The sequence below is a fragment of the Sedimentitalea todarodis genome, assembly GCF_032595355.1.
Lineage (GTDB): Bacteria > Pseudomonadota > Alphaproteobacteria > Rhodobacterales > Rhodobacteraceae > Sedimentitalea > Sedimentitalea todarodis.
The window spans coordinates 397519-511007 of record NZ_JASMWN010000001.1; the positions used below are offsets into that span (position 1 = coordinate 397519).

Consider the following 113489-nt stretch of genomic DNA (forward strand, 5'->3'; position numbering starts at 1 on the left):
CCCGCAAGTATTCCCAGCCCGACGCGGCCATCTCGTTCAGAACCGCCTCGACCGACAAGGCAAAGCGCCCCTCGGGCGTCTTGATGCCCTTGGTTTTCTGCCCTTTCTGCGGGGCAGGGACAACCTTGTATTCATAGCGTGACATATCTGCGATCCCGAGTTCTTTCTGCGCGCTCCCTATAACAGCGCCACTGCGATCAATACCAGCCCTAACGCCGGATCCCGATGCTGCGCCCGGCGCGCTCCGGGCGTGGCAAGTCGGCCTGCGCCGCGGCCATCGCCGCAAACTTCTCCGCGACATCCGGCAGGAACGGCGCAACCTTCGGCCCGCTCATGTCGATATGCAGCCCCAGGGCCTCGCCCGTCGCCGCCAGCCAGCCATCCTCGTGATGCAATTCCTGATAGGTGTGAAAGCTCTTGTCGCTGTGGTCCACAAGCTGAAAGCTCACCCGAACCCGGTCGCCCTCGTGCAATTCGCGCATGTAGCAGATGTGAAACTCCGCCGTATAGGTCGTGAACCCCTTCGTTCTGGCATAGTCCGGCCCCAACCCGAGCAACTCGTACGCTTCATCTGCACAGGTATCGAACAGCACGTTGTAATAGGCCATGTTCATATGGCCGTTATAGTCGATCCATTCCGGTTTTACGGTCATCACGCTGGACATGAAAGGTGCGCTCATACTGTTCTCCTTTGGCCTGCCTGCGCCCGGAAACGGGCACTGGCTTCAATGATCATCCGCACGACATCAGCGGATGCGCCTCACCCGGTCTCTGTACAGATCATACCAACCGGGCGGCATTCGAACACCTCAGAGCGCCAGTTTGGCGCTGACGATCTCGTTTACCGCCTTGGGGTTGGCCTTGCCGCCGGTCGCCTTCATCACCTGGCCCACGAACCAGCCGGCCAGTTTCGGATTGGCCTTGGCCTTTTCCACCTGTGCCGGGTTGTCGGCGATTACCTTGTCCACGGCGGCCTCGATCGCGCCCGTATCTGTGACCTGCTTCATGCCGCGCATTTCGACAATGTCCGCGGGGTCGCCGCCTTCGGTATAGACGATCTCGAAGAGGTCCTTGGCGATCTTCCCGCTGATATCCCCTTTGGAAATCAACGCGATGATCCCGCCAAGCTGGGACGGTGACACCGGGCTTTCGCCGATCTCGTGGTCTTCTTTCTTGAGCCGCCCGAACAGTTCGTTGATCACCCAGTTCGCCGCTAGTTTGCCATCACGGCCTTCTGCGACAGCTTCGAAATAGCCTGCGGATTCCAGATCTGCCGTCAGTACCGAGGCGTCGTAGTCGGACAGCCCGAAGTCCTTGATGAAACGCGCTTTCTTGTCATCCGGCAATTCCGGAAGACTGGCCGCGATGTCATCGACCCATCCCTGTTCGATCTCTAGCGGCAGCAGGTCGGGGTCAGGGAAATAGCGGTAGTCATGCGCCTCTTCCTTGGACCGCATCGACCGGGTTTCGCCCTTGTCCGGATCATACAGGCGGGTTTCCTGATCGACTGTTCCGCCGCCTTCGACAATCGCGATCTGCCGCCGCGCCTCGACCTCGATCGCCTGTTGTATGAACCGCATCGAGTTCATGTTCTTGATCTCGCAGCGCGTGCCGAGATGGGAGAAATCCTGCGTTTCCTGGTATTTCTCGTACTGACCGGGTCGGCAGATCGACACGTTCACGTCGGCGCGCAGGTTACCGTTCTGCATGTTCCCGTCGCAGGTCCCCAGATAGCGCAGGATCTGGCGCAGCTTGGTCACATAGGCGGCGGCCTCTTCGGGGCCGCGAATATCAGGGCGAGAGACGATTTCCATCAGCGCCACGCCGGTCCGGTTCAGATCGACAAAGGACATGATCGGATCCATGTCGTGGATCGACTTGCCCGCGTCCTGCTCGATATGGATACGTTCGATCCGCACCAAGCGCGCGACGCCATCGCCCATCTCGACCAGCACTTCGCCTTCACCGACGATGGGGTGATAAAGTTGCGAAATCTGATAACCTTGCGGCAGGTCGGGATAGAAATAGTTCTTGCGGTCAAAGGCACTTGCGAGGTTTATCTCAGCCTTCAGGCCAAGCCCCGTGCGCACGGCCTGCTCGATGCAGTATTCGTTGATCACCGGCAACATGCCGGGCATCGCGGCGTCCACGAAGGCGACGTTTGAATTGGGTTCCGCCCCGAATTTGGTCGACGCCCCCGAGAACAGCTTTGCGTTCGAACTGATCTGCGCATGGACTTCCATGCCGATGACCAGTTCCCAGTCGTGCTTGGCCCCGGCGATGATCTTGGGCTTGGGGGTGGTATAGCTCAGGTCCAGCATGGCGTACCTCTTGTCCAACGTCGAAGCCTTCTAGGACACCGATCAGATCGGGGCAAGAGGGGGCCGGTGCGATGCGGTCAGAACACCGTGAAATGGTTGCGCTTCACGGTCAGGCCGCGATCTTGCAGTGCCACCTCGAACGTGCGGTGCGGCGGGATCGCCTCATACGGCAGGCGAACCTTCTTGTTGCCGATCAGGAAGGCGGTGACGCGCACCGAAAAATCCCATCTCGTGTCAAACTGCATATGCTCGATCTCGCTCAGTTCCAGCGCGCCCTGCCGCTTGCCCGTGTACCACTCAAGTCGGTCCTGCGACAGCCGGAGGCCCGCGCTCGTGTCCTTCAGGATATCGAACAGCGCGGGCAGGGTGGGCAGGGCGAGCAGCGCCATCAGCCACCACGCCGCATCAACTTTCACGACCAGTGCAATCAAGACGCCATAGATGGCCGCAAGGATCAGGATCATTCGCCGCGATCGGCCCCGCCGCTCAAAGACCAGATCCTCGGGCATCAGCGACCGCCAGTGACCTCGAGCATGCTGCCGGTGACATAGCTCGCCTCATCGGACAGCAGGTACAGAATCGCATCGGCCACCTCACCCGCCGATCCGGTACGCTGCATCGGCACCATATGGGCAAGGCGTTGAGCGCGACCGGCTTCGCCGCCCTTGGCGTGGATGTCCGTCTCGATCAGGCCGGGGCGCACGGAATTGACGCGGATATTCTCGCCTGCAACCTCGTCCGACAGACCCTTTGTAAAGGTGTCGATGGCCGCTTTGGAGGCGGCGTAATCCACGTATTGCCCGCCCGAGCCCAGCCGTGCGGCGGCGGATGAAACATTGACGATCGCGCCACCATCACCCTGGGCCTGCATCCGCTGTACAGCCTCTTTGGCGACAAGGATTGCACCGATCACGTTGATGTCGAACATGCGCCGCAGGCGGGCGTGGGTCATCTCGGTCACGCGCGCGGTCTGGTCCACCACGCCCGCGTTGTTGACCAGCGCATCCAGCCGCCCGAATGTGGCGTCGACCTGTTGATACATGTGCGTGATCTGCTCCGGCTCGGCGACATCGGCCTGACAGATCAGGGTGCGTGCCCCGGCGGCCTCGGCATCCTTGGCAACTGCCTCGGCCCCGGCCCGGTCGTTGTTGTAGTTCAACGCCAGATCATAGCCGCGCGTCGCGGCAAGGCGGGCCGTGGCCGCGCCGATCCCGGCGCTGGCGCCTGTGATCAACAGAACCTTGCGCATCTATTTCGCCCCCCGGATGCGTGTGATCATCTCGGTTGTGTCCGGGGACAGGCCCGCTGTGCTGGCGATGCGTTCAAGTTCGGTTCCGATCTTTGACTGACGGTCGCTGTCATACCGCCGCCAGGTCTGAAACGCGCTGCACATGCGCGCCGTTGTTTGCGGGTTGACGGGGTCAAGCCGGATCAGCCAGTCCGCAAGCAGGCGGTATCCCGATCCGTCCGCGGCATGAAAACCGGCGTGGTTCATGGTGAGCGCACCCAGCGTCGCACGGAACCGGTTGGGGTTCTTCCAATTGAAATCGGCGTGCTCTGTCAGCGCCGCCACAATCGTCGCGGCCTTGTCCGGTACGGCTTGGGCGATTTGCATCCCGAACCATTTGTCGATGACCAGCCGGTCGTCCTGCCATTGGTCGTAAAAGGCCGCGACCTCTGCGCTGCCCTTGCCCGCTGCCAGCAAACAGCCGAGCGCGGACAGTTGCAACGTCATGTTATCCGCTGCCGCATATTGCGCGGCTGCCTGTGTGCCGCCGTCCAGTCGCGTCACCAGTGAAAGTGCCCTGCCGCCAAGGGCGCGTTTGCTCGTCTGGTCCGGATCGGGGCGATAGGGGCCATCCACGCGGCATTCGGCCAGAATGCGCGGCAGCACGTCCTGCGCATGTTGGGCCATTGCCAATGCCAGGGTCTCGCTGGCCTGCCAGATTGCATCCGGATCGGGTGTTGTGCCCGCTTCGGCCAGGGCGGCGGCCAATTCGGACTGGCTCGGCTGGCCCAGCATCAGCGCGCGATAGGCCGGGTCCAGATCCGCGTCGCGCAGCACCGCCAGCATCCCGTCGAGATAATCTGCCCCCGCGGGCGCGCCCGTCGTGGCCATCGCCATCAGGGTTTCGCGGGCCAAGGCGCGGCCTGCTTCCCACCGGTTGAACGGGTCGGTGTCATGCGCCAGAAGAAACGCCCGCTCGGCGGTGCCGACGTCGCGGTCCAGCACGACCGGCGCGGAAAACCCGCGCAGGATCGACGGAACCGGTCTTGCCGCCAGCCCTTCAAACGCAAAGCTCTGCGTGGCCTCGGTCATCTCCAGCATCCGGGTGGGCAGCACCTCGTCGCCATTGGGGTCGAGCAAGCCAACGCTGATCGGGATCACCTGTGGCTGTGGATCGGGCGATGCGGCGCTGGCCGGAAGGGATTGCGAGAAATGCAGCGTGTATGTGCCGTCTTTCCACTCATCGCGCACCGCAAGGCGCGGTGTCCCCGCCTGCGAATACCAGCGTTTGAATTGCGCAAGATCGCGGTCCGTAACGTCTTCAAACACCTGCAACCAATCCTCGATGGTGCAGGCCTGACCGTCATGGCGTGCGAAATAGAGGTCGAGCGCCCGCGCATAATCGGCGTCACCGACCAGCCGTTTCAACATGCCGATCACCTCGGCACCCTTTTCATAAACGGTCGCGGTATAGAAGTTGTTGATTTCCTGAAAGCTCTCGGGCCGCACCGGGTGTGCCAGCGGTCCCTGATCCTCGGGAAACTGCCGCGCACGCAAGTCGATCACATCGCTGATCCGTTTGACCGCCGCACTGCGCAGATCGCTTGTGAACTGGCTGTCGCGATAGACCGTCAGCCCTTCTTTCAGACAGAGCTGGAACCAGTCCCGGCAGGTGATGCGGTTGCCGGTCCAGTTGTGAAAATACTCATGCGCGATGATGGCTTCGATCCGTTCGAAATTCCCGTCTGTCGCGGTTTCCGGACTTGCCAGAACGGCAGAGGAGTTGAAGACATTCAGCCCCTTGTTCTCCATCGCGCCCATGTTGAAATCATCCACTGCGACGATGTTGAAGACGTCCAGATCGTATTCTCGGCCATAGACCTCTTCGTCCCACTGCATGGATTTCTTGAGCGCTTCCATGCCAAAGGCGCATTTGCCTTCATCGCCGGGGCGGACATAAAGGTTGAGGTCGACCGCCTTGCCTGAACAGGTGGTGAAACTGTCTGAATGTGCGACCAGTTCGCCCGCGACGAGGGCGAACAGATAGGCCGGCTTGGGCCATGGATCATGCCAGATCGCGTGACCCTGGCCTTGCACCTGTGGGTTGCCGTTGGACAGAAGAACCGGGTGGGGGCCCTTGATCTCGACGGTGAACACGCTCATCACGTCGGGCCGGTCGGGGTAGTAGGTGATCTTGCGAAACCCTTCGGCCTCGCATTGGGTGCAATACATGCCGTTGGACATGTAGAGCCCTTCAAGCGCTGTATTGCCCTCGGGATCGATCTCGACCTCGCACTCCCAGATGAACGACCCATCGGGAACCGGGCAGGTCAGCCCCTCGTCGGTGACCTCCGGGCGCACCGGCTCGCCGTTGATTGCCGCCTTGATCAGTGTCAGCTTTTTACCATGCAGATAGAACCGATGGTCCGTCGCCTCGGGGTTGGGTGCAAATGCGATGCGGCTCATGACCCGCGTCGCGTTGGGCGACAGATCAAACGTCAGGTGAACGGACTCTACGTCAAATCCAAAGGGTGTGTAATCCTTCAGATAGATTGTCTGCGGGGCGGTGTCCTTCATGGGGATTGGTCTCCGGGATGGGGCAGGTGTTGTCGTGGGACGTTAGGTTCGCAGGACCGCAGGTGCAACCGGTCGATGTGATCGATCCACCGATGCCAGGCCCCGACTTGCCAGCTTTGCGGCGCTCGCGCTGACTTGGGACCCTGCGGAGCCGACCGGCAATCGAACGGGTGGGTCACGGTCCATAGGCCGGTCGTGTGGTCGCTTGTTGCCTATCGGAAACTTTCGATCTAACTAACCGCGGTATACATTCGTGCACATGACAAGAAGAGGGACCGGAATGAGCGACAGGACCGTGATCGAAGGGCTGCAGATCGCGGCCGAACTTGTGGATTTTGTCGAGAACAGGGCGCTCCCGGGGACGGACATCGGCCCGGACCAGTTCTGGGCGGGCCTTGCGCGCGTGATGAACGAGTTGGGTCTCGAGAACCGGGCCTTGCTGGAACGACGCAGCGAACTGCAGGGCAAGATCGACGCCTGGCATCTGGAGCATCGCGACAGGTCGCACGATCACGAGGCCTACAAGGCATTCCTGGAAGAGATCGGCTATCTGCTGCCAGAGGGCGATGATTTCCATATCGATACGGAAAATGTCGATCCGGAGATCGCCACCGTGCCAGGGGCGCAGCTTGTGGTGCCGGTCACGAACGCGCGCTATGCGCTGAACGCCGCAAACGCCCGCTGGGGCAGCTTGTATGACGGGTTTTACGGCACGGACGCGATGGGCAGCACACCGAGTGCAGGCGGATATGATCGCGGGCGCGGCGCGCGGGTTGTCGCGCGGGCGCGGGTGTTTCTGGACGAGGCCTTTCCGATTGCCGGAGCCAGCCACGCAGACGTGCGCCGCTATCATGTGCAGGGTGGCGCCTTGCTGGTGGATGGCCAGCCGCTTGCGAACCCGGCGCAGTTCGTCGGGTATCGTGGCAATCCAAAGGCGCCGGATGCGGTGGTCATGGTCAATCACGGGCTGCACGTGGAACTGGTCTTTGACCGCGCCCATCCCATTGGCAGCCACGATCAGGCGGGTCTCGCCGATGTGCTGATGGAAAGCGCGATGACGGCGATCATGGATTGCGAAGACTCGGTTGCCTGCGTCGATGCCGAGGACAAGGTGCTGGCCTATGGCAACTGGCTGGGTCTGATGCAGGGAACCCTGACGGCAACGCTGAACAAGGGCGGCAAGACGGTCTCGCGTACGCTCAATCCTGACCGGGACTATACCGCGCCGGATGGCAGCGCGCTGTCGCTCAAGGGGCGGGCGTTGATGCTGGTGCGCAATGTGGGTCATCTCATGACCAACCCGGCCATTCTGGACGGCGACGGCAACGAGACGTTTGAAGGTCTGATGGACGCGATGGTGACTGTGTTGATCGCCATGCACGACCTGAAACGCGAGGGCGGCAATTCCGTTCATGGCTCGGTCTATGTCGTGAAACCCAAGATGCACGGCCCCGAAGAGGTCGCGTTTGCGGCGCGCACCTTTGACATGGTCGAAGACGCTTTGGACCTGCCGCGCAATACCGTCAAGATCGGCATCATGGATGAAGAGCGCCGCACCAGCGTCAATCTCAAGCAATGCATCCGGGCCGCCAAGAGCCGGGTCTGTTTCATCAACACCGGTTTTCTGGACCGGACAGGAGATGAAATCCATACGTCGATGGAGGCCGGGCCGTTTTCGCGCAAGGACTTCATCAAGCGCAAGGACTGGATCGGAGCCTATGAAGACCGCAATGTCGACATCGGACTTGAATGCGGGCTGCAGGGCAAGGCGCAGATCGGCAAGGGCATGTGGGCGATGCCCGACATGATGGAAGCGATGCTGGATCAGAAGATCGCCCATCCCCGCGCCGGTGCCAACACGGCCTGGGTCCCGAGCCCGACAGCGGCGACCCTGCATGCGCTGCACTACCACAAGGTCGACGTGTTCGCGGTTCAGGACAAGCTCAAGGCGAATGGTCGGCGCGCGCATGTGGATGCGGTTCTGACCATCCCTCTGGCAACCTACCGGCGCTGGTCGGACGCGCAGAAGACACAGGAAATCGAGAACAACGCGCAGGGCATTCTGGGCTATGTCGTGCGCTGGATCGATCAGGGGGTCGGCTGTTCCAAGGTGCCGGACATCAACAATGTCGGGCTGATGGAAGATCGCGCCACCTGCCGGATTTCGGCCCAGCATATTGCCAACTGGCTGCACCACGGGATTGTCAGCGAGACAGTGGTGCTGGATGCAATGCGCCGGATGGCCGCCGTCGTGGACGAGCAGAATGCCGGCGATCCGCTCTATCGGCCCATGGCGCCGGAGTTTGATGGGCTCGCGTTTCAGGCGGCCTGCGACCTGGTGTTCAAGGGGCGCAAACAGCCGTCGGGTTATACCGAGCCGGTCCTGCATGCACGGCGCCTGGAACTGAAAGCCGCCGGTCGCGCGTGAGGCGAGACACGGGAACGAGGGGGCTGTCTGCCCCCTCGCGCTCCCCCGAGGATATTTTCAGCAAGAAAAAGGAAATTCAGTCATGACGATCTCACTGCGCAAGGCGCGCACCATTATTCGCAAGACACTTGAAAAAGGCCGCGAGCTGGAGCTGAAGCCGCTGTCGGTGGTGGTTTTGGATGCGGGCGGGCATGTGCAGGCGTTCGAGCGCGAGGATGGGGCCTCTCCGGGGCGGTTCGCAATCGCGCATGGCAAGGCCTATGGGGCGGTAATGCTGGGCATGGCCGGGACCGCACAGATGGCGCGGGCCGAGCAGCAGGCGTACTTCATGGGGGCGGTGAACGGGCTCTTCGGCGGGCAGATGGTGCCGGTGCCGGGGGGCGTGTTGCTGCGCGACAAGAAGGGCGCGGTGATCGGGGCCGTGGGCGTGACCGGAGATACGTCTGACAATGACGCGACAGCTGCGCTGGCGGGGATCGAAGCTGCGGGGCTGACCGGCGAAATCTGAGCGGGCTTTACTCTGCGCCTTGGTGCGCCACGACACATGCACCTGCGCCATCATGCAGGGACCGGCAGTTGCCCATTGTTGCGGGGCGTCCTATTCTTGTTCAAACACAAGCGGACAGGCACATATATGGCGCGCCCAATCGTAGGCATCATCGGAAACAGCTATCTTATCAACGACGAGTATCCGGCCCACGCGGGCGGGTCGCACAACTCCGAGGCGGTGGCCGAGGTATCGAAGTGCCTGCCGTTGCTGATACCGGCCGATCCCAGGTACCTGTCTGTCGAGGAACTGCTCGAAACCTGTGACGGATTCCTGCTGACCGGCGGACGTCCCAACGTGCATCCCGAGGAATACGGCGAGGCGGAAACCGAAGCGCATGGCGCGTTTGACCGGGCACGCGACGCGATCACGCTGCCGCTGGTGCGGGCCTGTGTCGAGCGGGGGCAACCGTTCTTCGGGATTTGCCGGGGGTTTCAGGAGGTGAACGTTGCCTTGGGTGGCACGCTCTATCCGGAAATCCGCGACTTGCCGGGCCGGATGAACCACAGGATGCCGCCTGACGGGACGATGGAAGAGAAATTCGCGCTCCGTCACATGGTCCGGTTTTCCGAAGGCGGCGTGTTTCACGACCTGTTCGGTGCCGTCGAGGTGATGACCAACACCTTGCATGGTCAGGGGATCAAGCGTCCCGGATCCCGGATCGTGATTGACGGCCATGCGCCCGATGGGACGCCCGAGGCGATCTATGTCGAGAACGCGCCGGGCTTTACCCTGTCGGTTCAGTGGCATCCGGAATGGGATGCGGCCAACGATCCGGTTTCGCGTCCGCTGTTCACCGCGTTCGGCGATGCGGTCCGGGCCTGGGCGGCACGCGCGCCTTTGCAGAAGAGCGCCTGATCCCGGCGCATCAAATCAACAGATCAAAGCTCTTGCTGAAGGGCAATTCGCGGACGCGTGTGCCGGTCAGGTCGAACAGCGCGTTTCCGAGCGCGGGCATCGATGGCGGCGTGCCCGGCTCACCCGCGCCGCTGATGTGGCGCTTGTTCTCCAGCACGGCGACCTCGGTCACCGGTGCCGTGTGCATCCGGATCGCGTCGTAATCGGGAAAGTTCATCTGTTCGACCTCGCCACCGGCAAAGGTGATCTCTCCGAAACAGGCGGCGGACAGGCCATAAATCATGCCGCCGATCATCTGCGCTTCGACAATGCTGCGATCCAGTGCAATCCCGACATCACAGGCAATCCAGGCCTTGTTGATGCGGATGGTGCCGTCTTCGTCCACGACCTCGATGACCTGCGCGACCGGTGTGCCGAAACTGTAGGTAAATCCGACGCCACGCCCGATACCGTCCGGCGTTTTCCCCGTCCAGCCAGACATGTCGCGCACCGTTTCAAGGCAGGTGGCGGCGGGGCCCCATTCGGCTTTGGCTATTTCCAGTCGGAAGTCCAACGGATCGCGTTCTGCGGCGTGGGCCATTTCGTCGACAAAGCTGTCCAGGAGAAACCCGTTGATCGAGGCCCCGACCGAGCGCCAGAACCCGACGGGAACGGCCATATCGGCAAGGTAGCCCCGGATGCGGAAATTCGGAATGGCGTAGGGCGCGTTAAAGGCCCCGTCCACGGTGCCCTTGTCGGGCCCCGCAGCCGGTGCGCCCATCCAGCGCGCCATCGTCTGCTGTGTGCAGGACTGGGTTGCGATGCCACCATCCAGCAGAACGGCCTTGCCATCCTGCACCGCGCCTTTGAACCGGCCAATGGCGCCGGGACGGTAGAAATCATGCTGCATGTCTTCTTCGCGTGACCACGTGAGCTGCACCGGGACGTTTGGCATTTCCCTGGAGACGCGGGCCGCGAGTACGGCGAAATCCATTTCCCCCCGCCGCCCAAAACCACCGCCAAGATAGGTGGTATGCACATCCACCGCTGCGGGCTCCAATCCCACGGCTTCGGCGCAATGGCGTTGCACGAAGATCGGGGCCTGGGTGCCGCACCAGATGTCGAACCGGGTCCCGGAGAAGAGCGCGGTGGCGGTCATCGGTTCCATCGTTGCATGGGCAAGATAGGGAACGCGGTATTCGGCGCTGATTTCGGTGGCGCCGGTTGGGATCGTTTCAACATCCCCGTCATCGCGCATTTCCGAATTCGGGTCAGCGTCAAAGGCAGATGCGATCCTGGCAAATATCTGTTCGGTCTCGGGCGGGTAGGCGGCATCTTCCCATTCGATGTCGAGGCTGTCCAGCGCCTGCATCGCGATCCAGGTGTTGTTGGCCACAATGGCCACACCGGTGCCAAGGTCGATCACCTTTTGAACCCCTTGCATCTGCTCTGCCGCCGAGGCATCGAACCTCGTCATGCCGCTGCGTTGCGGAGACATTCGCACAGAGGCAAACTTCATCCCGTCCAACCGCACATCAATGCCGAATTCGGCGGTGCCGGTGCACTTGCCAACCATATCAACGCGGGGCTGTGATTTTCCAACCAACCGCCATTCGGTCGAAGGCCGTACATCGGCCTTCACCGGATCAAGGGCGGCAGCGGCGACCGCCAGATCGACGTAGGCAATCTCGGTCCCGTCCGGGGTGATGACCTTGCCGTCCGCCGTCCTGAGCGTTTGCCGCGCCACGCCGAGTTGCCGGGCGGCGGCTTCCTTCAACGTTTCACGGGCCGAGGCACCTGCGGCGCGCATCCGCTCGAACCCGTCGACCATCGAGGTCGATCCACCGGTGACCTGCATTCCGATGACCTTGCCGACCTTCCCCAGCGTTTCAGCGACGCTGTGCATGAAGTTGGAGCGATCATAGCCTTTACCGGGCAGAACCTCTCCGATCATGGCGCTGTTGTAATAGGCTGCGGCGGCGGGGCCGTGGAGCACGCGAACCTGATCCAGCTCGACATCCAGTTCTTCGGCGATCAGGGCGGCCCAGGTGGTCCTGACCCCCTGGCCCATCTCGGCGCGCGGGGCGAACAGGGTCACGCCCTGCCGGTCAATCAGCACGAATGGGTTGAGCGCGGCTTCGCCCTCGGTGGGCTTCAGTGGATTGGGCGCGGGGCGCGACACATAGTAGGCTCCGAAGGCGACGCCACCGACAATGGCGGCAGAGCCGATCAGAAAGGTCCGACGCGCGATCTTGCCGATGCTTGCCATGGTTCAGGCCTCCTTCATCTTGCCGGCGGCGGTGTGTATCGCGGCACGGATGCGGGGGTAGGTGCCACACCGGCAGAGGTTGCCCAGCATGGCGTCGTCGATATCCGCATCGGTCGGGTTCGGATTCTCGGCGAGCAACGCGGCGGCCTGCATGATCTGGCCGGACTGACAATACCCGCATTGCGCCACCTGAGTCTCGACCCAGGCCTCTTGGATCGCGGCCATCGCGTCGGGCGTGCCCACCCCTTCGATCGTGGTGACTTTGCCCCAGACATCGGAGAGCTGCACCTGGCAACTGCGCACGGCCTCGCCATCGATATGGACCGTGCAGGCGCCACAGGAGGCCACGCCACAGCCAAACTTGGTTCCGGTCAGGCCGATTTCATCGCGCAGGACCCAGAGCAAAGGAACGTCGCCGGGCAGTTCCACTTGGTGCGATTTACCGTTAATGGTGAGGTGTGTTGACATGGCTTGCCCTCGATCTGGCGAATGCTCTGACGCTTTGACATTAATAGCAAAAAATGTCAGCATGTCAATCGGGGAAAAACAGGGAAGTTCAAGGCCTTTGCCATGATGCGCGATGCAACCGATTCCAGACAGGACGCCATATTGCAGTCAGCATTGCGGGTTTTCGCGACCTATGGGTTTCGCAAGACCTCGATGAACGACATCGCGAACGGCGCCGGCATGTCCCGCCCGGCCGTCTACCAGCACTACAAGAACAAGGACGAGATCTTTCGCAGGCTCACCCAGATCTACTACGATCAGGCGGCCGATGCGCTCGCGACGGTGTTCAGCGCGCACAGGCCGGTGACCGAAACCCTGCATCACGCCTTTGATGCACAGGTCGGCGACATGGTCGAGGCGCTCCTGGCGTCTCCACACGGGATGGAGCTTCTTGACACCGGTGAAAGGACGGCGGCGGATATCAAGCAGACCGGAGAGGACCGGCTGCGCGTGCTCTACGCCGACTGGCTGAAACAGCAGGCCGAGCATGGCCGCATTGATCTTCCCGACACTCCCGAACAGGTCGCGGATGTTATCCTTGTCGCGCTGAAGGGGCTCAAGACAACGGTCAGTTCGGTTCCACAGCTACGGGCAAGGCTCGCGGCATTCGCGTCTTTGATCGGGCGTGGGCTTGAGGCTGCGTAGACCGCGATCGCCTCAGAGATCAGTCCGCAAATGCCAGAGTTCCGGGAACAGTTCGACGTCGAGCATCCGTTTCAGATAGCTTATCCCCCCGGTGCCGCCGGTCCCGCGCTTGAACCCGATGACACGTTCGACCGTGGTGACATGGTTGAACCGCCAGCGGCGAAAATAGTCTTCGAGATCGACCAGTTTCTCGGCAAGTTCGTAAAGCTCCCAGTGGGTCTGCGGATCACGATACACCTTGCTCCAGGCGGCGGCGACGGCCTCGCTCTCTGCATGTGGTTGCTCAAGCGCCCGGTCCAGAACCTCGTCGGGCAACGGAAAGCTCTGGTTCAACGCGCGCAGGGCCACGTCATAAAGGGACGGTTGCGCCAGTTCGCCGGTCAGCAGAGCCGTGATGCCGGGGCGATGGGCATGCGGCTTGAGCAGGGCGATGTTGCGGTTGCCCAGCATGAATTCGACCTGTCGATATTGATGCGACTGAAACCCCGAAGATTGCCCAAGTGCCTCGCGAAACGTTGTGTAGTCGCTGGGTGTCATGGTCCGAAGCACATCCCACGCATTGTTCAGCTGCTCAAAGATCCGCGACACGCGCGCCAGCATCTTGAAAGCGGGGCGCCGGTCGGCCTCTTGCAGGGTTGCGCGTGCAGCCGTCAATTCGTGGATCGCAAGCCGCATCCACAATTCCGAAGTCTGGTGCTGGATGATGAACAGCATTTCGTCATGGGCATCCGACAGGGGGTGCTGCGCATCCAGAACCTTTTGCAGGTTGAGATAGTCGCCATAGGACATGCGCCCGTCAAAGGACATCTGCGCACCCTCGCGCGCGGGATCATAAGGGTCGGTCATTGTGTCGGCTCCAGTTTCAGCTCCATACGGAACCGCTCCAGCGGCACGCCGGCGCGCATCACGGTTTCCGCTTCGATCTCATGCCAGCCGTGGCGCGCGAGAAACTTCCGCGCCAGGTGACTGGCATCGGCTGTCAGGTGGCCCAGGCCATGCGCGCGGGCGGATTGCAGCACGCTTTCATGCAGGGCGCCAGCCACCCCGCGCCCCATATCGTCGGGCGTGACAAAGGCCATGTCCAGATGGCCGTTCCGTTCCAACGTCATGAAACCGATAACGGTCTCGCCGCGATGCGCGACACAAGTCAGGGCATCGCCCAGACGGGCACAGTTCTCAAGTGTCGGCGCAGGCACGCTGGCGCACCAGGCATCCCTTTGCGCCTGACTATAGTGGTGCCGCGCTCCGGTCTGAACCGCGTCAAAGAACACGTGCCAGCATCCCGCACAGTCCGCTGCCACGTAGGGGCGCACGGCCCATGTCATGTCACCGCCGCGCGGGCCTTGTACTCTGCCTGATCCCACAGCCGGTTCTGCATCACGTCGCGGATGATGGCGACGGCGGCACGCACGTCGCCCTCGTCGATATAGAGCGGGGTAAAGCCGAACCGCATGATGTCAGGCGCGCGGAAATCGCCGATCACGCCACGGGCAATCAGCGCTTGCATCGCGGCATAGCCATCTGCAAAGCGGAACGAGACCTGGCTGCCGCGATGGGCCGCGTCGCGCGGGCTGGCGAGGGTCAGCATCGGGCAGGCGGCCTCGATCTCGGCGATGAACACCTCGCACAGCCCGATTGACGCCCTGCGCACGTCGGCCATATCGGCCATGTCCCAGATATCCAGCGCGGTCTCCAACGCCGTCATCTGGATGATCGGCGGCGTTCCGACCCGCATCCTCTCGACACCGGTGCCGGGCCGATAGCTTTTTTCGAACGCAAAGGGGGCGTCATGGCCCAGCCAACCAGACAAGGCAGGCACCGCCCGGTCCGCATGGCGCGGTGCAACATAGATGAACGCAGGCGCGCCGGGGCCGCCATTGAGATATTTATAGGTGCAACCCACCGCAAAATCGGCACCGGCACCGGCGACATCCACCGGCACCGCCCCGGCCGTGTGGGCAAGATCCCAGACCGTCACCACACCAGCGTCATGCGCCCGTTTCGTGAGCGTGGCCATGTCGTGCAGACGGCCAGTCCCGTAATCCACTTCGGTCAGCATCAGAATCGCGATTTCGTCCGTGATCGCCCCCGCCACCTCGTCAGGGGCGACAATGCGCAATTCGTGACCTCTGCCCAGACTGCGCAACAGCCCTTCCGCCATGTAAAGGTCAGATGGAAAGTTGCCGCTGTCGGTCAGTACCACGCGCCGGTCCGGGTTCATGTCGAGTGCTGCGGCCAGCGCCTGATAGACCTTGATCGACAGGGTATCGCCCAGAACCACATGCCCCGGTTCCGCCCCGATCAAACGTCCGACCCGGTCACCAAGGGCCATCGGCATCGCCATCCAGCCCGCCTTGTTCCAGCCGGTGATCAGCAACTCGCCCCATTCCTGCGTCAGCATCTTTGCGACCCGCTCGGGCGCGGCCTTGGGCAGGGGGCCGAGCGAATTTCCGTCGAGATAGAGCACACCGTCCGGTATCTCGAACAGTGCCTTTGTCGCTGCAAAATCGGTCATTGGCCTTCCTTGTTGTCAGGGGATCGCGGCATCGTCATCCATGATCTATGCGTCAGCCTGTGGGCCTGTCCAGCCTTGTTTGACGGCTCACATCTGACCGCCCGCGATCTCGATCACCTGACCGTTCACGCTTTCCGATCCCGGCCGCACCAGCCACATCACAGTAGCGGCGATTTCTTCGGGGGCGATCAGGCGTTTGTGGCGGTTGGCGTTCACCATGACCGCGCGGGCGTCGTCTTCGCTGATCCCGGCGCGTTTTGCGATGTTGTCGGTGTTGCGTTCGACGATCGGGGTGTCGACATAGGCCGGGCAGATCGCGTTGAAGGTCATCGGCTTGCCCATGTAATCCTCGCTCAGGGCGCGGGTCAGGCCGATCAACCCGTGCTTTGACGCGGTATAGCAGGCCGCACCGGGCAGACCTTTGACTCCGGCGATCGACGCCATGGTGATGACGCGCCCCCAATCGGTCTGGCGCATGCTGTGCAGGCATTCGCGGATCGTCAGGAAGGCGCCATCCAGATTGGTCGCCATCATGTTGCGCCAGAATTCCATGCTGGTCTTGTGCACGGCGCGGCCCTCGGCAACACCGGCGTTGGCCACGCAGATCTGTACGGGGCCGCGGGCCTCTACCGCCGTTGCGATCTTGGCGATGACATCCACTTCGTCGCGGACATCCATCGCCATGCCGAAAATCCCGTCGCCCGCGACCGCGTCCAGCACCTCTTGCCGTCGTCCGGTGATCGTGACCTGTGCCCCCTCTGCCGCCAGTGCCTGTGCAATCGCCAGCCCGATCCCGGTTCCGCCACCCGTGACAAGCGCGTGCTTACCCTGAAGTGTCATGATGTTCCTCCGTAGCGTCGGGCGCACCCTATCCGGTCTCGCGCCAGAGACAAGTCGCCCCGCACAATGGGTGCGGCGATGCGTACCCCGTCACCGGGTGGAACAGGGCGCGATTCCGGTGCACACTCCGGCGCGTTTCCCGAGCAGACAACAGCGCGTGCGAAGCGGGATGCCGTTTGTGCCGCGCAGCGATTGATAAACGGGCAGAGGTGATCTGATGAAATGGCTTGATATCCCCCCGGTCTGGTTGCTGCTGTTCGTCGTGCTGGCCTGGGTCCAGTCGAGATACTTCTCCTACGGGCTGGATTTTGGTGGTGCCTGGGCGGACCTTCTGGGCGGCATGCTGATCGGAGGCGGTCTCTTGCTGATGGTGCTGGCGCTCTCCGAATTTCGCCGTCACGCCACCACGGTCAACCCGCACGGCACACCCGACCGGTTGATCCAGTCGGGGATTTTCAGCCGCTCGCGCAACCCGATATATGTGGGAGACGCCCTGGTCCTGGCCGGCCTCATCCTGCGCTTTGATGCGGTTCTGGCGCTGCCTTTGATACCTGTATTTGTCTGGGTGATCGAAAGACGTTTCATCCTGCCGGAAGAAGACCGGCTGCGGCGATTGTTCCGTACGGATTTCGCCAGATACGAAAGAAAAGTGCGCAGATGGATGTAAGCAAGTAAGATATTCGTCGCGCGTCCCTGCGCCGCGCTTGCGCGCGTTTGATGCGCAAGGTAGTGAAGCGTGCAGAAATTGGGCTATTTTGCGCCCTTTATGGGCAAAATCAGGGGGACTTGGATTGAAGATAGGAACGCCGAAGGAAATTCACGACGGGGAACGTCGTGTCGCAATGACACCTGAAAGCGTGCTCCAGCTTCAGAAGCTGGGCCATGAATGTCTGATCGAGACCGGGGCCGGCATTGAGGCCGGGTTCTCGGACGCAGCCTACGAGGCGGCGGGTGTCGAGGTCGTCAAGACGGCGGCCGCGCTGTTCAAGGCGGCGGATGTGGTCGCCAAGGTGCGTCCACCCACCGACACCGAGGTCAAGCGTCTGCGCAGCGATCAGACCCTGATTTCGTTCTTCTACCCCGGTTCCAACGAGGATCTGATGGGCAAGGCGGCGGAAAAAGGCGCGACGGTCATCGCCATGGACATGGTGCCACGCATCAGCCGCGCGCAAAAGATGGATGCGCTGTCGTCGATGGCCAATATCGCCGGCTATCGCGCGGTGATCGAGGCGGGCAACAATTTCGGGCGTTTCTTTACCGGACAGGTGACGGCGGCGGGCAAGGTGCCCCCGGCCAAGGTTCTGGTGGTCGGCGCTGGTGTGGCCGGTCTCGCCGCGATCGGCACGGCGACATCGCTGGGTGCAATCACCTATGCCTTTGACGTGCGTCCCGAAGTGGCGGAGCAGATCGAATCGATGGGGGCCGAGTTCGTGTTCCTTGAATTTGACGCATCCGAATTGCCCGACGGGGCGGCGACCGGTGGGTATGCACCGCCCTCAAGCCCCGAGTTTCAGGCCAAACAGCTTGAGAAATTCCGCGAAATTGCGCCGGACATCGATATCGTCATCACCACCGCCCTGATCCCGAACCGGCCTGCGCCGCTGTTGTGGACCAAGGACATGGTCGAGTCGATGAAGCCGGGCAGCGTGATCGTCGATCTCGCGGCAGAGCGTGGCGGCAACTGCGAACTGACCGTGATGGACGAGAAAGTCGTGACCGACAATGGCGTTACGATCATCGGTTACACCGATTTCCCGTCGCGCATGGCGGCGCAGAGTTCGACGCTCTATGCCAACAACATCCGTCACATGATGACCGATCTCACACCTGAAAAGGACGGGGTGATCAATCATGACATGGAAGACGACGTCATCCGTGGCTCGACCATCACCCATGCAAAAGAGGTCACGTTCCCGCCGCCGCCGCCCAAGGTTCAGGCCATTGCGGCCAAGCCCAAGGAAAAGCCCAAGGTGCTGACGGCGGAAGAGAAACGCGCCGCCGAAGTGGTCGCGTTCAAGGCGCAGACCAAACAGCAGGTGACCCTGCTGGCGGTGGGCGCTGCGGTGCTGCTGGCTGTCGGGCTCGTGGCTCCGGCCAGCTTCATGCAGCATTTCATCGTCTTCGTGCTCGCGGTCTTTGTCGGCTTCCAGGTGATCTGGAACGTCAGCCATTCGCTGCATACGCCCTTGATGGCGGTCACCAACGCGATCAGTTCGATCATCATCCTGGGTGCGCTGATGCAGATCGGATCGGGCAGTTTCCTCGTGATCCTGCTGGCGGCGCTGTCCATTTTCATGGCCGGGATCAACATCTTCGGCGGATTCCTCGTCACTCGGCGCATGCTTGCCATGTTCCAGAAATCGTAAAGGAGCCGAGCAATGGAATTCGGATTCACAACGGCGGCCTATGTGGTCGCGGCTGTTCTCTTCATCCTGTCGCTTGGCGGTCTGTCCGGGCAGGAAAGCGCCAAGCGCGCGGTCTGGTACGGCATCGTGGGCATGGGGCTGGCCGTCGCGGCCACGCTGATCGGCCCAGGCTCGGGTCTGTGGTTGCTGTCGCTGCTCCTGATCGCGGGCGGCGGGACCATCGGTTACGTGGTGGCGCAACGGGTGCAGATGACCGAAATGCCGCAACTTGTGGCGGCAATGCACTCGCTGGTCGGTCTGGCGGCGGTCTTTGTCGGCCTCAATGCGCATATCGAACTGGGCAACGTGATGGCCATGGGGGCCGAAGAGCGGGAAACGCTGGAAGGCTTTGCGGCGCTGCTGGCCCATAAATCAGGCGTCGAGATCTCGATCCTGCGGGTCGAACTGTTCCTCGGTATCTTCATCGGTGCGATCACCTTTACCGGGTCGGTCATTGCCTATGGCAAGCTGGCGGGCAAGGTAAACACGACCGCGACCAAGCTGCCCGGCGGTCACGCGCTGAACGCCGGTGCTGCGGGGCTGTCGCTGATCTGCCTGATCTGGTACTTCAACACCGGTGGTTTCCTGCCCCTGGCGCTGATGACACTGGCGGCCTTGTTCATCGGCTATCACCTGATCATGGGCATCGGCGGCGCGGATATGCCGGTGGTCGTATCCATGCTCAACAGCTATTCCGGCTGGGCCGCGGCGGCGATCGGCTTCTCGCTGGGCAACGATCTTCTGATTGTTGTCGGCGCGCTGGTTGGCTCGTCCGGTGCGATCCTGTCCTACATCATGTGCAAGGCGATGAACCGTCACTTTGTCAGCGTGATCCTCGGCGGATTTGGCGGCACGTCAGGCCCCCAGATGGAAGTCGAAGGCGAACAGGTTGCCATCGAGGCCGACGGTGTTGCCGCGGCGCTGAACGACGCGGACAGCGTCATCATTATTCCGGGCTACGGCATGGCGGTGGCACAGGCGCAGCAATCGGTCAGCGAACTGGTGCGCAAGCTGCGGGCCAAGGGCAAGAACGTGCGCTTTGCGATCCACCCGGTGGCCGGGCGTTTGCCGGGGCACATGAACGTGCTTCTGGCCGAAGCCAAGGTGCCGTATGATATCGTGCTGGAAATGGACGAGATCAACGATGACTTTCCAAAGACGGACGTGGCCATCGTCATCGGCTCCAACGACATCGTGAATCCGGCGGCCCAGGAAGACCCCAACAGCCCCATTGCCGGTATGCCGGTTCTGGAATGCTGGAAGGCCAAGCAGGTGTTCGTCTCCAAGCGCGGGCAGGGCACAGGCTATTCCGGGATCGAGAACCCGCTGTTCTTCAAAGAGAACACGCGCATGTTCTACGGCGACGCCAAGGCGAGCCTGGACAAGCTGTTGCCGATGATCGACTGATCCATCTGCCAGCGATTGGACATTGCCCCTGCCGGTCCTCCGGCGGGGGATTTTTTTTAAAACAGGCCTGCTCAGAACATCATCTCCCTCAAGCCCGCGCAAACGGTTCTCGAGGACGTTCCCTTCGATCGTGTCACCAAGACACATGCCGTCGATGTTGCTGATCCCGCTCAGGACATCGCCCTCAGTTTTGCCGCATTTGAAGATCATGTTTCCCATCGAGATCAGGATCGCGGCGTCGGACCTGCGAAAGATCGCAGTGTCGATCCCCGAACCGCCGTGCAGGAACTCCGCGCCGGGTCCGGCAACCAGGATGTCACCCTGTCCGGTCCCCGCGACTCTTGCCAATTCCACGCCCGCATCCCCGCGCCAGAACAATCCAGTTCAATCAGAGAACGCCGAACCTCCATCGGTTTTGCGCTGCCCAATGCGCGACACCTCTATCAGACATTGGTACGAGACCCGGTGAAGTATACAAATGTATTCCTTTAACTTGTTGAATTTATGTGTTTAAGCCAAGGCGCGCGTCGTTTCTGGTGTCGCGCTGACAGGAAGTTCCGATGCCACCTATTGAAGATCACCCTCTGCGCTACCGGCTTGCAAACGAATTGCATGCGCGCCCGTTTCCGGAAATCGGGGCCAGGAGCAGTGTCGTGTTCGTGGCGATTAAACAGCCCACCGAAGCGGTCAGCCGGGACCGGACGGGGGATGTGGCTCACCTGACCGCGCTCTTGGATCGCTATGGCGCGCCGCATCCGCAGCCCGGCGCCACGCATTATGCGAACCGGATCGGGCAACATGTGCTCAAATGGGAACAGCACACGGAATTCGTGAGCTACACGGCCTATCGCGACGGGGTTGCGGATCGTCCGTTTGATCCGGCAGACTTCGAAGTGTTCCCGGAGGACTGGCTGGAGACCGCTCCGGGGCAACGGATCACATCGGCGATCATCCGGGTCGAGCCGCGCCCGGAAGATGACGAGATATCGCGGAAGCTCACGGACTGGTTCGTTCCGGAAAGCACGGCGATTGCGAATGTGCTGGATGACTCCGCGATCATGTCTGGTGATTTTCGCATCGATCCCGCCGGGCATCTGCGTTTCGCCGTTTTTGTCGGGACGCAGATCGTCGAGGCACGCATCGGTCGGCTCGTTCAGCGCATCTGCGAAATCGAAACCTATAAATCCATGTCGATGCTCGGCTTTTCGCGCGCGCGTGAAATGTCGGGCCAGATCGCCGAACTCGACAACAAACTGGCGGCAATGATGCTTGAGATGACACAGGGAACAACACCGCCCGATGTCATCCTGCCCGATCTGCTGTCGATCTCGTCGCAGCTGGAGACTCTGGCCGCGAGCAGTTCGTTCCGGTTCGGGGCCACGGGGGCCTATGAGGCGCTTGTGAACCAACGCATCCGGGTGCTGCGCGAAACGCGGTTCCAGGGGCGGCAGACCTTTGGCGAATTCATGATGCGCCGCTATGCACCGGCGATGCGCACGGTCAAATCGACCGAAACCCGGCTTCAGGCGCTCGCCGACCGGGCGATCCGGGCGGGCGACCTTCTGCGGACGCGGGTCGATGTCGAGCGCAGCGCCCAGAACCAGGCTCTGCTGGAAAGTATGGACCGGCGCGCCGATCTGCAGTTGCGCCTGCAGCACACGGTCGAGGGGCTGTCGGTGGTGGCGATCAGCTATTACGCGGTGTCGCTGGCCGCCTACCTGCTCTACCCGCTGACCGAGGCCACGGGTCTCAGCAAGGGCACGCTGACCGCGATGGTGACCCTGCCGGTCATCGCGCTGGTCTGGTGGTTGGTCCGGCGCATACGGCGCAAGATGGAGTGACATTTGCCACATGTCTTGGCAGGGTGGGGGTTCACGATCAGGATCCCCAAAACGGATGCAGGACAGGTGAAACCGCCAGAGTTCGAAAACAGCCAGGCCTATGCAGGATGGGAACTGCTCGGCGATAGTCGGCTCGGAGAGACCTGGCTGGCGCGTGACGCGGTCACCGGGCAGAAATCCGTTCTCAAGATCAGGCGCGAGGATGTCGCCAATCCCGGTGCGGCACGGCGTCGGTGGGCGCAGGCGGCGACGCTGTCCAGCCCGTATCTGCAACGTCTGCTGCAGTACAACCAGCAACCGGACGGTCGGCTGGTCATCGTACACGCCTTTGTTCCGGGGCCATCGCTGCGCGATCGGATATCGGAGGGCGAGCTGCCGATTGCTCAGGCGCTGCTTTATGTCAGGGACGTGTTTTGCGGATTGACGGTCCTGCATCGCAACGGAATGGTCCACCGCGATGTCAGCCCCGAAAACATCATCCTGTCCGACAATGGTGCGGTACTGATCGACTTTGACGCCATTGGCATGCTGACCGAGGACAGCAGTTTCGGCAAGACGACGGTCGTGGGCGATTTTGCCGGCAAGCTGGCCTATATGTCGCCGGAACAATTAGTTGCAGCGCCGCAAAGCGCCTCGGCCGATATCTGGGCCACGGGCGCTGTTCTTTTCGAGGCGCTCACCGGTCAGAGACTGCAAAGCGCCAAGAGCATGGTGCAACTGGGCCAGTCTCTCGGCAAGGAACCTGATCTTGCGGCCGCACCCGAAGCGGTCCAACCCTTTCTGGCGTCATTGCTTGCCCCGGATCCCTCTGGTCGCCCCGACGCCGAACAGGCGATTGCGCGGATCGATGATCTGCTGGCACAGGCGCGATCCGCCGAGTCGACCGGTTGGACTGTCCCGCAGTCGCCGATGCCGGCGCCGCCTCAAGACAGCCACCGACCGGTTGCCGCGCCGCCCCCGCGCGCCGCCGCCAAGTCCGCTGGCTGGGGCATCGGTGCCGCTGTCGTGGTTTTTCTCGTGGCGATCATGGTGCTGGTTGCCTGGGCGTTCGGAACTCTGGATCAATCCTATTGGAACGTCGATCCGGCGAACCCGTCGATACGACCACCGCCTGCGCTTGCCAACCCCTGGCACCTGGCCTTGCTCTTCGGCGGTGCGATCCTCGCCATCAGCAGCTTTTTCATTGCGCGGTTGCTGCGGGCAAGCGCGTCGCGTGCCGAAGTTGCGTTGCCCTATCGCGCGCTGGAGCTGATCAACGCGCCCGACGCCCATGACCGGCTTGCCGAGACCATTTGCCTGCGGATCGATGCCTATCGACAGGCCGCCGGACGCGCGGCAGAGGACATGCTGACCGTCACGATGGTGGCGCTGGCCAAGGAGTATGCCGAAGCCGATAGCGCCGATGAACGGTTCCGCGCCTTGCAGATGCTGAACGAACTGCATGGCAAGGTGGCAAACACGCTCAAACCCTGGTGGATGCAATACGAAAACCTGATCGCGCGGGGGCTGTCGCTGACCGCGCTGGTGGCGGGACTCGTTGCTGCAATCGAAGGGGTCCGTGGCCTGTTCTGACACCGCTCCACGTCATGCGCGGCAACTCATGCGCTGATCGCCAGCCCAGTGAACCGGATCGTGCTACCGGCCGCGAATACGCGGGTCCAATGCATCGCGCAGCCCGTCACCGAGGTAATTGACACTGAGTACGGTCAGTGAAATCGCGATGCCCGGCCAGATCACCCGCTCGGGATAATCCTGCAGATAGTCGGTGCCATCAAACAACAGCCGCCCCCAGGTCGGGAAATCCGGCGGGAAGCCCAGACCCAGAAACGAGAGGCTGCTTTCGGTGATGATGGCGGTGGCAATCCCCAGTGTTGCCGACACCATGATCGGACTGAGCACGTTGGGCAGGATATGCCGCGTGATCATCTTGGTATTGGTGGTGCCGATGCTGCGCGCGGCCAGCACGAACTCCCGCTCCTTCAACGCCAGCACATCGCCGCGCACGATGCGGGCGGTGGGCATCCAGCTGGTTATGCCGATGGCACAGACAATCAGGATGAAAATGCCCTGTTCCGGGCCAAAGGCGGCGCTCAGCGGCTCGCGAAAGAGCAGCATCATCACCAGCAAGAGCGGCAACAAGGGCAAGGCAAGAAACAGATCGGTCAACCGCATGAGCGGCCCGTCCAGCTTGCGGAAATACCCGGCGACGACACCAACGAAAGACCCGAGGAACAGCGCCAGCAGCATCGCCGTCATGCCGACCGAAACAGAAGTTTGCCCTCCGGACATCATCCGCGACAGAATATCTCGACCCAGCTGATCGGTGCCAAAGGGATGGCCCAGACTTGGCCCCTGATTGCGGGCACGAATGTCGATCTGGGTTGGGTCGATGGTCCAGACATAGGGCCCGAGATAGACGGCAAGGATGATCGCCAGGAACAGGATACCACCCCACAAGGCGCCCTTGTGGGTCTTGAACTGATCCCAGACATCCAGCCATTGGCTGCGCGGCGGGCGGTCCGGGATCGGGTCGATGGCAATTGCCGCCGCCGGATCATGCGCCGCCAGCGACGCCACCTCGTCCATCGGATCTGTCGACTTGTCATGACGCGATTCAGTCATAGCGGATCCTCGGGTCAAGAATGCCGTAGAGCACGTCGGCAATCAGGTTGAAGAGCACGATCAGCACCGCAAAGATGAACGCCAGCGTCTGCACCATCGGCAGGTCATTTGCCTGAATCGCCCCGATCAGCAACTGGCCAATGCCGTTCACCTTGAACACCTGTTCGGTGATGATCGCGCCGCCAAAGATCGCCGGAACGCCAAGGGCGATCACTGTTACCACCGGGATCATCGAGTTGCGCAGCACGTGCACCATGACGACGTAGTATTCACCGATCCCCTTGGCGCGGGCGGTCCGGACGTAATCCTGGTTGAGGTTGTCCAGCATCGAGGCCCGCATGAACCGGCTGATCTGTGCAGTGATCTGCAGGGCAAGAACCATGACCGGCATGATCATCTGCCTGAGCTGCACCAGAAAGCTGTCCCAGTTTGTGACCCTGTGGGTGGTGTCATAGATCGACGGAAACCAGCCGAGATGGACGGAAAAGATCACGATCACCAGCACCCCGGAAAAGAACGGAGGAACCGAAAAGCCGATCATCGAAACGAATGTGCCGGTCTGATCGAACCATGAATACTGACGATAGGCCGAATATATTCCGATGGGCAGGGCGATCAGGATACCCACGACATAGGCCGTGCCGACGACCCAGAGCGTCTGGGGAATACGCTGCGCCACGATGTCCATGACCGGCGAGCGGGTCTGCCAGCTGAGAATACGCAGTTTGCCATCAGCGAAATGGGTGCCGAATATGTTGTCGATCAACACCTGGGGTTCGACCCAGAAGAACTGGACAGTCCACTTCCAGAACCGGACCGGAATGGGCTCTCCCAACCCGAGCGCCTTGCGCATCTCTTCCTTGACTTCGAGAGGCACGGTCAGCGGCACTTGCGACATCGGATCACCCGGTGCCAATTCCAGCAACAGAAAGATGATCAGGCTGATGAAGAGAAGCGTCGGAACTGCCAGGACCAATCGTCGGATCGTAAAGGTCAGCATTCAATCGGCCTTTGCAGCTTGGTCTTGTTGCGATTTCGCCGCGCCCCGGAACACATCCGGGACGCGGCCGATCGGATCAGGGGCTTACGAGCCCTGCTTGCGGTGCCAGTCGGCGACATTCCACAATTCGGAATCCCATACGTTCATGATCACGCCGCCCAGCGAGTTTGCATGCGCCGAGTTGCGACCACGATAGGTCAGCGGCATCATGACATACTCTTGCATCAGCATGTCATTCATGGCCTTGGCGAGGCGCGCACGTTCGTCCAGATCACCGGTTCCGGCCATTTCGGCGACCAATGCATCATACTCTTCCGAGCAGAAGCGCATCATGTTGTTGCCCTGCCACTGGGTCTCGGGGCGCGGGAACTCGTTGCAGGTCCAGTTGGCCATATATGCCTCGGGATCGGTGCCATCAAAGTTGTTGGTGAACATCTCGATATCGGCAAAGAACTTCTGGAACGTATCCGGTGACCCGGGATCGGACCCGAAGAACACCGAGGCATCGATGCTGCGCAATTCGGTTTCGACACCGATCTGCGCCCACCAGTCCTTGATCAGGGCCTGATAATCCTGACGCACGGCGTTCACAGAGGTCTGGAACAGGACCGACAACCGGACCCCGTCCTTGGCCCTGATACCATCGGCACCGGCAACCCACCCTGCCTCATCAAGCAGCTTGTTGGCACCCTCGATGTCCTGCACGAGGCAATCATCATTGGCTGTCGAGGCATAGATCGCGGGTGCCGGCAGTACGTTGCAGGTCAGCTTGCCAAAGTCGCCATAGCCGATTTCCGTGAGCAGGGCACGGTCAATGGCCATCGACATCGCCTGCCGCACGGATTTGTCGGTCAGGAACGGGTGCGGATGCTTGGCGGTTCCGCGTTCGTCACCCAGATCCGGGTTAACGTCGGTCAGGTTGACATGGATCCGCTCGACGGAGGTGCCGAACGAGACGACGTTGGTGCCCTTGCCGGCCTCTTCCATGCGCGTCAGCACTTCCGGTGCCAGTTGCAGGTTCCAGGCATAGTCGAACTCGCCTGTTTCCATCACCGCACGGCCTGCCGCCGCGGCATCACCGCCACCTTTGAGGGTCATGCTGGCAAACGCTGGCTTGTCCGGATCGCGATAGTTTTCGTTGGCAACCAGCGTCACCACGTCATTGGGTCGAAATTCGGTCACGGTGAACGGGCCGGTTCCGATGGGGTTAAAGTTGGCCTCGGTGCACTCCGGCGCCTTGGGACCAAGGCAATCCTTGAATTGTGCCTTCTGGATGATCGGGGCCTGCGCGCCGACGAACGGGCCATAGGGAAACGGCTTGGCCACTCCGAAGTTCACCACCACGGTTTGCGCATCTGGCGTTTCGACCGAAACCACATCGCCGAATTTCTCGGACTGCGCACAGCCACCGCCCTCGGCGGTGCAGTATTCCCAGGTGAATTTCACATCCTCGGAGGTCACCGGGGTGCCGTCAGACCACAGCAGCCCGTCCCTGAGCTTCCATGTGATCGACTTGAGGTCCTCGCTGACGCCGCCATTGGCAACGGTCGGCACATCCTCGGCCAGCCAGGCCACCATGTTGCCGTCCTGATCATAGCGGGCGAGCGGTTCGATCACCAGCGAGGCGGCTTCGAGATCCTTGGTGCCGCCTGACAGGTAGGGTGTCATGATCGACGGCGCTTGCCAGTAGATCACCTTGACTTCGCCGTCCGCTCCGCGCTCGGCCATCGCTGCGGGGGCAAATGCCGTTCCGGCGATTGCACCAAGCAATAGGGCTCTGATTGTCATGTCGTACTCCTTGTTGGACGCTTGCGCGCCTTTTTTGGCCCGCTCGGTTCGGCGGGCATGGCTTGCGGTTGCTCTGGGATACGCAGGAGAAACGGGCGACGGGTTAAAAAACTAGCTGTTTGGTCAGACATCCCTCGCAACACTAATCCGCTTATCGAAACAGAGTTTGTGAAAAAAGCAAGAGTTGCCTTGGCAAAATGCAACTGCGGGGTTTGACAGTGATGGCTCTTGCACCGTAGCGTTTGGGCTTGAAGCAGTCGAGGAATGCCCGTGCTGGATCATCCAATTGCACAGATCAAAGGGCTCAAGGTCGAATTCCAGACCAAAGATGGTCCGGTGGTCGGCGTCGAGGATGTGTCCTTTGACGTCAATCCGGGCGAGACGGTCTGTATCGTCGGAGAATCCGGTTCCGGCAAATCCGTGACCTCGCTGTCCCTGATGCGCCTTGTCGAATTCGGCGGTGGCGAGATCGGGGCGGGCAGGCTGATATTTGATCGCCGCGACGGGCAGGAACTGGATGTCGTGCAGGCCGATCAGGATCTGATGCGCCAGATTCGCGGCAACGAGATCGGGATGATCTTCCAGGAACCGATGACCGCCCTGAACCCGGTGTTCACGGTCGGGCGGCAGCTAACCGAAGGTCTGCGGGTGCACAAGGGACTCACCAAGACCGAGGCGGAGGCGCGTGCGCTTGTGCTGTTGCGCGAGGTGCGTATCCCTGAACCGGAACGGCGCTTGCGCCAATACCCGCATGAACTGTCCGGCGGCATGCGCCAGCGGGTCGTGATCGCCATGGCGATGGCCTGCGAACCCCGCCTCTTGATCGCGGACGAACCGACCACTGCGCTGGATGTGACCATCCAGGCGGAAATCCTGGCGCTGATGGACCGGCTGAAACGCGAAACCGGCACTGCCGTGATGTTCATCACCCACGACATGGCGGTGGTCGCGCAGATGGCGGACCGCGTTGTCGTCATGTTCCGGGGCCACAAGGTCGAAGAGGGTACGGTCGAGGAAATCTTCGAGACTCCCAAGCACGATTACACCAAGGCGCTGCTTGCCGCAGTTCCCAAGCTGGGCGAGATGCGGGGCAAGGCCGCGCCCGAACCGATGAAGCTGTTGGGGGTCGAGGGTCAGAAGATTGCGCCGATCCTCGGCACCGACGAGGTGCTGCTCACGGTCCGCAACATGACCACACGCTTCCCCGTCAAGGGCGGCTTTTTCCGGCGCACGGTGGCCAATGTGCACGCGGTCGAGGACGTGTCCTTTACCATCAATCGCGGCCAGACGCTCAGCCTTGTGGGCGAGTCCGGATGTGGCAAATCCACGGCGGGTCGGTCGATCCTGCGTCTTGTCGAACCGCTGTCCGGTGAGATTGACTTGGACGGGGTCGACATCCTCAAGCTCGATTCGCGTGGCCTGCGCGAGGCGCGGCTGGATATGCAGATGATCTTTCAGGACCCCTTCGCGTCGCTGAATCCCCAGATGCAATTGATGGATCAGGTGGCCGAGCCGCTGCGCAACTACGGCACCAATTCGGCCGAGACGATTCGCAAACGGGTCGCGATGCTGTTTGAGCGGGTGGAACTGCCCAAGAGTTTCATGCGCCGCTATCCTCACGAACTTTCCGGTGGGCAGCGCCAGCGCGTCGCCATCGCCCGCGCGCTGGCGCTGAACCCCAAGCTGATCATCGCCGACGAGGCGGTCAGCGCGCTGGATGTGTCGGTGCAGGCGCAGGTCCTGAACCTGATGATGGAGTTGCAGTCGGAACTGGGCTTGTCCTTCCTGTTCATCAGCCACGACATGGCGGTGGTCGAGCGTGTCAGCCATCAGGTCGGCGTGATGTACCTGGGTCGCATCGTCGAAATGGGGCCGCGCGCCCGGGTGTTCGAGAACCCGCAGCATCCCTATACGCAGGCCCTGATGAAGGCGGTCCCGATTGCCGATCCGCGCCGCCGCAAGACGGAAAAAGACCTAAACTTCAAACCGATTCCATCGCCGATCCACGGTGTCGACTATCAACCTGAGTCCTCGGTTTATCACGAGGTCGAACCGGGGCACTACGTGTTGACCACCGACAGCGGGTATTGATGGAACCGCGGCTGACCCAGATCACGCCGTTCGTTCCCTGTTCCTCCCTGCAGGCGCAGATTTCCTTCTACCGGGACATGCTGGGATTCACGGTTGGATTTGAGGCCGACAACTATGCTTTCCTGCGCTGCGATTCCGTGGCGGTTCGCCTCGTCGAGGTTGATGCGACGATAGACCTGCATACACCCGAGCGTGAGGGGTCGTTCTATATCGACGTCACCGGTCTTGACACCTTGTATGACCGGCTCCGCCCGAAACTCGAAACCCTGCCATCCGGACGCGTGCGTGCGCCCTTTGATCAGGAGTACGGCCAGCGGGAGTTTCATGTTGCCGACGAAGACTGCACGCTCGTCTTCTATGGGGAAGCGGTAAAATCGTGACTGGACAGACCGTTAGACGCAAAAGGGGATGTGATGCCTGAACGACTGACCCCGCTTGAGTTGATGACCAGACTCGTCGGCTTTCCGACCGTCAGCCGCGACACCAACCTGCCCCTGGTGGATTGGGTCGAGGCCTATCTGAACAGCCATGGCATCACCGCGCACCGCTACAACCACCCGGATCAACCCAAGGCCGCGCTCTTTGCCCATGTCGGGCCGTGGCAGGATGGCGCGGTGGTCCTGTCCGGGCACACCGATGTCGTGCCTGTCGATGGCCAGCCCTGGGACACCGACCCGTTCACCGTGGTCGAGAAAGATGGCCGCTACTACGGGCGCGGCACCTGTGACATGAAAGGCTATGACGCCATTGCCATCTGGGCGATGGTCGAGGCGCAGGCACGCGGGCTGAAACGTCCGTTGCAACTGGCGCTCAGCTTTGATGAAGAGATCGGCTGTACCGGAGCGCCGCCGATGATCGAGGCGATGCAGCCGGTTCTGCCCAAGGGCAGTGCGGTGATTGTCGGTGAGCCGTCGATGATGAAGGCGGTGACCGGTCACAAGGGTGGGCAGGGCTACTCCGTGCATGTCCGCGGGTTCGAGGTGCATAGTTCGCTCTTGCCAGCCGGGGTCAGCGCGATCCTCGAAGCGGGCCGGATACTGGAATGGGTCAACACCACCAATGCCGAGATCCAGAGCACTGAACCGACGCCGGTTGCGGCAATGTTCGTGCCGCCGTTCACCACGCTGCATGTGGGCAATATCCGTGGCGGAACCGCACGCAACATCACTGCCAAGGATTGCTGGCTCGATTTCGAAATGCGCGTGGTTCCGGGCGAAGACACCGTGGCGTGGGACCAGCGGTTCGTCGATCATGTGCGCGGGATCGAGACGGGGATGCAGCGTATTCAGCCGGAAACCGGCATCGACCTTGACCCCTTGTTTGACGTGCCGGGCCTGCGTCCCGAAGAAAACGGCGAGGCCGAGGCACTGGTGCGGGCCATCACCGGTGACAACGCCGCCCATGTCGTCAGCTATGGCACCGAAGCCGGGCAGTTTCAGGACGCGGGCTATTCCGCCGTTGTCTGTGGTCCCGGCGACATCGCACAGGCGCACCAACCCAACGAGTTCATCGAAATCAGCCAGTTCAACGCCGGTATCGATTTCATGGACAGGCTGCTTGCGCGCTTGCAGGAGGGGTAGGGTCGCCCGACTGTGGCCCGGCCAATCGAGCCGTGACGACGAAATCATGCCGATCGGCTGCCCAGGTTTTGCCGGACTGGTTGAGCGGTGCACGCCGGAAGCGTACTACTTGTGCAACCGCATCCGCGTATTTTGCAAGAATCAGGAGATACCACCATGCCCGTCAAGAACCGCTTTGCAGAATTGCAGGATGAAATCACCGCCTGGCGCCGTGATATCCACGAGAACCCGGAAATCCTGTTCGAGACCCATCGCACCAGCGCGCTTGTCGCGGAAAAGCTCAAGGCGTTTGGCTGTGACGAGGTCGTGACCGGCATCGGGCGCACCGGCGTCGTGGGCGTGATCAAGGGCAAGTCCGACAGCCAGCGCCGGGTCATCGGGTTGCGCGCGGATATGGATGCGCTGCCGATCCACGAGACGACCGGGCTCGACTATGCCAGCAAGACCGACGGCGCGATGCATGCCTGCGGGCATGACGGGCACACCGCGATGTTGCTGGGCGCCGCCAAGTACCTGTCGGAGACGCGCAATTTTGATGGCACCGTCGTGGTGATCTTTCAGCCCGCTGAAGAGGGCGGCGGCGGCGGCCGTGAAATGTGCGAAGACGGCATGATGGAGCGGTGGGGCATTCAGGAAGTCTATGGCATGCACAATTGGCCCGGTCAGCCGGTGGGCAGCTTTGCCATCCGTCCCGGCGCGTTCTTTGCGGCAACGGATCAGTTTGACATCACGCTCGAAGGGCGCGGAGGGCACGCGGCCAAACCGCAGGAAACCGTGGATACGACAGTGATGGCATCGCAGGTGGTGATGACATTGCAGACCATCGCCAGCCGCAATGCCGATCCGGTGGATCAGGTCGTGGTGTCGGTCACCTCGTTTGAAACCTCGTCAAAGGCGTTCAACGTGATCCCGCAACAGGTCCATCTGAAAGGCACCGTGCGCACGCTGAGCACGGCGATGCGCGACCTTGCGGAGCGGCGGATCAAGGACATCTGCGCAGGCGTCGCGGCGACCTTTGGTGGCAGTGCCGATGTCAGCTATTATCGGGGCTATCCGGTGATGGTGAACCATGACGAGCAGACCGCCTTTGCCGCCGATGTGGCGCGCAAGGTGTCGGGGAACTGCGATGACGCGCCGCTGGTGATGGGCGGCGAGGATTTTGCCTTCATGCTCGAAGAGCGCCCCGGTGCCTATATCCTTGTCGGCAATGGCGACACCGCGCATGTGCATCACCCGGACTACAATTTCAACGATGAGGCGATTCCCGCCGGATGCAGCTGGTGGGCCGAGATCGTGGAACAGCGGATGCCGGCGGCCTGATCGGCGGGTGGCTGGGCCGTGGTTTTTCAACCGGTTACAGGGATTTGTTTCGCGCGCGAAACAGGTTAAGGCGCGTTAATCGATTGAATGTTAACGAATAATCAAGTTTTTCCGCCCTGCCAAAGCTCTTGATAGACAGCCTCGATCCCGTTGGCTTCCATGGCGGCGCTAAAGCTGGTGCGTGCCACGTCGCGTGCTGCGGTGGACATGGTGGTGTGCCTGTTCTCGTCCGCGAGAATGCCAAGTGCGGTCTCGGCAATCCGTTCCGGGGTATCCTGATCAACGATCAGACCCGCGCGCCCCTGGGCCGAGAACGCCCGGTAATAGCCCGCGTCGCTGCCGACAAAGGGCACGCCGCTCGCCATGCCTTCCAGCGGCACCATGCCGTAGCCCTCATATCGGGGGAGTTGCACGACCAGTGACAAGGCGCGCATCAGCGATGGCAATTGATCCGCCGGGATCTCTCCGGGAAAGAGGATGCGGTCAGACAGGCCTGCGGCGCTGATCTGACGCTGCAATCCCTGCAAGAAACCCTGATGTTCCCGCGTGGCGCGCCCCAACACCAACGCGACCGCGCCCGGCAGTTTGGGCAACAGGTGCAGCATCGCGGCGACAAATCGATCCGTGCCCTTTTCAGGTCGGATCCGGCCCACCGTCGCGATGCCCATGGTGCCGCCAAAGCCAAGCGCGGCCCAGTCGGCGGCGCGATGCTGCGCCGGTGCGAACAGGTCGGTATCGACGCCATGAGGCACAACGGCGCGCACATGGGGCACATAGTCTGCGGCCGCGTCGGTTGTGGCGATGACCGCGTCCATGCGGCTGATCAGCCAGCGGGGATAGGCCGAATGCCGACGCTGCGCGGCAGAGGTGAACACGATCCGGATCGGCAGGCGCAGAACGTCGCGCGCCCAGATCGCCGCGCGCATTTCGGGGTTTCGGCGCACATGCCAGATCGCGAATGGTGTGCCCGGCGGGGCGGTGCGCGACAGGCCGCGCGCCTCTGCCACCGTGATCGGATCGGGGCAACCGGGCAGGGCGTGGCCGACGAGGCGCAGATCGTGGGATTTTGCCTGCTGGCGGATGACATTGGCGGCGGTCGCGGAGACCCCGGTAAAGCGGGGGTTCAGGTTGGTCACGAAGAGGTCAGGCACGGGGCGCAAGCCCAAGGGCCGTGCACAGCGTGCTGACCAGCCCGGCGAGCTTGTCCTGCTGCTGTGCAACAAAACCGGCGGCGGCGGCGCGGGCCTCGTTCAGCGCCTGCGGGTCGTCCAGCCAGCGGTTCATACCGGCGGCCAGTTCGGCAGCGTCAGACACCTCGACCGCGCCGCCCATCTCGATCAGGGGCGCATAGGTCTCGGCGAAATTGGCATAATGAGGGCCGGTCATCACCGCTGCTCCGGCCTGCGCGACCTCGTAGGGATTGTGTCCGCCGATGGGGAGCAGCGAGCCGCCCAGAAACACCAGCGGGCTTAACGCGTACCAGGTGCCGGTCTCGCCCAAGGTGTCCGCCATGTAGACCTGTATATTGGCGGTGATCGTTTCTTGCGCGGTGCGCCGCGCCATGCGCAACCCGACTTCGCGCACAAGTGCCGCGACCTCGTCACCGCGTTCGGGATGGCGCGGGACCAGCAGCAGGCAGAGATCGGGGTGAGACTTCAGCAATTGTTCATGCGCGGCCAGCACGACCTGTTCCTCACCGGGATGGGTCGAACTGGCAACCCAGACGGGCCGCCCGCCAAGATCGCGGTGCAGATGCTGGAGCGTGTCGTGATCCACCGGCAGGGGCGCCGAGGTGGCCTTGAGATTGCTGCCCACTTCGACCCGGGCCGGATCGGCCCCGATCGACAGAAGGCGGTCGGCAATCTCGGCGTTCTGGGTCAGCAGCAGCGCAAAGCGATCCAGTATGAACCGCGCGGTAGCCGGCACCTTCTGCCAGCCTCTTGCCGATTTCTCGGACAGGCGGGCGTTCAGCAGGGCAAGCGGAACGCCGCGCGCGTGGCCTTCGCTCAGGATTACCGGCCAAAGCTCGCTCTCGACAAAGATGCCCGCGTCGGGCCGCCAGTGATCGTAGAAACGTGAGACAGGGCCGGGCGCGTCCAAAGGGACAAATTGATGCCGCGTGCGCGGAGGCAGGCGGCGCGCGATCAGGGCGGCGGAGGTGGCGGTGCCACTGGTGATCAGGAATTCTGCATCCGTCAGATGGTCGCCCATATGCCTGATCAGTGTCAGGACCGACAGGCTTTCCCCGACGCTGGCCGCGTGAAACCAGATCAGCCGTCCCGTGGGGCGGCGCTCGCTGGCGTTGCCGAGGCGCTCGTGCATCCGGCGCGGGCTGACATCGTGGCGGCGCAGTTTGCGTGATACCACCGAATAGGCCAGCGGCGACAGCAGCGTTGCGGCGCCGCGATAGAGGCGGAACAGGGCCGTCGGCGCGGCAACGGGGCGGGTCATCAGCCGCCCGTGTGGCTCATGTGACGTGACATCTGCCCGTCGGCGCGCTGGCGGGAATAGTCGAAATCATGACCTTTGGGCTTGTGCGCAATGGCGGCGCGGATCGCCTCGCGCAGGGGCGCGTCGGTGTCCGGGTGATCCCGCAGGGGCGCACGCAGATCGGCATTGTCCTCCTGGCCCAGACACATGAACAATTCACCGGTACAGGTCAGGCGGACGCGATTGCAGCTTTCGCAGAAATTATGGGTGAGCGGCGTGATGAAACCGATTCTCTGGCCCGTTTCCTCAAGCCGGACATAGCGCGCCGGGCCGCCCGTGCGTTCCGCCAGATCGGTGATGGTGTAATGCTCGGCATAGGTTTTGCGCACGTCCTTGAGCGACCAGTATTGATCGATCCGGTTTTCATTGCCGATATCTCCCATCGGCATGACTTCGATCCAGGTCAGATCCATGTCCCGCTCGGCGCACCATTCGGTGATGGCCGGTAGTTCCAGTTCGTTGAACCCCTTGAGCGCCACGGCATTGAGTTTGACCCGCAATCCGGCGCGCTGTGCCGCGTCGATGCCGCGAATGACCTGCGGCAGGCGACCCCAGCGGGTGATGTCGGCGAACTTGGCTTCATCCAGCGTGTCGAGCGAGATATTCACCCGTCGCACGCCGGTGGCATAGAGATCGTCGGCAAAGCGTTCGAGCTGGCTGCCATTGGTGGTCAGGGTCAGCTCCTTGAGCGCGCCGCTGTCCAGATGCCGGGTCATCGCGTCAAAGAACGTCATGATTCCCTTGCGCACCAGAGGTTCACCGCCGGTGATGCGCAACTTTTCCACGCCCAAACCGACAAAGGCCGAACACATGCGGTCGAGTTCTTCCAGCGTCAGCAGCTCTTTCTTGGGCAGAAAGGTCATGTTTTCGGACATGCAGTAGACACAGCGGAAATCGCACCGGTCGGTGACGGAAACGCGCAGATAGGTGATGGCGCGGGCAAATGGATCGATCAGGGGTGCTGTCATGCGACATAGGTAAAGCGCAGGCTGCGACGCGGCAAGGGGCATATCGGGTGGTGTCCGGAGTTTGCGCCAGCTTGCCGGGGAGATTCTGCCACGCTAGTGTTTTGCCATCCGGGGAGGATTGCATGGATAAACAAACATATATGCCGGAAACGGTGCTGGATTTCTGGTTCCCCGACAGCGGGCATGAGGCTGCGCCCGAGTCTCATGCGGCGTTCTGGGATGAGCGGATGCAGGGCGGTATGGACGCCGAAATCATCGCGCGCTTTGGCGGGCTGACCCATGCGGCGGCCACTGGCGCGCTGGATCACTGGGCCGTGACACCGCGCGGCCGCCTGGCGCTGTTGATCGCGCTGGACCAGTTTCCAAGGTCGTTATGGCGCGATACGCCGGCGGCCTTTGCGCAGGACATCAAGGCGGCACGGCTGGCGCAGGCGGGTATCGACAACGGTGATTTTGATACGCTCGCGCCCTGGGAACAGTCGTTCTTCGTGATTGCGATCTCCCACTGCGAGGGCCCCGGGCACCTGGAACGCATGCGGCGGCTGGATGAAGTTGTCGAGCGTATTGCGTCGCGTCTGCCCGAGCCGATCATCATTGCCGGAGACATGCTCAGGGCGCAACATGTTCGCGTGACAGGCATCATCGAGCGGTTCGGGCGGCACCCACATCGCAACGCCATATTGGGCCGGGTGTCGACGCGCGATGAGGAGGCCTATATCGCTGAGGGTGATTTTCCGCATTTGCGGAACGTGACGTCAGACGTCGGTTAGGGCGCTGGCAGGTACTTTGCCGCTACCTTGCGGGCAAAGGGTTTCATCGTGGCACCATGTTCCACGAGGAAGGCCTGCACCCTTGGAGCGTCGTGTTTGGACAGATCGCGCAGCCACCACGCGACGGCCTTTTGGATGAACCAGTCGCGATCCGTGACATAGGTTGCCGCCCATCCCAGTATCCGGTCGCGTTGGGCCAGTTCCGCGGGCTTGGGGTGGTTCTGTTTCGTCCAGGGCAGGGTGATCACAAGCGCGGCGCGGCGGGTCCACATGTGATCGGATCGGGTCCAGTCTTCGACGGTATCAAGGCGCGCGGGCTCCGCAACGAGGCGCTTCTGGCCCGCCATGCAGACATGATCGGCGATGGCCCAGGCGTCGCAGTCGGGCAGCCAGCTCTGAATCAGAGACCAGACCGCTTCATCCGGACGAATCCGGGCCTGCGTGAACAGCTTTGCCGCGAGAACCCGGATTTCATGGATATCGGTGGTCCAGAGATCGCGCGCCAGATCAATCCGCACTTCCAGTGGCAGGTCGCGGCGCAGATCGCGGGCCAGATCATTCAGAACCGGGTTGGCCACCCCAAGATATCGGCGGTCTGCCTTGTGGTAGCGGGCCATCTGGGCCGCCTTTTCCCCGTCGCCTTGCAGAGACAGCCGAACTATCACGTCATCGCTGTTCATTCCGGCAAGATGCCGGTGGGCAGGCCATCGATGGTCTCGCGGTTGCGTTCCTTCCAGTAGGTGGAAATACCGTCTGGCCCGCGATCATCCGTCCATTTGTCGAGCGTGCCCCGTTCCCCTTCGAAAGACATGAACGGAACCTGGTATCCGCAGGACGTCTGAACGAGGTCGACCGTCATATCATAGACCTGCCGCGCACCGATATGGGGTGGGAAATGACCGTCCAGCTCTGCCCAGCCGTTGTCGCGGGGGTGAACGGTTCGGGCGTGGCCGTAGGCGCGCAGGATCAGCGGGCGTTTTTCGAAACTGCACCACATCAGGGTCATGCGATTGACCCGCGCCAGATGCCCGGCGGTCTCGTTTCCCGATCCTGTCAGATTGCGCCAGACAAGCCGTGTCGGAGACAGAACGCGCAAGGCGTCGCCGCCTTTGGGTGACAGGTTCACGCGCCCGGTTTCGTCGGCGGTCGCGACAAAGAACAGGTGTTGATCCGCGATGAACGTCCGATGCGCGGCATCGATACTGTCAAACTGCTTTGCCATCTATTCCACCGTCACTGATTTTGCCAGATTGCGGGGTTGATCCACGTCGGTGCCTTTGGCGACGGCGGTGTGATAGGCCAGAAGTTGCGCCGGAATCGCGTAGAGAATCGGTGCAAGCGTCGTGTGGATATGCGGCATACGAATGGTTTCCCAGACCCCTTCGCTGGCTTCGGAGATGCCGCGATCATCCGATATCAGCATGACCTTGCCCCGGCGCGCCATGACCTCCTGCATGTTGGATACGGTCTTGTCAAAGAGCGTATCGCGCGGGGCCATCACCACCACCGGCATGTGTTTGTCGATCAGGGCGATGGGGCCGTGTTTCAATTCACCTGATGCATAAGCTTCGGCATGTATATAGCTGATTTCCTTTAGTTTCAGAGCGCCTTCAAGCGCCAAAGGGTACATCTGTCCGCGCCCCAGGAACAGCACGTCCCGCGCCTCGCTCAGCCGTTGGGCAGCGGCCTTGATCGTGTCGTTCTGGTCCAGAGCCACATTCAGGATCGCCGGCAGGCCACGCAGGGCCGCGACGTGGTCGGCCATGGTCTCCGGGTCCAGTTCGCCACGGTCCGCCGCTGCCTTGATCGCGAGCATCAGGAGCACCGTGAGCTGGCAGGTGAAGGCCTTGGTCGAGGCAACGCCGATCTCCACGCCTGCGAGGATCGGCAAGGCCAGGTCGCTTTCACGGGCAATCGAGCTTTCGGGCACGTTGATCACCGAGACGATCTGATCCGCCTTGTCGCGGCAATAGCGCAGCGCCGCCAGCGTGTCGGCGGTTTCGCCGGATTGGCTGACGAAGAGGGCCAGCGTTCCTTCGGTGATCGGCGGTTCGCGATAGCGGAACTCGGAGGCGACATCGACCTCGACCGGCAGGCGGGCGATTTGCTCGAACCAGTATTTTGCGGTCAGGCAAGCGTAATACGCTGTGCCGCATGCCACCATGGTAAGCCGTTGGACCTTGGTAAAATCAACGCCATCGCCCGGCAGATTGACCATGTCATCGCCGCTTGGCAGGTAGTGGCGGATCGTGTCACCGATTACTTCGGGCTGTTCGGCGATTTCCTTGGCCATGAAATGCCTGTGACCCGCCTTGTCGATGCTGGCGCTCGTAAGCTTGATCTTCTTGACGGCGCGGTTGGCGAGTTTGCCGTTGCCATCGTGTATCGTGACGCCCTGACGGGTGACAACCGCGCGGTCGCCCTCTTCGAGATAGGTGATGCGGTCCGTCAGGGGCGCGAGCGCGATGGCGTCGCTGCCCACATACATCTCGCCGTCGCCATGTCCGATGGCCAGGGGCGAGCCTTTGCGGGCAGCGATGATCAGATCGTCGTTGCCGTCAAACAGGAAGGCGAGGGCAAAGGCACCTTCCAGCCGTGCAAGGGTCTTGTAGGCAGCCGCGATCGGGTCGTTGCCCTGAGAAAGATACAGTTCCGTCAGCAGCGCGACGGTTTCCGTGTCGGTATCGGTGGAGAACTGAATGCCCTCGGCCGCCAGTTCGGCGCGCAGCTCGCGGTAGTTTTCGATGATGCCGTTGTGGACCACGGCAACATTGCCCGCGCGATGCGGGTGGGCGTTCTTGACCGAGGGGGCACCATGGGTGGCCCATCGGGTATGACCGATCCCGGATTTGCCGGCCAGCGGGTCGTGAACCAGCAGATCGCTGAGGTTGACGAGCTTGCCGACGGCACGACGCCGATCCAGAACCCCGTCATTCAGCGTGGCAATCCCGGCGCTGTCATAGCCGCGATACTCCAGCCGCTTCAGCGCCTCGACCAGTATCGGCGCCACTTCGTTGCTGCCCAGAACTCCTACAATACCACACATGACTACCGTTCCTTATCGCGTCTGGCCTTCTTGGCCTTTAATAGATCAAACAGCTTCCGGGCGCGCCCCGGTTTGTTTTCCTGCTTGATTCGGGAGATGGCCATGGCCTCGTCCTCGACATTGCGCGTGATCACCGAACCGGTTGCCGTCATCGCGTGATCGCCGACAGTGACCGGCGCGACCAGCATGGTGTTGGACCCGATAAAGGCCCCGGCACCGATGCGGGTCTGGTGCTTCATGACGCCATCATAGTTGCAGGTGATGGTCCCCGCGCCGATGTTGGCCCGCGCACCGACCGAGGCGTCACCGATATAGGACAGGTGATTGACCTTGGCGCCCTCGTCGATCCGGGCATTCTTGATCTCGACAAAATTGCCGACCCTGGCGTCTTCGGCCAGTTCGGCACCGGGGCGCAGGCGGGCATAGGGGCCGATCACTGCTCCGCGGCTGACATGACAGCCTTCCAGATGCGAGAATGCGCGAATGGTCGCGCCGGATTCCACCGTGACGCCGGGGCCAAAGACCACATTGGGTTCGATCACCGTGTCGCGACCGATCACCGTGTCCTGCGCCAGATAGACGGTGTCAGGGGCCATCAGAGTGACGCCGAGCGCGAGAAGGTCGGCGCGGGCGCGCGTCTGAAAAATGCCGTCCGCCGTCGCCAGTTCCGCACGGGAGTTCACCCCAAGCGTTTCGCTTTCGTCGCAGGTCACGGCGGTTGCCGACAGGCCGCGATCATGCGCCAGTGCCACAATGTCGGTGAGATAGTATTCGCCCGCCGCATTGTCTTTGCCAACGGCGGAGATCAGGTCGAACAACGTTTTGGCATCGCACGCGACAAGCCCGCTGTTGCAGAGCGTGATTGCACGTTCTGCCTCGGTCGCGTCCTTGAATTCAACAATACGCTGCAGGTGTTCGCCTTCTGTCACTAACCGCCCATAGCGTCCGGGGTCGGCGGCGTGAAACCCCAGAATGACCAGATCATGATCGGTGCGCGCGGCGACCATCCGTTCCAGTGTTTCCGGCTGCACGAAGGGCGTGTCGCCATAGAGGACCACCACGTCGCCGGTGAACTCCGCAAGTGCATCGCGGGCCTGATCGACCGCATGGGCTGTGCCCAGCTGTTCGGTTTGCAGAACGATGCGGGCGTTTTCGTTCTCGGCCTGTGCCGCCTTGGTGACCTGAGCGGCGCCGTGTCCTGCGACGATCACCACCTCGTCAGGCTCAAGCGCCGCACCGGCCCGCATCGCGTGCAGGAGCATCGGCACCTGTGCGATCGGGTGCAGAACCTTGGGCAAATCGGATTCCATCCGTGTTCCCTTGCCCGCAGCCAGAATGACCAATGCTATACTCATATGAATACTCTTTGTGTTTTTGTTGCGACCGTTTTATCCGCTGGGCACCGCATGGCAAGGCTTGCCTCCATCAAACAAGGTTGCGGTATGCAACAGAGGCGGGCGAAATGCCGCCGGTTCGGCAAACGGGGAATATGATGCGCACTGTGATTTTCGATCTGGATGGTACGCTGGCCGACACGTCGGGCGACCTGCTTGCGGCGGCGAATGCCTGTTTCCGGCAACTGGGTCACGGCGATGTTCTGGTGCCCGGCGAGGACGCGGGGATCGCCTTGCGTGGTGGCAAGATGATGCTGCGGCGCGGGCTGGAGCGGGTGGGCAGGTATGATGCGGCGACGGTCGAGGCGCAGTATCCTGTGCTGCTGGAGGCCTATCGCGGCGCAATCGATACCCATACGGTACTCTATCCCGGTGCGATGGATGCGGTCGAGGCGTTGAAAACCGCCGGATATGGCGTCGGCATCTGCACCAACAAGCCCGAGGCGCTGGCCGATCTGCTGCTCCGCCGGCTTGGGATCCGCGACGCCTTTGCGTCGATGGTGGGGGCGGATACGCTGCCCGTGCGCAAACCGGATCCCGAACCGCTGCGCGAGGCGGCACGGCGGGCCGGTGGCGATCCGGCGCACTGTGTGCTGATCGGTGATTCAGATACCGACCGGAATACCGCACGGGCGGCGGGCGTGCCTTCGGTCCTTGTCACTTTCGGGCCGTCCGGCGCGGACATGGCGGCGCTGGAGCCAGAGGCATTGCTGCATCAGTTCGCGGATCTACCGGGGATTGTTGCAGATCTGATCGGCTGAAATCACACTGTGGGCAAACGGGAGGCGGGCCGGGCGTGTTCCCGGCGACCGGCACGACGTAGGGGATGCGATCCTCAAACAGGTGCGCAGACCCTTGACCCCTATGAAACTGCGGCCCAAAGATGATCCATGACAGAGCGTTTTAACGGTAGTTTCACCCAGCAGGAACCCATCCCCCAGGCCGGCATCGAGGCCGCGCTGCGGGTGATGCAGAGCGGACGGTTGCACCGATACAACCTTGTCCCCGGCGAGGTGGGCGAGACTGCCTTGCTGGAACAGGAGTTTGCCGCGCTGACGGGCGCAAGATATTGTCTTGCGGTGGCGTCTGGCGGATACGCGATGGCGACGGCGATGCGTGCGGCAGGTGTCAGGCCGGGCGACGCGGTGCTGACCAACGCTTTCACCCTCGCGCCGGTTCCGGGGGCGATTGCCTCGCTGGGCGCGCGGCCGGTGTTTGTCGGCGTGAGCGAGGCCCTGACCATCGACCTCGAGGATCTGGCAGCCAAGGCGGATCAGGCACACGTTCTGCTGCTCAGTCACATGCGCGGGCATCTCTGTGACATGGACCGGCTGATGCAAATCTGTGATGACGCCGGTGTTCTGGTGATCGAGGATTGTGCGCATACGATGGGGGCGGCATGGAATGGTGTGCCCTCGGGACGGCAGGGGGCGATCGGTTGTTATTCCTGCCAGACCTACAAGCATGTGAATTCGGGCGAGGGCGGGTTGCTGGTCACCGATGATGCGGACATGGCGGCACGTGCGGTGATGCTGTCGGGGTCGTACATGCTGTACGAGCGTCACACGGCGGCCCCGGATCCCGAGGTGTTCGAGCGCGTGAAGTACCACACGCCCAACATATCCGGCAGAATGGACCATCTGCGCGCCGCGATCCTGCGCCCGCAGCTTGCCGCGCTCCAGACACAGGTTGCCCGTTGGAACGAACGGTATCGCGTGCTCGAAGAGGGGTTGCGCGACACGCCGGGCCTGACGGTGATCCACCGGCCCGAGCCGGAATCCTTTGTCGGGTCCTCGATCCAGTTCCTGCTGCTTGACTGGACCCCGACAGAGGTGGCCGAGGTGTTGCAGCGCTGTGGCGCGCGGGGGGTCGAGCTGAAATGGTTCGGGAGTGCCGAACCGGTTGGGTTCACATCGCGCTATGACAGTTGGCGATACGTCGACGCACCACGGATGCCTGCGAGTGATCGGATATTGGCAGGCATTGTCGACATGCGCATCCCGCTCACCTTTTCGCCGCAGGATTGTGCCCTGATCGCCCGGATCATCCGCGCCGAGGTCGGTGCGGTCCACCAGAATTCCGGCAGCTTCAGATCGGTTGCGCCATGAGAGTTGACCGACTCGGAACGGGCTGCTAAGAGTTTATTGAACGGTTGTTCATTAAACGGGAGGAGATCGCGATGTTCAATGCTTCAATGCAGTTTGACCTGGGCGAGGATGTGAATGCGCTGAGGGACATGGTGCATCGCTGGGCGCAGGACCGGGTCAAACCGCTGGCCGCAGAAGTTGACAGCACGAACACGTTTCCGGCGCATCTTTGGAAAGAGATGGGCGATCTGGGCCTGCTCGGCATTACCGTCCCCGAAGAATACGGCGGTGCGGAGATGTCCTATCTGGCCCATGTGATCGCGGTCGAGGAAATCGCCCGGGCGAGCGCGTCGGTCTCGCTCTCATACGGTGCACATTCCAACCTCTGCGTGAACCAGATCAAGCTGAACGGCACCGACGAGCAGAAACAGAAATACCTGCCGGGGCTGGTCTCCGGCGAGCATGTCGGCGCGCTGGCGATGTCCGAGGCCGGGGCGGGCTCCGATGTCGTGTCGATGAAGCTGCGCGCGGAAAAGCGCAATGATCGCTTTGTCCTGAACGGCACCAAGTACTGGATTACCAATGGCCCGGATGCGGATACGCTGGTGGTCTATGCCAAGACCGATCCCGAAGCGGGCAGCAAGGGCATCACCGCCTTTCTGATCGAAAAGAGCATGAAAGGGTTCAGCACCAGCCCGCATTTCGACAAGCTGGGCATGCGCGGGTCAAACACCGCCGAACTGATCTTTGAAGACTGTGAAGTGCCGTTCGAGAACGTGCTGGGCGAAGAGGGGCGCGGCGTTGCTGTCCTGATGTCCGGGCTCGACTACGAACGCGTGGTTCTGGCCGGGATCGGCACCGGCATCATGGCCGCCTGTCTGGACGAGATCATGCCCTACATGGCCGAGCGCAAACAGTTCGGAAAACCGATTGGTAGTTTCCAGTTGATGCAGGGCAAGATGGCCGACATGTACACGGCGATGAACAGCGCCCGCGCCTATGTCTACGAGGTGGCCAAGGCCTGTGATCGGGGCGACGTGACCCGTCAGGATGCCGCCGCCTGTTGTCTCTATGCGTCAGAGCAGGCGATGGTTCAGGCGCATCAGGCCGTGCAGGCGATGGGCGGCGCCGGATACCTTTCCGACAACCCGGTTGGCCGCATCTTCCGCGATGCCAAGCTGATGGAAATCGGCGCGGGCACCAGCGAAATCCGCCGGATGCTGGTGGGCCGCGAAATGATGGGGACCATGGGGTGAGCCACACCAAGCCCTGTCAGATTTCGCTTCGCGACGGTCGCGTGCGGTTTTGATCGCTGAAGTGCTTTATGTTCGTGTTGAGTGTTGCCCTGCAACGCTCTTACAAAAAACGAAAATTCGAATTGTCGATGGATTGCCGGTGACTGTCGCCCGGACGGTGGCCAGCCAGGAAATCAAACGTCGCGCTGCGGCGCAACAGGAGGCTGAACAGTGAGACTGACATCAAGCGCTCTCCCGTCTTCGGACGGTTTCAAGCAGAACCGCACTGCGCATCTTGCGGCGCTGGAAACCATCCGCGCCGCCGCCGGGGCTGCCCGGTTGGGCGGCGGAGAGAAATCCCGCGCGCGCCACGAAAGCCGGGGAAAGATGTTGCCGCGCCGACGGGTTGCGAACCTGCTTGATGCCGGCTCGCCCTTCCTTGAGATCGGCGCAACGGCGGCGCACGACATGTATGGCGGTGCGGCGCCCTGTGCCGGCGTGATCGCCGGGATCGGGCGGGTGCATGGCCAGGAGGTCATGGTCGTTTGCAACGACGCCACGGTGAAGGGTGGCACCTACTACCCGATGACCGTCAAGAAACACCTGCGGGCCCAGGAAATCGCCGAGGAAAACCATCTGCCCTGTATCTACCTGGTGGATAGCGGCGGGGCGAACCTGCCGAACCAGGACGAGGTGTTCCCGGACCGGGACCATTTCGGGCGGATTTTCTACAATCAGGCCCGGATGAGCAGCAAGGGGATCCCGCAGATCGCCGTGGTGATGGGATCCTGCACAGCTGGTGGTGCCTATGTGCCCGCGATGTCGGATGTCACCATTATCGTGCGCGAGCAGGGGACGATCTTTTTGGCCGGTCCGCCACTGGTCAAGGCCGCGACCGGTGAAGTCGTCAGCGCCGAGGATCTGGGCGGTGGCGATGTGCACACCCGCCTGTCGGGCGTGGCGGACTACCTGGCCGAAGACGACGCGCATGCACTGGCGCTCGCCCGGCGTGCGGTTGAATCGCTGAACCGGGGCAGACCCGCGACCGTGCAATGGGAAACACCCGAAGAGCCGGCCCATGATCCCGAAGAGCTTCTGGGCGTTGTCCCCGCCGATCTGCGCACGCCTTACGATATCCGCGAGGTCATTGTCCGGCTGGTGGATGGCAGCCGGTTTGATGAATTCAAGCCCCGCTTTGGCGAGACGCTGGTCACCGGGTTTGCCCATCTCAGGGGCTGTCCGATCGGCATCATCGCCAACAACGGCGTGCTGTTTTCCGAGGCCGCCCAGAAGGGCGCGCATTTTGTCGAACTCTGTTCGCAACGCAAGATCCCACTGGTCTTTTTGCAGAACATCACCGGCTTCATGGTGGGCCGCAAATACGAGAACGAAGGCATCGCGCGACACGGGGCCAAACTGGTGACCGCCGTCGCCTCGACCAATGTGCCCAAGATCACCATGCTGGTCGGCGGCTCGTTCGGGGCGGGGAATTACGGCATGGCCGGTCGCGCCTATCAGCCGCGCTTTCTGTGGACCTGGCCCAACAGCCGCATTTCCGTCATGGGGGGCGAGCAGGCCGCCGGGGTTCTGGCGACGGTCAAGCGTGATGCAATCGAACGCGGCGGTGACGAATGGTCGGCAGAGGAGGAGGCCGAGTTCAAACGCCCCACCATCGAGATGTTCGAGCATCAGTCACATCCGCTCTATGCCAGTGCGCGGCTGTGGGACGACGGGGTCATTGACCCGCGCAAATCGCGCGACGTGCTGGCGCTGAGCCTGTCCGCCGCCCTGAACGCGCCAATCGAGGACACGCGGTTCGGCGTGTTCCGGATGTAGGCCCTTTTTCTTGCTGAAAATATCCCGGGGGTCCGGGGGCTGGCCCCCGGCAACCCGCACTGCCAAAGGAGCAGAGTGATGTTCGATACGATCCTGATTGCCAATCGCGGTGAAATTGCCTGCCGGGTCATGGAAACCGCGCAGAGGATGGGTGTCCGGTGCGTCGCGGTCTATTCCGATGCCGACGCCGGGGCCAGGCATGTGCAGATGGCCGATGTGGCGGTGCATATCGGCGCGTCGGCCCCGGCCGAGAGCTACCTGAAAGGCGAGCGCATCATCCGCGCCGCGCAGGAATCGGGGGCGCAGGCAATTCATCCCGGCTATGGTTTCCTGTCCGAAAACCCCGATTTCGTTGATCAGGTCGAGGCGGCGGGGCTGATCTTTATCGGCCCTTCGGGCGATGCGATCCGCAAGATGGGCCTGAAAGACGCGGCCAAGGCCTTGATGGAAGAGGCCGGCGTGCCGGTGGTGCCGGGCTATCATGGTGCCAATCAGGATCCTGCGCATCTGGCGGCAGAAGCGGACACAATCGGTTATCCCGTGCTGATCAAGGCCGTTGCGGGTGGCGGCGGCAAGGGCATGCGGCTGGTCGAGAAACCCGCAGATTTCGCCGCCGCGCTGGACAGCGCACGCAGCGAGGCGCGGACGGCGTTCGGCAATGACGCCGTGCTGGTTGAGAAATTCGTCGCCAAACCGCGCCACATCGAAGTGCAGGTCTTTGGCGATGGTACACACGCCGTGCATCTGTTTGAACGGGACTGTTCCCTGCAACGCCGCCACCAGAAGGTGATCGAAGAGGCCCCGGCCCCCGGCATGACCGAAGAGATGCGCAGCGCCATGGGACAGGCCGGTGTGCGGGCCGCCGAAACCATCGGCTATTCCGGTGCCGGTACGGTGGAGTTCATTGTCGATGCCAGCGACGGGCTGCGCCCGGATCGCTTCTGGTTCATGGAAATGAACACGCGGCTTCAGGTCGAGCATCCGGTGACCGAGGCGATCACCGGCGTCGATCTGGTGGAGTGGCAATTGCGTGTCGCATCGGGCGAGGCGCTGCCCGCAGCGCAGGACGATCTGTCGATCAACGGGCATGCCTTCGAGGCCCGGCTCTATGCCGAGGACGTGCCAAAGGGGTTTCTTCCCGCGACCGGAACGCTGACCCATCTGTCTTTCCCCGAGGGCTGCCGCGCCGACAGCGGCGTCCGGTCCGGAGATGTGATTTCGCCCTGGTACGACCCGATGATCTCCAAGGTCACGGTTCATGGACCGACCCGCGCCGTCGCGCTGGCCCGGCTCGACCGGGCATTGGCACAGACCCAGGTGGCGGGGACGGTGACGAACCTGGCATTTCTGGGCGCGCTGGCCCGGCATGACGGATTTGCCTCGGGCGATGTGGATACCGGCTTGATCGGACGCGATATCGAAACGCTTGTGGTCGCGGCAGAACCTGCGCCCTGTCATTTTGTGGCGGCGGGGATGGTCGCGCTGGACGTCACGGGTGGTGATTGGGCGACGGGTTTCACCCTGTGGGAGCCCTTGGTGCGTGCGGTGTCGCTCGCGTGGCAGGACGAGCCGACAGAGTTGCAGATGCGGGCCGAGGGACCGGACCGGCAAATCTGGACCGTGGGCGAGGACGAGGTCATCGCGGTGCGGGTCAGTGGCCGCTGGCTGATCGGCGGCGACCCGATGCCAGAGGCAGCGCTGGCAGAGGGCGTGGTCACGGTGTTTGACGCCTATGGCCTCGCCTTTGACATAATTGACCCGCTCGAACGGGCGGCGGGTGCTGCCGGGGACGGCAACCTGATCGAAGCGCCGATGCCCGGGTTGGTCAAGGCGGTGTTTGCCGAGGTCGGGCAGGCGGTTGCCGCCGGCGACAGGCTGGCGGTGCTTGAGGCGATGAAGATGGAACATGCCTTGCTCGCCGCGCGCGATGGCGTCGTGGCCGAGGTTTTGACGACCGCCGGTGCGCAGGTCGAGGCCGGTGCGGCGCTGGTGCGGCTTGAACCGGAAGAAGAGTGAACCGCGCGCCGAAAGACGGTGCTAGGGTCGGGCAGTCCAAACTGCGTTGGGAGAGACGATGAGCGATACTGTTGAGATTTTCGAGGTCGGGCCGCGTGACGGCTTGCAGAACGAAAAGCGCGAGATTCCGGTCGGGGAGAAAATCGCACTGGTCGATTGCCTCAGCGGCGCAGGCTTCACGCGCATCGAGGTGGCGAGTTTCGTGTCGCCGAAATGGGTTCCGCAGATGGCCGGGAGTGGCGATGTGCTTGCGGGAATCACGCGGGCCCCCGGCGTTCGGTACGCGGCGCTGACGCCGAACATGCGTGGTTATGACGATGCGCGCACCGCCGGCGCCGACGAGATTGCGATATTTGCATCCGCCAGCGAAGGATTTTCAAAGGCGAATGTAAACGCGACCATTGCCGAATCGATCGAGCGCTTCAAACCGATCCTCGAGGCGGCACGGCATGTGGATCTGCCGGTGCGCGCCTATATCTCCTGCGTCACGGATTGTCCGTTCGATGGCAAGACGGATCCGGCCAGGGTTGCGGAACTGGCCGATACCCTGTTTGCACACGGCTGCTATGAAATCTCGCTGGGCGACACCATCGGACAGGCCACGCCTGACAGCATCGCGCGGATGCTGATCGCCGTGCGCGACCACGTACCGGTGTCGCGACTGGCGGGGCATTACCACGATACGGCGGGTCGGGCGCTTGCAAATATCGACGCCTCGCTGTCGCTTGGGGTGCGCGTCTTTGATACTGCTGTCGGCGGTCTGGGCGGTTGCCCCTATGCGCCCGGTGCCAGCGGCAATGTCGCAACCGAGGTGGTGGCCGAGCATCTCGAGCGCCTGGGCTATGATACCGGGCTGGATCTTGATGTGCTGCGCAAGGCGGCGGGCATGGCGCAGGCCATGCGCGGTGGTGAGGCGTGATGTATCAGACAATCGACATCATCACCGATGACCGGGGCGTCGCGACGCTGACGCTGAGCCGTGCGGACAAGCACAATGCCATGTCGGGCGAGATGATTGCCGAGTTGACAGCGGCCGCGGCGCAACTGGCGTCAGACGCTGCTGTGCGTGTCGTCGTGCTGGCGGCGGAGGGGAAATCCTTTTGCGCGGGCGGCGACCTGGGCTGGATGCAGGCGCAGATGGCAGCAGATGGCGAAACGCGGTATCGCGAGGCGCGCAAGCTGGCCGAGATGCTGGGGGCGCTGAACACCCTGCCCAAACCGGTGATCGGGGCGGTGCAGGGCAATGCCTTTGGCGGTGGGCTGGGCCTGATCAGCGTCTGCGACGTGGCGATCGGGGCGGATCACATCAAGATGGGGCTGACCGAGACCCGGCTGGGCCTCATTCCGGCGACCATCGGGCCCTATGTCGTGGCCCGGATGGGCGAGGCGCGGGCGCGGCGCGTGTTCATGTCGGCCCGTCTGTTCGGGGCTGCCGAAGGGATTGATCTGGGCCTGTTGGCGCGCATCGTGCCCGCCGAGGACCTTGCCGGGGTGGTCGAGCGCGAGGTGGTGCCATATCTGTCCTGTGCGCCGGGTGCTGTGGCGTCAGCCAAGCAACTGGTGCGCGATCTGGCCCCGACGGTCAACGAGGCGGCCATCGACATGACGATCCGCGCCCTTGTCGACCGGTGGGAAACCGAAGAGGCCGCAGAGGGGATCGGCGCGTTCTTTGACAAGCGCAAAGCCGCGTGGATGAGCTGAGCGACCTCAGCCGAACAAGGCCAGCGTTTCATCCCAAAGGCGCGTGATGATGCGGTCCGCAGGCTCGTCCGGCGCGCGGGCCGCGGATTGTCCGGCCCAGGCCTGCATCGCATCGATGTTGCCGTCTTTCGCCGCCCTGGACCGCATCGGCCCGGTCAGCGCCCGTTGTATGGGGTAGGGGGCAGGGGCGGGGCCATCGGACATGGCATAGGCATTGCGCACGGAGCGGCCCAATCGCCCGGAAAACGCCGTTGTCGCGATGGTGTCTTCCGGTGCCGTGCGGGCGAGTGCGGCGGCCCAGGCCGGGTTGGTCTGTGCCTCGGGTGCGCGCAGGAAGCCGGTTCCGATCTGGACCGCCGACGCCCCCAGGACCAGCGCCGCCGCGATGCCACGTGCATCGACGATGCCGCCGGTTGCCACCACCGGTACATCTACGGCATCGGCCACGGCGGGCAGCAGGGCAAACAGCCCGACCAGCGCGCTTGCTGCCTGATCCGCATCAAACGCCCCGCGATGACCGCCGGCCTCCATGCCTTGCGCGATGATGACATCCGCGCCCGCCGTGGCAGCGGCGCGCGCCTCGGCAACCGTCGTGACAGTTGCAAACCACTTGATGCCCCGCGCTTTCATCTCTGCCACGACATCCGGCGGATAGAGGCCCATGATCGATGACATCGCCGCGGGCGAGGCCGCCAACATGGCCCGGCATTGTTCGTCAAAGTCCGGCAGCGGCGCCTCTGCGGCATCGGCAGGGACGCTCGGCCCCCAATCCGCGAGGTGATCGCGCAGGCGCGCCTCGTGCTGCGCGTCGCGGTTCGGGACCGGGTCGGGTATCCAGATGTTCATCTGGAAACTACCGTTCGATGTTTCGCGCATGTCGCGGGCCCAACCGCCGATCTGGTCCGGGGTCATCAACAATGCTCCGCAGGCTCCCATGCCACCCCCGGCCGCAACCGCCGCCGAGAGCGAAACCGGGCATGCCCCCGCCATCGGCGCGAGCAGGATTGGTCGGCTCAGGCCGAGATTCCGGGCGAATTCGCTGGCGCGTCTCAGGGCCGAATGCATTGTGTTCTCCGCCATTGTGAGAGTGGTTTTCACCATGAACACATGGCGGCAGCCGCGCGTCAAGCCGCCCCGACGCGGGATCAGATTCCCCATTTTATCACAGGACTGCGGCGATAACGCCTCTTCGCAAGCGGTTCCCTTGGTTGACCCCCCGGATTGGCAAGAGTAGACAAATCCCTAGTCAGCGCCGTGTGATACCGTGCGCAGCAAAAATGGAGACGCTCGTGGAAGAGATGTTGCGGGAATACCTCCCGATCCTGGTGTTTCTGGTCGTCGCGGCCGGTCTGGGAATCGTTCTGATCCTGGCAGCGGTGATCCTGGCTGTGCGCAATCCCGACCCCGAAAAGGTCAGCGCCTATGAATGTGGCTTTAACGCCTTTGACGATGCGCGCATGAAATTCGATGTCAGGTTCTACCTCGTCTCGATCCTGTTCATCATTTTCGATCTGGAAATCGCGTTCCTGTTCCCATGGGCCGTCGGGTTCAAGGATCTCAGCGATACGGCCTTCTGGTCGATGATGGTGTTCCTTGCCGTGCTGACGCTCGGTTTTGCGTATGAATGGAAAAAAGGGGCAATGGAATGGGAGTAGGTGAGACTGCATTGCAGACGAACGGAAACACTGCCGGCCCTGACCGCGAGGTCGCGACGCAGGCCCTGAACGCCGAACTGCAGGACAAGGGCTTTCTGCTGACCTCCACCGAAGATATCATCAACTGGGCCCGCACCGGCAGCCTGCATTGGATGACCTTTGGGTTGGCCTGCTGCGCGGTCGAGATGATGCATACATCGATGCCGCGCTATGATGCGGAACGGTTTGGCATCGCGCCGCGCGCCTCTCCGCGCCAGTCGGACGTGATGATCGTTGCCGGGACGCTGACCAACAAGATGGCGCCCGCCCTGCGCAAGGTCTATGATCAGATGCCCGAGCCGCGCTACGTGATCTCGATGGGGTCCTGCGCCAATGGCGGTGGCTACTATCATTACAGCTATTCAGTGGTGCGCGGATGCGACCGCATCGTCCCGGTCGATATCTATGTGCCGGGGTGCCCGCCGACCGCAGAAGCGTTGCTCTATGGCCTGATGCAGTTGCAGCGCAAGATTCGCCGCACGGGGACGATTGTACGATGAGCGCCGCATTGAACGAACTGGGCACCCATATCGAGTTGAAGCGCCCTGATTGCGTGTTGGCATGGGATGTGACCCATGGCGAGTTGAACGTGGATGTGACGCCTGCGTCGCTGGTGCCATTTGTCGAGTTTCTGAAATCGGATGTGAACTGCCGGTTCTCGTCGCTGGTCGATATCACGGCGGTCGATTATCCCGAGCGGGCAAAACGCTTTGATGTCGTCTATCACTTCCTGTCGATGTACCAGAACCATCGGATCCGTCTGCGTGTCGGCGCTCGGGAAGAGGATATGGTGCCGTCGATCATCGACGTTCACCCCTCGGCCAACTGGTTTGAGCGCGAAGTCTTTGACATGTTCGGCATCCTGTTCTCCGGCCACCCCGATCTGCGCCGTATCCTGACGGACTATGGTTTTCGCGGGCATCCGCTGCGCAAGGATTTCCCGACCACCGGCTATACCGAGGTGCGCTATGACGAGGCCGAAAAACGCGTGGTCTATGAGCCCGTATCGCTGGTGCAGGAATACCGGCAGTTCGATTTCATGAGCCCTTGGGAAGGTGCCGAATACATCCTGCCGGGGGATGAGAAGGAGGCGGCGAAATGAGCGAAGTCACCGGAACCTGTCTCTGTGGAGCCTGTCGTCTGACGGCAGTATTGAAGGAAACGACCGCCGGCATCTGCCATTGCCGCATGTGCCGGAAATGGTCGGGGGGCATGATGGTCTCTGTCGAATGCACCCGTCTTGATTTCGCTGCCGATGCCCCGATCGGCATCTATCGTGCAAGCGAATGGGGCGAGCGCGTGTTTTGCAAACAATGCGGCTCGTCTCTGGCCTGGCGCATGCAGGACGGCTCTCATCAGGTTGTTTCGGTACAGGCTTTCGACGATCCCGGGGCCTTTCCGGTGGTTGCCGAGATTTTTTACGATGAGAAACCGAACAGTTATGCCTTGGCGGGCGAGACGATGAAGCTGACCGGCGCGCAAGTGTTCGAGATGTTTGCCCCCAAGCCGGAAGGCGGTGCATGATGGGTGGCTTCTGGTGGCTCATTCTGTCGGCATTGACTGCGATCCCGATGGTCAAGCTGTTGCCGTTCTTTGGCATCAACAAATACTGGGCCGCGGCCTGTCTTGTCCCGTTCGGAACCATCGCGCTGCTGTGGTGGATGGGGATCAAACTGCAAGAGCTGGAGAAACTGTAGATGGACGGCTCGAAATTTGACGATGGATCAACCGACGCCCTGACCGGCGAACAGAAGATCCGCAACTTCAACATCAACTTCGGCCCGCAGCACCCTGCGGCGCATGGGGTGCTGCGGCTGGTGCTCGAACTCGACGGCGAGATCGTCGAGCGCTGCGATCCGCATATCGGCCTTTTGCACCGTGGCACCGAAAAGCTGATGGAAAGCCGCACCTATCTGCAGAACCTGCCCTATTTCGACCGGCTCGACTATGTGGCGCCGATGAACCAGGAACATGCGTGGTGTCTGGCCATCGAACGGCTGACCGGCGTCGAGGTGCCGCGCCGCGCCAGCCTGATCCGGGTGCTTTACTCCGAGATCGGCCGGATCCTGAACCACCTGTTGAATGTGACGACACAGGCGATGGACGTGGGCGCGCTGACTCCGCCGCTCTGGGGTTTCGAAGAGCGTGAAAAGCTGATGGTGTTCTACGAACGCGCCTGCGGTGCGCGTCTGCACGCGGCCTATTTCCGGCCCGGTGGCGTGCATCAGGATCTGCCGGACGATCTCATTGACGACATCGAAACATGGTCCGCCGATTTCCCGCGCGTGCTGGCCGATATCGATGGACTGCTGACCGAAAACCGCATCTTCAAGCAGCGCAACGCGGATATCGGCGTCGTCTCCGAGCAGGACATTCTGGACTACGGATTCTCCGGCGTCATGGTGCGCGGCTCGGGTCTCGCCTGGGATTTGCGCCGCTCGCAGCCCTATGAATGCTATGACGAATTCGACTTTCAGATCCCGGTCGGCAAGAACGGCGATTGCTATGACCGTTATCTCGTCCGCATGGAAGAGATGCGCCAGTCGCTGCGCATCATCGACCAGGCCATCGAAAAGCTGCGCGCGCCCGAGGGCAAAGGCGAGATTCTGGCCCGAGGCAAGATCACACCGCCGTCGCGCAGTGACATGAAGACCTCGATGGAGAGCCTCATCCATCACTTCAAGCTCTATACCGAAGGCTTCCATGTCCCCGCGGGCGAAGTCTATGCCGCCGTCGAAGCCCCCAAGGGCGAATTCGGCGTCTACCTCGTGGCCGATGGCAGCAACAAACCCTACCGCGCCAAGATCCGCGCGCCGGGGTTCCTGCATCTGCAGGCGATGGACTATGTCGCGGGCGGCCACCAGTTGGCCGACGTCGCGGCAATCATCGGAACCATGGACGTGGTGTTTGGGGAGATCGACCGGTGATGCCGTCCCGCCCTTTTCATCTTTGTCAAAATACTCCCGCCGGAGGCGTCCCACGTCTCAGCGTGAACAGAAAGACGATCTAATGCTTCGCCGTCTCTATCACGATCAGCCCGAGAGCTTTGCCTTTACCGATGCCAACATGGCCTGGGCCGAGGCGCAGATCAGCAAATATCCCGAAGGCCGGCAGGCCAGCGCGATCATTCCGCTCTTGTGGCGTGCGCAGGAGCAGGAAGGCTGGCTGTCGCGTCCGGCGATAGAAACCGTGGCCGACATGCTGGGCATGGCCTATATCCGTGCGCTCGAGGTCGCCAGTTTCTATTTCATGTTCCAGCTTCAGCCGGTGGGCAGCGTGGCCCATATCCAGATTTGCGGCACCACATCGTGCATGATCTGCGGCGCCGAGGACCTGATGGCGGTCTGTCAGGACAAGATCGCCGCGAAACCGCATACGCTTTCGGCAGACGGCAAGTTCAGCTGGGAAGAGGTGGAATGCCTCGGATCCTGCGCGAACGCGCCGATGGCGCAGATCGGCAAGGACTATTACGAAGACCTGACCGTTACCCGTCTTGGCGAGATCATCGATGAACTGGCGGCAGGCAAGGTGCCGGTGCCCGGCCCGCAGAACGGGCGCTATGCGTCCGAGCCGCTGAGCGGTCTGACGAGTCTCAAGGAATTTGACAGCGGCCACACCAAGTACAACGCAAGTGTGCAACTGGCGGTCGATATCGGCGATACCGTCAAGCGCATCGATGGCACCGAGGTTCCGTTGATTGCGCCATGGCGCAAGGACGCGGCAAACAGTGGCGAGAAGCCTGTGGCCCGGCCCGAAACGCCCTCCCCCAAGGCTCAAGCGCCTGCACAGGCAACCGCCAAGGCGACGACAGGGCAGGCCGGTCCTGTCAAACCGTCCAGCCCCTTGCCGGGTCAGGCAGAACTGGCAACCCGCAAGGGCGCGTGGACATACCAAGGCGGCAGTCCGGCGGGACCGGCTGCCGACAAGACCGAGGTCCCGGCCGAAGTTGCCGCCGGCGAGAAGCCGGTATTGCTTGATGCGGCGCGGGACGGCACGCCTGACGATCTGAAACTGATCAAGGGCGTGGGCCCCAAGCTGGAAAGTGTGTTGAACAGCATCGGTGTGTATCACTTTGACCAGGTCGCGGCATGGAGCCCGGCGGAGGTGGCGTGGGTTGACGAGAACCTGATTGGCTTCAAGGGCCGGGTCAGCCGTGACGACTGGGTTGAGCAGGCAAAGAAACTGGCGGCGGGCGAAGACACCGCGTTTGCCGCGCGGGCCAAAGAGGACGGGATTTACGACACCTGAGGGAAAACGACAGCGCGAGGGAACAGAGCCATGACCAGATCAGCAAACAAGACGGGACGAAGCTGGGTTCCCGCAGCAATCGCCGGGGCAATCGTCGGGATCGTGCTTCTTGTTGCGGGGGGCGGTCTGGTCTTTGCCGTGGTCGGCGGTCTGGCGATCTTCGGGATTGGTCTTGTGCTGCTGCCACGGGGCAAGGCGTCGGAAACCGAAGTGACACGCGAGGTCAGCCGCCCTGCGGCGCCGGTTCAACGCGAGGTCCAAACGGCACCGGCGCCGGCGGACCCCGTCGCCACCCCGGCAGAGCCCGAGCCCACGCCAGAGCCGCAGGCGACCGACGTTCAACCTGCGCCGGACGTGACAACGCCGACGGATGCTGAGCAACCCGGCCTGACCGCCAGCACTCTGGTCAAGGCGAGCAAGGCGCTCCCCGGTCAGGTGGACCTCGCCACGCGCAAAGGCTCGTGGCGCTTTGAGAACAAACCCGCCTCGGCATGAGGCAAATGGCAGACGAACCGAAGTGAATGAACGACGAACGCAATCTCGCCATCGCCCGCAAGGGACGACATATCGCTCTGGTGATCGCCGGGACGACGCTGCTTTGGCTTGCGCTTTCGCTTTTCATCGGACCGGCCATCGGCTTGCCGGGGCGCTACGCTCTGCTCTTCGATTTCATTGCCCTGGCTGGATTTGTCTATGCGGGTATCAACACGTTTCAACTCTGGCGCATGCGTCAGGATAGTCAAAGGTAGGCAGCATGCTGAAAGACCAGGATCGGATATTTACCAACCTGTACGGGATGCACGACCGCACTCTGGCCGGTGCCAAGGCGCGCGGTCACTGGGACGGGACGGCGGGGCTGATCCAGAAGGGGCGCGACTGGATCGTGCAGCAGATGAAGGATTCCGGGCTGCGCGGACGCGGCGGCGCGGGCTTTCCCACCGGTCTCAAATGGTCGTTCATGCCCAAGGAAAGCGATGGCCGCCCGGCGTATCTGGTGGTGAATGCGGATGAATCCGAGCCGGGCACCTGCAAGGACCGCGAGATCATGCGCCATGATCCGCATACCTTGGTCGAAGGGTGCTTGATCGCCTCCTTTGCGATGAACGCAAATGCCTGCTATATCTACATTCGCGGTGAGTATATCCGCGAGAAAGAGGCGTTGCAGAACGCCATAGACGAGGCCTATGACGCGGGCCTCTTGGGCAAGAACGCCGCCGGATCAGACTGGGATTTCGATCTCTACCTGCATCACGGGGCAGGTGCCTATATCTGCGGCGAGGAAACCGCCTTGCTGGAGAGTCTCGAAGGCAAGAAGGGCATGCCCCGCATGAAACCGCCGTTTCCAGCGGGCGCGGGCCTTTATGGCTGCCCGACGACGGTCAACAACGTTGAATCCATTGCCGTGGTCCCGACGATCCTGCGGCGGGGTCCTGACTGGTTCTCGAGCTTTGGACGGGCCAACAACGCGGGCACCAAGCTGTTTGCGATCAGCGGGCATGTGAACGCGCCCTGTGTTGTCGAAGAAGCGATGAGCATCAGCTTTGAAGAGTTGATCGACCGCCATTGCGGCGGCATTCGCGGTGGCTGGGACAATCTCAAGGCGGTCATTCCGGGCGGATCATCCGTGCCCTGTCTGCCCGGCAAGATCATGAAAGAAGACTGTATCATGGATTTCGACTGGCTGCGCGAGCAGCGGTCGGGTCTGGGCACGGCGGCGGTGATCGTGATGGACAATGACACCGACATCATCAAGGCGATCTGGCGGCTGAGCAAATTCTACAAGCACGAAAGCTGTGGGCAATGCACGCCGTGCCGCGAAGGCACCGGCTGGATGATGCGCGTGATGGACCGGCTTGTGACGGGAGAGGCGGAGGTCGAGGAAATCGACATGCTTCTGGATGTGACCAAGCAGGTCGAGGGCCACACGATCTGTGCTCTGGGCGATGCCGCCGCCTGGCCGATTCAGGGGCTGATCCGGAATTTCCGTGACGAGATCGAAGACCGGATCAAGCACAAGCGCACCGGGCGCGTCAGCGCCGTGGCCGCGGAGTAGTCATGGAAACTTTCGGAGCATATGGGCCAGTATTGGCATCGGTCGCGCTCTTTGCCGTGGTCGTGATGCTGTTTTCGCCGCTTTCGGCACTTCAGAAGGGCAAGCAAGGGCTTGCACCCGGTGCCGAGCCTGCGGCAGATTACTCTGACCTTGCCTACCGGCTGCACCGGGTGTTCGAGAACGGAACCGATACCCTGTCTATCTTTCTCGCGACCGCGGGTATTGCGGTTCTGGCCGGGGCCAGCCCGTTCTGGATCAACCTTCTCGCGGCGCTGACACTCGCAAGCCGCCTGTTCATGATCTTCGTGCACGTGGCGGCGATCGGAAGTCCGCACAACGGACTACGCAGCATTGCATATGTCGTGGGCTGGGTCTGCATGTTGGCGATGGCCATCCTGGGATTGGTGGCATTGCTGTGAGCGAAACACAGACATATCATCTGGCAGAGCTGAACATCGGCCGCCTGCTGGCACCCACCGACGATCCGCGCGTGGCCGAGTTCATGGCAAATCTCGACCGGATCAACGGCTTGGGCAAACGGATGCCGGGGTTCGTCTGGATGATGGAAGGCTCGGGAGAACCGGGCACCGGCAATACCGAGAACAGCATTGGCGGTGATCCGCAGTTCGTTGCCAATCTGACGGTTTGGGAGGATGTGGCCGCGCTGGAAAAATTCGTCTGGGGAACGGTACACAAGCAGTTCTACGACAAGCGCCAGCAATGGTTCGATATCCTCGCCGATCAGCATTTCGTCATGTGGTGGGTTCCTGTCGGGCATCGCCCGACGCTGGACGAGGCGATGGCGCGTCTGGAGCATATGCGCGACAACGGGCCCGACGAATCCGCCTTTGGCTGGGCGCAGCTTGAACAGGCCAGCATGTGGCGAGGCAAGCGCTGCACCCCTGTGGCGGCGAAATAGGGGCGGGGTATGAGCATAATGCAGAAATTTTCCCTGCCGATATCAGAAAGCAAGGTATCATGAGGCGCTTTCGCTTTGACGAAGATGGCGATGTTGCCGCCGATATCCGAGAGAAATACGGATATGACGGTGATCTGTTGCCGGTGTTTGCCGGCAATACCGGCGTCGTGGTTCACAAGTGGCATCACTACATTCCGATCTATGATCGCTATTTTTCGAGATTTCGCGGCACCAAGGTGCGGTTTCTCGAGATTGGCATCAACAAGGGCGGGAGCCTGCAGATGTGGCGCAACTATCTTGGCGAGGATGCGGTGATCTACGGCATCGACATCAACAAGGATTGCGCCCGGTTCGACGGGCAGGCCGCGCAGGTGCGCATCGGCAGCCAGGCAGATCCGGAGTTCCTGAATGCGCTGGTTGACGAGATGGGCGGTGTTGATGTGATTCTGGACGATGGCAGCCACCGCATGCCGCATGTGCGGGCCTCGTTCGAGGCGTTGTATCCGCGTCTGGAAGAGCATGGCATCTACATGATCGAGGATCTGCACACCGCTTACATCGAGAAATATGGCGGCGGGTATCGCAGCAATCAGAACTTTTTCCGATTTGCCCGTGAACTGGTCGACGACATGCACCGCTGGTATCACAAGAAGGGCATGCGCCACCCTGAACTGGGCAGGGTCATATCGGGCCTGCACATTCACGATTCCATTGCTGTCATCGAAAAAGAACCGGTCTATCGACCCGTTCACTCGCGGGTGGGCTAGAATGAAGATGTCTGTGAAAACGGTTGTGGTCTTGATCGCTGCGGCATTGACGGTGCCGGTTGCCTGCGGACGGGACAATCCCAATCTGGTGCCGTTTGACGGCGTGGTGTTCAAGTCCAAGACCAAGGCTGTTGACAAGAAGGTATCGCGCGCGGATTTCACCTCGACCATCTACAAGGCGACCCAGTCGCTGGATGGCGCGCGCGAGGCTGCGCGCTATCAGGGTACGATCTATTGCGTGACCAATTATGGCACGTCCGACATCGCATGGACGATCGGCCCGGATACCGAAGCCGGGCGTCTGGCGATTGTCGACAACAACATCACCTTCCGCGGGAAATGCGATCCATGAGGGGTTATGCCGCGACAAAAGACGATAACACGCGGATGATATTGCATATCATCGGCCAGACGGGCGCAGTCGGTCTTCCACAATGGAGGACTTTGACATGAACCGACTGAAATCCTGTGCCCTGGCACTTGCCGTCTGTGCCGCCGCTCCGGCGGTTGCCGCGAATTCCAAACCACCGCTGAGCGACGTGCCGGAAATTGAAGGCACGCTGTTCGTGGTTGCCGTTGCGAGCGAGGTGGGCCGCAAGTGCGACACCCTCGCGGGGCGTCGGCTGAAGGGCTACAACATGCTGTTCCAGCTGCGCCGCCGCGCCAATCAGCTGGGTTATACCGATGCCGAGATCCGTGCCTATGTTGAATCCGACAGGGAAAAGGACCGGATGCGCGCGAAAGGCGAAAAATACCTTGAATCCCGGGGTGTCGATGTCGACAAACCCGAAACTTTCTGTGCGTTTGGTCGCGCGGAAATTGCAAAATCCAGCGCGATTGGCGCGCTATTGAAGGCGAGATAGACCATGTCTGACCTGCGCAAGATCAACATTGATGGAACCGAGATCGAAGTTGACGGGGCGATGACCCTGATCCAGGCCTGCGAAGTCGCGGGTGTGGAGATTCCGCGTTTCTGCTATCACGAACGCCTGTCGATTGCGGGCAACTGCCGCATGTGTCTGGTCGAGGTCGTGGGCGGCCCGCCGAAACCGACGGCATCCTGTGCGATGCAGGTCAGGGATTTGCGCCCCGGTCCCGAAGGTCAGGCGCCCGTGGTCAAGACCAACTCGCCTATGGTCAAGAAGGCGCGCGAAGGGGTGATGGAGTTCCTGCTCATAAACCACCCGCTGGATTGTCCGATCTGCGATCAGGGCGGTGAATGCGACCTGCAGGATCAGGCAATGGCCTATGGCGTCGATTTCAGCCGGTTCCGCGAAGCCAAGCGCGCTTCCGAGGACCTTGATCTCGGGCCGCTCGTGGAAACCCATATGACCCGGTGCATTTCCTGCACCCGCTGCGTGCGTTTTACCACCGAAGTTGCGGGTATCACCCAGATGGGCCAGACCGGGCGCGGCGAGGACGCCGAAATCACCAGCTATCTCGGTGAAACGCTCGATTCCAACATGCAGGGCAATATCATCGATCTCTGCCCGGTCGGCGCATTGGTGTCCAAGCCCTATGCATTCACGGCGCGGCCCTGGGAGTTGACCAAGACCGAAAGCATCGACGTGATGGACGCCCTTGGGTCGAACATCCGGGTCGACACCAAGGGGCGCGAAGTCATGCGGTTCCTGCCGCGCAACCATGACGGCGTGAACGAAGAATGGATTTCAGACAAGACACGGTTCGTCTGGGACGGTTTGCGCCGCCAGCGGTTGGATCAGCCCTATATCCGTGAGAGTGGCAAATTGCGCCCGGCGAGCTGGGGCGAAGCGCTTGCCGCGGCCTCTGATGCGTTGAAAGCAGCCAAGGCTCCGGTGGGTGTCGTCGGCGAACTGGCCCCGGTCGAGGCCGCCTTTGCGCTGAAACAGCTGATCGAGGGTCAGGAGGGTGTCGTCGAATGCCGTACCGATGGGGCCAAGTTGCCTGCCGGCAATCGCGGTGCCTATGTTGGAACGGCACGGATCGAGGACGTGGATTTCGCCGAGCGCATCCTGTTGATCGGCACCAACCCGCGCCTTGAAGCCCCGGTTCTGAATTCCCGTATTCGCCGGGCCTGGGCGCGCGGCGCCGACATTGCTTTGGTTGGACAAGCGGCCGATCTGACGTATGAATACGCGCATGTGGGGGATGACCGTGCAGCCTTGCAGCAGGTCGTCGACATGGGCGGAGACGACGAGATTCGCAGCCGAGCGTCGATGGTCATCGTCGGGCAGGGCGCGTTGCAGGACGCCGATGGCACGGCCGTTCTCGCCGCAGCCCAGAAGGTTGCCGAGGCCACTCAGAGCGGATTGTTGATCCTGCACACCGCCGCCGGTCGGGTCGGCGCGATGGATGCGGGGTGCACCAATGACCGTGGCATGGACGCGCTCAACGACGCTGACGTGATCTATAACCTGGGTGCGGATGAGATCGACATCGCCGCCGGAGCCTTTGTGATCTACCAGGGCAGCCACGGGGATCGGGGTGCGCATCGTGCCGACGTGATCCTGCCGGGCGCGGCCTATACGGAAGAGCAGGGTTTGTTCGTCAACACCGAAGGCCGCCCGCAACTGGCGCTGCGCGCCGGGTTCGCGCCGGGGCAGGCCAAGGAAAACTGGGCCATCCTGCGCGCGCTGAGTTCGGAAATGGGGGCGACGCTGCCGTATGACACCCTGGCGCAGCTGCGCAAGGCACTGGTTGCCGACGTGCCGCATCTGGCACGGATCGACGAGGTTCCGGAAAACGAGGTTCAGCTGCTGGAGGGTGCATCTCTGGGCGAGGCGAGCTTTCGTCCGGCGATCAGCGATTTCTATCTGACCAACCCGATTGCCCGGGCCAGCGCGCTGATGGCCGAACTGTCTGCGGCCTCGAAGGCACGCGGACAGGATCGGATCGCGGCGGAATGAACACGACGCCACACATAGCATCGCCACGGGCAGATAATGCCGTGAGCAGGGGCAATATGCGCGGCCAGCCGGCGATATGGGCGCGTCATTTGCGCACAAAATACAATGAAGAGGCTAGTATGTGGCCGGCAGATGCTGTTTACAGCAACTCGTCATCATTGCCATGCGGGCTGGACTCTTCGGGCGCCTGTCTCGTGGTCGCCAAAAGCGCAAAACAACGGAATACCGACGGTGTGAGGACTTATGGCTGATTTCTTTTCCACTCCGGGCGGCATCGCGCTGCTGATTTTTGCACAAGTGCTTGCCGTTGTTGCATTTGTCATGATCTCGCTCCTGTTCCTCGTCTACGGTGACCGCAAGATCTGGGCTGCGGTCCAGATGCGTCGGGGCCCGAATGTGGTGGGTGTGTTCGGTCTGCTGCAATCGGTGGCGGATGCGCTGAAATACGTGGTGAAAGAGGTCGTGATACCCGCCGGGTCAGACCGCGCCGTGTTCCTTCTGGCACCGCTGACGAGCTTTGTTCTTGCGATGATCGCCTGGGCGGTGATCCCGTTCAACGACGGCTGGGTGCTTTCGGATATCAACGTCGCGATCCTCTACGTGTTCGCGGTGTCCAGTCTCGAGGTCTACGGCGTGATCATGGGGGGCTGGGCCTCCAACTCGAAATACCCGTTCCTGGGGAGCTTGCGCTCGGCCGCGCAGATGATCTCGTATGAGGTGTCCATCGGCCTGATCATCATCGGCATCATCATCTCGACCGGTTCGCTGAATTTTTCCGACATCGTGCGGGCGCAGGATGGAGCCTATGGGTTCTTCAGCTGGTACTGGCTGCCGCATTTCCCGATGGTCTTCCTGTTCTTCATCTCGGCCCTTGCCGAAACCAACCGCCCGCCGTTTGACCTGCCCGAGGCCGAAAGCGAACTGGTGGCCGGTTATCAGGTGGAGTATTCGGCAACGCCGTTCCTGTTGTTCATGGCCGGTGAATACATCGCTATCTTCCTGATGTGTGCGCTGACCTCGCTCTTGTTCTTTGGCGGCTGGCTGTCACCAATTCCGGGCTTGCCGGACGGCGTGCTTTGGATGGTCGGCAAGATGGCGTTCTTCTTCTTTCTCTTTGCGATGGTCAAGGCGATCACGCCGCGTTACCGCTATGACCAGTTGATGCGTCTGGGCTGGAAAGTGTTCCTGCCGTTCAGCCTCGGCTGGGTGGTGTTCGTATCCTTCGCGGCAAAATTCGATTGGTTCTGGGGGGCATTCGCCCGCTGGGGCACTGGGGGCTGATAATGGCGACTATCGACTATACCCGCGCGGCCAAATATTTCCTGCTCTGGGACTTCATGGTCGGCATGAAATTGGGGCTGAAGTACTTTTTCGCGCCCAAGGCGACGCTGAACTATCCGCATGAAAAGGGCCCGCTGTCGCCGCGCTTTCGCGGGGAACATGCGTTGCGTCGCTATCCCAATGGCGAGGAACGCTGTATCGCCTGCAAACTCTGCGAGGCGATCTGCCCGGCACAGGCGATCACCATCGATGCCGAACCGCGCGAGGACGGCAGCCGCCGCACTACTCGCTATGACATCGACATGACCAAATGCATCTATTGCGGCTTCTGCCAGGAAGCCTGCCCGGTGGATGCGATAGTCGAAGGCCCGAATTTCGAGTTCGCCACCGAGACCCGCGAAGAACTGTTCTATGACAAGGACAAGCTCCTGGCGAATGGCGACATGTGGGAAGCCGAAATCGCCCGCAACCTCGAACTGGACGCGCCGTACCGATGAACATGACGGAAAATACCGGCGGGCTGGTGCAGCCGATCAAGCGCCCGGCACGCGAAATCGACACGTTGCGCGACACGCTTGATGACGCGCTACGTCGCATTGCAGCATTGGAAGTAGAAGTGGCACGGCTTCGCGGTGAGCTTCCGCAGATTCCGACGGAGAATTTTGAATGACGGACCCACAGAACCCATTCGAAGCAATGATGAAACAGGCGCAGGACATGGCCAAGTCATTCAATCCGGCGCTCGAGAATTTCTCGCCCAAAGGGTTCGAGACGCTGTGGCCGACCATGCCCAAAGAGGTCATGGAAATGTGGTTCGGCAATTCGGTCAACAAAGACGGCCTGGATGCCAAGACCCGCCTCTTGATCACGCTGGCCGGGCTGACCATGCAGGGCGCGCAGGCCGACACTGCCGTGCGCCAGACCGTGCGCCACGCCATCGAGGCCGGGGCACGCAAGCAGGAGATCGTGGAGACCATCGGTCAGATGTCGGTGTTCGCCGGCCTTCCGGCCATGACCCGTGCGATGGATCTTGCGAAAGACGTGATGGACGAAACAGAGGGCGACGAAACATGAGTGTTTTTGCCTTCTACCTCTTTTCGATCAGCGTGATCACCGGTGGCCTGTTCACCGTGATCAGCCGGCAGCCGGTTCATTCGGTGTTGTGGCTGATCCTGTCGTTCATCTCGGCAGCGGGCCTCTTTGTCCTTCTGGGCGCGGAATTCGTCGCGATGTTGCTGGTCATCGTCTATGTGGGCGCGGTTGCGGTTCTCTTCCTGTTTGTCGTCATGATGCTGGACGTGGATTTCGCCGAACTCAAGGCCGAGATGGCCCGGTACATGCCGCTCGCATTGCTGATCGGTCTCGTGATCCTGATGCAGTTCGTCATGGCCTTTGGGGCCTGGGAAAGCAGCCATGTGGCCAGTGATCTGCGTGCCCAGGTGGTGCCGACCGACAGGCACAATACCGAGGCGCTCGGGCTGATCCTCTATGACCAGTATTTCCTGCTATTCCAGCTGGCGGGGTTGATCCTGCTGGTTGCGATGGTGGGGGCCATCGTGCTGACCCTGCGGCACCGCACCGATGTCAAGCGGCAGAACATCGTCGGGCAGATGATGCGCGATCCGGCAACCGCGATGGAACTGAAAGACGTGAAACCGGGGCAGGGGCTGTAACCAATGCTAAACATTGCATCCAGAACACGTTGTCTTGCCGCCGTGACGATCTGGTGTCTGTTGTCTGTCGCAAGCGTCGCCCTCGCGGAAAGCCCGATTACCACGCCTCATGAAATCGACGAGCATTATGAGGTTGCCAGCAAGGATTTTGGCGATGGAACCGTTCAGCTTCATTCCAAGAAGGTAAGCGCGGGTGCAACCACACATTCGATTCATAGCTTTGATTGTACGAACAAGACCTACGCCCCCGTCTATGCCGGCGATGCCAGCCCGGACGAATTTCCGGTGAATTCCCTCGGGTTCAATCTGAGTCCGATTGATGTAACCACCGACGTTGCCCCGCTGGCACAACACGCATGCAAGAAGCACGGTTATCCGTTGCTGGAATGGTGAATCATGATCGGACTTGAACATTACCTCACAGTCGCAGCGACGCTGTTCGTCATCGGGATTTTCGGGCTGTTCCTGAACCGCAAGAACGTGATCATCCTGTTGATGAGCATTGAACTGATGCTCTTGGCGGTGAACATCAACCTTGTCGCGTTTTCCAGCTTTCTGGGCGATCTGGTCGGGCAGGTGTTTACGCTGTTCGTTCTGACGGTCGCCGCCGCCGAAGCCGCGATCGGGTTGGCGATCCTGGTCTGCTTCTTCCGGAACCGCGGCACCATCGCGGTTGAAGACGTCAATATGATGAAGGGCTGAGAGAACAATGGAAACCATCATCCTCTTTGCCCCTCTTGTCGGGTCGCTGATCTGTGGGTTCGGCTGGAAGTTCATAGGCGAGACGGCGGCCCTGTGGGTGGCGACCGGGCTGCTCTTCCTGGCCTGCCTACTGTCCTGGGTCGTGTTCTTTTCCTTTGACGGCGTGACGACGCAAATCCCGGTCCTGCGCTATATCGAAAGCGGCACGCTGGCGACCGAGTGGGCGATCCGGCTGGATCGACTGACGGCGATCATGCTGATCGTGGTGACCACGGTCTCTGCCCTCGTGCATCTTTACAGCTTTGGCTACATGGACAAGGATCCACAGTGGAAAGAGGGCGAAAGCTACAAGCCGCGCTTCTTTGCCTACCTGTCGTTCTTTACCTTCGCCATGCTGATGCTGGTGACATCCGACAACCTGGTGCAGATGTTCTTTGGCTGGGAAGGCGTGGGCGTTGCCTCATACCTGCTGATCGGTTTCTATTATCGCAAACCCTCGGCCAATGCCGCCGCGATCAAGGCCTTTGTGGTCAACCGGATTGGTGACTTTGGTTTTGCGTTGGGCATCTTTGCGCTGTTCTTTCTGGTCGACAGCATCAAGCTGGACGATATCTTTACAGCCGCGCCAACCCTCGCGGAAACGCAGCTCAGCTTCTTGTGGACCGAATGGAATGCCGCGAACCTGATCGGTGTGCTGCTGTTCATCGGGGCGATGGGCAAATCGGCGCAGTTGATCCTGCACACCTGGTTGCCGGACGCGATGGAAGGCCCGACGCCGGTATCCGCCCTGATCCATGCCGCGACCATGGTGACCGCCGGGGTGTTCCTCGTCTGCCGCATGTCGCCGCTGTTTGAATTTGCGCCCGAAGCGGCCGCATTCATCACCGTGCTGGGGGCCACGACCGCGTTCTTTGCTGCGACCGTGGGGCTGGTGCAGACCGACATCAAGCGCGTGATCGCCTATTCGACCTGTTCACAGTTGGGCTATATGTTCGTTGCCGCCGGTGTCGGCATGTATTCCGCCGCGATGTTCCACCTGCTCACGCATGCATTCTTCAAGGCGCTGTTGTTCCTTGGGGCGGGCTCGGTCATCAACGCGATGCACCACGAGCAGGACATGACCAACTACGGCAACCTGCGCAAAAAGATCCCCTATACCTATTGGGCGATGATGATCGGCACGCTGGCGATTACCGGTGTCGGCATTCCGCTGACGTCGATCGGGTTTGCCGGGTTCCTGTCCAAGGATGCGATCATCGAGAGCGCGTTTGCCGGTGGATCATCCTACGGGTTCTGGATGCTGGTGATTGCCGCCGCGATGACCAGTTTCTACAGCTGGCGGCTGATTTTCCTGACCTTCTTTGGCGAGGAACGCGGTGACAAGCATACGCATGAACACGCGCATGAAAGTCCGATGACCATGCTGATCCCGCTGGGCGTGCTCAGCTTTGGCGCGGTCTTCGCCGGAATGATCTGGTATGGCAGCTTCTTTGGTCACGCCGATCAGGTGGGCAAGTTCTATGGCATCCCGGTTGCCGAGGCATCGGCGCAAGGCGAAGACGGCGCGCATGGCGAGGCAGCCGACCACGGCACGGCAACCGAAGACTCCCATGCCGACGAAGGGCATGGCGCGGAAGGCGAGCATCACTACGCCTTTGTCGGAAAACCGGGCGAGGGCGCAATCTATTTCGGGCCTGACAACCATGTTCTGGACGACGCCCATGCGGCTCCGGTCTGGGTCAAGGTATCTCCGTTCGTTGCGATGGTTCTGGGTCTGGGCATCGCGATCTGGTTCTACATCGTCAATCCGTCCCTTCCGGCGCGTCTGGCCGAAAGCCAGCGCCCGCTCTACCTGTTCCTCAAGAACAAGTGGTACTTTGACGAGTTGTACGATGCGATCTTTGTCAAACCGGCGCTCGGGATCGGACGCCTGTTCTGGAAGCGCGGCGATGGCAATGTCATTGACGGCTTCCTTAATGGCGTGGCGTTGGGCATCATCCCGTTCTTCACCCGCCTTGCAGGGCGCGCGCAGTCCGGTTTCATCTTTACCTATGTCTTCTGGATGGTGCTTGGCATCGCGGCCCTCGTCACCTGGATGACGATCGGCGGAGGAGCACACTGATGGACAATATCCTTTCCATTGTCACCTTTGTCCCCGCCCTGGCGGCGTTGATCCTGGTGGTGTTCCTGCGCGGCAATGACGAGGCGGCGCAGCGCAATGCGAAATACGTAGCACTGTTCGCAACCAGCGTGACCTTCCTTGTCTCGCTCGGCATCTATTTCGAGTTCGATCCCTCCAACACGGGGTTCCAGTTCGTCGAACAGTCTGAATGGCTGCTGGGCCTGCAATACAAGATGGGCGTTGATGGTATCAGCGTTCTGTTCGTCATGCTGACCACGTTCATCATGCCGCTGACCATCCTGGCCAGTTGGAACGTGACGGAACGGGTCAAGGAATACATGGTCGCCTTCCTGCTGCTTGAAACGCTGATGCTTGGTGTGTTCGTGGCGCTCGATCTGGTGCTGTTCTACCTGTTCTTCGAGGCTGGCCTGATCCCGATGTTCCTGATCATCGGCATCTGGGGTGGCAAGGAACGCATCTATGCCAGCTTCAAGTTTTTCCTTTATACCTTCCTCGGCTCGGTGCTGATGCTGGTTGCGATGGTCGCCATGTTCGCGGATGCGGGGACCACGGATATCGAGGTGCTGCTGGCGCATGAGTTCGCCAGTGAGACCTTCAGCCTCATGGGGATGCAAGTTGTCGGCGGACTGCAGACGCTCCTGTTCCTGGCGTTCTTTGCGAGCTTTGCGGTCAAGATGCCGATGTGGCCGGTTCACACCTGGTTGCCGGACGCACACGTGCAGGCCCCGACGGCAGGGTCGGTCGTGCTGGCGGCGATCCTGCTCAAGATGGGCGGCTATGGGTTCCTGCGTTTCAGCCTGCCGATGTTCCCGGTCGGGGCGGATGTGATGGCGTCGGTGGTCCTGTGGATGAGTGCGATTGCCATTGTCTACACCTCGCTGGTGGCGCTGGTGCAGGAAGACATGAAAAAGCTGATCGCCTATTCCTCGGTGGCGCATATGGGCTTTGTCACCATGGGTATCTTTGCCGCCAACCAGCAGGGTATCGATGGTGCGATCTTCCAGATGCTCAGCCACGGGTTTATCTCGGCCGCGCTCTTCCTCTGTGTCGGGGTCATTTATGACCGGATGCACACCCGCGATATCGAGGCCTATGGCGGTCTGGTGATCCGGATGCCGGCCTATGCGCTGGTGTTCATGTTCTTTACCATGGGCAATGTGGGCCTGCCGGGCACGTCCGGGTTTGTTGGCGAATTCCTGACCATGATGGGGGCCTTTCAGGTCAACACCTGGGTGACAGCCGTTGCCGCCACCGGCGTGATCTTCAGCGCTGGCTATGCGCTGTGGTTGTATCGCCGCGTCGTGTTTGGCGACCTGATCAAGGAAAGCCTGCGCACCATTCAGGACATGTCCACCCGCGAACGCGTGATTTTTGCGCCGCTGGTGGCGATGACCCTGCTGTTGGGCGTCTATCCATCGCTCGTCACCGACATCATCGGGCCATCGACAACGGCACTGATTTCGACATATGACACTGCGCTGGCAGCGGCAGAGGCCGCCACCCAGCACGCATCGAATTGAGGGGGCCGGGCATATGATCCAGGCTGATCTGAGCGTAATCATTCCGGAAATCGTGCTGGCGGTCTTTGCCATGTTCGCCTTGCTCGGGGCTGCCTATACCGGCAAGGATCGGCTCGGGCCTGCTCTGGTCTGGGCGACTTCCGCCCTGATGCTGATCCTCGCATTTTTCATCGCGACCCGTGGCGGCGGAACCAACGTCGCGTTTGGCGGGATGTTCGTGGACGATGGATTTGCGCGATTTTCCAAGGTGATCATCCTGATTTCCGCAGCGGCGGTTCTGCTGATGAGCCAGGACTACATGGCGCGCCGGGGCCTGTTGCGGTTCGAGTATCCGCTCTTGGTGGCACTGGCTGCTGTCGGTATGATGATGATGGTCAGCGCGGGCGATCTGATGTCGCTCTACATGGGGTTGGAGCTGCAATCGCTGGCGCTCTACGTGGTTGCGGCCCTGCGACGTGACAGCGTGAAATCGACCGAGGCCGGTCTGAAGTACTTTGTCCTCGGCGCGCTGAGTTCCGGTCTGCTGCTCTATGGGGCATCGCTGGTCTATGGCTATGCCGGCACCACGCTGTTCTCAGGCATCATTCAGACCGCACAGCATGGCGAGGTTTCGCTGGGTCTGCTCTTTGGCCTGATCTTCGTGATCTCGGGCCTGGCCTTCAAGGTCAGCGCGGTTCCGTTCCACATGTGGACACCGGACGTCTACGAAGGCTCTCCGACACCGGTGACTGCGTTCTTTGCGACGGCGCCAAAGATGGCGGCGATGGGCCTCTTCGCGCGGGTTCTGCACGATGCGTTCGGACACGCGGTTGCGGACTGGCAGCAGGTGATTGCCCTGCTTGCGGTGCTCTCGATGTTCCTTGGTGCCGTGGCGGCGATCGGGCAGCGCGATATCAAACGGCTGATGGCCTATTCCTCGATCGCGCATATGGGATTTGCGCTGATGGGGCTGGCGGCAGGCACGGAATTCGGCGTGCAGGCGATGCTGATCTACATGGCGATCTATGTCACGATGAATATCGGCACCTTTGCGTTTATCCTGATGATGGAGAAAGACGGGCGCCCTGTCACCGACATCACGTCCCTCAACCTCTATGCCCGGCGAGAACCCGGGCGGGCGCTGGCGATGCTGGTCCTGCTGTTCTCGCTGGCCGGTGTGCCGCCGATGCTGGGCTTCTTTGGCAAGTTCTATGTGCTGCGCGCAGCCTATGATGGTGGTCTGGCCTGGCTGGCCGTTGCGGGTGTGATCGCATCGGTCATTGGTGCGTTCTATTATCTCCGGATCGTCTATTACATGTATTTCGGCGAAGAGGGTGATGAACTTGAGACCAATTCTTCGCCGGTGCTCTGGGGCTTTCTGATGGCATCGGCCGCAGTCACGCTGTTGGGCATCATCAACATGTTCGGCGTCGAAGGCGCAGCGGCCGCCGCGGCGGCAACGCTGCTCAACTGAACCTTGTCACTCGGCATCGAACCCCTTGCATTGCGGATGACGCTGAAATGATGCGGGCATGACCCAGTGGCCTGATGGCTATGGCAGACGTGTGCTGGACGAGGTGGATTCGACCCTGAACGAAGCGGCACGGATTGCACCCGGCCTGTCCGGTCCGGAATGGATCATGGCGCATCGGCAGACTTCGGCGCGCGGACGGCGGGGGCGACCCTGGTCCAATCCCAAGGGCAATCTCGCGGCCACTCTGGTGCTGTTCCCGCACGAACCCCCGGCGGTGGCGGCGCTCCGGTCCTTTGCCGCGTCGCTGGCCTTGTTTGATGCCTGTGTCGGGGTCTGTGGGCGCAGCGAAGGGTTTGCACTGAAATGGCCCAATGATGTTCTGCTGAATGGTGGCAAGCTGGCGGGCATATTGCTGGAGAGCACAGGGCAGGGTACGCAAATGGCGCATCTGGCGATCGGGATCGGGGTGAACCTGTCCGATGCGCCTTTGCCTGCGATGGTCGAGCCGGGCGCGGTGCCGCCGGTATCCCTTTTTTCGGCGACCGGTGCCGAGGTCGATCCCGAAACGTTCCTGACCTTCCTCGCTGCCGCCTATGCCCGCCATGAAACCACGTTCACGACCTATGGCTTTGAACCGATCCGCACCGCATGGCTGAATCGTGCGGCACGACTGGGCGAGGTGATCACCGCGCGGACCGGAAACAGAGAAACCACCGGCACCTTTCAGACGGTGGACGCGCAGGGCAACCTTGTCTTAAACACCAGCAAAGGCCGTGTGACCATCCCGGCGGCCGACGTCTATTTCTAGGAGAGACGCTCATGCTTCTGGCCATTGATTGCGGCAACACGAACACCGTCTTTTCCATATGGGACGGCGAACAGTTCCTGTGTACGCTGCGCACATCAACCCATCATGCACGCACGGCCGATGCCTATTTCACCTGGTATTCGACCCTGGTGAAACATTATGGGATCGAGGTGGACATCGACGAGGTCATCATTTCCTCCACCGTGCCACGCGTGGTGTACAATCTGCGGGTCTTTACCGATCGGTTCTTTGGCTGCCGGCCGATCGTCGTGGGCAAGCCGGACTGCCTGTTGCCAAACGAACCGCGCGTGGATCTGGGTACGCAGGTCGGTCCTGACCGTCTGGTCAATACCGCTGGTGCCTTTGATCGCCATGGTGGCGACCTGATCGTGGTGGATTTTGGCACAGCAACAACATTTGATGTTGTGGCCAAGGAAGGAGCCTATATTGGTGGCGTGATCGCGCCCGGCGTGAATCTGAGTCTCGAGGCGTTGCACATGGCTGCCGCCGCTTTGCCGCATGTGGATATCAGCAATCCGCAAAAGGTGATCGGTACCAATACCGTGGGCTGTATGCAGTCGGGCATCTTCTGGGGCTATGTCGGATTGGTCCGCGAGATCTGTACCCGCGTCAAGGCCGAGCGGGACCGCGACATGCGGGTGATTGCAACCGGTGGGCTGGCACCTCTGTTTCAGCAGAGCGCGGAGCTGTTTGACGTGATGGAAGATGACCTGACAATGCACGGTCTTACCGTGATCCATCAATTTAACAAGGACAACGGGTAATCGAATGACAAGCAAGAGACTGATTTATCTGCCGCTTGGCGGAGCAGGCGAAATTGGCATGAACGCCTATCTTTACGGATACGGCGCGCCGGACAAGGAACGCTTTATCCTTGTTGATCTGGGGGTTACCTTTCCTGACATGGATGGGTCGCCCGGTGTCGATCTGATCCTGCCCGACATCACATGGCTGAAAGAGCGGGCCGACAGGCTGGATGCGATTTTCGTCACCCATGCGCACGAAGATCATGTGGGCGCGGTGTCGCATTTCTACAGCGATCTTGGCGCGCCGGTCTATGCACGGGTCTTTACCGCCAATATCGCCCGGCGCAAGATGTCGGAGCGTGGCCATCCCGAGGATGCAGTACAGACAGTTTCGGCCTGGCCCGAGCAGGTGACGGCGGGACCATTCAAGGTCGGCTTCCTGCCGATTTCGCATTCCATCCCCGAAAGCGCCGCGCTGGTCATCGATACGCCCGACGGGCGCGTGATCCACAGTGGCGACTTCAAGCTCGACCCGACCCCGGTCGTCGGCGAAGCGTTTGACCCGGACCTGTGGGCCGAAGTCTGCAAGGGCAGCGTGCGGGCATTGGTATGTGATTCCACCAACGTGTTCTCGCCTGATCCGGGACGATCCGAACTTGGTCTTGGCCCGGCGATCGAAGAACTGGTCCTTGGTGCCAAGGGCATGGTGGTCGCCACGACATTCGCCAGCAACGTGGCACGGGTCAAAACCCTGGCCGAGGCGGGGCAACGCGCGGGGCGCTCTATCGTGCTCCTGGGGCGCGCCATGGAGCGGATGGTCGAGGCCGCCAGGGAAACCGGCGTTCTTCACGGGTTTCCGAACACCATCAGCGATGAGGCCGCGCGCGATGTGCCGCGCGAGAACCTGATGTTGCTGGTCACCGGCAGCCAGGGCGAGCGCCGCGCGGCCAGCGCGCAACTCGCACGTGGCAAATATCGCGGGATCGAGATGAAAGAGGGCGACATGTTCCTGTTTTCATCCAAGACGATCCCCGGAAACGAGCGCGGCGTGATTCGCGTGATGAACCAGTTCAGCGAAATGGGCGTTGATGTTGTCGATGACAGCAACGGAAAATACCACGTCTCGGGTCACGCAAACCGGCCTGATATCGAACAGCTTCACGACATCGTCCGCCCGCAGATGGTGATCCCGATGCACGGCGAACACCGCCATCTGCGCGAACATGCAAAGCTGGCGATTGCGCGGGGCTATCAGGGTGCGGTCGTGGTCAACGGGATGATGATGGACCTGTCCGGCAACGCACCGAGCGTTGCGGAATACATCGAAACCGGTCGAACCTATCTGGATGGCTCGGTCAAGATCGGCGCGATGGACGGGGTTGTGCGCGACCGCATCCGTATGGCGCTGAACGGGCATATCACCGTGACGGTCATTCTGGATGAAAAGGATGAACCGCTTGGCGAGCCCTGGTGTGACACCAGCGGATTGGCGGAAACCGGGCGTTCAAACGCGTTGCTGGTCGAGGTCCTGGAAGAAGATCTGAGCCAGTATCTGGGCCGTGCCGGGAACAAGACCCTGCGCGACGACGACAAGCTGGAAGAGGCCCTGCGACGCACGGCGCGTCAGACCGCGCAGGCCGAGATCGGCAAGAAACCGGAAGTGACGGTGGTGATCAGCCGGATGCGGTAACCCGCTCCGGCCTTGCCAGCCCGCAAACCAGAGGTCGGGCGGGTGTTAACCGGCCCGACGCTCTTCAAAGCTCAGCGCGATAAAGCTGGGCAGATGATCGCCCATTCCAACAACCTTGTTGCCCCCGGAATCGCGGTTGGATGACCGGCCGCGAGACGAAGACCGATATTCGTTTTTCGGCTTCTCTTTGATACTCGCTTCTGCGGGTGCCCGTTCCGGTTCCGGCTTCTTGGGCGTCCGGCTGCGCCGCTCGGGTTTGGCAACCGCCTCTTCCTTGACCGGCTCCGGCTCGGCCTTCGGTGGCGCGGATTTCAGCGGATTGTCACGGCGCGGTATCTCGCGCTGAACCAACCGCTCGATATCGGCGAGATTCTTTTCGTCCCGCGGCACGCAAATCATCATCGTTGTGCCATCACGCCCGGCGCGTCCGGTGCGACCGATCCGGTGCACATAGTCCTCGGCATGACCCGGAACGTCAAAGTTGAACACATGGCTGACCGCAGGCACATCCAGTCCGCGTGCCGCCACATCGGAGGCCACCAGAAAACGCAGCGATCCATCGCGAAAGCCGTCCAATGTGCGGGTCCTCTGGCTTTGATCCAGGTCGCCGTGGATCGGGGCCGCGTCATAGCCGTATTTCTTCAGCGACTTGGAGACGATGTCCACATCGGTCTTGCGGTTGCAGAAGATGATTGCGTTGGTGCATTTTTCGCCCTCGGCATCGATCAGGGCGCGCAGCACGTTGCGTTTTTCGCTGGCCTCACGATCCTTGCGGCTGCCTTTGAACATCACCACTGATTGCGTGATATTCTCGCCGGTGGTGGCCTGCCGTGCAACTTCGATCCGTGTCGGGGCCGACAGGAACGTGTTGGTGATCCGTTCGATCTCGGGCGCCATCGTGGCCGAAAAGAACAGGGTCTGCCGGGTGAACGGCGTCAGCGAAAAAATGCGTTCGATATCCGGGATGAATCCCATGTCGAGCATCCGGTCGGCCTCGTCCACCACCATGATCTGCACGCCGGTCAAGAGCAGCTTGCCGCGTTCAAAATGGTCCAGGAGGCGGCCCGGCGTTGCAATCAGAACATCGACACCCTTGTCGATGAGTTTGTCTTGCTCGCCAAAGCTGACGCCGCCGATCAACAGGGCCTTGGTCAGCTTGACGTGCTTGGAATATGTGTCAAAGTTCTCGGCCACCTGCGCGGCCAGTTCCCGCGTCGGGCACAGCACAAGACTGCGCGGCATTCGGGCGCGGGCACGGCCACGCGCCAGAAGGGTGATCATCGGCAGCACAAAGCCTGCGGTCTTGCCGGTGCCGGTCTGGGCAATGCCCAGAACGTCCTTGCCTTCGAGGGCAGGGGGAATGGCGCCTTCCTGAATCGGGGTGGGGGATTCGTACCCTGCCTCTTCAATGGCCTTGAGTACTTTTGGATTCAGGTTCAGTTCAGAAAATTTTGTCATTTGTGTCCGTGTGTTGCGGACACTCATTTGGCCCGCCGTCATGTCAGAGCCGGACCACATCGGTCCTGCGCTTGTGCGCATGTTGGCTCGTCTGCGTGCATTAACAAAAAGGGACGCAGCGGTCAAACGGACCTGCCATAATCGCGTGCTATTTTCCGATTGTTTCCGCTTTGACGCATTGTCAGCTAAAATCGGGAAATTGTTTCCGTCGTGATCGCGCCAATTGCAGATCGCAGCGGTACAAGAGCCCTTCGTCCTGCAGGCGCTGGCGATGGTCAGGCGTATCGGCAAAAAGTTCGTCGTAGAATCTGCGCAGACCATCCGCGCCGTTTCTCTGATCAATCGACATGAGCAATGCGTGAAGTGTCACGCCCTTGTCGGTGGCCGGGCGCATGGGGGCGAGATCGGCGCGGTACGACCCACGTTCCAGCCTGAACCGATAGGCGGCGATGAACGCGTCCCAGTTCTGCGCATGACAGTGGCACAGGGTGATCTGATCCAGCGACCGCTCGCCGGGGTTCTTGATTTCTCCCTGAAACACATTGTGGATGCGAAGGGTCACATCCGAGAGGCCGGTTCTGACAAAGAGTTTGCCTTCGACATGGCTTAGAAATCCGCCGTCGAGATATCGCCCGTAGGTTGGATACAGCCGCTCGACACAGGCAGCACGCTCGGCCCGTGTCCGATGGGTCAGCTTGAATGCCGAACCGTCCCCGGCAAGCGCCTCGGCCGGATAGAGCCGGGCGCAATGGGACTTGTCAGGCAGGGCTGCCAGTTGGTCGATGATCGGTGCGTCCGAACACAGGAACTCGTCCACGTCGATATGTGCGAGCCAATCCACCTCGGCCCGACCATAGGCATGGGTGGCGTTGGATGATTGCCGGACCTGATGCTTTTTTGGCCGTCTGGGGTGCTTTGACCAATAGGCGTCGTCACAGGTCGTCACCCGCACCTTTGGGTGGGACTTGAGCAATGCAAACGTGGCCGGGTCGGGCTCGTCCAGATAGACATAGATCCGGTGTGCGCCCAACTCGAGGTGATGCGCGACGAAGTTCAGCGTTGCCGTGGTCGGGGCCTTGATTGTCGCAACGAGTCCCCACTGCATCAGGTCTTGTCCTGAAACTGCTGGCGCATCTTGCTCAGGCGGCGAAAGATGTTTGCCGGATCGCGGTTCAGTTCCTGCATCAGATGATCTGCCAATGGCGCGATCACCGGATCGGTCAAGGCCAATTCCCAGACCGGGGCGAGGATGTTGACATCGAGCCCACCCTTGCGGATCGAGAAATCCTCCATCTCAAGAGGCAGGGCGGTATGCACCCGGCGTCTGACCGAATGGGGCTGATCGGGGGGCAGTCCGCTGAAGAGCCGTTCGAACTCGTAGAGTTTCATCATCGAGAACAGCATCCGCAGGGCCTGACCGACCTGCCGCTGCAAATCCGATCCGCCATGATCGGCAAAGGTAATGACAGACGACACCTTCCAGCGCAGATCAAGCTGATCGATCAGGTGAACATGCTGTTCACGCCAAATCCGCTGAAACAGAGCGGGGACATGGTCGGGCGCGCTGTGTTTCCGCAGGTTCGAGATGAGCAGCGCGTTGAGCAGGGCGAGCTGTGACTTGCCGGGAAACTCGCTGGCGATCCGGGCCCGTTTACGAGCCCACCGTGTTGGCGTCTGAACAATCAGGTCGTCCTCGGTAACGATCTGACCCGCTAGCGCGGCAAGGTCGGTGTCGAGCGGTGGCAGGGCCACGGCGGCGGGGTTGTAGGGCCTGCGGCGGGTATTGTACCGCTCGAGCATGCCCGCAAGGCCACCGTCATAGGTCGGGTCGCGTTGATCCATACCTTTGCTTACACCGGGGGTGGTGCGGTGAAAATCCCCATCGGTTCAGACCATCATTTCCTTGGTCGCGGTCAGGTGAACGTCGGGATAATCCCGCTCGATCCGGTCGATGTCCCATTGCAGGCGCGTCAGGTACACGATGTCGCCATCATGGTCATGCGCGATGTGCTGCTTGTTGGCATTCACAAACTTATCAACGGCTTGCCTGTCACCACTCACCCAGCGGGCCGAGGTGAACTGCGACGCGTCAAACCGCACCGGCAGCCCGTATTCAAGCTCGATCCGGCTGGCCAGAACCTCAAATTGCAGCGCGCCGACAACGCCGACGACAAAACCCGATCCAACTGCCGGTTTGAATACCTTGGCGGCCCCTTCTTCGGCAAACTGCATCAACGCCTTTTCCAGGTGCTTGGCCTTCATCGGATCGCCCGCGCGCACCCCTTGCAACAGTTCGGGCGCAAAGGACGGGATACCCGACACCCGCAGCGCTTCGCCCTCGGTCAGCGTATCGCCGATGCGCAGCTGGCCGTGGTTCGGTATGCCGATGATATCCCCGGCCCAGGCTTCCTCCGCGAGTTCGCGGTCGGAGGCGAGAAACAGCACCGGGTTGGTGATCGCCATCGGCTTTTTCGATCGCACATGGGTCAGCTTCATGCCGCGTTTGAAATGACCCGACGCCATTCGCACAAAGGCGACACGGTCGCGATGCTTTGGGTCCATATTGGCCTGCACCTTGAAGACAAAGCCCGAAACCTTGGTTTCTTCGGGCGAAATCTGGCGGGGCTGGGCAGATTGAATCTGAGGTTCAGGGCCATAGGTGCCGATGCCGTCCATCAGTTCCCTGACCCCGAACGAGTTGATCGCCGAGCCGAACCAGATCGGCGTCATGTGGCCTTCCAAGACCGCCTGCGGGTCGAGTTTCGGCAACAATTCGCGGGCCATCTCGAGCTCTTCGCGCAATTGTTCCAGAAGCTGGGCAGGCACATGTTCAGCGAGCGCAGGATCATCAAGCCCATTGATCTCAATGCTCTCCGCGACCTTGTTTCGATCGGCCCGGTCCATCAGTTCCAACCGGTCGCGCAGGATGTCGTAGCAGCCGACAAAATCGCGCCCTTGCCCGATGGGCCAGCTGGCAGGGGTCACGTCGATGGCGAGGTTTTCCTGAATTTCGTCTATGATCTCAAAGACATCCCGACTTTCCCGGTCCATCTTGTTGCAGAAGGTCAGGATCGGCAGGTCGCGCAGGCGGCAGACCTCGAAGAGCTTTCGGGTCTGGCTCTCGACACCTTTGGCCCCGTCAATCACCATCACCGCCGCATCGACGGCAGTGAGTGTGCGATAGGTGTCTTCGGAGAAATCCGAGTGGCCGGGCGTGTCGACCAGATTGAAGCGGAAGGTGTTGTAGTCAAACGACATGGCCGAGGCCGAGACCGAGATGCCACGGTCCTTTTCCATCTGCATGAAGTCCGATCGGGTCCGCCGTGCCTCGCCCTTTGCCCTGACCTGACCGGCCATCTGAATTGCACCACCGTAAAGCAGGAACTTTTCAGTCAGCGTCGTCTTGCCCGCATCGGGATGCGAGATGATCGCAAAGGTGCGGCGACGCGCGATTTCGGGCGGCAATTCGGGGCGATTTGAAGCGGTGTCCAGCATGAGGCGCGTATAGGTAAGGAACGCACCAAGCGCAAGAAAATCGACGGCCGCCTTTGCGCGCTTGCGGCATTCGCTGGCATTGCTGACAATAGCGGTGCTATGCGAGGGACAGAAAACAATCGGGAGGTCAGACATGGATTTGGGAATCGCAGGCAAGCGGGCACTGGTTTGTGCAAGCAGCAAGGGGCTGGGGCTGGGCTGCGCCGAGGCGCTGGCCGAGGCTGGTGTCGACCTCGTGATGAACGCGCGCGGCGCCGAGGCGCTGGAAGCTTCCGCGCAAGTGATCCGGGATGCCCACGGGGTCGAGGTCGTTACCGTGGCCGGCGATGTATCAACCGCAGAGGGGCAGGCCCGCGTGATCGAGGCCGCCACAGGTGTGGACATTCTGGTCAACAACGCGGGCGGGCCGCCTCCGGGGCTCTGGTCTGACTGGGACCGGGATGATTTCATCAAGGCGCTGGATGCCAACATGCTGGCGCCGATTGCCTTGATGAAGGCATTGATGCCGGGGATGATCAACCGGGGTTGGGGCCGGGTGATCAACATCACCAGCCAGTCGGTGCGCGCCCCGATCGCAGTGCTGGGCCTGTCCAATTCCGCCCGCACCGGATTGACCGGCTATGTCGCGGGAACCGCGCGGCAGGTGGCCGGGAGCGGTGTGAACATCAACAACCTGTTGCCCGGCATTCACGCGACTGATCGCGCTGTCTCTCTGGATGGCGGCGTTGCCAAGGCACAGGGTTTGTCACTCGAAGACGCACAGGCGCAGAGAGCGGCGACGATCCCCGCGGGCCGGTATGGCACGCGGCAGGAATTCGGCGCAGCCTGTGCCTTTCTGTGCAGCCAGCACGCCGGATTCATCGTGGGTCAGAACATCCTGCTCGATGGCGGCGCAACCAATCTGACCATGTGAGATGGCACAGGGGTTCTCGCTGAAGGATCAGTTGTTCAACGCCGAAAAGGTGCGTTATCTGGCCGGCCTTTTCGGGGCCGCCGCCGCCGGGTTCGATGCTGATCTGTTTGAACAACAGGTGATGGAGCGATTGCCCGAGCTGGAGCTGAAACAGCGGATCGCGTGGATCGCGGACTGTCTTGGCGGGCAGTTGAGTGGCCCATTGCAGGACATTGGTCCGGTGCTGCTTGCGGCCCTGCCGCCGCCACTCGATCCGGACCGGACAGATGATGATTTCGGCGATTTCATCTTTGCCCCGCTGGGAGACCTGATCGTCTTGCGGGGGCTTGAGACCCCCGACCTGTCGCTTGATCTGATCGAAGAGACAACCCAGAGGTTCTCGATGGAGTGGGCGATTCGCCCGTTTCTGAACCGCTGGCCGGAACGCGTGCTTGCGCGAATGCAAAGGTGGACCACGCATCCCAGCTATCACGTGCGGCGACTGGTGAGCGAGGGCAGTCGCCCGCGTTTGCCCTGGGGGCAATCGGTTGATTTGGACATCTCTGTGCCGCTGCCCCTGTTGGATGCACTGCAGGGGGACCGGACGCGATATGTCACCCGCTCCGTCGCCAATCACCTGAACGACATCAGCAAGAAGGATCCCGATCTGGTCATGGACCGGCTGGAGCAGTGGCGCGCGCAGGGCACGCAGAGCCGTGCAGAACTGAAGTGGATGACGCAGCACGCCTTGCGGGGGCTGGTCAAGGCAGGCAACGCAGGGGCGTTGGCAATGCTGGGCTACGATGCGGATGCAGATATCGAGGTGCTGCGCTTTGATGTGCCGGACCGCGTGGCCGTCGGCGATATGTTGCCCCTGGCTGTTGCGCTGCACTCGGAAACGGGCGCGCGGGCGCTGATTGACTATGTATTCTGGCGACGCAAGGCGAATGGAGATCTGACGGCCAAGGTGTTCAAGCTGAAACAAATCGAACTGCCGGCAGGCAAGGTGGCCGATGTGACCAAATCGCACCGGCTTAAAGGGGACGCGACCACGTTTCGGCTCTATCCCGGACAGCATCGTGTTGAATTGCAGATCAATGGTCGGGTGCGGGCCGAGGCAACGTTTGAACTGAAGGCGCAATAGGGAGCGGCATGGCGAAGCAAGACCTGTCCAGTGAGCGGTTGCACGACATCGTCGCCGAAATCTCCAAAGAGATGGCGGACGAAACCGAGCGAGGCAAGGTCGCGGATTATATCCCGCCGCTGGCGCGCATCGATCCGAACCAGTTCGCACTGACGATCATCACCAAGGATGGTGAAGTGATTTCAGGCGGCGACGCGCAGACCCGGTTTTCGATCCAGAGCGTGTCAAAGGTGTTCACCCTGGCACTGGGACTTGGCCGGCTGGGCGAACGTTTGTGGGCGCGGGTGGGGCGTGAGCCGTCGGGCGATCCGTTCAATTCGATCGTGCAGCTGGAGCATGAAAAGGGTCTGCCACGCAATCCGTTCATCAATGCCGGTGCGATCGCCGTCACCGACAGCATTCTGGGTGGGTTTGCCCCCAAGGAGGCGCTGGGCGAGATCCTGCAATTCGTGCGGTTCCTGGCGAGCGACGAGGACATCGCCATTGATCCGGACGTGGCGCGCTCGGAACTGGCAACCGGTTTCAGAAACGTGGCCCTGGCCAACTTCATGCGCAGTTTCGGGACAATCACCAGCCCGCCGGAACTGACGCTTGGGGTGTATTTCCATCATTGCGCCATTGCCATGACCACCGAACAGCTGGCGGCTGCGGGGCGGTTCCTCGCCTTTGACGGCCGCCTGTCTCCGGGCGGCGCGCGCGCGATCTCGGCCCGCATGGCACGGCAGATCAATACGCTGATGCTGACCTGTGGGCATTACGATGGCTCGGGCGAATTTGCCTTTCGGGTTGGACTGCCGGGCAAGAGCGGTGTTGGCGGCGGGATCATGGCGGTGGTGCCGGGGCAGGCCTCCATCGGCTGCTGGTCGCCCGGCCTGAATGCGGTCGGCAATTCGCATCTGGCCTCGCAGGCGCTTGAACAACTGGCGCTGCGCACCGGATGGTCGGTCTTTGCCCCGCGCTAGGTTGCGCAGGGCCTTGGGGATTGCTATCTGCGCTGAAACCCGATGGTTTTGATCGGGACGGCCAAGGGGACCCCGGTGGAGCACGTCAGAACAGCGCAACCTGCACCAACGCGATCCGCTCCCCGGCTGGAGATCCGCAACCTGACGCGGAGGTTCCACGGGCGCACCGTGGTGGATGACGTCTCGCTCATGATTGAGCCGGGGCAGGTGACCTGTCTGCTTGGGCCATCCGGCTGTGGCAAGTCCACGACCCTGCGGATGATCGCCGGCGTGGAGATGCAGGACAGCGGCGAGATCTGGGTCGATGGCAAGCTGGTCTGTGACACGGTGTTCCGGGTGCCGCCGGAGCGACGCGAGATTGGCCTGATGTTTCAGGATTTCGCGCTGTTTCCGCACCTGAGCGTGGCGGGCAATGTCGCCTATGGCCTGACCGGCAGCCGTGATGACAAACGGGCGCGGGTCGAGGAACTCCTCCGTCGGGTGGACCTGTTGCAATTCATAGATGGCTATCCGCACCAGCTGTCGGGTGGCGAACAGCAACGGGTCGCGCTGGCACGGGCCCTGGCGCCGCGACCGCGGATCATGTTGATGGACGAGCCGTTTTCGGGTCTGGACAACCGGCTGCGCGACGGGATCCGGGACGAAACGCTGACTTTGCTCAAGGAAGAGGATACCGCTGTTCTGCTGGTCACGCATGAACCCGAGGAAGCGATGCGTATGGCGGACGAAATTGCCCTGATGCGCGACGGGCGGATCGTGCAGCAGGGCGCACCCTATAATGTCTATACCCGTCCGGTTGACCGGGCGTCAGTGTCATTTTTCAGCGATGCCAATATGTTGCGCGCGCAAGTTAACGGGGCGCTGGCACAGACTCCGTTTGGCCAGTTCCTTGCGCCGGGCATTCCCGACGGCACCGACGTCGATATCGTGTTCCGGCCCCAGCATGTGCGCATTGATTTCGACCGCGGCGGCTCCGGCCCGTTGCCGACGCCGACCGATGGCGTTGCGGCGCGCGGCGTGGTGGAACGGGCGCGGTTCATGGGCCACGAAAGCCTGATCGAGTTTCGCATGTCGCATGACGCCTCGGTGATAAAGGCGACGGTTCCAAACGTCTTCCTGCCAGCGCCGGGCAAGGTCATGTGGCTGACAATCCGGCGCAATCGCTGTTTTGTGTTCGCGGCCTGAGAGCTGCGTTCGGCAGGCGAAAAGGCCTAGCTCCGGCGATCCGCAAGCCGCTTGCCGTGTTCATCGGTGAAGAGTTCGGGCAGCGGCGTCGCGTTTTCGATCAGATCCAGGCGAAAATCACGGAAATCATCGCAGGTTTCGCACCACGCCGTGAGCAGCCAGGCCCGTCCCCAGCTTTCCAGTTTCAGTGGTCGGATGATGCGATCGTCAAGCTGCCCCGTGGTTTCACGATAGGACAGCCGCAGCTTTTGTCGCCCGTCGATGGCGCTGCGCAGGATGGTCATATGCGACAGGCCCCGCGCGGCATCGGCCATCGGCGACAGGGCCGTCTTCCACGCGTCCGCTTCGGCGATGGTTTCAGCGGGCAGCGCCATGTCGATCTTGTTGGCGAGTGTCTGCGCGGCGGCCCTGAGATTCGGGTCGGCGGCTTCGGACACGATGGCGATGCCGAGTTGCAAGACGTCAAGTTCCGCTGGCGCGAGATGCAGCGGGGGCAGGGCGATTGTGTCGGCCATCCTGTACCCGGTGCCCGGCGTGCCCTGCACTGGCACACCGGCAGCCAGCAACCGATCCATGTCGCGATAGATGGTGCGCACGGAGATATCGAGCCGGGCCGCAAGATCCTGCGCCCGGTGCAGCGCCCCGTCGCGCAGAATGCCGATCAAAGTGATAAGGCGGTCGGTACGGGCCATGCCGCTTGGTGCCACAGCGACACCAGAACGTCCATCATTACTGACAAAATCACGTCAGTAATGCATCAAGCAGCCAATTCGCAGTGCAGGAAATCTACCAAGTGCGCGAAATCAGGGGCAATGTGACTTTCACGCTGATGGCGAGATGCATAGAAAGCAGAAGAATTCTGCAGTGCAGCCCGGAATCGAGGCCTGCGCGAATCTGAGGAGACGGACATGTTGAACAATATTGGCCTTCCCGGCATCTTGCTGATTGCAATCGTGGTGCTGGTGCTGTTTGGCCGCGGCAAGATCAGTTCGCTGATGGGCGAGGTGGGCAAGGGGATCACCTCGTTCAAGAAAGGCATCAGCGAAGGTCAGAAAGAGCTGGACGATGACCCTTCGGAAACCGCCAAGGACGTGACGCCGGAAACCGACAAGGACAAGGTGTAAAACCCCATGTTCGATCTGGGCTGGACCGAGTTGCTGGTCATTGGGATCGTGGCGCTGATCGTGGTCGGCCCAAAGGATTTGCCCGTGCTGTTTCGCAATGTCGGGCGGTTCGTGGGCAAAGCCAAGGGCATGGCGCGCGAGTTTTCGACTGCGATGCATGATGCTGCCGACGAGTCCGGCATACAGGACGTGGCCAAGAGCATGAAGGCGGCGACGAACCCGATGTCGAGCGTCATGGACGGGGTCAAGGACGCGACCCGAGACCTGAACGACAGCCTGAACCCAGCCAAACTTGACCCCAAGAAGTACGATGCCGACAGCGAAACCGGCAAGCTGGCCGAAGAACGCGCTGAAAAGGCCAAGAAGATTCAAGCCGCGACCGCGAGAGCCGCTGCCGATCGGTTGAAACGCGAGGCCGCCGAGGCGCAGGCCAAAGCCGACGCGGCAGAGGCCGCGTTGACGGACGCCCCGGAAAGCAAGACATGAGCCAGACAGACGAGATTGACGACAGCAGCGCACCGCTGATCGAGCATCTGGCGGAACTGCGCAACCGGCTGATCCATTCGGTTGTGGCCTTTGTCATCGGCATGGTGATCTGTTTCACCGTGGCCACGCCAATCTTCAATTTCCTGACTGCGCCGCTATGCCAGGTGCTGGCGGAGCGGGGACAGGACTGCGACCTGATCTTCATCAGCCCGCAAGAAGGGTTCTTTGTGGCGATCAAGGTGTCGCTCCTGGGGGGCTTCCTGCTGGCCTTTCCCTATATCGGTCTGCAGATGTGGCGGTTCGTGGCTCCGGGGCTCTACAAGACCGAAAAGGGCGCGTTCCTGCCGTTTCTGATCGCCTCGCCCTTCATGTTCATTCTGGGTGCCTCGTTTGCGTTCTACGTGGTTACTCCGCTGGCGTATGACTTTTTCCTCGGCTTCCAGCAATTCGGGGCGGAAGGCGAAGCCGTGGTGGGCGAGACTGCGCCGCTCAGCGTCGTGTTCCAGGGCAGCGCGCAGGAATACCTGAACCTGACGATCAAATTCATCGTGGCATTCGGGCTGTGTTTCCAGTTGCCGGTGCTTTTGACCCTGATGGGCAAGGCCGGATTGGTCAGTGCCGAAGGGCTGGGCAACGTGCGTAAATACGCCGTGGTCGGGATCCTGGTGCTGGCGGCGCTGGTGACACCGCCGGATGTGATCACCCAGGTGATCCTGTTCGTTGTGGTCTATGGCCTCTATGAGGTGTCGATTTTCCTTGTGCGACGTGTCGAGACCAAGCGCGAAGAGAAGCTGCGCGCCGAAGGGTATTACGACGACGAAGATCTGGCTGACGCCGCCATGGCCGAGTTTGATGAGGAAGACGGCAAGTGACAGATAACCCGATGGATCGGATTGCTGCGGCGCTCGAACGGATGTCGCCGGCTCCGATGCCAGTCCCCGAGTTTGAGGGTGCCAGTGCCTTTGTCTGGCATGTAGAGCCGGACCGTCTGGAACCGGTGGCGCGGGTCAACCGGGTGGGGCTGGACCTGTTGGTGGGCATCGACCGGTCGCGTGATACGCTGCTCGACAATACCCGACGATTTGCCGGCGGATATGCCGCCAACAACGCCCTGTTATGGGGCGCGCGGGGCATGGGAAAATCAAGCCTTGTCAAGGCGATACACGCCGAAGTTTTGACGGATCATCCAAACCTCAAACTGGTGGAATTGCAGCGCGAGGACCTGCCGAGCGTGGGGCGGTTGCTGAATCATCTGCGCGGGGCAGCTTACCGGTTTCTGTTGTTTTGTGATGATCTGTCGTTTTCTCACGACGATCAGCACTACAAGAGCCTCAAGGCGGTGCTGGACGGCGGTATCGAGGGTCGGCCCGAGAACGTCGCCTTCTATGCGACCAGCAATCGTCGCCACCTGATGCCGCGCGACATGATCGAAAACGAAAGGTCAAGCGCGATTAGCCCGTCCGAGGCGGTTGAGGAAAAGGTCTCTCTCAGTGACCGGTTCGGATTGTGGCTGGGCTTTCATCCCTGCTCGCAGGACGAATACCTGTCGATGATCGACCGGTATTGCGCAGAATACGGGATCCAGATCGATCCAGACACCCTGCGTGCCGAGGCGATCGAATGGCAGGCCACACGCGGGTCGCGCTCAGGCCGCGTGGCCTGGCAGTTCTTTACCGATCTGGCCGGGCGCAAAGGGGTCCGGTTGAGCTGAGATGCCGAGACGACGCCGGGTGAGCGTCGCCGCGCCAGTCATTCGTCCGAATGCACCTGCAGGCGAACGTTGACGCCTTCGCCTATGAAATTGACGAAATTTCCCTTGCTTCCAAGCGTGGCGGTCACGCCGTTGATATTGGCGACCCATCCATGCTTTTCTTCGGTCAGGGCAAAGGTTTCCGGGACATCTTCGGCCTGGATCCCGGTGTTGCCTGACGACTCGAAATTCATCTCGGTGCAGTCTTCGTTGACGGAAAAGCGCGCCTGAAAGTTGGCTTTTTCACCACTGTAGGTCCCACCGGACCAGTGACAGTCCTGAGCGATGGCAGATGCGGGCAAGGTGATGATTGCGAGAGTAAACAGAGATTTTTTGATGTGACTTTCCTTTCGATGAGGCGCAAAAGGCCGCATGAGCAGCTGTCTGCGCGGAAAAGCGACGGTGAGGCACATGGGTGCTTCGAGATTGCCAGCTATGCGCCGCCAAGAGGCGGTTGTCATGTCTCAAAGCGAGGTGCCCGGAACACTACATCGGGCGCATTTGCAGGCGCAGGTCAAGGCCTTCGCCGAAGAAGGTGACGAAATCGCCGTCCTTCGCCAGCGTCGCATTGACCCCGTTCACATCGGCAACCCAGCCATGTTTGCCGTCGGTCAGCGGAAAGGTCTGCGCGACATCCGTGGGTTGGATGCCGTCGTTGCCGGAGGATTTCATGGTCACTTCAGTGCAGTCCGCGTTGACCTGAATCTGGACTTCAAAGGGCAGTTCCTGACCACGGTAGGAGCCGCCCGCCCAGCGACAATCCTGGGCAGCGGAGACGACCGGGAGCGCGATGATGGCGAGTGTGAGAAAGTACTTCATGATGCATTTTCCTCTGTGCTGCTACTGCGCATTGTGATGCTGGTCAGGTTGAGGTCAAGCGCTGTTTGCACAGGCCATGCCGCTACTCCAGATACGGCATCGGATCGACGCTCTCAAATCCGTTGCGCACTTCGAAATGCACATAGGAGTTGTCGCCGCTGCGCAGTTGGGCCAGCTTTTGCCCGCGCTTGATCGAATCGCCCTTCTTGACCGCGATCTTGTCAACATTAGCATAGACCGTCAGCAGGTTGTCAGGGTGTCGTACGACGACAATCGGCACCTGATCGGCATCCTGGGTAATCGCGGCCACGGATCCGTTGGCGGCGGCGGTCACGGCGGTGCCGGGGTTGCCCGAGATGTCGATCCCGTCATTCCGCCCCCTTGAATAGGTGCGGATGATCTTGCCCTGAATTGGAAACGCCATTGCGGCGTTGCTGGTGCGGGTGGGGCTGCCGACATTGGTCTTTGGCGGCTCCGGTGCCTTGGCGGCCACCTTTTCGTCCGGTAGCGGCGCGGTGGCACTGGGCGGCGTTGGCGTGGGCGATCCGCTTCCGGGTCGGGTGACCGTCGTTGCTGCGGCGGCGCTTTTGTTGGGCGCACTGGCACCCGAGACCGGGATCAGCAGGTATTGTCCTTCGCGAATGGCAAAGTCGGAGCCGAGCCCGTTCCATTCTCCAAGCGATTTGACCGACACGTTGTAGAGGCGCGAAATGGTATAGGCGGTTTCCCCGCGCACGACCTTGTGGCGCAGCGGCTCCGGCTTGGCTGCGGCCTTGGGGGCCGGTGTGATGATGGGTGTGCTGGCCGGCGGCAGGGTGCTGGTCTGGACCTGCGAGGTGTCCGGTGCGGCGTCGATCGCATTGCCTGCCAGCGTGGCGATATCCACCGTGCCGGCGGGCTCTGCAACGCGGCGGGGCAGGGCGATGACTTCGCCTTCGCGCAGAGGCACGCTCGGGTCGATCCCGTTGTACTTCGCGAGTTCGCTTGCGGGCAGGCCGACCCGAGCGGCGACGTTGGTGACAGTGTCCCCACGCTGCGCGATCGCGACTTGGTAATTTGGATAAGATATGACACCGCGCGCGTCCGGCTTGGGCCGGTTTGCGGTGATGTTGCGGGCAGCGTTCGTCGTGCTGAAGCCGCCGAGCTGGCCGCGCAGATCGTAATCCAGCGGCGCGTTACAGCCTGCCAACAACGCAGCGGCGGCCACCGCGCCGAACAGTCGGGCCGAAGTCAGTCCAAATGGAATTGCCATCTCGTTGTCCTCAAAATAGTCCCCTGTCTGATCGCGGGGGTTCAAGCGTGCAGTTGGTGTTGTTCGTCCTGTCTATCCGTCCTTGCCCAGGCCTTCGAGCAGGGGCACGAAACGGACGGGTCTGATTTCTTCATAGTCATAGCCTGCCTCGGTCCGGTGAACCCGTATCAGGGTCTGGACCGCATCCGACTGGCCGACCGGTACCACCATGATACCGTCGATCTTGAGCTGCGCCAAGAGTGGCCCTGGCGGGTCTTCGGCGGCGGCGGTCACGATGATGCGGTCAAACGGGGCCTGCTCGGGCAGCCCAAACGATCCGTCCGCCGTCATCGCGGTGATATTGGTCAGGTTCAGGGTTGCAAAAGCCTCGCTTGCCTCGAGCACCAGGCGCGCGTGCCGATCCACCGTATAGACGCGGCGCACCAGCCGAGAGAGGATTGCGGCCTGATAGCCGGACCCGGTGCCGACCTCGAGCACCTTGTCGCGCGGGCTGAGTTGCAGGGCCTGGGTCATCAGGCCGACAACCGACGGCTGGCTGATCGTCTGTCCGCAGGCGATCGGCAGGGGCATGTCCTCGTAGGAGCGGTTGGCAAAGATGCCGCGCACGAACACGCCGCGATCGATCTCTTCCATGGCTTGCAGCACGCGCTTGTCGGTCACGCCGCGCGAGCGCAGCGCAAACAGGAATTGCATCTTGGTTTCGGGTTCCGGGCCGGTCATTCGATGGCTTTCATCGCAGCCAGTGCATCATGCGCCGTCAGGTCCGCGCGCATCGGCGTGACCGAGATGTAACCGTCCAGGTTCGCTTGTGCATCGGTTCCCGGTCCGGTTCGGACCTGCTGATTGCCGCCCTTGATCCACAGGAAACGTCGCCCCGACGGTGAATTGTGCGGTTCGACACCGAAATGGGTGCCTCGCCGATAGCCCTGCGCCGTGATGCGGGTGCCCTTCACATCGCCTGCAGGCACCGGCGGAAAGTTCACGTTGAAGAAAAGTCGGTAGTCGTCACCGCCATCGGGGTTGGCCGCCAGTATCTTGCGCACCACATCGGCCCCATGAACGGCGGCCGCCTCGAACGGATTGTCGATATGGAGGTTTTTCGGGCCGTAATACTGGGACATCGCGATTGCGGGCAATCCCTGCAACGCGGCCTCCATCGCGCCGCCCAGTGTCCCTGAGTAAAGCGCGTTCTCTGCCGAATTGTTGCCCCGGTTCACACCGGACAGGACCAGATCGGGCCGCGCGTCTTTCATGACCTCATGCAGACCCGCCATGACGCAATCCGCCGGGCTGCCTTCAGCGGCAAAGCTGCGCTGGCCCATCTGTGCAATCATCATCGGGTGCGTATAGCTGATACAATGGGCAACGCCGGATTGTTCGAATGCCGGGGCCACGGTCCAGACTTCGCCCTCCGGTCCGGCGATATCGGCGGCAATCGCGGCGAGGACTTCCAGACCCGGCGCGTTGATGCCGTCATCATTGGTGATCAGAATACGCATGTTCGCCTGCCCCTTTGCGCTCTTGATAGACGCCACACCGGCATGCGGCAAGCAAGCGTGCCTGCTCGGGCGGTGATATTGCGGGCCTGCGGCAAGATCGCTGCGTTCACAGCTCTGCCAGCAGCCGCGCGGCCTCGGTCGCAGGCGCGTTCAACGCATCGCGGGGCTCGCCGGGAAAGAACCGCGCCCGCACAGCGGTGGGCATCGGTTGTGGCGACAGGATTTGCACCCGGGGACCGGTCTTGACGGTTTCCGCCGCCCAGCTTCGGGCAAGGGCCATCTGCGCGGCCTTGGTTGCGCCGTAGGCCCCGAAGAACTTTTCTCCGGCGCGGGGATCATCAAAGAACACGGCCCGACCGTCGGCGCCCAGAAGTGGCGCCACATAGCCAATCAGCATCGACGTCGCGGTGGCATTCACGGAGACGGATTTCTCCCAGTCCTTGGCGTCGACGAAATTGGCCGGGCTAAGCGGGGCGGCGTGGATGGCCGTGTGCAACCAGAGATTCAATGTGCCCCACCGATCATAGATACCCCGGCACAGGGTCTGCATCGCTCCCGCTTCGGTAATGTCCATCGGCGCCAGAGTGGCGCTGCCGCCCGCTGCCTGGATGTGATCGTCCAGTTCCTCGAGCGCGCCCGAGGTCCGCGCCACGGCAACGATATGGTGTGTCGGTGCAAGCGCCCGTGCAAGTGCGGCGCCAAGTCCGCGCGACGCACCGGTAATCAATGCTAATTGTGTCATGCTCGCGCTTTGAACCGGGAAAACGCGGTGGTCAAGCCCGGATCAGCTTGCTGGCAGCGACAGACGCCGGTTTTGACCGTTCTTTGACAGCATGACGCCCTTGTCATCAATGGCCACGATACGCCCGATGCTGAGGGTTTCGCCGATTTCGACGCGCTTGACCGCACCCCTTGCGGTGCGGATGAGGGCGGACATCTTGTTTTGCGGCCCGAACAGGCCGATCAAATCGGTTTGGCCGCGCGCGAACGCGTGATCTGTGGTGGCCAATTTGGCCACGCGGCTGGGCGTCTTCCCGGCCCCGGTACTGCTTGTCATGGTGTGCCTCTTGGACCGTCATGTCAAATATGCTGCACTGCAGCAATTCAGATTCAGGCGGGTAGCATGGGCAAAAGGCAAGAGAAAGAGGGTGTGAAGCGCAAGCCATGCCAACTCGGCAAGGACTTGCCCATGCAGGCTGAAGTCCGCTACTCGGCAGCCGGTTTCAGCTGAAATCCCTGTTCGAGCATATCGGCAGGCTCTACCGGATACTCGCCCGAGAAGCAGGCATCACAATATTGCGGGCTTTGGGGATCGCGCCCGTTTGTCTGCCCAACCGCGCGATAAAGACCGTCCAGCGAGATGAACTTGAGACTGTCCACCGCCAGATGCGTGCACATTTCCTCTTCGCTCATCGTCGCGGCCAGAAGTTTTTCGCGTTGCGGCGTGTCGACGCCATAGAAACAGGGCCATGCCGTCGGCGGCGATGCGATGCGAAAATGCACTTCCTTGGCACCGGCGTCCAGGATCATTTCCTTGATCTTGCGGCTGGTGGTGCCGCGCACGACGGAATCATCCACCAGAATCACGCGCTTGCCCCGGATCAATGCCCGGTTCACGTTCAGCTTGAGCCGCACGCCCATGTTGCGGATCTGCTCGGTCGGTTCGATAAATGTCCGGCCCATGTATTGGTTGCGGATGATGCCCATCGCATAGGGAATGCCGCTCTGCAGCGAATAGCCGATGGCGGCCGGGGTGCCGCTGTCGGGCACAGGACAGACCAGATCGGCATCGACCGGGCTTTCCTTGGCCAGTTCGCGGCCGATGTTTTCTCGGGTCTCATAAACGCTGCGACCGCCCAGGATGCTGTCCGGGCGGCTGAAATAGACATGTTCAAAGATACAGAACCGGGACTTGCGCGGGCGGAAGGGAAAATGACTTTCCACTTCCCGGTCATTGATAACCACCATCTCACCCGGTTTGATCTCGCGTACGAATTCTGCGCCGATGATATCCAGCGCGCAGGTTTCAGAACTCAGCGCCCAGCCATCGCCGATCTTGCCCAGAACCAGTGGCCGCACACCCAGCGGGTCGCGGACGCCGATGAGTTTGGTCCGGGTCATGGCCACCACCGAGAACGCACCCTCGACACGGCGCAGCGCGTCTTCCATCCGCTCGGGAATGTTGCGTTGCAGCGACCGGGCCATCAGGTGAATGATGCACTCGCTGTCGGACGAACTCTGAAAGATCGACCCGCGTTCGATCAACTCTCGGCGCAGGGCATTTGCGTTGGTGATATTGCCGTTGTGGGCAATCGCGGCCCCGCCCATCGAGAATTCGCCGAAAAACGGCTGCACGTCGCGGATGGCTGTCTGACCTTTTGATCCAGATGTCGAATAACGGACATGGCCGATGGAGATCGGGCCGGGCAGGGTTTCCATGATCTTCTGGCTTGTGAAAGTGTCACGCACATAGCCAAAGCGACGAGCCTGATTGAAGCCAACATGGGGGTCATGCGAGACGATGCCGCCTGCCTCCTGGCCCCGATGCTGGAGCGCGTGCAGCCCGAGGGCCACGAATGTCGAGGCGTCTTGAACCCCGACGACGCCGAAGATCCCGCATTCTTCACGGAGTTTGTCATCATCAAATGGATGAGAGGGCGGCATGGAATTCATCGACAAAGCAGGCAGCTCCGAATCCGTTTGCGGTATCTGGATCTGACATAGTGCGTCGGGCTGCCCGTGTCACCCATGCTGTCATGAAACCGTTGCATCTCTGCACTGCAGCATGGCGCGCCCGGGGATGTTGCATCTATGATGCTGCTGCTGTCGTATGCCGTGCCCCGCACATGCGCAGGGGATATGGCTTGCCCGCTGGTGCGGCACATGGGCAAAGGGTCTCATTCGGAGACCGGCAACCGGACCGCCAGATCGCGCGAACAGTTATCGAATTGGCACCTATCCGCCACAATCACGCGAATTGGTCCGGATTCGCGACCTTCCGCGCCCGAATCATCCTCGCGGGCGACGTGCCGATGGCGATGTGAGTACCGTTTATTGGCTGCAGGAACCGACGAGGTTTTCGTATTGCTGAGTGACCCAGCCAAGCGCCTGTTCCGGGTTCTTTTCTTCGATCGTGCCGGTCAGCTTGGCAAAGACCTGCGCCGAACGGCTTTCATCGACCATCGTGAAACTCTGGCCGGTGATCACGGTTTCGTAGACAAAGAACGCGATCGCGATCAGCAGGATGCCCCGCGCCACGCCGAAAAAGAACCCAAGCCCCTGATCGACACCACCAAGCGCCGAGCGCTGCACAAGCGAAGAAAACAAGGGCGTAAAGAACGACACGATAATCAGCGCCACCGCAAACACTGCTGCAAAGGCCGCAATCATGCTGAGTTCACAACTGTCGGCGACGAATTCTCCCAGAACCGGGATTTCCTTGATCAGGGGTTCAACCTTGGGCGCAAAGAGAAAGCCGAGGATCGCGGCGGCGATCCAACCCGCGATGGCCATTGCCTCACGCACAAAGCCGCGCGAATAGGCCAACAGTGCCGAGACAACGATGATCAGGGCAACGAGCCCGTCGATAATGGTAAAACCGTCCATTCGTCTCTGCCCGTCCTGTTGCTGTCTGCTTCGGCTGCGAGACCTTACCCGGCCCCGAACACTTCGCCAACGAATCCTGTCAAATCGGTCGCTCGCGTCACTGCAAGCCCGGCGACTGTGCCGGATTTGCCACCTGCCGGAGCGATGGCGGCGGTAAAACCAAGTTTTTGCGCCTCTTTCAACCTGTTTTCTGTCTGTGGAGCCGGACGCAGGGCGCCAGATAGGCTGATTTCCCCGAAAACCACCGTATCCGGGGGCAGGGCGGCGTCTTCGCGGGCGGAAAGCAGCGCGGCGGCGACAGCCAGATCGGCGGCGGGTTCCGAAATCTTCATGCCGCCTGCGACATTGAGGTAGACGTCGAGCCCGGCAAAGGGGATGCCACAGCGCGCCTCAAGCACGGCGAGGATCATCGCCAGCCGCCCGCCATCCCAGCCGACAACGGTACGGCGGGGCTGCGAGTGGGGCGAGGGGGCGACCAGCGCCTGCAACTCGACCAGCACCGGGCGGGTGCCCTCGATGCCGGCAAAGACTACGGATCCGGGAGTGGGCTTGCCACGCTCACTGAGGAACAGGGCAGAGGGGTTGGTGACTTCGGCAAGGCCGCGACCGGTCATCTCGAACACGCCGATTTCGTCGGCGGGGCCAAACCGGTTCTTGACCGCGCGCAGGATGCGGAACTGGTGACCACGCTCGCCTTCGAAGTAAAGCACGGTGTCGACCATATGTTCGACGACGCGGGGGCCGGCGATCTGGCCCTCCTTGGTGACATGGCCGACCAGCACCACCGAAAGCCCGCGCCGCTTGGCAAAGGTGGTCAACTCGTGCGCGGCGGCACGCACCTGGCTGACCGAACCCGGCGCGCTGTCGACATTGTCGGCCCACATGGTCTGGATCGAGTCGATGATCGCAAGCTGCGGGCGCTCGGTTTCCAGCGTGGTCAGGATATCGCGCAGGTTGGTTTCGGCGGCGAGTTTGACCGGCGCATCCGCGAGCCCGAGCCGCTGGGCGCGCATCCGCACCTGTGCGCTGGCCTCTTCGCCGCTGACATAGACGGTTTTCAGCCCGTTCTTCGCGAATCGCGCGGCGGCTTGCAGCAGCAGCGTCGATTTGCCGATGCCCGGATCGCCACCGACCAGAATCGCCGAGGCCGGTACCAACCCGCCACCCAGGACCCGGTCAAGCTCGGCAACGCCTGACAGCGTGCGGGGCGGCGGCGTTTCCTCGGTTGAAAGGTCGGTCAGCGCAATGGCACTGCCGCGCCTCGCGCCCAGCGATTTGGAGGCTGGACCGGCAGAAAGAGGGGCCTCTTCGGAGATCGTGTTCCAGTCGCCGCAGGCTTCGCAACGGCCGGACCATTTCGAAAACGACGCACCGCAGGCCGAGCAGGTGAAGGATTTGGTTTTTGCCATGAGGCGTTCATGACCTCTTAGCGTTTGGCGGTCAAATGGCTAATCACAATCGAGGCCAGAACGCAGCCGGAAAAGAGGTAAATTCCCCAGGCGGTTTGAACCGTGGCAAGGCCGATGCCTTTGACCACCACCACGTAGAGCGCGATCAGGAACACGTCTGCCATGGCCAGTTTGCCAAGGATGTCCATGACCGGCAGAATCTTGCGCCGCATCATGCCGAAGTGAATCAGGGCCAGCCCGATGGTCTTGAGATAGGGCGCGAAGATCGCAAGGAACGTCACCAGCAATGCCAGCGCAACGTCGCTGTCCCACAGGCTTTGCAGTCCGGTCATCACCGAGATTTCGCTGAGCCCGAACAGCGGCAGCAAACCGGCGCGCAGAAGTGGCGCGAACCAGGCGACGGGGTAGAGGATCAGGAGGGCGAGGTTGGCGAGGCGCAGCGGCACGGGCGTGGTTCCTTGGGCTGACAGTCGAGAGGCGCGCACGCCCGGTCCACCCGGCATGTGGCGATGATGGAGGACGCAGGCAAGGGGAAACAGAGATGTTTTGAGAGAGATGGCATCAGGCACCGCGCCAAATCGGCGATAGGCTGACACCAGAAGTTACAGGCCCCCCAGACCATTGCCAAGGAGAGATGGGCCAGCCAGCGTCATGTTCAGTTATCGATGCGGTCGCCGTCGCGGCATCCTGGCGAACTGCCAAATTGCGGGCAATAGTTCGGTGGGTTCCTGAACACCGTCTGACCGGGTTCCGATTTCCTGGGTGCGGCCTTGGGTGCCGGCGCCTGGATCACGGGGGCGGGTGCCGGTGTGCTGGCCGTGGGACGTGTCCGCTTTTTGGCGGCGGGCTTTCGGACGATGACAACGTCAGGGCAGCGGGCATCGTCGACAACAACCAGCGCGTCGATCAGGTCCATCAGCTGCTCTGCGGTAGAGTTTCGGTTCATGGCCAGCCTGCTTCCGGATTCGCGGGACAGGGTCGCAAGCCCGGATGCCGTTCGCCGTCCGTAAATCCCGTCAAGGCGGCCACCATAGCAGTTGCGGCCTTTCAGCAGGCGCTGGATTTCGAGAATGGCATCTTGGCGGCTCAGTGCCGGCAGCACTGGCGCCGGGACATTCGGCTGCGGGGTGCTGACGGCAGGAGAGTCCACCGGATCGTTGACAGAAGCGCGCGATGCCGGTGCTTGCGCCGTGGTGGTGGCACCCTGCGCCGCGAGCTTCAGGTCACGGTTGCGGCGCGCCAGAATGTAGAGCGTGTGATCCGACTGTGCGGCGTAGGTGTCGAGAAAGGCATCCCAAATGGCGATCGAATCCGCAAGTTCGGCAGTTGCATAATCAGACAGCATCGCATTGGCGTCTGGTCGTGCGGTCGGCGCGGGAGACGCGGCGGGTTTGGGGTTGATGACATAGGTTCCGCCGCCAAGCGAGGAATAGACAAACGGGGCTGCACCCGGAACCGAGCGGCGCAGTTCGTCGCGGACCGAGCCGAGCAGCAGACGGATATCAAGGGAGGGCCCTTTCATCGCGTTCAGAAAGGCGCGGGTAAAGGGGGAATTGCCACCCTCGGCGCCGTCGGGGGTGATCTCACCGGCCGCGGCAGCATAGGCAATCAGTGTATCCGCGCCAGCACTTTCAACCAGCGCAAGGCCGCGCCCGACGTTGCGGCCGGTGTTGCTGCGTTTCATCCCGGTCACAAAGGGATTGTCACGGCAGGCATCCAGAACCACGGTTTTCATGCGCTTTGCACCGGACATCTGCGACATGACATCCTGCAACTCGATCATTTCGAGCCGTGCGTCACGTTCATCAGTAATCCGCGCATCAATCGGCACAAGGTAATTGCGTCCACCGATCTCCATGCCGTGACCGGCATAGTAGACCACGGCGATGTCGGAACGATCCGCCGCATCACGAAACCCGCGCAAGGTGTTGAGCATCTCGGCGCGGGTCAGATCATTGGCCAGAATAACGTCAAACCCATGTGTGCGCAGGGCATCTGCGACCGCACGGGCGTCATTCACCGGGTTCGCCAGCGTTTCAACCGAGCGGTAGGCCGAGTTTCCGATGACAAGCGCCACGTTTCCCGCCCAGCCCAGTCCGGGCAGGCACAGGATAAACACTGCAAGGAGGATGGCACGCATCAGATCACCTCGTTTCGAGACCAGCCTGTCACGATTTGCCATGTTTTTCAACGTGACAGCGGCTTCAAATGCGGAATCGCAACGCCCCGATCCGCTGTTCAGTCCGGCTGGGTCATGTCGATGGATTTTTGCAACGTGCCAGTTGCCCTGTCAAAGATCAGCAGGCGATCATCCTTGGTGATCACGGCATACCAGCCGGCGGTCATGGTGAAGGCCTCGGCCTTTGCACCGTCCGGCAAGGTTATGCTATCAGGCAATGGGATCGGCGCCGGTGTCCGGTCTGACGAGAAACGGATGACAAGCAGCGCAACGATCACTAAAAGCCCGCCAATCATCACCGCAGTCAGCACCGTTACAAGCCGACGCAGAAATCGCAGGTTTGCCGGCTCTTCAACCGGTTCGGAAGGGTCAGTCATGGTCACGCGCCAAATCAAGTTCACCATCACGGCGGATCCGCCGCCGCGCCTTGATAAGGCGCTTTCCCGCGATGTACCAGACGAGGCTGCGCTGTCGCGCACACGGCTGGCGCGGATGATCGCGGATGGGGCGGTGTCGGTGGATGGCGTTGCGGCCACGGACGCCAAGGCGCGCGTGGGCGAGGGGGCAGAAGTGGTCTTGACCGTCCAAGCGCCGGAAGAGAGCCATATCGGTCCCGAGGACATTCCCCTGGATATCGTTCACGAAGATGACGATCTGATCGTGATCAACAAACCGGCGGGCATGGTCGTGCATCCCGCACCGGGGACGCCTTCGGGGACGTTGGTCAACGCGTTGCTGCATCATTGCGGTGACGATCTGTCGGGGGTCGGCGGTGTCAAGCGGCCGGGGATCGTGCACCGGATCGACAAGGACACCAGCGGCCTGCTGGTGGTGGCAAAATCGGATGTCGCGCATCAGGGGTTGGCCGCGCAATTTGAGGCCCACAGCGTTGAACGGTATTATCGGGCGATGTGTTATGGTGTGCCCGATGCCAATGACCCACGCCTGCGCGGGATCAAGGGCGCGGCGTTTGAGCCGGGCAATATCCTGCGCCTGACCACCCAATTGGCCCGGCACAAGACAGATCGTCAGAAGCAGGCGGTGCTTTTTAACGGTGGGCGGCATGCGGTGACGCGCGTGCGGATCGTGGAACAGTTTGGCTCGCCACCGGTCGCTGCGCTGGTTGAATGCTGGCTTGAGACCGGGCGCACGCACCAGATCCGTGTGCATCTGGCGCATGCGGGGCATGGGCTGATTGGCGATCCGGTCTATGGCGGGCGGCGAAAACTGCCTGTGCGGGCGATTTCAACGGAAGCCGCCCAAGCGGTTCGCGCGTTTTCCCGGCAGGCATTGCATGCGGCGGTTTTGGGTTTTGTCCATCCCGTCAGCGGGCAGGCGGTGCGGTTCGAGGCCGCGTGTCCGGACGACATGGAGGCGCTTGCCACCGCCCTGCGACGACCGCCAGGTGAAGCGGACCAGTGAGAATGATCGATATAGGGCCCGTGCCGTGGCACTTGAAAAGCCTGGGCAGCGATTGTCATGAACAGCACATGCGCGTGAATGCACGACATTTCCGCTCAACCTCGCATGGGATTTGGCCCATAGTGGTGGCCTTCACACTTGAACGGGCGACATCAACCACCATATACATGTTAAGCCAATAAACATTAACAAGGGACACGAGTATGGCCAACTATGCAAATCTACCGGCACCGACGCCCGAGGGCGGTCTGAACCGGTACATGCAGGAAATCCGCAAGTTCCCGCTGCTTGAGCCAGAAGAAGAATACATGCTGGCCAAACGTTGGGTCGAGGAACAGGACACCGAGGCCGCGCACAAGATGGTCACGAGCCATCTGCGTCTGGCGGCCAAGATTGCGATGGGATATCGCGGGTATGGGCTGCCGCAGGCAGAAGTGATTTCCGAGGCCAATGTGGGTCTGATGCAGGCGGTCAAACGGTTTGATCCTGAAAAAGGGTTTCGTCTGGCGACCTATGCCATGTGGTGGATCCGGGCGAGCATTCAGGAATACATCCTGCGGTCCTGGTCGCTGGTGAAACTGGGCACGACATCGGCACAGAAGAAGCTGTTCTTCAACCTGCGCAAGGCCAAGGCCAAAATCGGTGCGCTGGAAGAGGGTGATTTGCATCCTGACAACGTGCAGCGGATCGCCACCGATCTGGGCGTGACCGAGGCCGAAGTCATCAGCATGAACCGCCGGATGAGTGGCGGCGATGCGTCGCTGAATGCCACTGTCGGCTCCGATGGCGAGGGGACGATGCAATGGCAGGATTGGCTCGAGGACGAAGACGCCGATCAAGCGGGAGATTATGAAGCGCGTGACGAGCTTGAGGCGCGGCGCGAACTCCTTGCGCAGGCGCTGGATGTGCTGAATGAGCGCGAGCGTGATATTCTGACCCAGCGTCGCTTGTCAGACAAGACCGTAACACTGGAAGAGTTGAGCGGTCAGTACGATGTCAGTCGCGAACGGATCCGGCAGATCGAAGTGCGGGCGTTCGAGAAACTGCAAAAGCGAATGCGCGATCTGGCTCATGAAAAGGGAATGCTGGCGTCGGCCTGAGCGGAGTAGGGGGCTCTGCCCCCTCCGGAAAAAATCGGGGATTTTACCCGTTCACCCCCGGAGTATTGCAACAAAGATGAAGGGGCGGGTCGCGCCCCTTTTTTCATGACCTGAGCATCTCAGGCGGGGGGCGCAGCATGTTGCGGCCCATGACGGCGGTAACCACGGCAGGGCCAAACACTGTCAGCCCGTGATTGCCCTCGCCGTGGAGTGAGCCGCCTGGGTCATTGTCGAAGAAATGCTGAAGGCCCACGAAACAGTATCCCGCGGCCTGTAGGGCGTCGATATCGGCACGGCTCTTGATGATCTTCAGACCATCGGGGCATTGTTGGCAAAGCCCTGAAGCTCTTCGGGCCTATGTTACGCGCGTATTAGCAAGCTGTTCGAGGTGCGCGCGGGCCACAGCCGCCCGATAGCGAGCAGGGTGATGTTGTCAGCGGCATCGGCAGAATTTTCAGCTCTGGCCGGCCGGGCTTTTGAACAAGGCGGCAAAGACCTGAAGTGCGATGCCGCCTTCGATCAGGCGGGGTAGATCAACCTGCCCGTAGCTTCCGCGTTCCGCCAGATGACGGTTCCACAGCAAGTCGTCGGCGTGCAAGCCAGCGACGATCCTATCGTCATGCAACGCCTGTGCTTCTGGCGTAACGGGGCAGGGCGCATGCGGACGTACACCGTTCCTGGCGTATTCGACAGAGCCGGGAGCAAGGACAAAGGATGCTGCGACTGCACCAAGCAAGGCCAGCGATCGTCGCCCCAACCTTTATCCGAGCGTGCACATGGTGCCTCCTGTACCTTACCCTGATCGCGATCCTACCGGGTGTGTGATGAGCAACAATTCCGACTGCGCGGTAAAAGGAGTTGGGCGGACCTGCGGCGACGTTCTATAGTTGTCGCAACCAAGGAGATTCACGTGTCAGGACCTATCCGATGGGGCATTCTGGGGGCTTCTGATTTTGCGCGCCGACACATGGGGCCAGCGATTCATGCGGCAGGTGGGGCGCAATTGATTGCGCTGGCGACCACACACCCCGACAAGGCGGCGGCGTTTCTCGACTTCTGCCCGGAGTTGCGCGTTTTGGACAGCTATGATGCCATGCTGGCGGACCCGAAGATCGACGTGGTTTACATCCCGTTGCCCAACCATTTGCACGTGGAGTGGAGCCTAAAGGCGCTGGGCGCGGGCAAGCATGTATTGTGCGAAAAACCGATGACGATGCAGGCGGAGGAATTCGACCAGTTGATCGCAAGACGCGATGAAACCGGTCTTGTGGCGGCAGAGGCATTTATGATCGTGCACCACCCGCAATGGCAACGGGTTCGACAGATGGTGCGGGATGGCGCCATTGGTAAACTGGTGCATGTGGGCGGGCGGTTCAGTTTTGACAATCGCGATGCCGGCAACATCCGCAATCAGGCCGAGGCGGGCGGCGGTGGTCTGCGCGACATTGGGGTTTATGTCTTTGGCGCGGCCCGGTTTGTCACCGGTGCCGAGCCGGAGGACATCACGGCGCGGGTGCGGTGGCAGAACGGCGTCGATGTCTTTGCCGATGTGCAGGCCGAGTTTCCGGGATTTACCTACGCGGCCTATGTGAGCACCCGCATGCACCCCTATCAGGAAATGCTGTTTCACGGTGAAACCGGTGTCATTCGGTTGACCGCGCCCTTCAATGCTCGGGTTTTCGGAGAGGCGCGGATCGAGTTGCATCAGCCTGATCTGGGGGTGCGGGTTGAACGTTTTCCGGCGGATAACCACTATGTATTGCAAGTAGAGGCGTTCGCAAGATCAGTACGGGATGGCGCGGAGTATCCCTGTTCGCTCGAGTTCTCGAAAGGGACGCAGGCGATGATCGACAGGGTGTTCGACGTGGCGCGGACCCTGTGAGGTATTCGTTGCCGAAAGGAGAGACGTGATGGCCGGTGGATGGGCGCGTGATGGCGCGGTGAGTGAACAGATCGAAGCCTCGATCAATGACGAGTTGGCGCGGCTGAAGACGCGGCGGGGCCCGCAGGGCGAAAGCCGGACCCATTGCGCGGAATGTGAAGAACCGATCCCGGAAGCACGGCGCAAGGCGATACCGGGCGTCAAGCTGTGCATCGACTGCATGCAGGAACGCGACAGCGCATTCAAGGCGCGGGGCGGGATGAACCGGCGCGGCAGCAAGGACAGCCAATTGAAATGACGCCTATCAGCGGTCGGCGTCACAGGGGTCTTTGTGGATCAATATGTCCATTTGCGGATAGGTCTCCATGATCCGACGCCTGAGCCCGGCCCCTATGGCATGCGCTTCGTTCAGCGTCAGGGTGCCGTCCAGTTCGATGTGAAAATCGAAAAAGATCTGGCTGCCTGCGGTTCGGCTGCGCAGATCATGAAACCCCATGATACCCGGATAGTCCCGGATGATGGTCTCGACTTCGGCGATCAGGGCGGGATCCACCCGCCTGTCCATCAGGGCATTCCAGGCGCCGGTTCCGATCTTGACAGCGCCAGCAAACAGTACGACCGAGGCGATCAGACCGACAATCGTGTCGACATCCGTGATCCCGTACCGCGCCGACAGCCACAGAGCCAGTATCGCGCCGAGGCTGGGAAGCAGATCGCTTAGGTAGTGCAGGGAGTCCGCAGCGACCACACGGTTGCCCGTCAGACGGGCGACCCGTCTTTGCCATAAAACGAGAGCACCGGTGAGGACGATCGAGATCACCATCACCGTGATTCCCGTACCTTCCGATGCCAGGGGCGCGGGGGCGGGGCTGAGCAGCCGTTGCAGCGAAACACCGGCCAGTGCGACTGCGGTGACAAGCAAGAACAATGCCTGTGCAAGCGCCGTCAGATCTTCGGCCGAACTATGTCCAAAGGCGTGGTCGTCATCGGGCGGGCGCGACGCATAGACAATGCCGGCCAGCCCAAGGGCCGAGACCAACAGGTCCAGTGCGCTATCCGCCGTTGAGGCGGCGACCGAAAGCGATTGCGTCTGCACGACCGCCCATAGCTTGATGACGACAAGGCAGAGCGCCATGGTTACCGATGCGGTGCCGGCGGACAGGTTCAGGCGTGTGTGCTGTGATGACATCCGTCTGCGTGTCCTGTCCTTGTGATCGTGGCTTGGGTGATCGCCCGAGGGCGATCACGCTGTCATGTCAGTCTTCCATTGCCTCAAGTTCGTCGATGAAGCCAGAAATCATGCTTAGCCCCTTGTCCCAGAAGGCCGGGTCGGATGCGTCAAGGCTGAAGGGTGCCAGAAGTTCCTTGTGGTGCTTGGAACCGCCCGCCTTGAGCATGTCGAAGTACTTGTCTTCAAAGCCCTCGCCGCCATCTGCATAGACCGAGTAGAGCGCATTCACGAGACCGTCGCCAAAGGCATAGGCATAGACGTAGAACGGCGAGTGCACGAAATGCGGGATATAGGCCCAGAAGGTTTCATAGCCGTCCATGAATTCGAACGCGGGGCCGAGGCTCTCGGCCTGCACACTCATCCAGAGAGCGTTGATATCGTCCGGTGTCAGCTCTCCGCCGCGCCTGGCGTCATGCAGTTTGCATTCGAAATCGTAAAACGCGATCTGGCGCACGACGGTGTTGATCATGTCCTCGACCTTGCCGGCGAGCAGCACCTTTCGCTGTTCCTTGGTTTCTGCGGTGTCGAGCATCTTGCGGAAGGTCAGCATCTCGCCGAACACGCTCGCGGTTTCGGCGAGCGTCAGCGGTGTGGAGGACAGCATTTCGCCCTGACCGGCGGCCAGAACCTGATGCACACCATGGCCGAGTTCGTGGGCGAGGGTCATCACGTCGCGTGGTTTGCCGAGATAGTTCAGCATCACGTAGGGATGCACCTCGGTCACGGTGGGATGGGCAAAGGCACCCGGCGCCTTGCCCGGTTTCACCGCCGCGTCAATCCAGCCCCTGGAGAAGAAGGGGGCCGCGATCTTGCCCATGCGGGGATCAAATGCGTTGTAGGCATCCATCACCGTCTTCTCGGCGCTGGCCCAGTCAACCACGCGGGTGTCTTCCATCGGCAGGGGCGCGTTGCGGTCCCAGACCTGCATGATGTCCAGACCCAGCCACTTGCGTTTCAGTTCGTAGTAGCGGTGGCTGAGTTTGGGATAGGCATTGACCACGGCTTCGCGCAGGGCCTCGACGACCTCGGGCTCCACGTCGTTGGAGAGGTGGCGACCGGTCTGCGGGGTGGGCATGCCGCGCCAGCGGTCGACCACTTCCTTTTCCTTGGCCTGCGTGTTGTGCACGCGGGCGAAGGTCTTGATGTTGTCGGCGAAGACGCCGGCCAGTTCACGGGCCGCCGCCTCGCGGGTGTCGCGCTCCTGCTCTGTCAAGAGGTTCAGGGTGCCCTCGATGTTGAGCGTCTCGCCGTTCACCTGGAATTCCAGCCCGGCGATGGTCTCGTCAAACAGCCTTTCCCAGGCGTCGCCGACGACACCGAGATCATGCAGGAATTTCTCCAACTCGTCGGAGAGCTGATAGGGTTTCATCGCGCGAATACGGTCGAACACCGGCTTGTACCGCGCCAGATCCGCATTGGCGGCGAAATGCACGTCGAGCACACCGTCTTCCAGACGATTGAGTTCCAGCGTGAAGAACACCAGCGGGGTGGTGAAGTTGGTGATCTTTTCCTGCATGTCGGACATGAATTTTGCCCGGTCTGCATCGGTGGTCAGCTGATAGTATCGCAGCCCCGCAAAGGACATGATCCGCCCAGCCACCGAATTGATGCGTTCGTTGCGCAACACGCAGTCGAGCAATCCGGCCGCGTCAAGATCGGCCAGTTTTCCTTCGTAATCCGAGGCGAATGATGCGCAGGCGGTCTCAAGCCAATCCAGATCGCGTTTCAGTTCGGGGGCGTCCTGTGATGTATAGAGATCGCTGAGGTCCCATTCGGGCAGATTGCCCAGATCCTTGCCGCCTGCCGAGGCGTTGGCGTCGAAATTCGGTTTGATCGTCATCACTCAATCCTTCTGCTTTGCCCTCGAAGTAGTGTGCGAGCTTGGGCAGATGCAAGTGTTCAGCCGAAATGCGATGAAATATTACGCCAAACCGCTGGCAAGGCTCTATCATTCATTGGCAGGCCCGACCGGGCCGGGGCGATGAGGGGCCGAGTGTGCCCGTGTCAATCGCTTCAATGTCAGCGGCGCGGTTATGTCGATCAATGACGATGCGCGGCTGGCGGTTGTCGCACTCAACACTCGGGTATTTGCCGTCGGCAACAGGGCTGCGCTCGATGTGGACGGATAGCTCTGCTGTATGGCCGTCGCCGGCATTGAGAGCGTGACCGTTGGCGTGACAGGTCGCTGCATTTGGAAAGACATTTGCGCCGCGCACGGGCAGCTAGGCGATGCGGGGATCAGGCGGAGACAGCGCTGTCTTCTTTGCCGCCTTGCGGGCTGGTGAACAGCGTTTCAAGCTGATCGAATATGTCGGCGCGGATCTCCGGGGTTTCCATCAGAACCTCGTGGCGCGCGCCTTGCACGATTTCGAGTCGTCCGCCTGGCCAGCGATCCATCCGCTGGCGCACGTCGTCGCAATCGATGATCTGCTCGCCGGAGCCAAGGAAGGTCACGCATGGCACGTCCGGGGACGGCCGATGTGCCAGGGCGCGGCATTCCATCAGGCTTTCACGCAGCCAGACCAGCGTCGGTCCGCCGATACCCAGTTCGGGATGCGCGGCAATCTGCTCCTGCATCATCCTGTACATGCTTGGTTCGGTTGTGAGGGCATTGCCGTCGAACGGATGCGCGGTGACATATCCTTCGTGACGGGTGCTGGGGGGCAGGCGCGTGCCCATGCCGACCATAGGTGCCACATGCGACAGCGCCCAGCCGAACGGCTTGACCATCGGCGACATGTAGATGCCCCACATCGGCCCGGTGAACGCACAGCTTTGCACGGGCAGGCCTTCCATCACGGCCCGCAATCCGATGCCGCCACCCATCGAATGGCCGATCAGATGAAAGGGCGTGGGCAGTTCGATCTGGCGCGCCAGCTTCATCGCGGCGGCCAGATCCAACTGATAATCGGTAAAGAGATTCACGTGTCCGAGCCGCTTGTCATCCAGCAGCCGATCGGCGAGCCCTTGTCCGCGCCAGTCAATCACCAGTGTCGCGAACCCGCGACGGGCCAGTTCGCCCGCCGTTTCGCCGTATTTCTCGATGTATTCGGTACGGCCCGGCAACATCAGCACGGTGCCCCGTGCCGTCCCCTGGGGGTGCCAGACGCCGACGCGGATGCGCACGCCATCCGAGGTCTGTAACCAATAGGCCTGCCCACCCTGAGGCACGCCAACCATATCGTCATGGAGAGGCGCGGAGATCGGCTCCATCAGGCCAGAACCGCAGCCAGTTTCATTGCCATGCCCATGTCGCCATCCACGGACAGCTTGCCTGTCATGAACGCGGAGGTCGGGTTCATCTCCCCTTCGAAAATCGACTGAAAGGTATCGGCATCAGCGCTGAGAGTCACTTCGGCCTCGTCATCTCCAACGCGGGCACCTTCGCCATCCAGCATGATCGTGCCCTCGCCGGCGACGTCGAATTTGGCTGTGCCGTCAAAATCGGACGCGGCAAGTTTGGTGTTGAGTTCGGCCGCAGCCTTTTCAAGGAATTCGCTCATTATCACTCTCAAGATATTTGGTGCATGGATCTCTGGATATTCCCATGCAGCACGTTACACTGAACAACGTTATGAGCGTTATCCATCCCAAATTCAAAACTACCGTCGCGGCAATTCTGGCCATAGTAATGTATTCCATACCTTTGTCCGCGCAATCCGCCGATTCTGAGGATGAGCAAGCCCTGCTGGGTGCGCTTGCCGAGGCGGACGCGGAAGAGGCACGGGGTCTGGACCGTCAATTGCAGCGACTCTGGTCAAGGAGCGGCTCGGCGTCGATGGACCTGCTGCTTCAGCGCGGTCGCGATTCGCTAGAGGAAGACGACACCGCTGCGGCGATCGAGCACCTGACGGCGCTGACCGACCATGCGCCGGACTTTGCAGAAGGCTGGAGCACGCGCGCGCTTGCCTATTTTCATGCGGAACTCTACGGTCCGGCGCTCTCGGATCTGGAGCGTGCCTTGGCGCTGAATCCCAATAATTACAATGCGATATTGGGTCTCGGGGCGCTGCTGGAGGAATTTGGCGACAAAACCCGCGCCTATCAGGCCTATACGCGCGCTCAGGCTATACATCCCCATCACGAGGAAGTAACCAAAGCCTTGGACCGTCTGCGCCCGGGAATCGAGGGCGAGGCACTTTAGGCCCTGACGGGCGGGGGGCGACAGGTGACCGGGTCATCGCGGATCGTGGCTGTTCTGGGCCCGACCAATACTGGCAAGACGCACTACGCAATCGAGCGGATGCTCGGGCATCGCACGGGGGTCATGGGGCTGCCGCTGCGTCTTTTGGCGCGCGAGGTCTATGACCGGGTCGTGGCGGTGCGTGGTCCATCGGTTGTGGCGCTGGTCACCGGCGAAGAGCGCATTGTGCCGCCGCGTACCCAATACTGGATCTGCACGGTCGAAGCGATGCCCGAGGGCATGGGCTGCGACTTTCTGGCGGTGGACGAAATCCAACTCTGCGCCGATCCGGAACGGGGGCATGTGTTTACCGACAGGCTGATGCGCGCGCGCGGGCAGCTTGAAACGCTGTTTCTGGGCAGCGATACAATGCGCGGTCCGATCCGCGCCTTGGTTCCGGAGGCACAGTTTCAAGGCCGCGAACGCATGTCGCAGTTGGCCTATTCCGGGGCCAAGAAGATCAGTCGGATGCCTGAGCGCAGCGCCGTAGTCGGGTTTTCGGTCGAGGGTGTCTATGCCATCGCGGAGTTGATCCGCCGCCAAAAGGGCGGCGCGGCAGTTGTGATGGGGGCGCTCTCGCCGCGCACGCGCAATGCACAGGTTGAATTGTATCAGAACGGTGACGTGGATTTTCTGGTGGCCACCGACGCCATCGGGATGGGGTTGAACCTCGATATCGATCACGTCGCGTTTTCGGCACTGACCAAGTTTGACGGTCGTCGCATGCGCCCGCTCGCGCCGAATGAACTGGCGCAGATTGCCGGTCGCGCAGGGCGGGGCATGTCGCATGGCACCTTTGGTGTTACCGGAGAGGCGCGCCCGCTGGATGAGCCGGTGGCACAGGCCATCATGGAGCATCGGTTCACGCCACTGAAAAAGCTGAACTGGCGGAGTGCTGCACTGGAATTTGGCACGATTGAGCATTTGATCCGCTCCCTGGAGAGGCCCCCGACAGGCGAAAACCTGACCCGTGCACGCGAGGCCGATGATCTGGGGGCGTTGAAATCTCTGGCTCAGGTTGACGAGGTTTTTGCCCGCGCGTCCGACCCCGCCTCGGTCCGGTTGCTTTGGGACGTCTGCCGGATTCCGGATTTCCGGGGAATCAGCCACGCGGAACATTCCGCGCTGCTGGAAGTGATCTTTGGCTATCTCCACGAAAGCGGGATTGTGCCCGACGATTGGCTCGCCCGGCAGATCAAACGGATCGATCGAACGGACGGCGATATCGACACGCTGAGCAAACGGTTGGCATTTATCCGCACATGGACGTATGTGGCGCAACGCAAGGGTTGGACTCGGGACGAAAGCCATTGGCGCGGGCTGACACGCGCTGTAGAAGACAGGGTGTCTGACGCGCTGCACGAGCGTTTGACCCAGAGATTTGTGGACCGGCGCACATCCGTGCTCTTGCGCCGGCTCAAGCAAAAGGAGGCCCTTTTGGCCGAAGTGAACGATAAGGGTGAAGTGACCGTCGAAGGCGAATTTGTCGGACGGTTGGAAGGCTTTCGATTCTCTGCGGATAAATCCGCGGCAGCAGGAGCCGAGGAAAAGGCCGTCAAGGCCGCGTCTTTACAGGCGCTGGCACCGCAATTCCATCTGCGGGCGGACCGGTTCTACAATGCCCCCGATACCGAGATCGACTTTACCGAACAGGGCGGTCTGATGTGGGGCGAACACGCCGTTGGCAAGCTGGTTGCGGGCCCTGAACCGCTGAAACCGCAGGTCGAAGTGTTCGTGGATGACACTGCGGGCGCAGAGGTGGCGCTGAAGGTCGAGCGCCGGCTGCAGCATTTCATAGACCGCAAGGTTGCTTTGCTGTTCGAACCGCTTTTGACGTTACAGCGTGACGAAGACCTGTCGGGACTGGCCCGCGGGTTTGGCTTTCGCATGATTGAGGCCTTCGGAATCCTGCCACGCGCCGATGTCGTGCAAGAGGTGAAAGATCTGGATCAGGACGCGCGCGGCGCCCTGCGCAAGCATGGGATCCGCTTCGGTCAGTTCACGATCTTCATGCCTCTGCTGCTGAAACCTGCGCCAACGCGGTTGCGTCTGGTGCTGTGGTCGCTGGCAAAGGGCTTGCAGGAGTTCCCCGAATCCCCCCCGCCGGGTCTGGTGACGGTTCCAACGGTCAAGGACGCGCCTGACGGCTATCACACGATGTGCGGCTATCGGGCAGCCGGTGAGCGGGCGGTGCGAATCGATATGCTGGAGCGGCTCGCCGACATGCTGCGCGCCGAAGACAGCCGGAGCGGGTTTGAGGCCAAGCCCGACATGCTGTCGATCACCGGTACCACACTGGAACAATTCGCCGATCTGATGCAGGGGCTGGGATACAAGGGAGAGCGCGGTGAACGCGTCAAGGTGAAGCCGACGCCAGCGCCTGAGGCACCCGTTTCAGAGACATCTCCGGAATCCAGGGCATCGGCAGATCCGGAAACCGCCGCATCCGCCGCGCCCGATACTGCAGAAGCGCAACCCGTGGCTGAAACAGCGGCACCCGCCTCCGAACCGGCACTGACCGAAGAGCCGGCATCTGCTCCCGCGCCGGAACCGACGGAAGAGCTAACAGCGTCCGAGTCGACTTCCGATGCAGGAGCGGCGGCAGAAGAACCGAGCCCGGAAGAGCCGGAGATGGAGGTGTTTTATACCTTCACCTGGGCCAGACCGAGTCGGGATCATCAGGGTCCCCGCGGCAAGGGTGGCCAGAAGGAACGGCAAGGCGCAAAACCCCAGGGCAAGGGTCGACCACGCGGCAAGGGCCCGGGCAAGGGCAGCCGTCAGGACAAGGGCGCCAAGTCGTTCGCAGCACGTCCGCCGCGCCCGGAAAAGAAGATCGATCCGGACAATCCGTTTGCGGCGGCCCTCATGGGGCTGAAGGACAAAACCTAGGCCGGTGAGCGACACGCAGCCAGACAAGCAGAGACTGGACAAGTGGTTGTGGCATGCGCGGTTCTTCAAGACCCGCACGCTCTCTGCCAAACAGGTCAGCGGCGGCCATGTGCGGGTCAACGGAGAGCGGACGGTCAAGCCGGCGTATGGCATCGCGCCCGGCGATATCCTTGCCTTTGCGCAGGCACGGCGCGCGCGGGTCATCAAGATCGTGGAACTTGGTGTCCGGCGAGGCCCCGCTGACGAGGCGCAGGCCCTTTACGACGACCTTGCTCCGCCGGAGCCCCGTGAGCCCCTGCCCGAAAGGGTCGGGGAACGTCCGACCAAGAAAGATCGCAGGGCATTGGATGCGCTGCGCGGCGGTCAGGACGGCGATTTCTGATCCGAATTTACCCAGGATCGCGGAACCTGTGCCCATCAAGGGCCGTTCCGTGGAACACGGGTCGTCCAATTCGCCCGAAACACCGGATTTCAGCCCCGGGGGCGTGCCCTTTGGCGGATTGCCGACTTGAAGTACCGGCGGTGCTGAATTAGCTAGTCCGCCAAGACGTGAACCGGAAAGCCCATCATGACCTATATCGTCAACGACTCCTGCATTGCCTGCAAATACACCGATTGTGTTGAGGTTTGTCCCGTGGATTGTTTCTATGAGGGCGAAAACATGCTGGTCATCCATCCGGATGAATGCATTGATTGTGGCGTTTGCGAACCGGAATGCCCCGCTGACGCGATCCGCCCCGACACCGAGCCCGACATGGACAAATGGGTTGAATTCAACCGCAAGTATTCGGAAATGTGGCCGGTGATCATCACCAAGAAAGACCCGTTGCCAGAGGCCGAAGAGCGCGATGGCGAGTCCGGCAAGCTGGAAAAGTACTTTTCCGAGGCCCCCGGCGAGGGTGGCTGAACGATTCGGCGAATGGCAACGCGCATATGCGTCAGTTCTTGCCGATAAAGTCCTGAAAAGAGACGCATTGCCGAGAGCTGACGCTACGTCCGCTTCCGATTGGGCTGATTCTGTGGTATGCTCTGTCTACAAATGATATCAATGTCTGGAAAAACGCCCTCCTACGCACTCAACCGGAGTGGCTCAGTCAACTAAAAGAACGCCGTCAGACGGGGCATGAATGTGCGCCGCTGCGGGTATTTTGTCGTCTGAACCAGCTGTAAGCAAGGACCAACTGAATGAGCAAATCGAAAAAGCTTGATTTCCGCCCCAACGAATACGTCGTCTATCCTGCGCATGGCGTCGGCCAGATCGTTTCGGTCGAGGAGCAGGAAGTTGCCGGCATCTCGCTGGAGCTGTTCGTGATTTCCTTTGAAAAGGACAAGATGACCCTGCGTGTGCCAACCCACAAGGCCACAGAAATCGGCATGCGTTCGCTGAGTTCGCCCGATGTGATCACCAAGGCGATGACCACGCTCAAGGGCAAGGCCAAGGTCAAGCGGGCCATGTGGTCGCGCCGCGCGCAGGAATACGAGCAGAAAATCAACTCGGGTGACCTGATCGCAATCGCAGAAGTCGTCCGCGATCTGCACCGCACCGATGATCAGCGCGAACAGAGCTATTCCGAGCGTCAGCTCTATGAAGCAGCACTGGAACGGCTGACCCGCGAAGTGGCTGCTGTTGGCGGCGGTGACGAAGGCGTCGCGGCCAAGCAAGTCGGGGATGTGCTGATGTCCCGCGTCGCTGCCTGATCACAGATCCACCACACGAACCGGAACCGCGCCTGATGGGCGCGGTTTTTCGTTGGCGGGATGATCGACAATGGCGAAGTCCTGACTTACCAAACCCGAACAGGGTAGAGGGCAAGGATCGCGAAGATGGCCGAAAAGGGCATGACCGGCTGGTTTGATCGTGTGTTCATCGATCTCGGTCGGCAGATGCGGTGGTCGTTTCTTCCGCCCCTGATGATCTATTTTTCCTATGGCGTTTCAGGCCTGACGGCGATTGTCGGCACGTTTTTCGTTAAGGACTACCTCGGGCTCTCTGCTGCATTTCTGTCGGGGATCGCATTTTGGGCTGGGATTCCCTGGGCGCTCAAGATGCCTTTGGGCCATCTGGTGGACCTGATCTGGCGGTTCAAGGGGTGGCTGGTCTACCTCGGTGCCACGCTTATCGCCACCAGCCTAGCGATCATGTATTTTCTGATCACAGATCCGGAGGGGATGGCGCATCTGCTTCCGGTCAGCGCGTGGTACGTGATCAGCGTGCTTCTTGCGCCCTGCGGATACGTCATCCAGGACTCGGTGGCCGATGCCATGTCTGTCGAAGCGGTGCCACGGCTCGACGAGGACGGAGAGCCGATCCCTGTGGAGCAGTCGCGTGCCATGCACACCACGATGCAAACGCTGGGCCGGTTTGCGCTGATCAGCGGCACGGTGGCGGTGGCGCTGCTGAACATCGTGATGTTTTCGGGTGCCGAAAACCTGCCGCAGGCGGATAAGGCCGAAATCTATGCGCAGATTTACCTGATCGCGATGATCATTCCGGTGCTCTCTGTCTCTGGCGTGGCGTTGGCGGCTTTCCAACGGTGGCAGGAACGCCGCCGACTCGAATATCTGGGCAAGACCGTGTCCGAGATCGATGCAGCGATCGGTCGAG

General features: G+C 61.5%; 114 protein-coding genes (2 of these 114 only partly in view). 68 read left to right on the forward strand and 46 right to left on the reverse strand.

Annotation, left to right across the window (positions count from 1 at the left end):
* The 6 genes from QO231_RS01910 to pepN all read right to left on the reverse strand — a co-directional run.
* Positions 1–145: the 5' portion of a DUF4177 domain-containing protein gene (locus QO231_RS01910; protein ID WP_316772643.1), read on the reverse strand. It extends 257 nt beyond the left edge of the window; 145 of the gene's 402 nt are visible here — the first part of the coding sequence; it begins with the start codon at positions 143–145; its stop codon lies off the left edge, out of view.
* A gap of 64 nt (positions 146–209) precedes the next feature.
* A complete protein-coding gene (locus QO231_RS01915; protein WP_316772645.1) occupies positions 210–680 on the reverse strand; it encodes a thioesterase family protein in 471 nt (156 codons plus the stop codon).
* A 129-nt stretch (positions 681–809) separates the two neighbouring features.
* Complete coding sequence (gatB, locus tag QO231_RS01920) at positions 810–2321, reverse strand: Asp-tRNA(Asn)/Glu-tRNA(Gln) amidotransferase subunit GatB (protein ID WP_316772647.1); 1512 nt, start codon at positions 2319–2321, stop codon at positions 810–812.
* A gap of 77 nt (positions 2322–2398) precedes the next feature.
* Positions 2399–2785, reverse strand: a complete 387-nt coding sequence (locus QO231_RS01925) for a hypothetical protein (protein ID WP_316772649.1) — start codon at positions 2783–2785, stop codon at positions 2399–2401.
* A 44-nt stretch (positions 2786–2829) separates the two neighbouring features.
* The gene (locus tag QO231_RS01930; RefSeq protein WP_316772651.1) at positions 2830–3570 is read right to left on the reverse strand and encodes an SDR family oxidoreductase; all 741 of its coding nucleotides are present in this window, start codon (positions 3568–3570) and stop codon (positions 2830–2832) included.
* Positions 3571–6126, reverse strand: coding sequence for an aminopeptidase N (gene pepN / locus QO231_RS01935; protein ID WP_316772653.1), 2556 nt, complete (start codon positions 6124–6126; stop codon positions 3571–3573).
* Between the two features lie 280 nt (positions 6127–6406).
* On the opposite strand from pepN, the gene QO231_RS01940 reads away from it, so the two are divergent.
* The 3 genes from QO231_RS01940 (at position 6407) to QO231_RS01950 (ending at position 9959) form a co-directional block, all read left to right on the forward strand.
* Positions 6407–8554: a malate synthase G gene (locus tag QO231_RS01940; protein WP_316772655.1), complete on the forward strand. Its 2148-nt coding sequence runs from the start codon at positions 6407–6409 to the stop codon at positions 8552–8554.
* An 82-nt stretch (positions 8555–8636) separates the two neighbouring features.
* On the forward strand, positions 8637–9062 hold the full coding sequence (locus QO231_RS01945) for a GlcG/HbpS family heme-binding protein (protein WP_316772656.1): 426 nt from the start codon (positions 8637–8639) through the stop codon (positions 9060–9062).
* A gap of 126 nt (positions 9063–9188) precedes the next feature.
* Positions 9189–9959 carry a gamma-glutamyl-gamma-aminobutyrate hydrolase family protein gene (locus tag QO231_RS01950; protein ID WP_316772658.1) on the forward strand — a complete coding sequence of 257 codons (771 nt, stop codon included), beginning with the start codon at positions 9189–9191 and terminating at the stop codon, positions 9957–9959.
* Between the two features lie 10 nt (positions 9960–9969).
* Here the strand turns inward: QO231_RS01950 and QO231_RS01955 are convergent, their stop codons facing one another.
* The gene (locus tag QO231_RS01955) at positions 9970–12207 is read right to left on the reverse strand and encodes a xanthine dehydrogenase family protein molybdopterin-binding subunit (protein ID WP_316772660.1); all 2238 of its coding nucleotides are present in this window, start codon (positions 12205–12207) and stop codon (positions 9970–9972) included.
* Positions 12208–12210: 3 nt separating this feature from the next.
* Positions 12211–12675, reverse strand: a complete 465-nt coding sequence (locus QO231_RS01960; protein WP_316772663.1) for a (2Fe-2S)-binding protein — start codon at positions 12673–12675, stop codon at positions 12211–12213.
* A 102-nt stretch (positions 12676–12777) separates the two neighbouring features.
* Between QO231_RS01960 and QO231_RS01965 the strand changes: the two genes are divergently transcribed.
* Complete coding sequence (locus tag QO231_RS01965) at positions 12778–13359, forward strand: TetR/AcrR family transcriptional regulator (protein WP_316772666.1); 582 nt, start codon at positions 12778–12780, stop codon at positions 13357–13359.
* 12 nt (positions 13360–13371) lie between these two features.
* Here the strand turns inward: QO231_RS01965 and kynA are convergent, their stop codons facing one another.
* The 4 genes from kynA to QO231_RS01985 form a co-directional block, all read right to left on the reverse strand.
* Positions 13372–14205: a tryptophan 2,3-dioxygenase gene (gene kynA, locus QO231_RS01970; protein ID WP_316772670.1), complete on the reverse strand. Its 834-nt coding sequence runs from the start codon at positions 14203–14205 to the stop codon at positions 13372–13374.
* On the reverse strand, positions 14202–14684 hold the full coding sequence (locus tag QO231_RS01975; RefSeq protein ID WP_316772673.1) for a GNAT family N-acetyltransferase: 483 nt from the start codon (positions 14682–14684) through the stop codon (positions 14202–14204). Before QO231_RS01975 ends, kynA begins: the two co-directional genes overlap by 4 nt.
* On the reverse strand, positions 14681–15874 hold the full coding sequence (gene kynU / locus QO231_RS01980) for a kynureninase (protein ID WP_316772675.1): 1194 nt from the start codon (positions 15872–15874) through the stop codon (positions 14681–14683). The genes QO231_RS01975 and kynU overlap by 4 nt, the downstream gene beginning before the upstream one ends.
* A gap of 87 nt (positions 15875–15961) precedes the next feature.
* A complete protein-coding gene (locus QO231_RS01985; RefSeq protein WP_316772678.1) occupies positions 15962–16714 on the reverse strand; it encodes an SDR family NAD(P)-dependent oxidoreductase in 753 nt (250 codons plus the stop codon).
* 217 nt (positions 16715–16931) lie between these two features.
* Here QO231_RS01985 and QO231_RS01990 point away from each other — a divergent pair, with 217 nt between their 5' ends.
* The 5 genes from QO231_RS01990 to QO231_RS02010 all read left to right on the forward strand — a co-directional run bounded on the left by QO231_RS01990 (position 16932) and on the right by QO231_RS02010 (position 23939).
* The gene (locus tag QO231_RS01990; RefSeq protein WP_316772681.1) at positions 16932–17381 is read left to right on the forward strand and encodes a methyltransferase family protein; all 450 of its coding nucleotides are present in this window, start codon (positions 16932–16934) and stop codon (positions 17379–17381) included.
* 124 nt (positions 17382–17505) lie between these two features.
* Positions 17506–19080 carry a Re/Si-specific NAD(P)(+) transhydrogenase subunit alpha gene (locus tag QO231_RS01995; RefSeq protein WP_316772685.1) on the forward strand — a complete coding sequence of 525 codons (1575 nt, stop codon included), beginning with the start codon at positions 17506–17508 and terminating at the stop codon, positions 19078–19080.
* Between the two features lie 12 nt (positions 19081–19092).
* Positions 19093–20526, forward strand: coding sequence for an NAD(P)(+) transhydrogenase (Re/Si-specific) subunit beta (locus QO231_RS02000; RefSeq protein WP_316772688.1), 1434 nt, complete (start codon positions 19093–19095; stop codon positions 20524–20526).
* Between the two features lie 560 nt (positions 20527–21086).
* Positions 21087–22367: a DUF3422 family protein gene (locus tag QO231_RS02005; RefSeq protein ID WP_316772691.1), complete on the forward strand. Its 1281-nt coding sequence runs from the start codon at positions 21087–21089 to the stop codon at positions 22365–22367.
* A gap of 66 nt (positions 22368–22433) precedes the next feature.
* Positions 22434–23939, forward strand: a complete 1506-nt coding sequence (locus QO231_RS02010; protein WP_316772693.1) for a serine/threonine-protein kinase — start codon at positions 22434–22436, stop codon at positions 23937–23939.
* 63 nt (positions 23940–24002) lie between these two features.
* Here the strand turns inward: QO231_RS02010 and QO231_RS02015 are convergent, their stop codons facing one another.
* The 3 genes from QO231_RS02015 to QO231_RS02025 form a co-directional block, all read right to left on the reverse strand.
* Positions 24003–24953: an ABC transporter permease gene (locus QO231_RS02015; protein WP_316773069.1), complete on the reverse strand. Its 951-nt coding sequence runs from the start codon at positions 24951–24953 to the stop codon at positions 24003–24005.
* Between the two features lie 28 nt (positions 24954–24981).
* On the reverse strand, positions 24982–25989 hold the full coding sequence (locus QO231_RS02020) for an ABC transporter permease (protein WP_316772696.1): 1008 nt from the start codon (positions 25987–25989) through the stop codon (positions 24982–24984).
* A gap of 84 nt (positions 25990–26073) precedes the next feature.
* Positions 26074–27777, reverse strand: coding sequence for a peptide ABC transporter substrate-binding protein (locus tag QO231_RS02025; protein ID WP_316772699.1), 1704 nt, complete (start codon positions 27775–27777; stop codon positions 26074–26076).
* A 270-nt stretch (positions 27778–28047) separates the two neighbouring features.
* On the opposite strand from QO231_RS02025, the gene QO231_RS02030 reads away from it, so the two are divergent.
* From QO231_RS02030 to QO231_RS02045, 4 genes are all read left to right on the forward strand, one after another.
* Positions 28048–29868, forward strand: coding sequence for an ABC transporter ATP-binding protein (locus QO231_RS02030; protein WP_316772702.1), 1821 nt, complete (start codon positions 28048–28050; stop codon positions 29866–29868).
* On the forward strand, positions 29868–30248 hold the full coding sequence (locus tag QO231_RS02035; RefSeq protein WP_316772705.1) for a bleomycin resistance protein: 381 nt from the start codon (positions 29868–29870) through the stop codon (positions 30246–30248). The genes QO231_RS02030 and QO231_RS02035 overlap by 1 nt, the downstream gene beginning before the upstream one ends.
* A 33-nt stretch (positions 30249–30281) precedes the next feature.
* Entirely contained in the window at positions 30282–31448 is a 1167-nt protein-coding gene (argE, locus tag QO231_RS02040; RefSeq protein WP_316772707.1) for an acetylornithine deacetylase, read from the forward strand.
* A 156-nt stretch (positions 31449–31604) separates the two neighbouring features.
* Positions 31605–32768 (forward strand): M20 aminoacylase family protein, encoded by a 1164-nt coding sequence (locus tag QO231_RS02045; RefSeq protein ID WP_316772708.1) that lies wholly within the window; start codon positions 31605–31607, stop codon positions 32766–32768.
* Between the two features lie 101 nt (positions 32769–32869).
* On the opposite strand, the gene QO231_RS02050 is transcribed toward QO231_RS02045, so the two are convergent.
* Genes QO231_RS02050 through moaA form a run of 3 tightly spaced genes read right to left on the reverse strand, consistent with a single transcriptional unit; the run spans position 32870 to position 36226 of the window.
* Positions 32870–33919 (reverse strand): glycosyltransferase family 4 protein, encoded by a 1050-nt coding sequence (locus QO231_RS02050; protein WP_316772710.1) that lies wholly within the window; start codon positions 33917–33919, stop codon positions 32870–32872.
* On the reverse strand, positions 33912–35219 hold the full coding sequence (locus QO231_RS02055) for a 3-deoxy-D-manno-octulosonic acid transferase (protein ID WP_316772712.1): 1308 nt from the start codon (positions 35217–35219) through the stop codon (positions 33912–33914). The genes QO231_RS02050 and QO231_RS02055 overlap by 8 nt, the downstream gene beginning before the upstream one ends.
* Entirely contained in the window at positions 35219–36226 is a 1008-nt protein-coding gene (gene moaA, locus QO231_RS02060) for a GTP 3',8-cyclase MoaA (protein WP_316773072.1), read from the reverse strand. The genes QO231_RS02055 and moaA overlap by 1 nt, the downstream gene beginning before the upstream one ends.
* 122 nt (positions 36227–36348) lie before the next feature.
* Between moaA and QO231_RS02065 the strand changes: the two genes are divergently transcribed.
* On the forward strand, positions 36349–36996 hold the full coding sequence (locus QO231_RS02065) for a DUF924 family protein (protein ID WP_316772714.1): 648 nt from the start codon (positions 36349–36351) through the stop codon (positions 36994–36996).
* Here the strand turns inward: QO231_RS02065 and QO231_RS02070 are convergent.
* Genes QO231_RS02070 through glmU form a run of 4 tightly spaced genes read right to left on the reverse strand, consistent with a single transcriptional unit; the run spans position 36993 to position 41397 of the window.
* Positions 36993–37676 (reverse strand): DNA alkylation repair protein, encoded by a 684-nt coding sequence (locus QO231_RS02070; RefSeq protein WP_316772717.1) that lies wholly within the window; start codon positions 37674–37676, stop codon positions 36993–36995. The genes QO231_RS02065 and QO231_RS02070 overlap by 4 nt on opposite strands.
* The gene (locus tag QO231_RS02075; protein WP_316772720.1) at positions 37673–38218 is read right to left on the reverse strand and encodes a pyridoxamine 5'-phosphate oxidase family protein; all 546 of its coding nucleotides are present in this window, start codon (positions 38216–38218) and stop codon (positions 37673–37675) included. Before QO231_RS02075 ends, QO231_RS02070 begins: the two co-directional genes overlap by 4 nt.
* Positions 38219–40042, reverse strand: coding sequence for a glutamine--fructose-6-phosphate transaminase (isomerizing) (gene glmS, locus QO231_RS02080; RefSeq protein ID WP_316772723.1), 1824 nt, complete (start codon positions 40040–40042; stop codon positions 38219–38221).
* A gap of 2 nt (positions 40043–40044) precedes the next feature.
* Complete coding sequence (gene glmU / locus QO231_RS02085) at positions 40045–41397, reverse strand: bifunctional UDP-N-acetylglucosamine diphosphorylase/glucosamine-1-phosphate N-acetyltransferase GlmU (protein ID WP_316772725.1); 1353 nt, start codon at positions 41395–41397, stop codon at positions 40045–40047.
* A gap of 137 nt (positions 41398–41534) precedes the next feature.
* Between glmU and QO231_RS02090 the strand changes: the two genes are divergently transcribed.
* From QO231_RS02090 to QO231_RS02120, 7 genes are all read left to right on the forward strand, one after another.
* Positions 41535–42197: an HAD-IA family hydrolase gene (locus QO231_RS02090; RefSeq protein ID WP_316772727.1), complete on the forward strand. Its 663-nt coding sequence runs from the start codon at positions 41535–41537 to the stop codon at positions 42195–42197.
* Positions 42198–42326: 129 nt separating this feature from the next.
* Positions 42327–43544, forward strand: a complete 1218-nt coding sequence (locus QO231_RS02095; protein ID WP_316772729.1) for a DegT/DnrJ/EryC1/StrS family aminotransferase — start codon at positions 42327–42329, stop codon at positions 43542–43544.
* Positions 43545–43615: 71 nt separating this feature from the next.
* Positions 43616–44779, forward strand: a complete 1164-nt coding sequence (locus QO231_RS02100; RefSeq protein WP_316772731.1) for an isovaleryl-CoA dehydrogenase — start codon at positions 43616–43618, stop codon at positions 44777–44779.
* 210 nt (positions 44780–44989) lie between these two features.
* Positions 44990–46594, forward strand: coding sequence for a carboxyl transferase domain-containing protein (locus tag QO231_RS02105; RefSeq protein WP_316772734.1), 1605 nt, complete (start codon positions 44990–44992; stop codon positions 46592–46594).
* Between the two features lie 78 nt (positions 46595–46672).
* Complete coding sequence (locus QO231_RS02110) at positions 46673–48610, forward strand: acetyl/propionyl/methylcrotonyl-CoA carboxylase subunit alpha (RefSeq protein WP_316772737.1); 1938 nt, start codon at positions 46673–46675, stop codon at positions 48608–48610.
* Positions 48611–48668: 58 nt separating this feature from the next.
* On the forward strand, positions 48669–49529 hold the full coding sequence (locus QO231_RS02115) for a hydroxymethylglutaryl-CoA lyase (protein WP_316772739.1): 861 nt from the start codon (positions 48669–48671) through the stop codon (positions 49527–49529).
* The gene (locus QO231_RS02120) at positions 49529–50311 is read left to right on the forward strand and encodes a crotonase/enoyl-CoA hydratase family protein (protein ID WP_316772741.1); all 783 of its coding nucleotides are present in this window, start codon (positions 49529–49531) and stop codon (positions 50309–50311) included. Before QO231_RS02115 ends, QO231_RS02120 begins: the two co-directional genes overlap by 1 nt.
* 6 nt (positions 50312–50317) lie before the next feature.
* Here QO231_RS02120 and QO231_RS02125 read toward each other — a convergent pair whose 3' ends face one another.
* Positions 50318–51376 (reverse strand): NAD(P)H-dependent flavin oxidoreductase, encoded by a 1059-nt coding sequence (locus QO231_RS02125; protein WP_316772743.1) that lies wholly within the window; start codon positions 51374–51376, stop codon positions 50318–50320.
* Between the two features lie 224 nt (positions 51377–51600).
* On the opposite strand from QO231_RS02125, the gene QO231_RS02130 reads away from it, so the two are divergent.
* The 29 genes from QO231_RS02130 (at position 51601) to QO231_RS02270 (ending at position 74917) form a co-directional block, all read left to right on the forward strand.
* Positions 51601–51966, forward strand: coding sequence for an NADH-quinone oxidoreductase subunit A (locus QO231_RS02130; RefSeq protein ID WP_316772745.1), 366 nt, complete (start codon positions 51601–51603; stop codon positions 51964–51966).
* Positions 51957–52505, forward strand: a complete 549-nt coding sequence (locus QO231_RS02135; RefSeq protein WP_316772747.1) for a NuoB/complex I 20 kDa subunit family protein — start codon at positions 51957–51959, stop codon at positions 52503–52505. Before QO231_RS02130 ends, QO231_RS02135 begins: the two co-directional genes overlap by 10 nt.
* Entirely contained in the window at positions 52502–53107 is a 606-nt protein-coding gene (locus tag QO231_RS02140) for an NADH-quinone oxidoreductase subunit C (protein WP_316772748.1), read from the forward strand. The genes QO231_RS02135 and QO231_RS02140 overlap by 4 nt, the downstream gene beginning before the upstream one ends.
* Positions 53104–53529: a GFA family protein gene (locus tag QO231_RS02145; RefSeq protein WP_316772750.1), complete on the forward strand. Its 426-nt coding sequence runs from the start codon at positions 53104–53106 to the stop codon at positions 53527–53529. The genes QO231_RS02140 and QO231_RS02145 overlap by 4 nt, the downstream gene beginning before the upstream one ends.
* Positions 53526–53702 (forward strand): hypothetical protein, encoded by a 177-nt coding sequence (locus tag QO231_RS02150; RefSeq protein WP_316773080.1) that lies wholly within the window; start codon positions 53526–53528, stop codon positions 53700–53702. The genes QO231_RS02145 and QO231_RS02150 overlap by 4 nt, the downstream gene beginning before the upstream one ends.
* Positions 53703–54932 carry an NADH-quinone oxidoreductase subunit D gene (locus tag QO231_RS02155; RefSeq protein ID WP_316772753.1) on the forward strand — a complete coding sequence of 410 codons (1230 nt, stop codon included), beginning with the start codon at positions 53703–53705 and terminating at the stop codon, positions 54930–54932.
* Between the two features lie 82 nt (positions 54933–55014).
* Positions 55015–56253, forward strand: coding sequence for an NADH-quinone oxidoreductase subunit E (locus QO231_RS02160; RefSeq protein ID WP_316772757.1), 1239 nt, complete (start codon positions 55015–55017; stop codon positions 56251–56253).
* Between the two features lie 30 nt (positions 56254–56283).
* Positions 56284–56748, forward strand: coding sequence for a hypothetical protein (locus tag QO231_RS02165; protein WP_316772761.1), 465 nt, complete (start codon positions 56284–56286; stop codon positions 56746–56748).
* 26 nt (positions 56749–56774) lie between these two features.
* Positions 56775–57002, forward strand: a complete 228-nt coding sequence (locus tag QO231_RS02170) for a DUF5337 domain-containing protein (protein ID WP_316772764.1) — start codon at positions 56775–56777, stop codon at positions 57000–57002.
* 5 nt (positions 57003–57007) lie between these two features.
* The gene (gene nuoF / locus QO231_RS02175; RefSeq protein WP_316772767.1) at positions 57008–58306 is read left to right on the forward strand and encodes an NADH-quinone oxidoreductase subunit NuoF; all 1299 of its coding nucleotides are present in this window, start codon (positions 57008–57010) and stop codon (positions 58304–58306) included.
* Positions 58307–58308: 2 nt separating this feature from the next.
* The gene (locus tag QO231_RS02180) at positions 58309–58725 is read left to right on the forward strand and encodes an MAPEG family protein (protein WP_316772770.1); all 417 of its coding nucleotides are present in this window, start codon (positions 58309–58311) and stop codon (positions 58723–58725) included.
* Positions 58722–59225: a DUF3291 domain-containing protein gene (locus QO231_RS02185; protein ID WP_316772774.1), complete on the forward strand. Its 504-nt coding sequence runs from the start codon at positions 58722–58724 to the stop codon at positions 59223–59225. The genes QO231_RS02180 and QO231_RS02185 overlap by 4 nt, the downstream gene beginning before the upstream one ends.
* Before the next feature lie 59 nt (positions 59226–59284).
* Complete coding sequence (locus tag QO231_RS02190; protein WP_316772776.1) at positions 59285–59992, forward strand: class I SAM-dependent methyltransferase; 708 nt, start codon at positions 59285–59287, stop codon at positions 59990–59992.
* Position 59993: 1 nt separating this feature from the next.
* On the forward strand, positions 59994–60344 hold the full coding sequence (locus QO231_RS02195; protein ID WP_316772778.1) for a hypothetical protein: 351 nt from the start codon (positions 59994–59996) through the stop codon (positions 60342–60344).
* Positions 60345–60441: 97 nt separating this feature from the next.
* On the forward strand, positions 60442–60855 hold the full coding sequence (locus tag QO231_RS02200; RefSeq protein ID WP_316772781.1) for a DUF5333 domain-containing protein: 414 nt from the start codon (positions 60442–60444) through the stop codon (positions 60853–60855).
* 3 nt (positions 60856–60858) lie between these two features.
* Positions 60859–62880 (forward strand): NADH-quinone oxidoreductase subunit NuoG, encoded by a 2022-nt coding sequence (nuoG, locus tag QO231_RS02205; RefSeq protein ID WP_316772785.1) that lies wholly within the window; start codon positions 60859–60861, stop codon positions 62878–62880.
* A 243-nt stretch (positions 62881–63123) separates the two neighbouring features.
* Positions 63124–64161 carry an NADH-quinone oxidoreductase subunit NuoH gene (gene nuoH / locus QO231_RS02210; protein ID WP_316772788.1) on the forward strand — a complete coding sequence of 346 codons (1038 nt, stop codon included), beginning with the start codon at positions 63124–63126 and terminating at the stop codon, positions 64159–64161.
* A gap of 2 nt (positions 64162–64163) precedes the next feature.
* Positions 64164–64658, forward strand: a complete 495-nt coding sequence (gene nuoI / locus QO231_RS02215) for an NADH-quinone oxidoreductase subunit NuoI (protein ID WP_316772790.1) — start codon at positions 64164–64166, stop codon at positions 64656–64658.
* Complete coding sequence (locus QO231_RS02220) at positions 64655–64831, forward strand: hypothetical protein (protein ID WP_316772793.1); 177 nt, start codon at positions 64655–64657, stop codon at positions 64829–64831. The genes nuoI and QO231_RS02220 overlap by 4 nt, the downstream gene beginning before the upstream one ends.
* Entirely contained in the window at positions 64828–65235 is a 408-nt protein-coding gene (locus QO231_RS02225; RefSeq protein ID WP_316772796.1) for a carboxymuconolactone decarboxylase family protein, read from the forward strand. The genes QO231_RS02220 and QO231_RS02225 overlap by 4 nt, the downstream gene beginning before the upstream one ends.
* Positions 65232–65834: an NADH-quinone oxidoreductase subunit J gene (locus QO231_RS02230; protein WP_316772799.1), complete on the forward strand. Its 603-nt coding sequence runs from the start codon at positions 65232–65234 to the stop codon at positions 65832–65834. Before QO231_RS02225 ends, QO231_RS02230 begins: the two co-directional genes overlap by 4 nt.
* Before the next feature lie 3 nt (positions 65835–65837).
* On the forward strand, positions 65838–66227 hold the full coding sequence (locus tag QO231_RS02235) for a hypothetical protein (protein WP_316772801.1): 390 nt from the start codon (positions 65838–65840) through the stop codon (positions 66225–66227).
* A 3-nt stretch (positions 66228–66230) separates the two neighbouring features.
* A complete protein-coding gene (gene nuoK / locus QO231_RS02240) occupies positions 66231–66536 on the forward strand; it encodes an NADH-quinone oxidoreductase subunit NuoK (RefSeq protein WP_005984024.1) in 306 nt (101 codons plus the stop codon).
* Between the two features lie 7 nt (positions 66537–66543).
* Positions 66544–68658 (forward strand): NADH-quinone oxidoreductase subunit L, encoded by a 2115-nt coding sequence (gene nuoL, locus QO231_RS02245; RefSeq protein WP_316772803.1) that lies wholly within the window; start codon positions 66544–66546, stop codon positions 68656–68658.
* Complete coding sequence (locus QO231_RS02250) at positions 68658–70199, forward strand: NADH-quinone oxidoreductase subunit M (RefSeq protein ID WP_316772805.1); 1542 nt, start codon at positions 68658–68660, stop codon at positions 70197–70199. The genes nuoL and QO231_RS02250 overlap by 1 nt, the downstream gene beginning before the upstream one ends.
* Before the next feature lie 13 nt (positions 70200–70212).
* Positions 70213–71652: an NADH-quinone oxidoreductase subunit NuoN gene (gene nuoN, locus QO231_RS02255; RefSeq protein WP_316772806.1), complete on the forward strand. Its 1440-nt coding sequence runs from the start codon at positions 70213–70215 to the stop codon at positions 71650–71652.
* A 58-nt stretch (positions 71653–71710) separates the two neighbouring features.
* A complete protein-coding gene (locus QO231_RS02260; protein WP_316772807.1) occupies positions 71711–72460 on the forward strand; it encodes a biotin--[acetyl-CoA-carboxylase] ligase in 750 nt (249 codons plus the stop codon).
* Between the two features lie 11 nt (positions 72461–72471).
* Positions 72472–73245 (forward strand): type III pantothenate kinase, encoded by a 774-nt coding sequence (locus QO231_RS02265; protein ID WP_316772808.1) that lies wholly within the window; start codon positions 72472–72474, stop codon positions 73243–73245.
* A gap of 4 nt (positions 73246–73249) precedes the next feature.
* Complete coding sequence (locus tag QO231_RS02270; protein WP_316772810.1) at positions 73250–74917, forward strand: ribonuclease J; 1668 nt, start codon at positions 73250–73252, stop codon at positions 74915–74917.
* Between the two features lie 45 nt (positions 74918–74962).
* Here the strand turns inward: QO231_RS02270 and QO231_RS02275 are convergent, their stop codons facing one another.
* The 4 genes from QO231_RS02275 to QO231_RS02290 form a co-directional block, all read right to left on the reverse strand.
* Positions 74963–76375 (reverse strand): DEAD/DEAH box helicase, encoded by a 1413-nt coding sequence (locus QO231_RS02275; RefSeq protein WP_316772813.1) that lies wholly within the window; start codon positions 76373–76375, stop codon positions 74963–74965.
* 181 nt (positions 76376–76556) lie between these two features.
* On the reverse strand, positions 76557–77480 hold the full coding sequence (locus tag QO231_RS02280; RefSeq protein ID WP_316772816.1) for a glycosyltransferase family 2 protein: 924 nt from the start codon (positions 77478–77480) through the stop codon (positions 76557–76559).
* The gene (locus tag QO231_RS02285) at positions 77480–78217 is read right to left on the reverse strand and encodes a hypothetical protein (RefSeq protein WP_316772818.1); all 738 of its coding nucleotides are present in this window, start codon (positions 78215–78217) and stop codon (positions 77480–77482) included. Before QO231_RS02285 ends, QO231_RS02280 begins: the two co-directional genes overlap by 1 nt.
* Positions 78218–78262: 45 nt before the next feature.
* Complete coding sequence (locus QO231_RS02290; RefSeq protein ID WP_316773075.1) at positions 78263–79870, reverse strand: peptide chain release factor 3; 1608 nt, start codon at positions 79868–79870, stop codon at positions 78263–78265.
* A gap of 133 nt (positions 79871–80003) precedes the next feature.
* On the opposite strand from QO231_RS02290, the gene QO231_RS02295 reads away from it, so the two are divergent.
* The 4 genes from QO231_RS02295 (at position 80004) to QO231_RS02310 (ending at position 84053) form a co-directional block, all read left to right on the forward strand.
* The gene (locus QO231_RS02295; RefSeq protein ID WP_316772820.1) at positions 80004–80783 is read left to right on the forward strand and encodes an SDR family oxidoreductase; all 780 of its coding nucleotides are present in this window, start codon (positions 80004–80006) and stop codon (positions 80781–80783) included.
* A gap of 1 nt (position 80784) precedes the next feature.
* The gene (locus QO231_RS02300) at positions 80785–81906 is read left to right on the forward strand and encodes a hypothetical protein (RefSeq protein ID WP_316772823.1); all 1122 of its coding nucleotides are present in this window, start codon (positions 80785–80787) and stop codon (positions 81904–81906) included.
* Between the two features lie 8 nt (positions 81907–81914).
* Positions 81915–82868, forward strand: coding sequence for a glutaminase (locus QO231_RS02305; protein ID WP_316772825.1), 954 nt, complete (start codon positions 81915–81917; stop codon positions 82866–82868).
* A 126-nt stretch (positions 82869–82994) separates the two neighbouring features.
* Complete coding sequence (locus tag QO231_RS02310; protein WP_394356558.1) at positions 82995–84053, forward strand: ABC transporter ATP-binding protein; 1059 nt, start codon at positions 82995–82997, stop codon at positions 84051–84053.
* A 26-nt stretch (positions 84054–84079) separates the two neighbouring features.
* Here QO231_RS02310 and QO231_RS02315 read toward each other — a convergent pair whose 3' ends face one another.
* Positions 84080–84745: a helix-turn-helix transcriptional regulator gene (locus QO231_RS02315; protein ID WP_316772831.1), complete on the reverse strand. Its 666-nt coding sequence runs from the start codon at positions 84743–84745 to the stop codon at positions 84080–84082.
* 216 nt (positions 84746–84961) lie between these two features.
* Here QO231_RS02315 and QO231_RS02320 point away from each other — a divergent pair, with 216 nt between their 5' ends.
* From QO231_RS02320 to QO231_RS02335, 4 genes are read left to right on the forward strand one after another with little or no spacing between them, the layout of a single operon-like run.
* On the forward strand, positions 84962–85177 hold the full coding sequence (locus tag QO231_RS02320) for a twin-arginine translocase TatA/TatE family subunit (protein WP_316772834.1): 216 nt from the start codon (positions 84962–84964) through the stop codon (positions 85175–85177).
* A 6-nt stretch (positions 85178–85183) separates the two neighbouring features.
* Positions 85184–85663, forward strand: coding sequence for a Sec-independent protein translocase protein TatB (tatB, locus tag QO231_RS02325; RefSeq protein WP_316772837.1), 480 nt, complete (start codon positions 85184–85186; stop codon positions 85661–85663).
* Complete coding sequence (gene tatC, locus QO231_RS02330) at positions 85660–86535, forward strand: twin-arginine translocase subunit TatC (RefSeq protein ID WP_316772840.1); 876 nt, start codon at positions 85660–85662, stop codon at positions 86533–86535. The genes tatB and tatC overlap by 4 nt, the downstream gene beginning before the upstream one ends.
* 11 nt (positions 86536–86546) lie before the next feature.
* Complete coding sequence (locus tag QO231_RS02335) at positions 86547–87374, forward strand: ATP-binding protein (RefSeq protein WP_394356559.1); 828 nt, start codon at positions 86547–86549, stop codon at positions 87372–87374.
* A gap of 38 nt (positions 87375–87412) precedes the next feature.
* Here the strand turns inward: QO231_RS02335 and QO231_RS02340 are convergent, their stop codons facing one another.
* The 13 genes from QO231_RS02340 to QO231_RS02400 all read right to left on the reverse strand — a co-directional run bounded on the left by QO231_RS02340 (position 87413) and on the right by QO231_RS02400 (position 98554).
* The gene (locus QO231_RS02340; RefSeq protein ID WP_316772846.1) at positions 87413–87715 is read right to left on the reverse strand and encodes a hypothetical protein; all 303 of its coding nucleotides are present in this window, start codon (positions 87713–87715) and stop codon (positions 87413–87415) included.
* Positions 87716–87899: 184 nt separating this feature from the next.
* Positions 87900–88232 (reverse strand): hypothetical protein, encoded by a 333-nt coding sequence (locus QO231_RS02345; protein ID WP_316772849.1) that lies wholly within the window; start codon positions 88230–88232, stop codon positions 87900–87902.
* Between the two features lie 82 nt (positions 88233–88314).
* On the reverse strand, positions 88315–89484 hold the full coding sequence (locus QO231_RS02350; RefSeq protein ID WP_316772853.1) for a LysM peptidoglycan-binding domain-containing protein: 1170 nt from the start codon (positions 89482–89484) through the stop codon (positions 88315–88317).
* 72 nt (positions 89485–89556) lie between these two features.
* Positions 89557–90204, reverse strand: coding sequence for a protein-L-isoaspartate(D-aspartate) O-methyltransferase (locus QO231_RS02355; RefSeq protein WP_316772856.1), 648 nt, complete (start codon positions 90202–90204; stop codon positions 89557–89559).
* Entirely contained in the window at positions 90201–90983 is a 783-nt protein-coding gene (surE, locus tag QO231_RS02360) for a 5'/3'-nucleotidase SurE (protein WP_316772859.1), read from the reverse strand. The genes QO231_RS02355 and surE overlap by 4 nt, the downstream gene beginning before the upstream one ends.
* A 106-nt stretch (positions 90984–91089) precedes the next feature.
* Positions 91090–91725 (reverse strand): SDR family NAD(P)-dependent oxidoreductase, encoded by a 636-nt coding sequence (locus tag QO231_RS02365; RefSeq protein WP_316772862.1) that lies wholly within the window; start codon positions 91723–91725, stop codon positions 91090–91092.
* Positions 91726–91767: 42 nt separating this feature from the next.
* Positions 91768–92040, reverse strand: coding sequence for a hypothetical protein (locus QO231_RS02370; protein ID WP_316772865.1), 273 nt, complete (start codon positions 92038–92040; stop codon positions 91768–91770).
* A 149-nt stretch (positions 92041–92189) separates the two neighbouring features.
* Positions 92190–93647 (reverse strand): amidophosphoribosyltransferase, encoded by a 1458-nt coding sequence (gene purF / locus QO231_RS02375; protein ID WP_316772867.1) that lies wholly within the window; start codon positions 93645–93647, stop codon positions 92190–92192.
* Positions 93648–94034: 387 nt separating this feature from the next.
* Positions 94035–94589, reverse strand: a complete 555-nt coding sequence (locus QO231_RS02380; protein ID WP_316772868.1) for a CvpA family protein — start codon at positions 94587–94589, stop codon at positions 94035–94037.
* Between the two features lie 44 nt (positions 94590–94633).
* Positions 94634–95998 (reverse strand): DNA repair protein RadA, encoded by a 1365-nt coding sequence (radA, locus tag QO231_RS02385; RefSeq protein WP_316772871.1) that lies wholly within the window; start codon positions 95996–95998, stop codon positions 94634–94636.
* Positions 95999–96015: 17 nt separating this feature from the next.
* Positions 96016–96444 carry a paraquat-inducible protein A gene (locus QO231_RS02390; protein WP_316772874.1) on the reverse strand — a complete coding sequence of 143 codons (429 nt, stop codon included), beginning with the start codon at positions 96442–96444 and terminating at the stop codon, positions 96016–96018.
* 209 nt (positions 96445–96653) lie between these two features.
* Positions 96654–98138, reverse strand: coding sequence for a caspase family protein (locus QO231_RS02395; protein WP_316772876.1), 1485 nt, complete (start codon positions 98136–98138; stop codon positions 96654–96656).
* A gap of 98 nt (positions 98139–98236) precedes the next feature.
* Complete coding sequence (locus tag QO231_RS02400) at positions 98237–98554, reverse strand: DUF6476 family protein (RefSeq protein WP_316772878.1); 318 nt, start codon at positions 98552–98554, stop codon at positions 98237–98239.
* Between QO231_RS02400 and QO231_RS02405 the strand changes: the two genes are divergently transcribed.
* Both QO231_RS02405 and rpoH read left to right on the forward strand, forming a co-directional pair.
* Complete coding sequence (locus tag QO231_RS02405; RefSeq protein WP_316772881.1) at positions 98553–99599, forward strand: RluA family pseudouridine synthase; 1047 nt, start codon at positions 98553–98555, stop codon at positions 99597–99599. The two genes, QO231_RS02400 and QO231_RS02405, sit on opposite strands and share 2 nt — an antisense overlap.
* Before the next feature lie 203 nt (positions 99600–99802).
* Complete coding sequence (gene rpoH / locus QO231_RS02410; RefSeq protein WP_316772883.1) at positions 99803–100699, forward strand: RNA polymerase sigma factor RpoH; 897 nt, start codon at positions 99803–99805, stop codon at positions 100697–100699.
* Positions 100700–101153: 454 nt separating this feature from the next.
* Here the strand turns inward: rpoH and QO231_RS02415 are convergent, their stop codons facing one another.
* Complete coding sequence (locus QO231_RS02415; protein WP_316772886.1) at positions 101154–101456, reverse strand: hypothetical protein; 303 nt, start codon at positions 101454–101456, stop codon at positions 101154–101156.
* Positions 101457–101609: 153 nt separating this feature from the next.
* On the opposite strand from QO231_RS02415, the gene QO231_RS02420 reads away from it, so the two are divergent.
* Together QO231_RS02420 and QO231_RS02425 are read left to right on the forward strand one after the other, a co-directional pair.
* The gene (locus QO231_RS02420) at positions 101610–102581 is read left to right on the forward strand and encodes a Gfo/Idh/MocA family protein (protein ID WP_316772889.1); all 972 of its coding nucleotides are present in this window, start codon (positions 101610–101612) and stop codon (positions 102579–102581) included.
* 28 nt (positions 102582–102609) lie between these two features.
* A complete protein-coding gene (locus QO231_RS02425; protein ID WP_316772891.1) occupies positions 102610–102879 on the forward strand; it encodes a DksA/TraR family C4-type zinc finger protein in 270 nt (89 codons plus the stop codon).
* 6 nt (positions 102880–102885) lie between these two features.
* On the opposite strand, the gene QO231_RS02430 is transcribed toward QO231_RS02425, so the two are convergent.
* The 4 genes from QO231_RS02430 to QO231_RS02445 all read right to left on the reverse strand — a co-directional run bounded on the left by QO231_RS02430 (position 102886) and on the right by QO231_RS02445 (position 107315).
* Complete coding sequence (locus QO231_RS02430; protein WP_316772894.1) at positions 102886–103770, reverse strand: cation diffusion facilitator family transporter; 885 nt, start codon at positions 103768–103770, stop codon at positions 102886–102888.
* Positions 103771–103837: 67 nt separating this feature from the next.
* Positions 103838–105652, reverse strand: a complete 1815-nt coding sequence (locus QO231_RS02435; RefSeq protein WP_316772897.1) for a M3 family oligoendopeptidase — start codon at positions 105650–105652, stop codon at positions 103838–103840.
* 398 nt (positions 105653–106050) lie between these two features.
* A complete protein-coding gene (locus QO231_RS02440) occupies positions 106051–107025 on the reverse strand; it encodes an alpha/beta hydrolase (RefSeq protein ID WP_316772899.1) in 975 nt (324 codons plus the stop codon).
* Positions 107025–107315, reverse strand: coding sequence for an SCP2 sterol-binding domain-containing protein (locus QO231_RS02445; RefSeq protein ID WP_316772903.1), 291 nt, complete (start codon positions 107313–107315; stop codon positions 107025–107027). The genes QO231_RS02440 and QO231_RS02445 overlap by 1 nt, the downstream gene beginning before the upstream one ends.
* Positions 107316–107359: 44 nt before the next feature.
* On the opposite strand from QO231_RS02445, the gene QO231_RS02450 reads away from it, so the two are divergent.
* From QO231_RS02450 to QO231_RS02475, 6 genes are all read left to right on the forward strand, one after another.
* Positions 107360–107956, forward strand: a complete 597-nt coding sequence (locus tag QO231_RS02450; RefSeq protein WP_316772905.1) for a tetratricopeptide repeat protein — start codon at positions 107360–107362, stop codon at positions 107954–107956.
* 24 nt (positions 107957–107980) lie between these two features.
* Positions 107981–110884 (forward strand): helicase-related protein, encoded by a 2904-nt coding sequence (locus QO231_RS02455; protein ID WP_316772909.1) that lies wholly within the window; start codon positions 107981–107983, stop codon positions 110882–110884.
* Positions 110885–110888: 4 nt separating this feature from the next.
* Positions 110889–111266 carry an RNA-binding S4 domain-containing protein gene (locus tag QO231_RS02460; protein WP_316772912.1) on the forward strand — a complete coding sequence of 126 codons (378 nt, stop codon included), beginning with the start codon at positions 110889–110891 and terminating at the stop codon, positions 111264–111266.
* 186 nt (positions 111267–111452) lie between these two features.
* Positions 111453–111791, forward strand: a complete 339-nt coding sequence (gene fdxA / locus QO231_RS02465) for a ferredoxin FdxA (RefSeq protein ID WP_316772915.1) — start codon at positions 111453–111455, stop codon at positions 111789–111791.
* A gap of 278 nt (positions 111792–112069) precedes the next feature.
* Complete coding sequence (locus tag QO231_RS02470) at positions 112070–112582, forward strand: CarD family transcriptional regulator (protein ID WP_316772917.1); 513 nt, start codon at positions 112070–112072, stop codon at positions 112580–112582.
* A 126-nt stretch (positions 112583–112708) separates the two neighbouring features.
* Positions 112709–113489, forward strand: the 5' portion of a protein-coding gene (locus QO231_RS02475; protein WP_316772922.1) for an MFS transporter. Its footprint extends 851 nt past the window's final position; the window shows 781 of its 1632 coding nt (coding positions 1–781); the start codon lies at positions 112709–112711; its stop codon lies beyond the right edge, outside the window.

What these genes read in the sequence shown, in the direction of transcription:
- QO231_RS01915 (WP_316772645.1), bottom strand. Translation starts at nt 680, where the DNA reads ATGAGCGCACCTTTCATGTCCAGCGTGATGACCGTAAAACCGGAATGG.
- gatB (WP_316772647.1), bottom strand. Translation starts at nt 2,321, where the DNA reads ATGCTGGACCTGAGCTATACCACCCCCAAGCCCAAGATCATCGCCGGG.
- QO231_RS01925 (WP_316772649.1), bottom strand. Translation starts at nt 2,785, where the DNA reads ATGATCCTGATCCTTGCGGCCATCTATGGCGTCTTGATTGCACTGGTC.
- QO231_RS01930 (WP_316772651.1), bottom strand. Translation starts at nt 3,570, where the DNA reads ATGCGCAAGGTTCTGTTGATCACAGGCGCCAGCGCCGGGATCGGCGCG.
- pepN (WP_316772653.1), bottom strand. Translation starts at nt 6,126, where the DNA reads ATGAAGGACACCGCCCCGCAGACAATCTATCTGAAGGATTACACACCC.
- QO231_RS01940 (WP_316772655.1), top strand. Translation starts at nt 6,407, where the DNA reads ATGAGCGACAGGACCGTGATCGAAGGGCTGCAGATCGCGGCCGAACTT.
- QO231_RS01945 (WP_316772656.1), top strand. Translation starts at nt 8,637, where the DNA reads ATGACGATCTCACTGCGCAAGGCGCGCACCATTATTCGCAAGACACTT.
- QO231_RS01950 (WP_316772658.1), top strand. Translation starts at nt 9,189, where the DNA reads ATGGCGCGCCCAATCGTAGGCATCATCGGAAACAGCTATCTTATCAAC.
- QO231_RS01955 (WP_316772660.1), bottom strand. Translation starts at nt 12,207, where the DNA reads ATGGCAAGCATCGGCAAGATCGCGCGTCGGACCTTTCTGATCGGCTCT.
- QO231_RS01960 (WP_316772663.1), bottom strand. Translation starts at nt 12,675, where the DNA reads ATGTCAACACACCTCACCATTAACGGTAAATCGCACCAAGTGGAACTG.
- QO231_RS01965 (WP_316772666.1), top strand. Translation starts at nt 12,778, where the DNA reads ATGATGCGCGATGCAACCGATTCCAGACAGGACGCCATATTGCAGTCA.
- kynA (WP_316772670.1), bottom strand. Translation starts at nt 14,205, where the DNA reads ATGACCGACCCTTATGATCCCGCGCGCGAGGGTGCGCAGATGTCCTTT.
- QO231_RS01975 (WP_316772673.1), bottom strand. Translation starts at nt 14,684, where the DNA reads ATGACATGGGCCGTGCGCCCCTACGTGGCAGCGGACTGTGCGGGATGC.
- kynU (WP_316772675.1), bottom strand. Translation starts at nt 15,874, where the DNA reads ATGACCGATTTTGCAGCGACAAAGGCACTGTTCGAGATACCGGACGGT.
- QO231_RS01985 (WP_316772678.1), bottom strand. Translation starts at nt 16,714, where the DNA reads ATGACACTTCAGGGTAAGCACGCGCTTGTCACGGGTGGCGGAACCGGG.
- QO231_RS01990 (WP_316772681.1), top strand. Translation starts at nt 16,932, where the DNA reads ATGAAATGGCTTGATATCCCCCCGGTCTGGTTGCTGCTGTTCGTCGTG.
- QO231_RS02000 (WP_316772688.1), top strand. Translation starts at nt 19,093, where the DNA reads ATGGAATTCGGATTCACAACGGCGGCCTATGTGGTCGCGGCTGTTCTC.
- QO231_RS02005 (WP_316772691.1), top strand. Translation starts at nt 21,087, where the DNA reads ATGCCACCTATTGAAGATCACCCTCTGCGCTACCGGCTTGCAAACGAA.
- QO231_RS02015 (WP_316773069.1), bottom strand. Translation starts at nt 24,953, where the DNA reads ATGGACGAGGTGGCGTCGCTGGCGGCGCATGATCCGGCGGCGGCAATT.
- QO231_RS02020 (WP_316772696.1), bottom strand. Translation starts at nt 25,989, where the DNA reads ATGCTGACCTTTACGATCCGACGATTGGTCCTGGCAGTTCCGACGCTT.
- QO231_RS02025 (WP_316772699.1), bottom strand. Translation starts at nt 27,777, where the DNA reads ATGACAATCAGAGCCCTATTGCTTGGTGCAATCGCCGGAACGGCATTT.
- QO231_RS02035 (WP_316772705.1), top strand. Translation starts at nt 29,868, where the DNA reads ATGGAACCGCGGCTGACCCAGATCACGCCGTTCGTTCCCTGTTCCTCC.
- argE (WP_316772707.1), top strand. Translation starts at nt 30,282, where the DNA reads ATGCCTGAACGACTGACCCCGCTTGAGTTGATGACCAGACTCGTCGGC.
- QO231_RS02045 (WP_316772708.1), top strand. Translation starts at nt 31,605, where the DNA reads ATGCCCGTCAAGAACCGCTTTGCAGAATTGCAGGATGAAATCACCGCC.
- QO231_RS02055 (WP_316772712.1), bottom strand. Translation starts at nt 35,219, where the DNA reads ATGACCCGCCCCGTTGCCGCGCCGACGGCCCTGTTCCGCCTCTATCGC.
- moaA (WP_316773072.1), bottom strand. Translation starts at nt 36,226, where the DNA reads ATGACAGCACCCCTGATCGATCCATTTGCCCGCGCCATCACCTATCTG.
- QO231_RS02065 (WP_316772714.1), top strand. Translation starts at nt 36,349, where the DNA reads ATGGATAAACAAACATATATGCCGGAAACGGTGCTGGATTTCTGGTTC.
- QO231_RS02070 (WP_316772717.1), bottom strand. Translation starts at nt 37,676, where the DNA reads ATGAACAGCGATGACGTGATAGTTCGGCTGTCTCTGCAAGGCGACGGG.
- QO231_RS02075 (WP_316772720.1), bottom strand. Translation starts at nt 38,218, where the DNA reads ATGGCAAAGCAGTTTGACAGTATCGATGCCGCGCATCGGACGTTCATC.
- glmS (WP_316772723.1), bottom strand. Translation starts at nt 40,042, where the DNA reads ATGTGTGGTATTGTAGGAGTTCTGGGCAGCAACGAAGTGGCGCCGATA.
- glmU (WP_316772725.1), bottom strand. Translation starts at nt 41,397, where the DNA reads ATGAGTATAGCATTGGTCATTCTGGCTGCGGGCAAGGGAACACGGATG.
- QO231_RS02090 (WP_316772727.1), top strand. Translation starts at nt 41,535, where the DNA reads ATGCGCACTGTGATTTTCGATCTGGATGGTACGCTGGCCGACACGTCG.
- QO231_RS02095 (WP_316772729.1), top strand. Translation starts at nt 42,327, where the DNA reads ATGACAGAGCGTTTTAACGGTAGTTTCACCCAGCAGGAACCCATCCCC.
- QO231_RS02100 (WP_316772731.1), top strand. Translation starts at nt 43,616, where the DNA reads ATGTTCAATGCTTCAATGCAGTTTGACCTGGGCGAGGATGTGAATGCG.
- QO231_RS02110 (WP_316772737.1), top strand. Translation starts at nt 46,673, where the DNA reads ATGTTCGATACGATCCTGATTGCCAATCGCGGTGAAATTGCCTGCCGG.
- QO231_RS02115 (WP_316772739.1), top strand. Translation starts at nt 48,669, where the DNA reads ATGAGCGATACTGTTGAGATTTTCGAGGTCGGGCCGCGTGACGGCTTG.
- QO231_RS02120 (WP_316772741.1), top strand. Translation starts at nt 49,529, where the DNA reads ATGTATCAGACAATCGACATCATCACCGATGACCGGGGCGTCGCGACG.
- QO231_RS02125 (WP_316772743.1), bottom strand. Translation starts at nt 51,376, where the DNA reads ATGCATTCGGCCCTGAGACGCGCCAGCGAATTCGCCCGGAATCTCGGC.
- QO231_RS02135 (WP_316772747.1), top strand. Translation starts at nt 51,957, where the DNA reads ATGGGAGTAGGTGAGACTGCATTGCAGACGAACGGAAACACTGCCGGC.
- QO231_RS02140 (WP_316772748.1), top strand. Translation starts at nt 52,502, where the DNA reads ATGAGCGCCGCATTGAACGAACTGGGCACCCATATCGAGTTGAAGCGC.
- QO231_RS02145 (WP_316772750.1), top strand. Translation starts at nt 53,104, where the DNA reads ATGAGCGAAGTCACCGGAACCTGTCTCTGTGGAGCCTGTCGTCTGACG.
- QO231_RS02150 (WP_316773080.1), top strand. Translation starts at nt 53,526, where the DNA reads ATGATGGGTGGCTTCTGGTGGCTCATTCTGTCGGCATTGACTGCGATC.
- QO231_RS02155 (WP_316772753.1), top strand. Translation starts at nt 53,703, where the DNA reads ATGGACGGCTCGAAATTTGACGATGGATCAACCGACGCCCTGACCGGC.
- QO231_RS02160 (WP_316772757.1), top strand. Translation starts at nt 55,015, where the DNA reads ATGCTTCGCCGTCTCTATCACGATCAGCCCGAGAGCTTTGCCTTTACC.
- QO231_RS02165 (WP_316772761.1), top strand. Translation starts at nt 56,284, where the DNA reads ATGACCAGATCAGCAAACAAGACGGGACGAAGCTGGGTTCCCGCAGCA.
- QO231_RS02170 (WP_316772764.1), top strand. Translation starts at nt 56,775, where the DNA reads ATGAACGACGAACGCAATCTCGCCATCGCCCGCAAGGGACGACATATC.
- nuoF (WP_316772767.1), top strand. Translation starts at nt 57,008, where the DNA reads ATGCTGAAAGACCAGGATCGGATATTTACCAACCTGTACGGGATGCAC.
- QO231_RS02180 (WP_316772770.1), top strand. Translation starts at nt 58,309, where the DNA reads ATGGAAACTTTCGGAGCATATGGGCCAGTATTGGCATCGGTCGCGCTC.
- QO231_RS02190 (WP_316772776.1), top strand. Translation starts at nt 59,285, where the DNA reads ATGAGGCGCTTTCGCTTTGACGAAGATGGCGATGTTGCCGCCGATATC.
- QO231_RS02195 (WP_316772778.1), top strand. Translation starts at nt 59,994, where the DNA reads ATGAAGATGTCTGTGAAAACGGTTGTGGTCTTGATCGCTGCGGCATTG.
- QO231_RS02200 (WP_316772781.1), top strand. Translation starts at nt 60,442, where the DNA reads ATGAACCGACTGAAATCCTGTGCCCTGGCACTTGCCGTCTGTGCCGCC.
- nuoG (WP_316772785.1), top strand. Translation starts at nt 60,859, where the DNA reads ATGTCTGACCTGCGCAAGATCAACATTGATGGAACCGAGATCGAAGTT.
- nuoH (WP_316772788.1), top strand. Translation starts at nt 63,124, where the DNA reads ATGGCTGATTTCTTTTCCACTCCGGGCGGCATCGCGCTGCTGATTTTT.
- nuoI (WP_316772790.1), top strand. Translation starts at nt 64,164, where the DNA reads ATGGCGACTATCGACTATACCCGCGCGGCCAAATATTTCCTGCTCTGG.
- QO231_RS02220 (WP_316772793.1), top strand. Translation starts at nt 64,655, where the DNA reads ATGAACATGACGGAAAATACCGGCGGGCTGGTGCAGCCGATCAAGCGC.
- QO231_RS02225 (WP_316772796.1), top strand. Translation starts at nt 64,828, where the DNA reads ATGACGGACCCACAGAACCCATTCGAAGCAATGATGAAACAGGCGCAG.
- QO231_RS02230 (WP_316772799.1), top strand. Translation starts at nt 65,232, where the DNA reads ATGAGTGTTTTTGCCTTCTACCTCTTTTCGATCAGCGTGATCACCGGT.
- QO231_RS02235 (WP_316772801.1), top strand. Translation starts at nt 65,838, where the DNA reads ATGCTAAACATTGCATCCAGAACACGTTGTCTTGCCGCCGTGACGATC.
- nuoK (WP_005984024.1), top strand. Translation starts at nt 66,231, where the DNA reads ATGATCGGACTTGAACATTACCTCACAGTCGCAGCGACGCTGTTCGTC.
- nuoL (WP_316772803.1), top strand. Translation starts at nt 66,544, where the DNA reads ATGGAAACCATCATCCTCTTTGCCCCTCTTGTCGGGTCGCTGATCTGT.
- QO231_RS02250 (WP_316772805.1), top strand. Translation starts at nt 68,658, where the DNA reads ATGGACAATATCCTTTCCATTGTCACCTTTGTCCCCGCCCTGGCGGCG.
- nuoN (WP_316772806.1), top strand. Translation starts at nt 70,213, where the DNA reads ATGATCCAGGCTGATCTGAGCGTAATCATTCCGGAAATCGTGCTGGCG.
- QO231_RS02260 (WP_316772807.1), top strand. Translation starts at nt 71,711, where the DNA reads ATGACCCAGTGGCCTGATGGCTATGGCAGACGTGTGCTGGACGAGGTG.
- QO231_RS02265 (WP_316772808.1), top strand. Translation starts at nt 72,472, where the DNA reads ATGCTTCTGGCCATTGATTGCGGCAACACGAACACCGTCTTTTCCATA.
- QO231_RS02270 (WP_316772810.1), top strand. Translation starts at nt 73,250, where the DNA reads ATGACAAGCAAGAGACTGATTTATCTGCCGCTTGGCGGAGCAGGCGAA.
- QO231_RS02275 (WP_316772813.1), bottom strand. Translation starts at nt 76,375, where the DNA reads ATGACAAAATTTTCTGAACTGAACCTGAATCCAAAAGTACTCAAGGCC.
- QO231_RS02280 (WP_316772816.1), bottom strand. Translation starts at nt 77,480, where the DNA reads ATGCAGTGGGGACTCGTTGCGACAATCAAGGCCCCGACCACGGCAACG.
- QO231_RS02285 (WP_316772818.1), bottom strand. Translation starts at nt 78,217, where the DNA reads ATGGATCAACGCGACCCGACCTATGACGGTGGCCTTGCGGGCATGCTC.
- QO231_RS02290 (WP_316773075.1), bottom strand. Translation starts at nt 79,870, where the DNA reads ATGCTGGACACCGCTTCAAATCGCCCCGAATTGCCGCCCGAAATCGCG.
- QO231_RS02295 (WP_316772820.1), top strand. Translation starts at nt 80,004, where the DNA reads ATGGATTTGGGAATCGCAGGCAAGCGGGCACTGGTTTGTGCAAGCAGC.
- QO231_RS02300 (WP_316772823.1), top strand. Translation starts at nt 80,785, where the DNA reads ATGGCACAGGGGTTCTCGCTGAAGGATCAGTTGTTCAACGCCGAAAAG.
- QO231_RS02305 (WP_316772825.1), top strand. Translation starts at nt 81,915, where the DNA reads ATGGCGAAGCAAGACCTGTCCAGTGAGCGGTTGCACGACATCGTCGCC.
- QO231_RS02315 (WP_316772831.1), bottom strand. Translation starts at nt 84,745, where the DNA reads ATGGCCCGTACCGACCGCCTTATCACTTTGATCGGCATTCTGCGCGAC.
- QO231_RS02320 (WP_316772834.1), top strand. Translation starts at nt 84,962, where the DNA reads ATGTTGAACAATATTGGCCTTCCCGGCATCTTGCTGATTGCAATCGTG.
- tatB (WP_316772837.1), top strand. Translation starts at nt 85,184, where the DNA reads ATGTTCGATCTGGGCTGGACCGAGTTGCTGGTCATTGGGATCGTGGCG.
- tatC (WP_316772840.1), top strand. Translation starts at nt 85,660, where the DNA reads ATGAGCCAGACAGACGAGATTGACGACAGCAGCGCACCGCTGATCGAG.
- QO231_RS02335 (WP_394356559.1), top strand. Translation starts at nt 86,547, where the DNA reads ATGGATCGGATTGCTGCGGCGCTCGAACGGATGTCGCCGGCTCCGATG.
- QO231_RS02345 (WP_316772849.1), bottom strand. Translation starts at nt 88,232, where the DNA reads ATGAAGTACTTTCTCACACTCGCCATCATCGCGCTCCCGGTCGTCTCC.
- QO231_RS02350 (WP_316772853.1), bottom strand. Translation starts at nt 89,484, where the DNA reads ATGGCAATTCCATTTGGACTGACTTCGGCCCGACTGTTCGGCGCGGTG.
- QO231_RS02355 (WP_316772856.1), bottom strand. Translation starts at nt 90,204, where the DNA reads ATGACCGGCCCGGAACCCGAAACCAAGATGCAATTCCTGTTTGCGCTG.
- surE (WP_316772859.1), bottom strand. Translation starts at nt 90,983, where the DNA reads ATGCGTATTCTGATCACCAATGATGACGGCATCAACGCGCCGGGTCTG.
- QO231_RS02365 (WP_316772862.1), bottom strand. Translation starts at nt 91,725, where the DNA reads ATGACACAATTAGCATTGATTACCGGTGCGTCGCGCGGACTTGGCGCC.
- QO231_RS02370 (WP_316772865.1), bottom strand. Translation starts at nt 92,040, where the DNA reads ATGACAAGCAGTACCGGGGCCGGGAAGACGCCCAGCCGCGTGGCCAAA.
- purF (WP_316772867.1), bottom strand. Translation starts at nt 93,647, where the DNA reads ATGCCGCCCTCTCATCCATTTGATGATGACAAACTCCGTGAAGAATGC.
- QO231_RS02380 (WP_316772868.1), bottom strand. Translation starts at nt 94,589, where the DNA reads ATGGACGGTTTTACCATTATCGACGGGCTCGTTGCCCTGATCATCGTT.
- radA (WP_316772871.1), bottom strand. Translation starts at nt 95,998, where the DNA reads ATGGCAAAAACCAAATCCTTCACCTGCTCGGCCTGCGGTGCGTCGTTT.
- QO231_RS02395 (WP_316772876.1), bottom strand. Translation starts at nt 98,138, where the DNA reads ATGCGTGCCATCCTCCTTGCAGTGTTTATCCTGTGCCTGCCCGGACTG.
- QO231_RS02405 (WP_316772881.1), top strand. Translation starts at nt 98,553, where the DNA reads ATGGTCACGCGCCAAATCAAGTTCACCATCACGGCGGATCCGCCGCCG.
- QO231_RS02400 (WP_316772878.1), bottom strand. Translation starts at nt 98,554, where the DNA reads ATGACTGACCCTTCCGAACCGGTTGAAGAGCCGGCAAACCTGCGATTT.
- rpoH (WP_316772883.1), top strand. Translation starts at nt 99,803, where the DNA reads ATGGCCAACTATGCAAATCTACCGGCACCGACGCCCGAGGGCGGTCTG.
- QO231_RS02425 (WP_316772891.1), top strand. Translation starts at nt 102,610, where the DNA reads ATGGCCGGTGGATGGGCGCGTGATGGCGCGGTGAGTGAACAGATCGAA.
- QO231_RS02430 (WP_316772894.1), bottom strand. Translation starts at nt 103,770, where the DNA reads ATGTCATCACAGCACACACGCCTGAACCTGTCCGCCGGCACCGCATCG.
- QO231_RS02435 (WP_316772897.1), bottom strand. Translation starts at nt 105,652, where the DNA reads ATGACGATCAAACCGAATTTCGACGCCAACGCCTCGGCAGGCGGCAAG.
- QO231_RS02440 (WP_316772899.1), bottom strand. Translation starts at nt 107,025, where the DNA reads ATGGAGCCGATCTCCGCGCCTCTCCATGACGATATGGTTGGCGTGCCT.
- QO231_RS02445 (WP_316772903.1), bottom strand. Translation starts at nt 107,315, where the DNA reads ATGAGCGAATTCCTTGAAAAGGCTGCGGCCGAACTCAACACCAAACTT.
- QO231_RS02450 (WP_316772905.1), top strand. Translation starts at nt 107,360, where the DNA reads ATGCAGCACGTTACACTGAACAACGTTATGAGCGTTATCCATCCCAAA.
- fdxA (WP_316772915.1), top strand. Translation starts at nt 111,453, where the DNA reads ATGACCTATATCGTCAACGACTCCTGCATTGCCTGCAAATACACCGAT.
- QO231_RS02470 (WP_316772917.1), top strand. Translation starts at nt 112,070, where the DNA reads ATGAGCAAATCGAAAAAGCTTGATTTCCGCCCCAACGAATACGTCGTC.